Annotated in this window: 106 protein-coding genes (1 of these 106 only partly in view); 54 read left to right on the top strand and 52 right to left on the bottom strand. The window is 66.6% G+C overall.

Going from position 1 to position 112,653, the window contains the following annotated elements; genetic code table 11:
* The 5 genes in view from ACQR10_RS28005 to lpxK are tightly spaced (at most 58 nt apart) and all read left to right on the top strand, a layout consistent with a single transcriptional unit that may run on beyond the window.
* Positions 1–88 carry the final stretch of a 3'(2'),5'-bisphosphate nucleotidase CysQ gene (locus ACQR10_RS28005; protein ID WP_315802166.1) on the top strand. The gene continues 659 nt to the left of window position 1, outside the view, so 88 of the gene's 747 nt are visible here — the last part of the coding sequence; its start codon lies off the left edge, out of view; it ends in the stop codon at positions 86–88.
* Positions 89–146: 58 nt separating this feature from the next.
* Positions 147–386 (top strand): DUF4170 domain-containing protein, encoded by a 240-nt coding sequence (locus ACQR10_RS28000; protein WP_009031572.1) that lies wholly within the window; start codon positions 147–149, stop codon positions 384–386.
* A 17-nt stretch (positions 387–403) separates the two neighbouring features.
* Positions 404–1,144 (top strand): lysophospholipid acyltransferase family protein, encoded by a 741-nt coding sequence (locus ACQR10_RS27995; RefSeq protein ID WP_315801916.1) that lies wholly within the window; start codon positions 404–406, stop codon positions 1,142–1,144.
* Positions 1,137–2,444 (top strand): 3-deoxy-D-manno-octulosonic acid transferase, encoded by a 1,308-nt coding sequence (locus tag ACQR10_RS27990; RefSeq protein ID WP_315801917.1) that lies wholly within the window; start codon positions 1,137–1,139, stop codon positions 2,442–2,444. The genes ACQR10_RS27995 and ACQR10_RS27990 overlap by 8 nt, the downstream gene beginning before the upstream one ends.
* Positions 2,437–3,462 (top strand): tetraacyldisaccharide 4'-kinase, encoded by a 1,026-nt coding sequence (gene lpxK, locus ACQR10_RS27985; protein ID WP_315801918.1) that lies wholly within the window; start codon positions 2,437–2,439, stop codon positions 3,460–3,462. Before ACQR10_RS27990 ends, lpxK begins: the two co-directional genes overlap by 8 nt.
* Here the strand turns inward: lpxK and ACQR10_RS27980 are convergent.
* Complete coding sequence (locus tag ACQR10_RS27980) at positions 3,432–3,659, bottom strand: DUF2093 domain-containing protein (RefSeq protein ID WP_315801919.1); 228 nt, start codon at positions 3,657–3,659, stop codon at positions 3,432–3,434. The two genes, lpxK and ACQR10_RS27980, sit on opposite strands and share 31 nt — an antisense overlap.
* Before the next feature lie 199 nt (positions 3,660–3,858).
* Between ACQR10_RS27980 and ACQR10_RS27975 the strand changes: the two genes are divergently transcribed.
* Positions 3,859–4,689, top strand: a complete 831-nt coding sequence (locus ACQR10_RS27975) for a dienelactone hydrolase family protein (RefSeq protein ID WP_315801920.1) — start codon at positions 3,859–3,861, stop codon at positions 4,687–4,689.
* Positions 4,690–4,696: 7 nt separating this feature from the next.
* Here ACQR10_RS27975 and xseA read toward each other — a convergent pair whose 3' ends face one another.
* Positions 4,697–6,313, bottom strand: a complete 1,617-nt coding sequence (gene xseA / locus ACQR10_RS27970) for an exodeoxyribonuclease VII large subunit (protein ID WP_316217130.1) — start codon at positions 6,311–6,313, stop codon at positions 4,697–4,699.
* A 131-nt stretch (positions 6,314–6,444) separates the two neighbouring features.
* Between xseA and ACQR10_RS27965 the strand changes: the two genes are divergently transcribed.
* The 9 genes from ACQR10_RS27965 (at position 6,445) to ACQR10_RS27925 (ending at position 16,323) form a co-directional block, all read left to right on the top strand.
* Complete coding sequence (locus ACQR10_RS27965) at positions 6,445–7,431, top strand: alpha/beta hydrolase (RefSeq protein WP_434912136.1); 987 nt, start codon at positions 6,445–6,447, stop codon at positions 7,429–7,431.
* Between the two features lie 13 nt (positions 7,432–7,444).
* Entirely contained in the window at positions 7,445–7,993 is a 549-nt protein-coding gene (locus ACQR10_RS27960) for a hypothetical protein (RefSeq protein WP_434848808.1), read from the top strand.
* A 4-nt stretch (positions 7,994–7,997) separates the two neighbouring features.
* Positions 7,998–8,312 carry a transcriptional regulator gene (locus tag ACQR10_RS27955; protein ID WP_316217127.1) on the top strand — a complete coding sequence of 105 codons (315 nt, stop codon included), beginning with the start codon at positions 7,998–8,000 and terminating at the stop codon, positions 8,310–8,312.
* A 71-nt stretch (positions 8,313–8,383) separates the two neighbouring features.
* Positions 8,384–9,667, top strand: a complete 1,284-nt coding sequence (gene purD / locus ACQR10_RS27950; protein WP_316217126.1) for a phosphoribosylamine--glycine ligase — start codon at positions 8,384–8,386, stop codon at positions 9,665–9,667.
* 116 nt (positions 9,668–9,783) lie between these two features.
* On the top strand, positions 9,784–13,005 hold the full coding sequence (locus ACQR10_RS27945; protein WP_316217125.1) for an adenylate/guanylate cyclase domain-containing protein: 3,222 nt from the start codon (positions 9,784–9,786) through the stop codon (positions 13,003–13,005).
* A gap of 95 nt (positions 13,006–13,100) precedes the next feature.
* Positions 13,101–13,550, top strand: a complete 450-nt coding sequence (locus ACQR10_RS27940) for a hypothetical protein (RefSeq protein ID WP_315801927.1) — start codon at positions 13,101–13,103, stop codon at positions 13,548–13,550.
* Positions 13,551–13,841: 291 nt separating this feature from the next.
* Positions 13,842–14,297: a hypothetical protein gene (locus ACQR10_RS27935; RefSeq protein WP_316217124.1), complete on the top strand. Its 456-nt coding sequence runs from the start codon at positions 13,842–13,844 to the stop codon at positions 14,295–14,297.
* Positions 14,294–15,010: a class I SAM-dependent methyltransferase gene (locus ACQR10_RS27930; RefSeq protein ID WP_316217123.1), complete on the top strand. Its 717-nt coding sequence runs from the start codon at positions 14,294–14,296 to the stop codon at positions 15,008–15,010. Before ACQR10_RS27935 ends, ACQR10_RS27930 begins: the two co-directional genes overlap by 4 nt.
* On the top strand, positions 15,010–16,323 hold the full coding sequence (locus tag ACQR10_RS27925; RefSeq protein WP_316217122.1) for a cytochrome P450: 1,314 nt from the start codon (positions 15,010–15,012) through the stop codon (positions 16,321–16,323). The genes ACQR10_RS27930 and ACQR10_RS27925 overlap by 1 nt, the downstream gene beginning before the upstream one ends.
* Positions 16,324–16,326: 3 nt before the next feature.
* Here ACQR10_RS27925 and tadA read toward each other — a convergent pair whose 3' ends face one another.
* Positions 16,327–16,773 (bottom strand): tRNA adenosine(34) deaminase TadA, encoded by a 447-nt coding sequence (tadA, locus tag ACQR10_RS27920; RefSeq protein ID WP_434863868.1) that lies wholly within the window; start codon positions 16,771–16,773, stop codon positions 16,327–16,329.
* Positions 16,774–16,906: 133 nt separating this feature from the next.
* Between tadA and ACQR10_RS27915 the strand changes: the two genes are divergently transcribed.
* Positions 16,907–19,018 carry a pseudouridine synthase gene (locus ACQR10_RS27915; RefSeq protein WP_434863869.1) on the top strand — a complete coding sequence of 704 codons (2,112 nt, stop codon included), beginning with the start codon at positions 16,907–16,909 and terminating at the stop codon, positions 19,016–19,018.
* Positions 19,019–19,027: 9 nt separating this feature from the next.
* Positions 19,028–19,582 carry a 16S rRNA (guanine(966)-N(2))-methyltransferase RsmD gene (rsmD, locus tag ACQR10_RS27910; RefSeq protein ID WP_316179448.1) on the top strand — a complete coding sequence of 185 codons (555 nt, stop codon included), beginning with the start codon at positions 19,028–19,030 and terminating at the stop codon, positions 19,580–19,582.
* A gap of 212 nt (positions 19,583–19,794) precedes the next feature.
* Here the strand turns inward: rsmD and mutL are convergent, their stop codons facing one another.
* Complete coding sequence (gene mutL / locus ACQR10_RS27905; protein ID WP_316217120.1) at positions 19,795–21,648, bottom strand: DNA mismatch repair endonuclease MutL; 1,854 nt, start codon at positions 21,646–21,648, stop codon at positions 19,795–19,797.
* Between the two features lie 198 nt (positions 21,649–21,846).
* On the opposite strand from mutL, the gene ACQR10_RS27900 reads away from it, so the two are divergent.
* Complete coding sequence (locus ACQR10_RS27900; RefSeq protein WP_316217224.1) at positions 21,847–22,161, top strand: ribbon-helix-helix domain-containing protein; 315 nt, start codon at positions 21,847–21,849, stop codon at positions 22,159–22,161.
* A 220-nt stretch (positions 22,162–22,381) separates the two neighbouring features.
* Here the strand turns inward: ACQR10_RS27900 and ACQR10_RS27895 are convergent, their stop codons facing one another.
* The 11 genes from ACQR10_RS27895 to ACQR10_RS27845 all read right to left on the bottom strand — a co-directional run bounded on the left by ACQR10_RS27895 (position 22,382) and on the right by ACQR10_RS27845 (position 35,816).
* Complete coding sequence (locus ACQR10_RS27895; protein WP_316236853.1) at positions 22,382–23,950, bottom strand: GMC family oxidoreductase; 1,569 nt, start codon at positions 23,948–23,950, stop codon at positions 22,382–22,384.
* Between the two features lie 38 nt (positions 23,951–23,988).
* Positions 23,989–24,537, bottom strand: a complete 549-nt coding sequence (locus ACQR10_RS27890) for a gluconate 2-dehydrogenase subunit 3 family protein (RefSeq protein ID WP_434863870.1) — start codon at positions 24,535–24,537, stop codon at positions 23,989–23,991.
* A gap of 48 nt (positions 24,538–24,585) precedes the next feature.
* Positions 24,586–24,981, bottom strand: coding sequence for a VOC family protein (locus ACQR10_RS27885; protein ID WP_434863871.1), 396 nt, complete (start codon positions 24,979–24,981; stop codon positions 24,586–24,588).
* Position 24,982: 1 nt separating this feature from the next.
* Positions 24,983–25,300: a c-type cytochrome gene (locus ACQR10_RS27880; protein WP_316179823.1), complete on the bottom strand. Its 318-nt coding sequence runs from the start codon at positions 25,298–25,300 to the stop codon at positions 24,983–24,985.
* Positions 25,301–25,518: 218 nt separating this feature from the next.
* The gene (gene arfB / locus ACQR10_RS27875) at positions 25,519–25,938 is read right to left on the bottom strand and encodes an alternative ribosome rescue aminoacyl-tRNA hydrolase ArfB (protein WP_006610408.1); all 420 of its coding nucleotides are present in this window, start codon (positions 25,936–25,938) and stop codon (positions 25,519–25,521) included.
* Positions 25,939–27,116: 1,178 nt separating this feature from the next.
* The gene (locus ACQR10_RS27870; RefSeq protein ID WP_316183219.1) at positions 27,117–28,496 is read right to left on the bottom strand and encodes a M16 family metallopeptidase; all 1,380 of its coding nucleotides are present in this window, start codon (positions 28,494–28,496) and stop codon (positions 27,117–27,119) included.
* A complete protein-coding gene (locus tag ACQR10_RS27865; RefSeq protein WP_316217117.1) occupies positions 28,496–29,881 on the bottom strand; it encodes a M16 family metallopeptidase in 1,386 nt (461 codons plus the stop codon). The genes ACQR10_RS27870 and ACQR10_RS27865 overlap by 1 nt, the downstream gene beginning before the upstream one ends.
* A gap of 171 nt (positions 29,882–30,052) precedes the next feature.
* Positions 30,053–30,748 (bottom strand): hypothetical protein, encoded by a 696-nt coding sequence (locus ACQR10_RS27860; RefSeq protein ID WP_315801940.1) that lies wholly within the window; start codon positions 30,746–30,748, stop codon positions 30,053–30,055.
* Positions 30,749–30,919: 171 nt separating this feature from the next.
* Positions 30,920–31,417 carry a signal peptidase II gene (gene lspA, locus ACQR10_RS27855; protein ID WP_316217116.1) on the bottom strand — a complete coding sequence of 166 codons (498 nt, stop codon included), beginning with the start codon at positions 31,415–31,417 and terminating at the stop codon, positions 30,920–30,922.
* Positions 31,418–31,611: 194 nt separating this feature from the next.
* Complete coding sequence (gene ileS, locus ACQR10_RS27850) at positions 31,612–34,626, bottom strand: isoleucine--tRNA ligase (protein ID WP_316217115.1); 3,015 nt, start codon at positions 34,624–34,626, stop codon at positions 31,612–31,614.
* Between the two features lie 209 nt (positions 34,627–34,835).
* Positions 34,836–35,816, bottom strand: a complete 981-nt coding sequence (locus ACQR10_RS27845) for a bifunctional riboflavin kinase/FAD synthetase (protein ID WP_315801943.1) — start codon at positions 35,814–35,816, stop codon at positions 34,836–34,838.
* Positions 35,817–36,083: 267 nt separating this feature from the next.
* Between ACQR10_RS27845 and ACQR10_RS27840 the strand changes: the two genes are divergently transcribed.
* The gene (locus ACQR10_RS27840; protein WP_006613531.1) at positions 36,084–36,479 is read left to right on the top strand and encodes a response regulator; all 396 of its coding nucleotides are present in this window, start codon (positions 36,084–36,086) and stop codon (positions 36,477–36,479) included.
* Between the two features lie 71 nt (positions 36,480–36,550).
* On the opposite strand, the gene ACQR10_RS27835 is transcribed toward ACQR10_RS27840, so the two are convergent.
* From ACQR10_RS27835 to ACQR10_RS27820, 4 genes are all read right to left on the bottom strand, one after another.
* Positions 36,551–37,405: a TIGR01459 family HAD-type hydrolase gene (locus ACQR10_RS27835; RefSeq protein ID WP_315801944.1), complete on the bottom strand. Its 855-nt coding sequence runs from the start codon at positions 37,403–37,405 to the stop codon at positions 36,551–36,553.
* Between the two features lie 15 nt (positions 37,406–37,420).
* Positions 37,421–39,016: an EAL domain-containing protein gene (locus tag ACQR10_RS27830; protein ID WP_316217114.1), complete on the bottom strand. Its 1,596-nt coding sequence runs from the start codon at positions 39,014–39,016 to the stop codon at positions 37,421–37,423.
* 317 nt (positions 39,017–39,333) lie between these two features.
* Entirely contained in the window at positions 39,334–39,894 is a 561-nt protein-coding gene (locus ACQR10_RS27825) for a phage holin family protein (protein ID WP_315801946.1), read from the bottom strand.
* A 226-nt stretch (positions 39,895–40,120) separates the two neighbouring features.
* Positions 40,121–41,464, bottom strand: a complete 1,344-nt coding sequence (locus tag ACQR10_RS27820; protein WP_315801947.1) for an aspartate aminotransferase family protein — start codon at positions 41,462–41,464, stop codon at positions 40,121–40,123.
* A gap of 328 nt (positions 41,465–41,792) precedes the next feature.
* On the opposite strand from ACQR10_RS27820, the gene ACQR10_RS27815 reads away from it, so the two are divergent.
* Positions 41,793–43,553 carry a YadA family autotransporter adhesin gene (locus ACQR10_RS27815; RefSeq protein ID WP_316217113.1) on the top strand — a complete coding sequence of 587 codons (1,761 nt, stop codon included), beginning with the start codon at positions 41,793–41,795 and terminating at the stop codon, positions 43,551–43,553.
* 68 nt (positions 43,554–43,621) lie between these two features.
* Here the strand turns inward: ACQR10_RS27815 and ACQR10_RS27810 are convergent, their stop codons facing one another.
* Entirely contained in the window at positions 43,622–45,040 is a 1,419-nt protein-coding gene (locus ACQR10_RS27810; RefSeq protein WP_316217112.1) for a helix-turn-helix transcriptional regulator, read from the bottom strand.
* Between the two features lie 876 nt (positions 45,041–45,916).
* Here ACQR10_RS27810 and ACQR10_RS27805 point away from each other — a divergent pair.
* The gene (locus tag ACQR10_RS27805; protein WP_316217111.1) at positions 45,917–47,917 is read left to right on the top strand and encodes a YadA family autotransporter adhesin; all 2,001 of its coding nucleotides are present in this window, start codon (positions 45,917–45,919) and stop codon (positions 47,915–47,917) included.
* A complete protein-coding gene (locus tag ACQR10_RS27800) occupies positions 47,911–48,387 on the top strand; it encodes a hypothetical protein (RefSeq protein WP_316183211.1) in 477 nt (158 codons plus the stop codon). The genes ACQR10_RS27805 and ACQR10_RS27800 overlap by 7 nt, the downstream gene beginning before the upstream one ends.
* 96 nt (positions 48,388–48,483) lie before the next feature.
* Here ACQR10_RS27800 and prmB read toward each other — a convergent pair whose 3' ends face one another.
* The 5 genes from prmB to ACQR10_RS27775 form a co-directional block, all read right to left on the bottom strand.
* Complete coding sequence (prmB, locus tag ACQR10_RS27795; protein ID WP_316183210.1) at positions 48,484–49,449, bottom strand: 50S ribosomal protein L3 N(5)-glutamine methyltransferase; 966 nt, start codon at positions 49,447–49,449, stop codon at positions 48,484–48,486.
* Complete coding sequence (locus ACQR10_RS27790) at positions 49,449–49,913, bottom strand: molybdenum cofactor biosynthesis protein MoaE (protein WP_316183209.1); 465 nt, start codon at positions 49,911–49,913, stop codon at positions 49,449–49,451. The genes prmB and ACQR10_RS27790 overlap by 1 nt, the downstream gene beginning before the upstream one ends.
* A 19-nt stretch (positions 49,914–49,932) precedes the next feature.
* Positions 49,933–50,184 carry a molybdopterin converting factor subunit 1 gene (gene moaD, locus ACQR10_RS27785; protein ID WP_315801950.1) on the bottom strand — a complete coding sequence of 84 codons (252 nt, stop codon included), beginning with the start codon at positions 50,182–50,184 and terminating at the stop codon, positions 49,933–49,935.
* Complete coding sequence (pgsA, locus tag ACQR10_RS27780; RefSeq protein WP_315754456.1) at positions 50,181–50,822, bottom strand: CDP-diacylglycerol--glycerol-3-phosphate 3-phosphatidyltransferase; 642 nt, start codon at positions 50,820–50,822, stop codon at positions 50,181–50,183. The genes moaD and pgsA overlap by 4 nt, the downstream gene beginning before the upstream one ends.
* A 254-nt stretch (positions 50,823–51,076) precedes the next feature.
* Positions 51,077–51,412 carry a GIY-YIG nuclease family protein gene (locus tag ACQR10_RS27775; protein WP_315801951.1) on the bottom strand — a complete coding sequence of 112 codons (336 nt, stop codon included), beginning with the start codon at positions 51,410–51,412 and terminating at the stop codon, positions 51,077–51,079.
* 161 nt (positions 51,413–51,573) lie between these two features.
* Between ACQR10_RS27775 and ACQR10_RS27770 the strand changes: the two genes are divergently transcribed.
* From ACQR10_RS27770 to ACQR10_RS27755, 4 genes are read left to right on the top strand one after another with little or no spacing between them, the layout of a single operon-like run.
* Positions 51,574–51,918, top strand: a complete 345-nt coding sequence (locus ACQR10_RS27770) for an ArsR/SmtB family transcription factor (protein ID WP_315801952.1) — start codon at positions 51,574–51,576, stop codon at positions 51,916–51,918.
* The gene (locus tag ACQR10_RS27765; RefSeq protein WP_316183208.1) at positions 51,911–52,174 is read left to right on the top strand and encodes a hypothetical protein; all 264 of its coding nucleotides are present in this window, start codon (positions 51,911–51,913) and stop codon (positions 52,172–52,174) included. Before ACQR10_RS27770 ends, ACQR10_RS27765 begins: the two co-directional genes overlap by 8 nt.
* Positions 52,171–52,503 carry a DUF3817 domain-containing protein gene (locus tag ACQR10_RS27760; RefSeq protein WP_315801954.1) on the top strand — a complete coding sequence of 111 codons (333 nt, stop codon included), beginning with the start codon at positions 52,171–52,173 and terminating at the stop codon, positions 52,501–52,503. Before ACQR10_RS27765 ends, ACQR10_RS27760 begins: the two co-directional genes overlap by 4 nt.
* Positions 52,500–52,919 (top strand): CopD family protein, encoded by a 420-nt coding sequence (locus tag ACQR10_RS27755; RefSeq protein ID WP_316183206.1) that lies wholly within the window; start codon positions 52,500–52,502, stop codon positions 52,917–52,919. The genes ACQR10_RS27760 and ACQR10_RS27755 overlap by 4 nt, the downstream gene beginning before the upstream one ends.
* 46 nt (positions 52,920–52,965) lie before the next feature.
* On the opposite strand, the gene ACQR10_RS27750 is transcribed toward ACQR10_RS27755, so the two are convergent.
* Positions 52,966–53,193, bottom strand: a complete 228-nt coding sequence (locus ACQR10_RS27750) for a hypothetical protein (RefSeq protein ID WP_316183205.1) — start codon at positions 53,191–53,193, stop codon at positions 52,966–52,968.
* Positions 53,194–53,237: 44 nt separating this feature from the next.
* Positions 53,238–55,304, bottom strand: coding sequence for an excinuclease ABC subunit UvrC (uvrC, locus tag ACQR10_RS27745; protein WP_316217110.1), 2,067 nt, complete (start codon positions 55,302–55,304; stop codon positions 53,238–53,240).
* A 243-nt stretch (positions 55,305–55,547) separates the two neighbouring features.
* Between uvrC and ACQR10_RS27740 the strand changes: the two genes are divergently transcribed.
* Complete coding sequence (locus tag ACQR10_RS27740; RefSeq protein ID WP_315713602.1) at positions 55,548–56,183, top strand: outer membrane protein; 636 nt, start codon at positions 55,548–55,550, stop codon at positions 56,181–56,183.
* 248 nt (positions 56,184–56,431) lie between these two features.
* Here ACQR10_RS27740 and ACQR10_RS27735 read toward each other — a convergent pair whose 3' ends face one another.
* From ACQR10_RS27735 to ACQR10_RS27720, 4 genes are all read right to left on the bottom strand, one after another.
* Positions 56,432–56,647, bottom strand: coding sequence for a cold-shock protein (locus ACQR10_RS27735; RefSeq protein WP_006612991.1), 216 nt, complete (start codon positions 56,645–56,647; stop codon positions 56,432–56,434).
* 252 nt (positions 56,648–56,899) lie between these two features.
* Entirely contained in the window at positions 56,900–57,760 is an 861-nt protein-coding gene (locus ACQR10_RS27730; protein ID WP_434839401.1) for a 23S rRNA (adenine(2030)-N(6))-methyltransferase RlmJ, read from the bottom strand.
* Between the two features lie 136 nt (positions 57,761–57,896).
* Positions 57,897–58,601 (bottom strand): ribonuclease T2, encoded by a 705-nt coding sequence (locus tag ACQR10_RS27725; protein WP_315801958.1) that lies wholly within the window; start codon positions 58,599–58,601, stop codon positions 57,897–57,899.
* 132 nt (positions 58,602–58,733) lie between these two features.
* The gene (locus ACQR10_RS27720) at positions 58,734–59,192 is read right to left on the bottom strand and encodes a hypothetical protein (RefSeq protein WP_316217108.1); all 459 of its coding nucleotides are present in this window, start codon (positions 59,190–59,192) and stop codon (positions 58,734–58,736) included.
* A 168-nt stretch (positions 59,193–59,360) separates the two neighbouring features.
* On the opposite strand from ACQR10_RS27720, the gene ACQR10_RS27715 reads away from it, so the two are divergent.
* Together ACQR10_RS27715 and ACQR10_RS27710 are read left to right on the top strand one after the other, a co-directional pair.
* Positions 59,361–59,666 carry a hypothetical protein gene (locus ACQR10_RS27715; protein ID WP_315802169.1) on the top strand — a complete coding sequence of 102 codons (306 nt, stop codon included), beginning with the start codon at positions 59,361–59,363 and terminating at the stop codon, positions 59,664–59,666.
* A gap of 83 nt (positions 59,667–59,749) precedes the next feature.
* Positions 59,750–60,298, top strand: coding sequence for a DUF3617 domain-containing protein (locus ACQR10_RS27710; protein WP_315801960.1), 549 nt, complete (start codon positions 59,750–59,752; stop codon positions 60,296–60,298).
* Positions 60,299–60,344: 46 nt separating this feature from the next.
* Here the strand turns inward: ACQR10_RS27710 and ACQR10_RS27705 are convergent, their stop codons facing one another.
* The 5 genes from ACQR10_RS27705 to ACQR10_RS27685 form a co-directional block, all read right to left on the bottom strand.
* Positions 60,345–61,337, bottom strand: a complete 993-nt coding sequence (locus tag ACQR10_RS27705; protein WP_316217107.1) for an NAD(P)H-quinone oxidoreductase — start codon at positions 61,335–61,337, stop codon at positions 60,345–60,347.
* Between the two features lie 18 nt (positions 61,338–61,355).
* The gene (locus tag ACQR10_RS27700) at positions 61,356–62,561 is read right to left on the bottom strand and encodes an ABC transporter substrate-binding protein (protein WP_316217106.1); all 1,206 of its coding nucleotides are present in this window, start codon (positions 62,559–62,561) and stop codon (positions 61,356–61,358) included.
* An 82-nt stretch (positions 62,562–62,643) separates the two neighbouring features.
* A complete protein-coding gene (locus tag ACQR10_RS27695) occupies positions 62,644–63,495 on the bottom strand; it encodes a fumarylacetoacetate hydrolase family protein (RefSeq protein WP_316217105.1) in 852 nt (283 codons plus the stop codon).
* 31 nt (positions 63,496–63,526) lie between these two features.
* Positions 63,527–65,050 carry a bifunctional 3-(3-hydroxy-phenyl)propionate/3-hydroxycinnamic acid hydroxylase gene (locus ACQR10_RS27690; RefSeq protein ID WP_316217104.1) on the bottom strand — a complete coding sequence of 508 codons (1,524 nt, stop codon included), beginning with the start codon at positions 65,048–65,050 and terminating at the stop codon, positions 63,527–63,529.
* A 69-nt stretch (positions 65,051–65,119) separates the two neighbouring features.
* The gene (locus tag ACQR10_RS27685) at positions 65,120–65,911 is read right to left on the bottom strand and encodes a DNA-binding transcriptional regulator (RefSeq protein WP_316183197.1); all 792 of its coding nucleotides are present in this window, start codon (positions 65,909–65,911) and stop codon (positions 65,120–65,122) included.
* 140 nt (positions 65,912–66,051) lie between these two features.
* On the opposite strand from ACQR10_RS27685, the gene ACQR10_RS27680 reads away from it, so the two are divergent.
* On the top strand, positions 66,052–67,035 hold the full coding sequence (locus tag ACQR10_RS27680; protein ID WP_316217103.1) for a VOC family protein: 984 nt from the start codon (positions 66,052–66,054) through the stop codon (positions 67,033–67,035).
* A 14-nt stretch (positions 67,036–67,049) separates the two neighbouring features.
* Here the strand turns inward: ACQR10_RS27680 and ACQR10_RS27675 are convergent, their stop codons facing one another.
* From ACQR10_RS27675 to ACQR10_RS27665, 3 genes are all read right to left on the bottom strand, one after another.
* Entirely contained in the window at positions 67,050–68,438 is a 1,389-nt protein-coding gene (locus ACQR10_RS27675; protein ID WP_316183195.1) for an ATP-binding protein, read from the bottom strand.
* Positions 68,439–68,894: 456 nt separating this feature from the next.
* Positions 68,895–69,626 (bottom strand): response regulator transcription factor, encoded by a 732-nt coding sequence (locus tag ACQR10_RS27670; RefSeq protein WP_315801968.1) that lies wholly within the window; start codon positions 69,624–69,626, stop codon positions 68,895–68,897.
* Positions 69,623–70,171 carry a MarR family winged helix-turn-helix transcriptional regulator gene (locus ACQR10_RS27665; RefSeq protein WP_315801969.1) on the bottom strand — a complete coding sequence of 183 codons (549 nt, stop codon included), beginning with the start codon at positions 70,169–70,171 and terminating at the stop codon, positions 69,623–69,625. Before ACQR10_RS27665 ends, ACQR10_RS27670 begins: the two co-directional genes overlap by 4 nt.
* A 346-nt stretch (positions 70,172–70,517) precedes the next feature.
* Between ACQR10_RS27665 and ACQR10_RS27660 the strand changes: the two genes are divergently transcribed.
* From ACQR10_RS27660 to ACQR10_RS27645, 4 genes are all read left to right on the top strand, one after another.
* Entirely contained in the window at positions 70,518–71,597 is a 1,080-nt protein-coding gene (locus tag ACQR10_RS27660) for a branched-chain amino acid aminotransferase (protein WP_316217102.1), read from the top strand.
* A gap of 59 nt (positions 71,598–71,656) precedes the next feature.
* Positions 71,657–73,435: a histidine--tRNA ligase gene (gene hisS, locus ACQR10_RS27655; protein ID WP_410051431.1), complete on the top strand. Its 1,779-nt coding sequence runs from the start codon at positions 71,657–71,659 to the stop codon at positions 73,433–73,435.
* On the top strand, positions 73,336–73,773 hold the full coding sequence (locus tag ACQR10_RS27650) for a tautomerase family protein (protein ID WP_316183192.1): 438 nt from the start codon (positions 73,336–73,338) through the stop codon (positions 73,771–73,773). The genes hisS and ACQR10_RS27650 overlap by 100 nt, the downstream gene beginning before the upstream one ends.
* Positions 73,774–73,969: 196 nt before the next feature.
* Complete coding sequence (locus tag ACQR10_RS27645; protein WP_315801972.1) at positions 73,970–74,365, top strand: thioesterase family protein; 396 nt, start codon at positions 73,970–73,972, stop codon at positions 74,363–74,365.
* A gap of 11 nt (positions 74,366–74,376) precedes the next feature.
* On the opposite strand, the gene ACQR10_RS27640 is transcribed toward ACQR10_RS27645, so the two are convergent.
* Positions 74,377–74,781, bottom strand: a complete 405-nt coding sequence (locus ACQR10_RS27640) for a DUF4864 domain-containing protein (RefSeq protein ID WP_316217101.1) — start codon at positions 74,779–74,781, stop codon at positions 74,377–74,379.
* Between the two features lie 240 nt (positions 74,782–75,021).
* Here ACQR10_RS27640 and kynU point away from each other — a divergent pair, with 240 nt between their 5' ends.
* The 4 genes from kynU to ACQR10_RS27620 all read left to right on the top strand — a co-directional run bounded on the left by kynU (position 75,022) and on the right by ACQR10_RS27620 (position 79,598).
* Positions 75,022–76,215 carry a kynureninase gene (gene kynU, locus ACQR10_RS27635; protein ID WP_316217100.1) on the top strand — a complete coding sequence of 398 codons (1,194 nt, stop codon included), beginning with the start codon at positions 75,022–75,024 and terminating at the stop codon, positions 76,213–76,215.
* Entirely contained in the window at positions 76,212–77,051 is an 840-nt protein-coding gene (gene kynA, locus ACQR10_RS27630; RefSeq protein ID WP_315801975.1) for a tryptophan 2,3-dioxygenase, read from the top strand. The genes kynU and kynA overlap by 4 nt, the downstream gene beginning before the upstream one ends.
* Before the next feature lie 31 nt (positions 77,052–77,082).
* Positions 77,083–77,910 carry an alpha/beta hydrolase gene (locus ACQR10_RS27625; RefSeq protein ID WP_316217099.1) on the top strand — a complete coding sequence of 276 codons (828 nt, stop codon included), beginning with the start codon at positions 77,083–77,085 and terminating at the stop codon, positions 77,908–77,910.
* 182 nt (positions 77,911–78,092) lie between these two features.
* A complete protein-coding gene (locus ACQR10_RS27620) occupies positions 78,093–79,598 on the top strand; it encodes an amidase (RefSeq protein ID WP_316217098.1) in 1,506 nt (501 codons plus the stop codon).
* 59 nt (positions 79,599–79,657) lie between these two features.
* Here ACQR10_RS27620 and ACQR10_RS27615 read toward each other — a convergent pair whose 3' ends face one another.
* Complete coding sequence (locus tag ACQR10_RS27615) at positions 79,658–80,407, bottom strand: haloacid dehalogenase type II (RefSeq protein ID WP_316217097.1); 750 nt, start codon at positions 80,405–80,407, stop codon at positions 79,658–79,660.
* A 200-nt stretch (positions 80,408–80,607) separates the two neighbouring features.
* On the opposite strand from ACQR10_RS27615, the gene ACQR10_RS27610 reads away from it, so the two are divergent.
* On the top strand, positions 80,608–81,468 hold the full coding sequence (locus tag ACQR10_RS27610) for a LysR substrate-binding domain-containing protein (protein ID WP_315801979.1): 861 nt from the start codon (positions 80,608–80,610) through the stop codon (positions 81,466–81,468).
* A gap of 294 nt (positions 81,469–81,762) precedes the next feature.
* Here ACQR10_RS27610 and ACQR10_RS27605 read toward each other — a convergent pair whose 3' ends face one another.
* Positions 81,763–82,065, bottom strand: coding sequence for an ArsR/SmtB family transcription factor (locus ACQR10_RS27605; RefSeq protein WP_316217096.1), 303 nt, complete (start codon positions 82,063–82,065; stop codon positions 81,763–81,765).
* 61 nt (positions 82,066–82,126) lie between these two features.
* Here ACQR10_RS27605 and ACQR10_RS27600 point away from each other — a divergent pair, with 61 nt between their 5' ends.
* Positions 82,127–83,083 carry a threonine/serine dehydratase gene (locus ACQR10_RS27600; RefSeq protein WP_316217095.1) on the top strand — a complete coding sequence of 319 codons (957 nt, stop codon included), beginning with the start codon at positions 82,127–82,129 and terminating at the stop codon, positions 83,081–83,083.
* 132 nt (positions 83,084–83,215) lie between these two features.
* On the opposite strand, the gene ACQR10_RS27595 is transcribed toward ACQR10_RS27600, so the two are convergent.
* The 6 genes from ACQR10_RS27595 to ACQR10_RS27570 form a co-directional block, all read right to left on the bottom strand.
* Positions 83,216–84,811 (bottom strand): gamma-glutamyltransferase family protein, encoded by a 1,596-nt coding sequence (locus ACQR10_RS27595; RefSeq protein ID WP_315801982.1) that lies wholly within the window; start codon positions 84,809–84,811, stop codon positions 83,216–83,218.
* Between the two features lie 139 nt (positions 84,812–84,950).
* Positions 84,951–85,334 (bottom strand): RidA family protein, encoded by a 384-nt coding sequence (locus ACQR10_RS27590; protein WP_315801983.1) that lies wholly within the window; start codon positions 85,332–85,334, stop codon positions 84,951–84,953.
* A gap of 160 nt (positions 85,335–85,494) precedes the next feature.
* On the bottom strand, positions 85,495–87,828 hold the full coding sequence (locus ACQR10_RS27585; protein WP_316217094.1) for an acetamidase/formamidase family protein: 2,334 nt from the start codon (positions 87,826–87,828) through the stop codon (positions 85,495–85,497).
* A gap of 273 nt (positions 87,829–88,101) precedes the next feature.
* Entirely contained in the window at positions 88,102–89,343 is a 1,242-nt protein-coding gene (locus ACQR10_RS27580; protein WP_316183181.1) for an acetamidase/formamidase family protein, read from the bottom strand.
* 238 nt (positions 89,344–89,581) lie between these two features.
* Positions 89,582–91,222: an amino acid ABC transporter permease/ATP-binding protein gene (locus tag ACQR10_RS27575; protein ID WP_316217093.1), complete on the bottom strand. Its 1,641-nt coding sequence runs from the start codon at positions 91,220–91,222 to the stop codon at positions 89,582–89,584.
* Positions 91,223–91,638: 416 nt separating this feature from the next.
* Positions 91,639–92,529 (bottom strand): ABC transporter substrate-binding protein, encoded by an 891-nt coding sequence (locus ACQR10_RS27570; protein WP_316217092.1) that lies wholly within the window; start codon positions 92,527–92,529, stop codon positions 91,639–91,641.
* A 442-nt stretch (positions 92,530–92,971) separates the two neighbouring features.
* On the opposite strand from ACQR10_RS27570, the gene ACQR10_RS27565 reads away from it, so the two are divergent.
* The 6 genes from ACQR10_RS27565 (at position 92,972) to ACQR10_RS27540 (ending at position 99,683) form a co-directional block, all read left to right on the top strand.
* The gene (locus ACQR10_RS27565) at positions 92,972–93,796 is read left to right on the top strand and encodes an ABC transporter permease (RefSeq protein ID WP_316217091.1); all 825 of its coding nucleotides are present in this window, start codon (positions 92,972–92,974) and stop codon (positions 93,794–93,796) included.
* Entirely contained in the window at positions 93,796–94,860 is a 1,065-nt protein-coding gene (locus ACQR10_RS27560) for an ABC transporter ATP-binding protein (RefSeq protein WP_315801988.1), read from the top strand. Before ACQR10_RS27565 ends, ACQR10_RS27560 begins: the two co-directional genes overlap by 1 nt.
* Before the next feature lie 30 nt (positions 94,861–94,890).
* A complete protein-coding gene (locus tag ACQR10_RS27555; RefSeq protein ID WP_315801989.1) occupies positions 94,891–95,922 on the top strand; it encodes an ABC transporter substrate-binding protein in 1,032 nt (343 codons plus the stop codon).
* An 82-nt stretch (positions 95,923–96,004) separates the two neighbouring features.
* Positions 96,005–96,835 (top strand): ABC transporter permease, encoded by an 831-nt coding sequence (locus ACQR10_RS27550; protein WP_316217090.1) that lies wholly within the window; start codon positions 96,005–96,007, stop codon positions 96,833–96,835.
* Positions 96,836–97,065: 230 nt separating this feature from the next.
* The gene (locus ACQR10_RS27545) at positions 97,066–98,676 is read left to right on the top strand and encodes an amidohydrolase family protein (protein WP_316217089.1); all 1,611 of its coding nucleotides are present in this window, start codon (positions 97,066–97,068) and stop codon (positions 98,674–98,676) included.
* On the top strand, positions 98,673–99,683 hold the full coding sequence (locus tag ACQR10_RS27540; protein ID WP_315801992.1) for a CobW family GTP-binding protein: 1,011 nt from the start codon (positions 98,673–98,675) through the stop codon (positions 99,681–99,683). The genes ACQR10_RS27545 and ACQR10_RS27540 overlap by 4 nt, the downstream gene beginning before the upstream one ends.
* 188 nt (positions 99,684–99,871) lie before the next feature.
* Here ACQR10_RS27540 and ACQR10_RS27535 read toward each other — a convergent pair whose 3' ends face one another.
* Positions 99,872–100,693, bottom strand: a complete 822-nt coding sequence (locus tag ACQR10_RS27535) for an IclR family transcriptional regulator (protein WP_316217088.1) — start codon at positions 100,691–100,693, stop codon at positions 99,872–99,874.
* A 179-nt stretch (positions 100,694–100,872) separates the two neighbouring features.
* Between ACQR10_RS27535 and ACQR10_RS27530 the strand changes: the two genes are divergently transcribed.
* Genes ACQR10_RS27530 through ACQR10_RS27500 form a run of 7 tightly spaced genes read left to right on the top strand, consistent with a single transcriptional unit; the run spans position 100,873 to position 107,460 of the window.
* Positions 100,873–101,928: an ABC transporter ATP-binding protein gene (locus tag ACQR10_RS27530; RefSeq protein WP_434912135.1), complete on the top strand. Its 1,056-nt coding sequence runs from the start codon at positions 100,873–100,875 to the stop codon at positions 101,926–101,928.
* Complete coding sequence (locus tag ACQR10_RS27525) at positions 101,925–102,776, top strand: ABC transporter permease (RefSeq protein WP_316217086.1); 852 nt, start codon at positions 101,925–101,927, stop codon at positions 102,774–102,776. The genes ACQR10_RS27530 and ACQR10_RS27525 overlap by 4 nt, the downstream gene beginning before the upstream one ends.
* A 5-nt stretch (positions 102,777–102,781) precedes the next feature.
* Positions 102,782–103,576, top strand: a complete 795-nt coding sequence (locus ACQR10_RS27520) for an ABC transporter permease (RefSeq protein ID WP_316217085.1) — start codon at positions 102,782–102,784, stop codon at positions 103,574–103,576.
* A 4-nt stretch (positions 103,577–103,580) separates the two neighbouring features.
* Positions 103,581–103,874 carry a (2Fe-2S)-binding protein gene (locus ACQR10_RS27515; protein WP_316217084.1) on the top strand — a complete coding sequence of 98 codons (294 nt, stop codon included), beginning with the start codon at positions 103,581–103,583 and terminating at the stop codon, positions 103,872–103,874.
* Entirely contained in the window at positions 103,867–105,261 is a 1,395-nt protein-coding gene (locus ACQR10_RS27510; RefSeq protein ID WP_316217083.1) for an NAD(P)/FAD-dependent oxidoreductase, read from the top strand. The genes ACQR10_RS27515 and ACQR10_RS27510 overlap by 8 nt, the downstream gene beginning before the upstream one ends.
* The gene (locus ACQR10_RS27505; RefSeq protein ID WP_316217082.1) at positions 105,245–106,417 is read left to right on the top strand and encodes an NAD(P)/FAD-dependent oxidoreductase; all 1,173 of its coding nucleotides are present in this window, start codon (positions 105,245–105,247) and stop codon (positions 106,415–106,417) included. Before ACQR10_RS27510 ends, ACQR10_RS27505 begins: the two co-directional genes overlap by 17 nt.
* Positions 106,414–107,460, top strand: a complete 1,047-nt coding sequence (locus ACQR10_RS27500; protein ID WP_316217081.1) for an ABC transporter substrate-binding protein — start codon at positions 106,414–106,416, stop codon at positions 107,458–107,460. The genes ACQR10_RS27505 and ACQR10_RS27500 overlap by 4 nt, the downstream gene beginning before the upstream one ends.
* Positions 107,461–107,790: 330 nt before the next feature.
* Here ACQR10_RS27500 and ACQR10_RS27495 read toward each other — a convergent pair whose 3' ends face one another.
* A complete protein-coding gene (locus ACQR10_RS27495) occupies positions 107,791–108,516 on the bottom strand; it encodes a pyridoxamine 5'-phosphate oxidase family protein (protein ID WP_316183167.1) in 726 nt (241 codons plus the stop codon).
* A 64-nt stretch (positions 108,517–108,580) separates the two neighbouring features.
* Between ACQR10_RS27495 and ACQR10_RS27490 the strand changes: the two genes are divergently transcribed.
* Positions 108,581–110,029 (top strand): PLP-dependent aminotransferase family protein, encoded by a 1,449-nt coding sequence (locus ACQR10_RS27490; protein WP_316217080.1) that lies wholly within the window; start codon positions 108,581–108,583, stop codon positions 110,027–110,029.
* Positions 110,030–110,766: 737 nt separating this feature from the next.
* On the opposite strand, the gene ACQR10_RS27485 is transcribed toward ACQR10_RS27490, so the two are convergent.
* Together ACQR10_RS27485 and ACQR10_RS27480 are read right to left on the bottom strand one after the other, a co-directional pair.
* Positions 110,767–111,345: a hypothetical protein gene (locus tag ACQR10_RS27485; RefSeq protein ID WP_315802003.1), complete on the bottom strand. Its 579-nt coding sequence runs from the start codon at positions 111,343–111,345 to the stop codon at positions 110,767–110,769.
* A 323-nt stretch (positions 111,346–111,668) separates the two neighbouring features.
* Positions 111,669–112,463: a class II aldolase/adducin family protein gene (locus ACQR10_RS27480; protein ID WP_316183165.1), complete on the bottom strand. Its 795-nt coding sequence runs from the start codon at positions 112,461–112,463 to the stop codon at positions 111,669–111,671.
* Positions 112,464–112,653: the final 190 nt, after the last annotated feature.

Genomic DNA, 112,653 nt, shown 5'->3' with positions numbered 1-112,653 from the left:
GGAAGTGGTGCACGGGGTGCTGGTGGCAGCGGGCCGCGACCGACATGCTGACATCGTCGCTCAGTATCGCAGGTTACCGCCGGACTGACGCCCCTGGATCGCACCCTCCATTTCGCCTGCAAGGCGCTGATTAGGAAACGATACCGATGACAGATAGCGCCTCGCAGCAGCTCCTTCACCTCGTGATCGGCGGCGAGCTCATCAACCTCGACAAGAACGAATTCAAGGATCTCGACAAGGTCGACATCGTCGGTGTCTATCCGAACTACGCGGCGGCCCACGCCGCCTGGCGAGCCAAGGCGCAGATGACGGTCGACAACGCCCATATGCGCTATTTCATCGTTCACCTGCACCGGCTGCTCGATCCCGGTCAGGACGCGAAGTAAGACGCAAAGCTCGTCACTTGAAACATCTGGTTCGCAATACGCTGCGCAGCGGCTGGTTCCAGCGCGCCGTCGGGTTCCTCGCCGCCGAGTACCTGCGTCTGGTGTGGCTGACCAACCGCTTCACCTATGAGCCGCCCGAGGTCTACGATATCGTCGAGCCGCAGATGCCGGCGATCTTCGCGTTCTGGCACGGCCAGCATCTGCTGACCCCCTTCATCAAGAACAAGCCGAGCTATCGCGCCAAGGTGCTGATCTCCCGCCATCGCGACGGCGAGTTCAACGCGATCGCGGCGGAGCGGCTCGGCATCGGAACCATCCGCGGCTCCGGCGATCACGGCTCTTCCTTCCACCGGAAAGGCGGAGTAGGAGCTTTCAAGGAGATGGTGCGGGCGCTCGAAGACAACTATAATGTTGCATCGACCGCCGATGTGCCGAAGCGCGCGCGGATTGCGGGTCTCGGCATCATCATGCTCGCGCGTGAAACAGGACGTCCGATCATGCCGTTCGCAATGGTCACGAGCCGCTTCATCCGCCTGAAGAACTGGGACAGCACCACCATCAATTTGCCATTCGGCCGCGGCGCATTGGTGGGAATCAAGGAAATCAACGTGCCGCGCGATGCCGACGCCGCGATGATGGAAGAGGCGCGTCTCGACCTCGAGGCGACGCTGAACCAATGCATGCGCCGCGCCTATGAGATCGTCGGCCGTCCCGAGGCCTGTCCCCCGCCGGTCGCGTCGGGAGCATCGAGTGCCTAGCCCGCTGCCGATGGCCCTGCGTGTCTACCGCGGGTTGTCCTCGGCGGCATCGCCGCTTGCGCCGGCCCTGATCAGGCAGCGGCTCAAGCATGGCAAGGAGGATCCGGAGCGGACCGACGAGCGTCGCGGCCTGAGCCACGACACCCGCCCGCTGGGTCCGCTGGTCTGGATTCACGGCGCCAGCGTCGGCGAGGTGCTCGCGGCGGCGGCACTGATCGAGCGGCTGCGTGAGCTCAACATCCGCATCCTCATCACGTCCGGCACCGTGACCTCGGCCGCGATCGTGGCCAAGCGTTTCCCACCCGACGTGATCCACCAATACGTGCCCTATGACACGCCGCGCTTCGTCGAGCGGTTTCTCGATCATTGGCGTCCCTCGCTCGGGCTGTTCATCGAGTCCGATCTCTGGCCCAACCTGATCCTGGCCGGTGCCTCGCGGCGGGTGCCGATGGTGGTGATCAACGGCCGCATGTCGCCGCGCTCGTTCCCGCGCTGGCGCCGCATGTCCGGCACCATCTCCGCTTTGCTGGGACGCTTTGATCTCTTCCTGACGCAGTCGCAGGCGGATGCCGACCGGTTCTCCGCGCTCGGCGCGCGCAACGTCATCACCACCGGCAATCTCAAGCTCGACGTGCCGGCGCCGCCCGCCGATCCGGCGAAGCTCGATCGGCTCACGGCGATGACGCGCGGCCGTCCGGTCGTCGTCGCCGCCTCCACGCATCCCGGCGAGGACGAGATCCTGATCGCGGCCCATAAGGCCTTGTCTGCGGCCTATCCGTCGCTGCTCACCGTGATCGTGCCGCGCCATCCGCATCGCGGCCCGGCGGTCGCGGAGCTCGTCGCAAGCGCCGGCCTGCAGGGCGCCTTGCGGTCGCGCGAGGACCAGCCGCTCGCCGGCACCGACATCTACGTCGCCGATACCATGGGTGAGCTCGGCCTGTTCTACCGGCTGGCGCCGGTCGTGTTCATGGGCGGGTCGCTGGTCGAGCATGGCGGCCAGAACCCGATCGAGGCGGTCAAGCTCGGCGCGGCGATCGTGCATGGCCCGCACGTGTTCAATTTCACCGACGTCTACGAGGCGCTGGACAAGGCCGGGGGAGCCCGGCTCGCCCACGATCAGGAGGCGCTGATCCGGCAGCTCCGGCAGCTGCTCGCCGATCCCGCAGCCGGCAACAGCCTGGTTGCGGCAGGCACGCGCGTCGTCGATCAGCTCGGTGGCGCGCTGGAGCGGACGCTGTCGGCGCTCGAGCCGTATCTGTTGCAGGTCAGGCTCGAGATGGGGGCCGCCGGCGATGCGTGAGCCGGCCTTCTGGCATCGGCCGCCCTCCTGGCAATCGCGTCTGCTGTCCCCGCTCTCGACACTCTACGGTGCCATTGCCGCACGCCGCATGGCGCAAGTCGGAGTCGATGCAGGCCTGCCGGTGATCTGCGTCGGCAATTTCCATGTCGGCGGCGCCGGCAAGACGCCGACCGTGCTGGCGCTGACCGACATGCTGCGTGACCTCGGCGAGCGGCCGGTGGTGCTGAGCCGTGGCTATGGCGGCCGGCTGCACGGTCCCGTGGCCGTCGATCCCGCTATCCATCAGGCGGCCGATGTCGGTGACGAGCCGCTGATGATGGCCGCGCGGGTGCCGGTCGTCGTCTCGCGCGACCGCGCCGACGGCATCGGCCTCGTCAAGGCGCAGGGCGCCTCGGTCATCCTGATGGACGATGGCTTCCAGAATCCGTCGATCACCAAGGATCTCGCGCTGATCGTGATCGACGGCGCGCGCGGCCTCGGCAATGCCGAGGTGTTTCCCGCCGGACCGTTGCGCGCGCCGCTGCCGCCGCAACTGGCGCGCACCGACGCGTTGGTCGTGATCGGCGGCGGCCGAGCCAGCGATCTGGTCGCTGCGCGTGTCTCGGCGGCCGGCAAGCCGGTGTTCTCGGCCGCGTTGCAGCCCGATGCAAAGGTCGTTGCGGCGTTGCAGGGCAGGCCGCTGCTGGCGTTTGCCGGGATCGGCGATCCCGCCCGCTTCTTCCGCACCCTTCGCGGCGCGGGTCTCGACGTCAGGCGCGAGCGGGCCTTTCCGGATCACCACCCATTCACGACAGGCGACGTCGCAGCCCTCGCCAACGAAGCGAGGCGTGATGGATTTGCCCTGGTGACCACGGAAAAAGATCTCGTGCGGTTCCGCGGCCATGAGGCCGCGCCCGATGTCATGGCATTCCCGGTCACGCTGCAGTTCGACGATCTCGCCGCGTTGCGCGCGCTGGTTGTGCAACGACTGGCAGCGAAGCGTAAAGGTCAGCCGTTGGCCTTCAATGCGCCCGGATAATGCCGCTGCAGCACGGCGGTCGGCACGGCGTAGGCTTCCTGCAGATCGACACTCCAATACTTCAGCTCGTCCAGCGGAATCCGCACATCGGTGACCGCGCAGCGCACATAGCTTCCCGGTGAGATCACCCGGAAATCGCCATCCAGATACTGCACCTGCGCCTCGCCCTGGCCCGAGGGACCAAACTTGTTGAGCACGTCCGCGATCTCCAATTCCTTGCCGTGAAGTCCCTCCGCGAGCGCCGCACGCACACGACAGGCCGATTTTCGATGATGTCCTAGCATAGATGGGGGACGCTGTCCCCCCGCGCAAACCCACTGATTTGTGATGCTTCTGCACGAAACTCCGTGCTAGCTAGGTTTCAATATCCGCCGCTTGTCCCGCCCGGCTGGTTTGATGCGCTCCCTCGTCGCCATCGTTGTCTCAATGCTTTGCGCCACGGCGTTTTCAGCCTTGGCTGAGCCGTTGCCGGCGCCCGTCGCGGTCGAGATTCCCTCGGGAAGCTATGTGCTGCGCGCCCAGCTCTACCGGCCGAAGGGGGCCGGCCCATTTCCGGTCGTCGTTGCCCTGCACGGCTGCGGTGGGCTTTCCGGCCGCTCCGAGCCCGTGCTGCCGCGTTATCGCGACTGGGCGGAGGAACTGGTCGGGGACGGCAAGGCCGTCCTGCTGCCGGACAGCTACGGCTCGCGCGGGCTGGGCCCGCAATGCCGCGTCAAGGAGCGTCGTATCAGCGGCCGGCGCGAGCGTGTCGCGGACATCGTGATCGCGCAGAAATGGCTGGCCAAGCAAGCCTGGGCGATGCCCGACCGGGTCAGTCTGGTCGGCTGGGCCAGCGGTGCGAGCGCGCTGTTATGGGCGGTACGCCCGCAATTGCCCCAGCATGTCTCGCCCGATTTCCGCTCGGCGGTGGCGTTCTACCCGGATTGCCGTGCCTCGTCCGGCCTCGGCTGGAGCACGCGCGTCCCGACATTGGTGCTGATCGGCGGGCTGGACGACGTCTATTCGCCGCCCGCATGCCGACAGATGATCGATGGTGCGCGCGGCCGCAGCGCGCTGACCCGCATCGTGATCTATCCCGGCGCCTATCACGATTTCGATCGTGTGAACCTGCCGCTGCATCAGGTTGCCGGCTCGGATGCCGGGGCGCCCGAGCGCGGCCATGTCGGCTCCGATCCCGAGGCGCGCGCCGATGCGCAGAAGCTCGTGGCCGAGTGGCTGGCGCGCTGAGAACCGATCAGAACAGGCTGCCTTGATCGGCGGGATCGGGCATGCGCTTCGCTGCCGAAGGCTTGGCCTCGCGCGCAGGTTTCGGCGATGACGGCGCTGCCGGCGGAAGCGGGCGGTCCGCGCCCGCCGTGGCCGCGACCTTGCCGTCCGCAAATTCGATCGAGAGCGCGGCGCCGGGACCGATGCTCGCGGCATGGTGCAGCGGGTGGCCGGCCTCGTCACGCACCAGCGCAAAGCCACGCGCCAGCACGCTGCGATAGGACAGGGCGGTGAGGAGCTTTTCGTTCTGGCCGACGCGGGCCGACAGGCGCTGAAGCTGGGTCAGCAACGCGCGCCGGGCCCGCTCGGCCAGACGTTCGGTTCGGTCGCGCTCGCGACCGATGGCCTGGCGCTTGGCCTGCGCATAGGCCTGCCGAGAGGCCTTGAAGCGGGCATCGAGCGCCTCGAACCGCTCGCGCCGCCGGTGCAACTGGCCGCGCGACGACAGCGACAGCCGTTCGGACGACGCGATCAGGCGATGGCGCGATTGCGCGATCTGCGCGTGCAGCACGCGCAGAGTGAGCTTGGCGCTCGCCGCCGCGAACTGGCGGAAGTGCACATGCGTGTTGGTCTTCAGCGCGCGCGGCAGGCTGGCGGCCGCCGAATCCAGCCGCTGCCTGGGAATGGCGAGCAGATCTCCGGCGCCGGGCAGAGCGCGCGCGGCGGCGCGCAGCTCGTTGCGGCGGCTCTCCTGGCCACGCTGCCAGCAGACGCTGACACGGCGCGCGAGGCTTGCGACCTCCTGCATCAGCTCGCTGCGCACCGGCACCGCCATTTCCGCGGCTGCTGTCGGAGTCGGCGCACGTTTGTCCGCGGCGAAATCGATCAAGGTCACGTCGGTCTCGTGGCCGACCGCCGAGATCAGCGGGATCATGCTCTCGGCCGCGGCGCGGACCACGATCTCCTCGTTGAACGACCACAGGTCCTCCAGCGAGCCGCCACCGCGCGCGACGATCAGCACGTCGGGCCGCGGGATCGGACCGCCCTCGGGCAAGGCGTTGAAGCCGTGGATCGCGGCGGCGACCTGCTCGGCCGAGCCCTCGCCCTGTACCTTCACGGGCCAGACCAGCACGCGCCGGGGAAAGCGGTCCTCGAGCCGGTGCAGGATGTCGCGGATGACGGCGCCGGTCGGCGAGGTGACGACGCCGATCACCTCGGGAAGCCACGGCAGCAATTGCTTGCGCGCGGGATCGAACAGCCCCTCGGCCCCGAGCTTCCGCTTGCGCTCCTCCATCAGCGCCATCAGCGCGCCGATCCCGGCCGGCTCCAGCGCCTCGATGACGATCTGGTACTTCGATGAGTTGGGATAGGTGGTGAGCTTGCCGGTGGCGATCACCTCGAGCCCTTCCTGGGGCTTGAAGCGCATGCGGCCATGCACGCCCTTCCAGATCACCGCCTCGATCTTGGCGCTCTCGTCCTTGAGCGCGAAATAGCAATGCCCCGAGGAATGCGGCCCGCGAAAGCCGGTGATTTCGCCGCGCACCCGGACATGGCCGAACTGGTCCTCGACCGTGCGCTTCAGCGCCGAGGACAGCTCGGTGACGGTGAATTCGGGCGCGTTGGGCAAGGCTTCCGCAGGCGGCATCGCTGGCTGATTCGGTTCGGGGAGCAGCAGCCAAGGTAGGGGCTTTCCGCGTCCGCCGCCAATCAAGCCGTTGTCTTTTCGATAACTCTGTTATATAGAGTACTCTATAAATTGGGTGAGTGGAGGAGAGCATGCGACGCGGTGCGAAGGTCCTGTTTCGGGCCCTAGGAGGAGCGCTCTGCCTCGTCGGCGTGCTCGCTTTGGTTCTGGCCGCGATGATCGCGACGCCGCTTGCGCGCCCGCCCGAGCTCAAGTCGATCTCGGAGACGGCCGGACGGGTCGACCGCAGCACCATGCCAGGGCTGCAGCGCTTCAGTGCCCGCGATGGCACCGAGCTGGCCTATCGCCATTACCCGGCGAGCGGGGCGGCTGTCGGCAAGGTCGCGATCGTCGTCCACGGCTCCTCCGGCTCCAGCGTCGCCGTGCATGCCCTCGCCGATGCTTTGGCGGCGCGCGGCATCGAGACCTTCGCGCCCGACATTCGCGGCCATGGCGGCTCCGGCACCCGCGGCGACATCGGCTATCTCGGACAGCTCGAAGACGATCTGGCCGACCTCGTCGCCGAGCTCAGGAGGTCGATCCCGACCGAGCCGATCGTCCTGCTCGGCCATTCCGCAGGCGGCGGCTTTGCGCTGCGCGCGGCGAGCGCCCGGATCCAGGACCTGTTCACGCGCACCGTGCTGCTGTCGCCCTATCTCGGCTACGATGCGCCGACCAACCGTGAGAATTCGGGCGGCTGGGCCGGTCCCGACATTCCGCGCATCCTGGCGCTCGGCATGCTCAGGCGCATCGGTATGCCGTGTTGCGAGGCACTGCCCGTGCTGGCCTTTGCTGTCAGGCCGAACTCGGAGAAATTCCTGGCGCCGACCTACAGCTACCGGCTGTTCCGAAATTTCGCGACCCGGGGCTACAAGGTCGATCTCGCCGCGGCGAAGCACCCGGTGACCGTTATCGCCGGCGCCGATGACGAGCTGATGCTCGCCGACAAATATGCAGATGCGGTGCACGCCGTCGCGCGCGGCGTTGACGTGAAGCTGATCGCGGGCGTCAATCACATGGAGATCGTGTCGGCGCCGCAGGCGGTGAGCGCGATCGCCGAAGACGTGGCTAAGCGCTAGAGGTTCAAACCGCATGATCGACAGCCTGGAAGCCGCGCGGGCGCTCGGCGACATCGAGGATGTGATGAAGCGCGTGCGGCAGTCGCAGATCTATCGGCTGTCGAGCCTGCTGATGATGCTCTGGGGCGTTCTCGTCTTCGTCGGCAATCTCGTGACCTATCTCACGCCGGTCCACGCGGCCAAGGCTTGGCTGACGGTCTATGTCCTCGGCCTCGCCGGATCGGTGGTGTTGGGCGCGGCGGAGAAAGCGCGCTCCGGCGTGCGCAGCTTCGATGTCAGGGCGGTGCTCGCCTTCGTCATGTTCTTCGCCTTCGGTTTCTTCGTCGAGGCGATCGGCCATTTCGGACCGCGCGAGATGGGCGCGTTCTGGCCGGTCTATTTCATGCTGTTCTATGGCCTGGCCGGATTGTGGTTCGGCATCGTGTTCACGATCTTCGGTCTCTGTGTGACCGCGTTGACCCTGGTCGGCTATCTCTTCATCGGCGCGGCTTTCCCGTTGTGGATGGCGTTCGTCAATGGCGGCGGCCTGGTTCTCGGCGGCCTATGGATGCGGCGGAGCTGACGGCTTGGCGGAGCTCGACGAGATCATCCACCAGCCGCTGCGGCTGAGGATCATGGCGGCGCTGAATGCCCTGCCGGCCGGGGCCGGGCTGGAATTCGTCCGGCTGAAGAAGCTGACCGGCGCCACCGACGGTAATCTCGGCGCTCACATCGACACGCTGGCGCGCGCCGGCTACGTCGCCGTGGACAAGGCCTTCGTCGGCAAGAAGCCGCAGACCACGGTGACGGCGACCGCGGCCGGCCGTGCGGCCTTCGCCCGCTATGTCGCGAACCTGCAGGGCATCATTGCCGGGGCCGCCGCGAAGCCGCCTGAGCCATGATTTGACTCCGTTGCGAGGGCCGGGCAATTGGGGCGTCCAAATTGGCCCACCCCTCTGCGACGGCATCGACGATGAACATTCTGCTCCTTGGTTCCGGCGGCCGCGAGCACGCGCTCGCCTGGAAGATCGCCGGCTCGCCGCTGCTCACCAAGCTGTGGTGCGCGCCCGGCAATGCCGGGATCGCCAAGGAGGCCGAATGTGTCGCGCTCGACGTCGCCGATCATGCGGCGGTGATCGCCTTCTGCCGGGCGAACAAGGTGGACCTGGTGGTGGTCGGCCCCGAGACGCCGCTCGCCGCCGGAATCGTCGATGATCTCGAGGCGGCGGGCATCAAGGCGTTCGGCCCGTCGAGGCTCGCCGCCAAGCTCGAGGGCTCCAAGGGATACACCAAGGATCTCTGCGCCGAATACGATATCCCGACCGGCGCCTATTCCCGCTTCGACAACGCTCCGGAGGCGCTCGCCTACGTCCGCGAGCACGGCGCTCCGATCGTCGTCAAGGCGGACGGGTTGGCGGCCGGCAAGGGCGTCGTCGTCGCCAAGACGGTTGCCGAGGCCGAGGACGCCATCAAGATGATGTTCGAGGGCGGCTTTGGCGTTGCCGGCACCGAGGTCGTCATCGAGGAGTTTCTCGAAGGTCGGGAGGTGTCGTTCTTCGCGTTGTGCGACGGTGAGACCGCGATTCCGCTCGCCTCCGCCCAGGACCACAAGCGGGTGTTCGATCACGACCAGGGACCGAACACCGGCGGCATGGGCGCGTATTCGCCGACGCCGTTCGTGACGCAGGAGATTCATGACAAGATCATGAATCAGATCATTCAGCCGACCATTGCCGGGATGAATGCCCGGGGCACACCCTTCAAGGGCATTCTCTATGCCGGCCTGATGCTGACGGCCCAGGGGCCGAAGCTGTTCGAATACAATGTCCGCTTTGGCGATCCGGAATGTCAGGTGCTGATGCTGCGGATGATGTCGGATCTCGTGCCCGCCATGCTGGCCGCCTGCGACGGGCAGTTGAAGAATTTCGACCTGCGCTGGTTTCCCGAGGCTGCCGTCACCGTTGTCATGGCCGCGAAGGGCTATCCCGGCGACTACGCCAAGGGCGGTGTCATCGAGGGGCTCGACGACGCCGCGAGGATCGAGGGCGTCGAGATCTTCCACGCCGGTACGGTGACAAAGGACGGCGCCATTCTCGCCAATGGCGGGCGCGTCCTCAATGTCTGCGCGTCGGGCAAGACCGTCACCGAGGCTCAGGCGCGGGCCTATCAGGCCGTCGACCGCATCAAATGGGCCGACGGCTTCTGCCGGCGCGACATTGCCTGGCAGGCGGTGGCGCAGGAAAGCGGTCAGGGCTGAGCATCGTGATCGCCGCAGTCGGCCCCGCAAGGCTATTTTTCCCGTGCGAATTGTGGCAGTTCCATAGACTCATGCCTTGATGGGATGAATCAGTTCCGCCGTGGAACGGAGGGGCCATGGAATGCGCGCGGTGCGGCAGGCAGAATCAGCCAGGGAGAGCCTCGTGCGACCGGTGCGGCGAGCCGCTCAGCCTCAGATGTGAGGCGTGCAACCAGACCAACAGTCCGTCGAATCGCTTCTGCGGCCAATGCGGCGCGCCGTTGCCCGGCCGGCTGGCTCCGCCCGACCAGGCGGCGCAGCGCGTCCTGAGGACCCTGAGCAGCAAGGGTGGAGAACGCAAGCGTCTCACCATCCTGTTCGCCGACATCCGCGATTCCACCCAGCTGATCGACAGCCTCGGCGATCCCGAGCTCGCGATGCAGCGGCTCGATCCGGTGCTCAACCTCATGAAGGAGGCGGTCCACCGCTATGACGGCGTCGTCAACAAGACGCAGGGCGACGGCGTCATGGCCCTGTTCGGAGCGCCGGTGCCGCATGAGGATCATGCGGTTCGCGGCTGCCTCGGCGCGCTGGCGATGCAGGACTCCATCGCGCGCCTCGCCGACCCGCATTTGCAGGTCCGGGTCGGGCTGCACACCGGCGAGGTGATCGTCCAGGTCGTCGAGAACAGCATGTACCAGACCTACGACGCGGCCGGCGCCAACGTCCATCTCGCCAATCGTCTGGAGCACATGGCCGAGGCCGGCACCATCCTAATCAGCAAGGAGACCTACACCGGCGCCAGGCAGTTCGTCGAAGCCGAGCCGCTCGGCACCCACGCGCTGCGCGGCATTGCCTCGCCGGTGTCGATCTACAAGCTGATCGGCCGCCTCAGTGCGCCGGCGAGCGACGTCTTCCGCAGCGGCCAGCGCCTGTTGCCGCTGATCGGGCGCAATGCTCAGCTCGCGGTGCTCGAGCGCGAGCTCGACGACGTCCTGGCCGCCCGCGGCGCTGTCGTCGGCATTGTGGGTGAGGCCGGCATCGGCAAGAGCCGGCTGTGCTTCGAGTTCGCCGAGCACTGTCGCCGCCAGGGCATTCGCGTCTACGAGGCGCGCGTGCTGGCACATGGCCGCGCCACCCCGTTCCAGCCGGTGCTCGAATTGCTGCGCGACTTCTTCGGCATCCGGCCGAAGGAGCCGGTGGAGGTGTCGCGCCAGCGCGTGGTCGACCGGCTCGAAGCCATTGCCATGCCCGACACGGCGCTGGTCCTGCTCCTGGACTTCATGAATCTCGCCGATCCGGCACGGCCGGCGCTCCGGCTCGATCCCGGCGTGTTCAAGACCCGTCTGCTGAACGTGTTCAAGACGCTGTTCCGTGCGGCGCCCGCCGACGGCGCCATGGTGATCACGATCGAGGACCTGCATTGGGTCGACGAGGCCAGCGAGGAATTCGTCGAGGCGCTCGCGGAGGCCACGGTCGGGACCAAGACACTGCTGGTCGTGAACTACAGGCCGGGTTTCGCCGCCTCCTTCATGCAGCAGGCCCCATTTCACGAACTGCACATCGTCCCGCTTGCCTCCGAGGAGGCAAGCGAGCTGCTACGCGGGGTGTTCGGTGACGATCCTTCGCTCGAGGTGCTGGCGCGCGACATCGTCGAGCGCGCGCAGGGCAATCCGTTCTTCCTCGAGGAGCTTGCCAGCGCCGTTTCCGAAAGCGGCGGCTTCGAGGGTGAGCGCGGCGCCTACCGTCTCAAGGGTGGCATCGGACCGATTCCACTGCCGCCGACCGTGCATGCGGTCGTGGCCGCGCGCATCGATCGTCTCGGCGAATCTGCCAAGAACGTGCTGGAAGCAGCGGCCGTGATCGGCCGATCGGTCGCGCTGGCGGTGCTCAAGCCCGTAACCGGCATCGATGACGCAGAGCTGTTCGATGCGCTCGCTCAGCTCAGGCAGGCCGATCTTCTCTACGATCTGCCGCCGTTCGACATGGGCGTGCTCGCCTTTCGCCATCCGCTGATCCAGGAGGTCGCCTATGCGATGCAGCTGCGGTCCCGGCTGAGCACGATCCACGCTGCCGTGGCCAAGGCGATCGAGGCGCTCGATTGGGGGACGCAGGACGAATTCGCCGCCCTGATCGCCTCGCACTATGAGTTCGCCGGCCAGACCATGCAGGCGGTCGAGCATCTGCAGCGCGCGGCGCGCTGGATCGGCCGCACCAACACGGCGGAGGCGCTGCGGCTGTGGAAGAAGATCCGCTCCCTGCTGCAGGCGCTGCCGCAATCGGAGCGCGTCGACCGCCTGCGTGCGCTGGCCAGCGGCCAGATCCTGAACTTCGGCTGGCGCGAAGGCATCTCGGCCGAAGAGGTCAAGCCTTTTGCTGAAGAAGCGTTGAGATTTGCCCGCTCCTCCGACAAGGCGCATGAGCCGTTGTTGATCGGCGCTTATGGCCGCGTGCTCGCTTCGACGGGAGCGGCCGATGACTACGTCGACCTGGCGCAGAACGCCATCAAGCTGACCTCGGGCGAGGGGGATGTTGGCCGCTACGCGACCGTCAACGCCATGCTGGCGCAGGCATACACACATTCGGGACGGATGAACGAGGCGCTCTCGGCGGCCAATACAGCCATCGCTGCAATGGCAAGCCAGGCCGGCTTCGACAGTCACGTCACGCTTGGTTTGAACCCGAACCAGATTCTCGGCTTTGACGTCAGCTATTGGGTGAGATGCATCAGGGCGCGCGCAATGGCTCATCTCGGCCAGATCGAGGATGCTCGCAGCGAGCTTCTCGAGTTGGTGCAGCAGCCTTCATCCGAGGTCGCACCGGTGCTCCAGTTCGTCCCGCACTTCAACCTCGTGGAGCTGGCATGGATGGTCGAAGACCAGAGCCTTGCGCGCGAGCACGCAAGGCGAGTTTCCGATCTCGCTGAAACATCCGGCATTCCCTACATCCGCGTGCTCACCTTGCTCTGCGCAAGCCTCGAACAGGCTTTGACCGGTCGATTCGCCGACGCGACGAATGAGATGGTTGGCGCGATCGAAGCCGCTCGGGCCGCAAGGACGGGGCTCGAGCTCGAGGCGCGCATGGCCGCCATAAATGCCGATCTGCTTTACCGGAGTGACGACTTCGATGCCGCCATCGAGGCCAGCAAACAGGCGATCCTTGTAGCCAAGCGAAAGACGGATCGAGTGGCGGAGTGTTACGCGACGACCGTTCTGGGCCTTGCTCTTGCCGGAGCCGGCAGGAACGAGCAGGCTGCGGGACTTCTTGAGCAGATAGGACATCTCATGAATGTCTCCGGTGCGTTCTGTCTGCGTTCATTAGTTCAGAAACTGCAATTGCATCTTGAAGCAATGCAATGATGCATGCATTGTCGATTCGTTGAATTCCGGCTTTTTCAGATTTGGGGGTTACAATGGGGGTAATGATTAAAGACAGTACTACCCTTGATATTATCGTGCAGCTCAACAAACGGTTCGATGCAGATGCCTTGCCCGAAATGGTCGAGCTGCAACGGGAGTTCGGGGTCTTCTCGCTGAGGCATAGTCTACAGCAGTCCTTTGCTTTGCTCGGAATCGTGCCTGCCGACTGGTCCGAGCGGCGGCGCTGGTACAAGTTTCTCGAGTTTCTGAAGACGTATCCATCGGACATCGCCAGCGTGAACGGCCATGATCGTGTGATCCAGGCGTTCAAGGATGATCTGGAGTGCGAAAAGCCGCTGCCGGTCTCGATCGTCTGTCACTCTGCGGCAGAGGATCCCCGTGTCACCGTGTCGGAAGGACGTCCGATCGTTTTCTCCCTCGACAAGCACGTCATTATCTCTATCCCGACGACGCCCGGTCGTGAGGCACGCAAGCAGGCCGCTGAGACCGCACGGGCGAGGCGGGTCGAAAAACGCAAGAAGTGAGGCGACCACGAGGGTCGTCTTCGGAGACGAGGCTCTTTGCTCGATTCCCCTGTTCTGACGTCGATGTCTATCGCGCCGCGCCGTCTCGAGCGATCACCGACCCGGTTCGGTGCTGGTGTGCGTGCGAAGCTGAGCGCTGCCTTGCGCCGTTCAGCTTCGCTGTCCCCTTTGGCGGCAGATCGTCCTTGATGGTCCGGAGAAAAGAAGGCACCATGACACCGGTGCATTCTGCGCTATCGGGAGGAAGCCGTTATGGGAGCGATGATGAAGGACAGCACGACGCTCGACGTCGTGGTTCAGTTCAACAAGCGGTTCGAGGCTGACGCGGTGCCGGAGATGGCCGAGTTGCAGCGCGAGTTCGGGATCTTTTCTGCCGAGCATGGCCTGCAGCGCTCGTTCACCTTGCTTGGCATCGTGCCTGCCGACTGGAATGAGCGCCGTCGCTGGTACAAATTCCTGGATCATCTCAAGACCTATCCTTCGGACCGCGACGGCGTAAATGGTCACGATCGAGTCGTCGAGGCTTTCAAGGAGGATCTGGAATCGGGCGCGCCGTTGCCGATCTCGCTCGTCTGTCATTCGGCCGCCGATGATCCGCGCGTCACTGTCTCTCGTGGACGGCCTGTCGTCTTCGCGTCCGACGTGCACGTCATCGTGTCGATTCCGACGACGCCCGGCCGCGTCGTGCGACAGCAGATTGCAAAGACGGTGCGGGAGCGGCGCGCTCGAGAGCTCAGCATGCAGTGAGCGCCAGATCTGCCACACGCACGGCGAAGGACGTTCCGAGCCTCGGCTTGATCCAGGCGGACGTCGATGCCTATTACTCTGCCTGCGTTGCGCGTCACGGCGCAACGCCGCGCGGCGTTGACTGGTCGTGCGAGGCGACGCAGGGCCTGCGCTTCGTGCAACTGATGAAGCTGTGCGACGTGTCGGCGCCGTTCAGCCTCAATGACATCGGTTGCGGCTATGGCGCGCTGGTGCCGTTTCTTGAATCGCGTTTTGCGTCCTGTGAGATTGACTATCTCGGCATCGACCTGTCCCGCGCCATGATCAGCCGGGCGCGGCGCCGCTTTGCCGCCCCCTTGCGGCGCTTCGTCGTCGCGTCGGAGAGCCCGCGCATCGCCGACTATTCGGTCGCCTCGGGCATCATGAACGTCAACGTCGGCTATTCGCGCGACGCCTGGGAAGGCTACATCAAAGCCATGTTGCAGCGCATGTTCGCGACCAGCCGGCGCGGCTTTGCCGTCAATTTCATGCGAGCGGCCGCTGATGAGGAGCAGGACGGCGATCCCGCCAAGGCGCGCCTGTATCGCACTACGCCGGACGTTTGGGCCACCCACTGCGAGCAGGAGTTTGCGGCGGCCGTCGAGGTCATCGGCAACTACGGGATGAAGGAGTTCACGCTCCTGGTGCGCCGCCTGACTCATGCCGCCCCATCGCAAGCAGGGCTCTCGCACTGATGTCGGCTGTTCCGTCGCTATCCTCGCAGACAGATCGCCGCAGCGCCGCCGTCGAGCGTGCTGTGGACGTGCTGATCTCCTCGCGAGGTCACGCCGATCCAACGCGGCTGGAACGCGCCTGTGCGCTGCTGCGCCAGCGCGCGCCGCTGCATTGGGTTGAACGCTCGGGCGTTCGTCCGTTCCGGGCGGTCACGCGCTATACCGACATTGTCTCGATCGAGACACGGAGCAATGAGTTTGCCGCGGGCCCGCGCACCTATCTCGCCAGCGAGACCTCCGAGGCCGTGCTGCAGCGTGTCACCGGCAAGCCGCAACTCGTGCGCAGCCTGACCGAGATGGATCCGCCGGATCACGGCGTTTATCGCGGCATCATCCAAGGCGCCTTTGCGCCGCCGGTCTTGCGCGAGATGGAGACATGGCTGTCGCAATGGGCCGCCGAGATCATCGACCGGGTTTCCGCGCGCGGCGCCAGTTGCGACTTCGCAGGCGACGTGGCGCTGCCCTTCACCTTCCGGGTGATCGGCCGCATGCTGGGCACGCCGGAGGCCGACGATGCCCGGCTTGCGCGGCTCGCCCAGGCCTTCGTGGGCGCCGAGGATCCGCGGCGCCGTCTCGCCGAGGCGCCGGGCGATACGATGCGGATGGCCATGCTGGCGCTGCGCGATTATTTCGAAGCCGTCGTGGCCGACCGGCGCGCCCGACCGCGCGACGATCTCGCCAGCCTGATTGCGCATGCCGCGCCGCATGGCGCGGCAATGCCGCATTACGAGCTGATCTCCTACTTCATCCTGCTGGTCACGGCGGGCCACGATACGACGGCGCTCGCATTGGCGGGCGGCCTGGCGGCGCTGCTCGCGGCGCCCGAGCAGATGGTGCGGCTGCGGGCCGAACCCGAGCTGCTCGATCCGGCGATCGAGGAAATCCTGCGCTGGACCTCGCCGGTGCGGCACTTCATGCGCACCGCGGTCTGCGACACCGAGGTCGGGGGGCAACGCATTCGCGAAGGCGATGCGCTGGCCTTGTTCTTCCATTCGGCCAATCGCGACGAGACCGTGTTCGACGACGCCGGCGCGTTCCGGATCGATCGCAGTCCGAACCCGCACATCGCCTTCGGCCGTGGTCCGCACATCTGCATGGGACTGCAGCTGGCGCGGATGCAGATGCGGGCGCTATTTGCGGAGCTGCTGCGCCGGACCGAACGGATCGAACTCGCCGGGCGGGTGCGCCGGGTGCGGTCGCCCTTCATGAGCGGCGTCTCCAGCCTCCCGGTTCGCATGAGCTTTCGCGCGCTGCGCAAGGAGGCGGCTGCATAGGCCTCACCGCCGCGCCTTGAAGAACTCCTTCAGCATCTGCGCCGCCTGCTGCTCGCCCACCGCCGAATAGACCTCCGGGGCGTGATGGCAGGTCGGCGCCGTGAAAAAGCGCACACCCGACTCGACCGCACCGCCCTTCGGATCGGCGGCCCCGTAATACAGCCGTCGGATGCGCGCGAAGGAGATCGCGCCAGCGCACATCGTGCACGGCTCGAGCGTGACGTAGAGGTCGCACTCGACCAGCCGCTCGCTGCCGACGACCTGGGCCGCCTGCCGCAGTGCCAGGATCTCGGCATGCGCGGTCGGATCGTGGTCGGTCAAAGTGCGGTTGGCGGCGGTGGCGATGACCGCGTTGTCACGGACAACGACGCAGCCGATCGGCACCTCGCCGGAAATTGCGGCCGATTCGGCCGCTTTCAGCGCCAAATCCATGAAAGAAGGGCTGTTCATGGCTCGTCACGCCCGCCCAAGTCTGCTACTGGATCGCCCTTCAGCACAACCGGACCCCGATTTCCTGCGTGACATGCGCTGCTTCAGAAGCGCGCGGTTCACGCGTCGTCCTGCACCTCGAAGTGAGACCTTCATGCCCCGCACCACCGACAAAGACAACGATTCCCGCGGCCGCCGTGGCGGCGCCCCGCGGGGGCGGTCCGAGGGCGGCAAAGGACGCTCGGGCGCCGCACGTGGGCCGGAAAAGAAGTTCGCCAAGCGCGGCTTCGGCGACAAGGAAGCGGGTGGCCGGGGCAAGCGCTCCTTCGACGAGGGCCGCGCCCCGCGCCGCCGCGACGACGGCGATGCGCCGCGCAAATCCTTTGGCGACAAGCCGCGCTTCAACCGCGATGAGCGGCCGCGCGGCGATCGGCCCTATGCCGCTCGCCCGGCGCGGTCGGGCGATGGCGAGAAGCGCGCCTTCAAGCCGCGTGGCGACCGGCCGAAATTCGATCGCGACGAGCGGGGCGGCGAGAAGCGTCCCTATACGCCGCGCGCCGGTCGCGACGAGGCTCGTCCGGCGGGGCGATCGTCCGAGCGCAAGTTCGGCGAGCGCAAGCCCTACGCTCCGCGGGAGCGCGATGGTGAGAAACGCCCCTATACGCCACGCGGCGAGGGCGCGCGTGATCGCGGCGACCGGCCGCCCACCGAGCGCAGCTTCGGCGACCGTCCGCCGCGGACCGGCGATCGCCCTGAGCGCAAGTTTGGCGGAGAGCGCAAGTTCTCTCGCGGCGCTGAAGGCGATCGGGGCGAGCGCAAGTTCGGTGCCGGCGCGCGCGGGCCGCGCAAGGAGTTTGGCGACCGTCCCTCGCGCGGCGAGAGCAAGCCGTGGCAGAAGCGCGGCGCGGATGGCGATCGCCCGGAACGCAGCCCGCGTCCGCCGCGCGAAGGCGGCCGCAGCTTCGATCGCCCGCGCACCCAGCGCAGCAGCGAGGATCGTCCGAAATTCGACAGGCCCAAATTCGACAAGCCGAAGTTCGACCGCCCGCGGGATCGGGGCGAGGAGCGCAGCTTCGACCGGCCGCGCCGTCCCGAGGGGCGCACCGACTGGCAGGAGCATCCGCGCAGCGAACGCCGTGGCCGCGACGGCTTCTCCGAGCGGCCGCGCCGCGACAATGAAGACGACAGCAAGGTCTTCGCCAAGCGTCCGGCGTTCGGCGGCCGCGGCGCCTATCGCGAGCGCAAGCCCGAGACCGACAAGCGCAGCGCCCGCGTTGCCGCCGAGCCGGCCGCACCGAAGAAGGCCGGCGAGCGCATCGCCAAGGTGCTGGCCCGCGCCGGCCTCGCCTCGCGCCGCGACGCCGAGGAGATGGTCACGCAGGGCCGCGTGACGGTGAACGGCCGCGTCATCAACTCCCCCGCGCTCGATGTCACCGAGAATGACGTGATCCAGGTCGACGGCGCGCCGCTGCCGGAGCGCGAGCGCACGCGGCTGTTTCTGTATCACAAGCCGCGCGGGCTGATGACGACGCACAGCGACCCCGAGGGGCGGCCGACGGTGTTCGACAATCTGCCCGAGGGCCTGCCACGGCTGATCTCGATCGGCCGACTCGACTTCAACACCGAAGGGCTCTTGCTGCTCACCAATGACGGCGGCCTCGCGCGCGTGCTGGAATTGCCGGACACCGGCTGGACGCGGCGCTATCGCGTCCGCGCCCATGGCGAGATCACACAGGCGCAGCTCGATCAGCTCGCCGCGGGCGTCGAGGTTGACGGCGTCAAATACGGCCCGATCGAAGCGACCTTGGAGCGCGATCAGGGCGCCAATGTCTGGCTCGTCGTCGCGATCCGCGAGGGCAAGAACCGCGAGGTTCGCAACGTGCTCGCGCATCTCGGCCTCGAAGTGAATCGCCTGATCCGCGTCTCCTACGGTCCGTTCCAGCTGCTGGAGCTGCCCGAGGGCGAGGTGCAGGAAGTCAAGACGCGGGTGCTGCGCGAGCAGCTCGGCGAGAAGGTCATTGCGCAGTCGGGTGCTGATCTCGGTCCTGCGGGCAAGGGCAATCGCGAGCCGTTGCCGGACCCGAAGCCCAAGCCGAAGCGCGAGGTCGTCGCCGACCGCAAGGGCCGCCGCGTGCTCGTCCAGCGTACCGGCAGCGAGGAAGCGCGCGAGCGCCACGAAGCCGAGGCGCGTTCCCCCGGTCCGCCGCGGCGGCCGAAGCGCGGCTATCACGGCAAGCGCGATATCACGCCGCAGGATGACGAGTAGGGTGTTGCGATGCGTGTCGTCGGTGGACGGCTGAAGGGCCGCAACATCGCTTCGCCTGCGTCGCGTGACATCCGGCCGACGCAGGACCGGCTGCGCGAGGCGCTGTTCAACATCCTCGTCCACGCCTACGAGGATCCGATCGAGGGCGCACGCGTGCTCGATTTGTTTGCCGGCACCGGCGCGCTCGGCATCGAGGCGACCTCGCGCGGCGCGGCGTTCACGCTGTTCGTCGACAACGGCGCCGAGGCAAGGGCGCTGCTGCGCAACAATGTCGAATCGCTCGGGCTCGGCGGCGTCACCAAGGTCTACCGCCGCGACGCCACCGATCTCGGACCGGCGCATCCGGTCGAGCCGTTCTCGCTGGTGTTCCTCGATCCGCCCTATGGCAAGGGCTTGGCCGAGAAGGCGCTGGCCTCGCTGCGCGACGGCGGCTGGCTCGTGCCATCGGCGCTGCTCGTGGTCGAGGAGTCCAAGGCTGCCGCGTTCAAGGCGCCCGAGGGGTTCGAAGAGCTCGAGCGCCGCGCTTACGACGACACGGAGTTCGTGTTCCTGCGCCGGTCCTGATCCTCGCTCGCTGTCGCCCCTGCGAACGCAGAGGCCCATAGCCACAGGATTGCGTTGGGAGGCTGGCTGCTCGTAACGTCGTTCATGTCCCTGACTGCTGCTGCGGCGTATGGGTCCCGGATCGGCGCCGCCGGACGGCGCTACGCGCCGCCGGTGGCTTGTCCGGGACGACACCGGATTTGTAGCTATCGTCGTGGCCTCAATCGTAGCCGCTATCTCCTCCCAAACAGCTTCTCGACATCCGCGAGCTTCAGCTCGACATAGGTCGGGCGGCCGTGATTGCACTGGCCCGAGTTCGGCGTGTCCTCCATCTCGCGGAGCAGCGCATTCATCTCTTCTGGCTTGAGGCGGCGGCCGGCGCGGACCGAGCCGTGGCAGGCCATGGTGGCTGCGACGTGCATCAGGCGGCGCTCCAGCGGCAGCGCCTCGCCCCATTCCTCCATGTGCTCGGCGAGGTCGCGCAGCAAGCCTGCGGCATTGATCTTGCCGAGCAGCGATGGCGTCTCGCGCACGGCGACGGCGCCGGGGCCGAAGGACTCGATCGCGAGGCCGAACGAGGCCAGCTCATCGGTGCGCGCGAGCAGTGACTCGACGGTGGCTTCGTCGAGCTCGACGATGTCCGGGATCAGCAGGATCTGCCGCTGCACGCCATGCGCCGCCAGCGAGGCCTTGAGCCGCTCATAGACGATGCGCTCATGCGCGGCGTGCTGGTCGACGATGACGAGGCCGTCCCGGGTCTGTGCAACGATGTAGGTGTCATGGATCTGGGTGCGCGCGGCGCCGAGCGGACGGTCGAGCAGGTCAGGCGTCGCCGGCTGCTCGTGCAGCCGAACGTCGGCGCGCGGGCCGCCGACGTCGAACGCCGCTTGAGAGGATTCCGCAAGCCCGAACGACCCGAGATCTGGTGAGGGCGCCGCCGCAGGGAAGGAGCCGCCGAAATGCGGCATCACCGGCGCCGACGGCGAGCGCTGCCAGTCCCAGTTCATCGGACCGACGTTGGGTCGCGGCGGCGCGAACGCCGGGCGGAATGCGGCGATGGTCGCGCCGCCGTCATTGGCCGCGGTGCGGCGGCCTTCGCGGGCGAGACCTTCCTTCAGCGCGTGGATGATCAGCGCGCGCACCAGGCCGGCATTGCGGAAGCGCACCTCGGTCTTGGCCGGATGCACGTTGGCGTCGACCTCGCGCGGATCGAGCGTCACAAACAGCGCCACCAACGGATGCCGGTCACGCGGCAGATAGTCGGCATAGGCGGCGCGCACCGCGCCGAGGATCAGCTTGTCGCGCACCGGGCGGCCATTGACGAACAGATACTGGCCGAGCGCATTGGCGCGCGTCAGCGCCGGCGCCGCGGCGAAGCCTTCGACGACAACGTGATCGCGCTCGCTGCGCACCGCGATCGCATGGCTGCGGAAGTCGGCGCCGAGGATGTCGCCGAGCCGCGTCAATTGGCCCGGCGGGCCGGGCAGCGCGGCGGCCCAGGTCACCGGCGCGCGCTCCTCGCCGGCGAGGGTGAAGGCGATGTCGGGCCGCGCCATCGCCAGCCGCCGCACCACCTCGCGGATCGCCTCGGCCTCGGTGCGGTCGGTCTTGAGGAACTTCAGCCGCGCCGGCGTGGCGTGGAAGAGGTCGGTGACCTCGACGCGGGTGCCTTGGTTCAGCGCGGCCGGCACGATCGGGGACTTGTCGCCGCAATCGACTTGAAGCGCCCAGGCGTGCGGCTCGCTTTTGTGTCGCGTCGTGATCGACAGCCGCGCCACCGAGCCGATCGAGGGCAGCGCCTCGCCGCGAAAGCCGAGCGTGCGGATCTGCAGCAGATCCTCGTCGTCGAGCTTGGAGGTGGCGTGGCGCTCGACCGCGAGCGCGAGATCGGCCGCAGTCATGCCGCCACCATCGTCTGATATGGCGATCTTCCGCCGCCCGCCGCCGTCGGTGAAGATGTCGATGCGGCTGGCGCCGGCATCGATGGCGTTCTCGACCAGCTCCTTGACCACGCTCGCCGGCCGCTCGACCACCTCGCCGGCGGCGATGCGGTTGACGATCTGTTCGGGGAGCTGGCGGACGGGCATGGTGCGAACGAACTTGAAAGCTGGCTGGCTTGGATCTTGAAGGCGCGCGGCGCTGCGGCGGCCACGCTGCAAATGTGGGACGAGAATAGCTTTTTTCATGCGCTGCGGCAGAGAAAAGCAACCTTCTCCAACGGGATTGTGAGGCGGGCGGGGCCAGTATATCGTTTCGCAAAAATAACGATCAGCCGGAGGAAGACCATGTGCCATCTGTTCGCACACCAGCCTCAGCGCGATTATGAGTCGCAGACCCGTAGTTTGCGGATCGGCGGCCATAGCACGTCGATCCGGCTCGAAATGGCGTTCTGGGACACGCTCGAGGAGATCGCCGCCAAGGAAGGCATGAGCCTCGCGAAGTTCGTGACCACGCTGTACGCCGAGGTGCTCGACCACCACGGCGAGGTGAGGAATTTCGCCTCGCTGCTGCGCTGCTCCTGCCTGATCTATCGGGCGAAGGCGACCGCCGCGGTGCCGGATTTTCGCGCGCCGGCGGCGATCATGGACGCGGCGGAGTAGCCACGCGTCTGCTGTCTCGTCTCCCTCCCCCGCCTGCGGGGAGGGCGGGGGTGGGGGCGCCACACGGGCAGTCTTTCCTGCGCGCGCTTCATGGGCAGTCTTTGTGGAGCGTTCCCCCACCCGCATCGCATCTTCGATGCGATGCGACCTCCCCCGCAAGCGGGGGAGGCGCTGACTGCATTCGCGGCGGGTGAGGTGCGCACCCATCACGCGTTGCTAATCAGATCTCCTTCTTCTGCATCGCTCCGGCGATGTAGTCGGCCTGGCGGATCGCCAGCGCCACGATGGTCAGCGTCGGATTGCACGCCGCACCGGTCGTGAACTGACTGCCGTCCGACACGAACAGGTTCTTGATGTCGTGGGTCTGGCCGAACTTGTTGACGACGCCGTCCTTGGCCTTCTCGCTCATCCGGTTGGTGCCGAGATTGTGCGTCGAGGGATAGGGCGTGGTCGGGTAGGTCACGGTGGCGCCGACCGCTTCGTAGATCGCCGAGCCTTGCTTGTAGGCGTGGGCGCGCATCGCGACGTCGTTGGGGTGGTCGTCGAAATGCACCGACGCCACGGGCATGCCGAACTTGTCCTTGGCGACCGGATCGAGCGTGATGCGGTTGGTCTCCTGCGGCATGTCCTCGCCGACCAGCCACATGCCGGCCATGCGCGGATAGGTCTCCATCGCCGCGGTGAAGCTGCGGCCCCAGGCGCCGGGGTTGAGGAACGCCGCCATGAACGGCAGGCCGAGCGACAGCGTCTCCATCTCATAGCCGCCGACGAAGCCGCGCTTCGGATTGAACGCCGCCTCGTCGCGCACGATGCCAGCCATCGTGGTGCCGCGATACATGTGCACCGGGTTTTCGAACGTCGCATAGACGCTGCCGGTCATGTGCCGCATGTAGTTGCGCCCGACCTGGCCGGAGGAGTTGGCGAGGCCATCCGGGAACATGTTCGAGGCGCTGTTGAGCAGGAGGCGCGGGCTCTCGATCGAATTGCCGGCGACCGCGACGATGCGGGCCTTCTGCAGCTGCATCTTGCCCTGGCTGTCGGCATAGACCACGCCGGTCACCTTGCCGGAGGCGTCATGCTCGATCTTGATCGCCATGCTGCCGGATCGCACTTCGAGATTGCCGGTGGCCTCGCCCTTCGGAATCTCCGTGTAGAGCGTCGACCATTTCGCACCGGACTTGCAGCCCTGGAAGCAGAAGCCGATCTGCTGGCACGAGCCGCGGCCGTCGCGCGGCTGCGAGTTGATCGCCATGTTGCCGGTGTGCACGGTCTTGTAGCCGAGCTTGCGGGCGCCGGCTTCGAGCACCTTGAAATTGTTGTTGCCGGGCAGGCCGGGAATGTCGTTGGTGCGGGTCACGCCCATCTTGAACTCGGCCTTGGCGTACCACGGCTCCATCTCGGCGAGCGTCACCGGCCAGTCCATGAGGCTCGAGCCGGGGACGCCGCCATAGGTGGTGCGGGCCTTGAACTCGTGCTCGTCGAAGCGCAGCGAGGCGCCGGCCCAGTGCACGGTCGAGCCGCCGACCGCCTTGACAATCCAGGCCGGCAAATTGGCGAAGTCCTTGGCGACACGCCAAGTGCCCGAGGTCGTGCGCATGTCGGTCCAGGCGAGCTGGGTGAAGCTCTCCCATTCGTCATTGATGAAGTCCGGAATCTCGTAGCGATTGCCGGCCTCCAGTATGACGACCTTGATGCCCTTCTGGGCGAGCTCGTTCCCGAGCGTGCCGCCGCCGGCCCCCGAGCCGATGATGACGACGACGCTCGAATCGTTCTGGTCGAATTTTGCCATGGTGGTGTCCTCCGTGTTCTCTTCGTTGTTCGCCGGCGTCAGGCTTTCGGCAGCCAGTCGATGTCGGAGAAGCCACGGTTGATGTAGCCGCCATGCTCGGCGGAGGAGCCCTCGTAGCCGAACTTTGGCCAGAGCTCTTTCTGATTGTAGAGCGACACCACGAGGTCGCCGCGCAGGGTCTTGAAGAACATGGTCTGCTCGATGCCCTGGAGCAGCGCGACGCGGTCGGCCTCCCACGGCACCTGCGCATAGGGCACCTTGTGGCGATCCTTCGCGTCCTGATCGAGCCGGGCGACGCCGTCATTGATCATCGCCTTGACCGCGGCATCTTCCGCCGCCTTGCCGTCCCACGGCTTGACCGCGGTGATGTAGTAGCGGTCGGCGAGGAAGTCGTGCGGGTAGATGTCGCGCGCGACCTTCACCAGCGTCTTCAGCGTCGCCGGCGTCAGCGCCTTGGCATCCTCGGCCCAGGCATCGGTGATCCCCAGCCCGGTGGCGGAGGCGACAGCGGCGGCCGGCACGGTCGAGGCCGCGCCCTTGAGAAAAACGCGGCGGTCGTATTTGTTGCGGCGATCGACTTCTCTCATGGGTATCCTCCGTGGGTTTTTTGCTTATGTATTTGCGTCGTTCTGCGGCTAGCCGAAGCGGCCGCCGCGCTGGATGACCTCGATCTTGTAGCCGTCGGGGTCGCTGACGAAGAAGAACCGCGCCAGCGTCGCCCCATTGTGCTTGAAATCGCGCAACGGGCCCGGCGCCAGCTTCTCGCGCTCGAAGCGGGCGTGCTCGGCGTCGAGATCGTCGACGACGACGGCGAGATGGCCGTAGCCGTCGCCGAGCGTGTACGGCTCCTTGCGGTCGTAGTTGACGGTGAGCTCGACCTCGAACGGCGAGGAGGGATGGCGCAGATAGATCAGCGCGAAGCCGTCGAAGCGGAGGTTGTCGGCGATCTCCAGGCCGAAGGCGCGCTTGTAGAAGTCGAGCGCTTTCGCTTCGTCGAAGACGCGGATCATGGAGTGTACGGGCTTGGCCATCTCAATTGTCCTTCAAATAGTTGATGATCGTGGCGCGCACGTCGGGCTTGGCCTGGCGATAGGCCATCACGGCGCCGGGGATCAGCTCTTGCGGATTGGTCAGCCAGGCGTCGAGCTTGGCCTCGTCCCAGGTGAAATCGGCCTTGGCGAAGCCGGCCGAATAGCGGAAACCTTCGATCGAGCCGGCGCGGCGGCCGACGATCTTCGACAGCGGCGGCCCCTGCCGCATCGGCTCGGCGCTGCTCAGCGTATGGCAGACGCCGCATTGCTGCTTGAACAGGGTGGCGCCGTCGACGGGCTTCGGCGCGGGCAGCGTCATCTGCGCCGACGCGATCGTGGTGCTCAGCACCGCGCCAATGAATGCCCCGCACAGAAGAAGCGCATCTTGCGCCGCACGCCGTCCCGCCATCGTTCCTCGCTCGCAATTTTTCCGGAGCGTAGGTCGCAGGTGGCGCGCCGTGGTAGTAGCCGGCTGTTTCAGCGGGAACAAAGCGTGCGCAGCAGTCGTGCGCGCCGCAGGAATGTCAGCGTTACGGACTAATCGTCGAAACGGCGCGCCCCGCGCCCCGCCTTGACGTCGCTGCGGAGCTTCTTGCCCTCGAGCCGGCGCTGCTTGGAGCCGAAGGTCGGCTTGGTCGGGCGCCGCACCTTCGGCCGCACCATCGCTTCGCGCAGCAGCGTGACCAGCCGCTCGATCGCATCGGCCTTGTTGCGCTCCTGGGTACGGAAGCGCTCGGCCTGGATCACGATGACGCCGTTCTTGGTCATGCGCTGGCCGGCCAGCCGCGCCAAACGTGCCGCAGCATCCTCCGGCAACGTGATGCGGCTGGTGTCGAAGCGCAGTTGCGCCGACGTCGACAGCTTGTTGACGTTCTGGCCGCCAGGGCCGGAGGCGCGGACGAACGAGATCTCGATGTCGTTCTCGTCGATGGCAAGGTCGCGGGAAATCCGCAGCATGGAGCACCAGGGGGAATCGAGGCTTTCGCGTGCACCATAGCGGTTTTAGGGGCGGCGTGCGCGGGTTCGCGTCGACGGCACCGTTGACCCGGGACAGTCATCACAATCTCCGCTGTCATCCCGGCGAACGCCGGGATCCATACCCCAGGGAGCAGTTTGGGGCAGGCGGGTCATTGACATCTCGTCCCCATCATTTCGGCTGCGGCGTATGGGTCCCGGATCTGCGCGCGCCTTGCGCGCTTGTCCGGGACGACAGCGGTTGGTGTGGCGGACTTCACGGTTCAAACAGCGGGGACGATCAGCTAGGACACGGCTTCGCGCTCTCGCGGCATGCCTGCCCGAGGCTTGCATCGTCGTGGCCCTCGCTGAGAATGCAGAGGGCGCGGGGAATGCCGGGCGCTGGCCGCACCCATGGCCCGCCTGCGAAAAAAATGCAGGCGGCAGGTACCACAGGTTCAGCCGAGGCATCCCGGCATTCCCCGCGCGACGGTCTTCACGCTTATACGCGCTCTCCTCGGTGCACCGGGCTTGTTGGCCACCGTCGCCCGCCGGATCATCATCACCGGCGAGCTTGGCATCAGCGTCGGGATGCCAGGACCACGCGACTTCACGTCCGCGACAGATCGTTCGTCCGCGCCTTCGCTCAGAAGACGCTGCGATCTCTCGCGGCCATCGCATCCCCGCCTCGCGTGTCGTGACGATCGCGATGCGCCCCTCTGCGGTGAGGCGGGATAAGGAGAGTTGATCATGAATTCGGAAAAATAGCAAGATAATTATTCGTATGTGACGTCGGTGTGTTGGCCCCGCTGTCGTCCCGGGCAAGCCGTCGGCGCCGCGAAGCGGCGTCGATGGCGCCGACCCGGGACCCATACGCCGCAGCAGATGTGAGGCGCGAGATGCCCAACACCAGCCTGCCCCAAACACCTCCCTGGGGGTATGGGTCCCGGCTCAAGGCCGGGACGACACCATTTTTGTCGATGCCGCGGTGGGAAGCCACGAGCAGCCGTCATGGCCGGGCTTGTGCAGCCTGCGCGGCTGAAGTCGCTTTGGAGTGGCGAAGGCTCGGCCATCCACCTGCGTCAATTGCCCCAAAACGTGGATGCCCGGGACAAGCCCGGGCATGACGTCGCCATTGATAGTTATTCTGCGTCGTTGCAGGCGAGCGCGCCTTCGCAAGCTCAGTTCGTCTTCGTCACCGGAGCCGTGACTGGGGCTTGCGCCGGTTCGGCGGCCGCCTGCGGCGTGCGGCCGACGACCGCGGTCAGCAGGCCCTGGCTCCAGAGCTGCTTGGCCGCCTTCTTGGCGTCATCGAGCGTCACCGCATTCACGATCTCGCTGCGCTTCTCGATGTAGTCGATCGGCATCTTGTCGAGCTGGTATTGCAGCATCGCCTGCGCCAGCTTGGAGGAGGTGTCGAGCGCGAGCATCTGCGAGCCGTTGATGTAGGACTTGGCCTCGTCGAGCTCCTGCTGGGTCGGGCCTTCCTCCGCCATGCGGCGGATCTCCTGCTCGACGGCCGCGATGGTCTCGCCGGCGCGGTCAAAGCGGGTGGCGGTGTTGCCGATGAACAGCGCCGAATGATCCATCCACAGCAGCGCGTCGTAGACGGAGTAGGCGAGGCCGCGCTTCTCGCGCACCTCCTTGTAGAGCCGCGACGACAGGCCGCCGCCGCCGAGGATGTGGTTGACCACATAGGCCGCCATGAAGTTCGGGTCGTGGCGGCGGATGCCGGGACCGCCGAAGGTGATCACCGTCTGCGGCACGTCGAGCGGCACCAGCGCACGCTGCGGCGGCCTGGTGGCGACGACGTCGGGCACTGGCGTCAAAGTGGCCTTGGCGGGCAGGCTGCCAAACGTCTGGTCGAGCAGCTTGCCGAGCGTGGCCGGGTCGACGTCGCCGACAACCGCGACCTTGAGCGTGTCCTTGGCGAGCACGCGGCCGACATAGGCCTTGAGATCGTCGACGGTGATGGTCGGCACGCTGTCCAGCGTGCCGTTGGCCGGACGGCCGTAGGGGTGGTTGGGGAAGGCAAGCTCGAGGAACTTGCGGCCCGCCAGCGAGCTCGGATTGGTGGTCTCGCGGCGCAGGCCGGAGATCACCTGCGAGCGGATGCGCTCGACGTCGGCGCTGTCGAAATGCGGCGACGTCAGCGCCGTCCGCAGCAGCTCGAACGCCTCGTCCTTGTTGTCGCGCAGCATGCGCAGCGAGCCGCGGAATTGATCGCGCGAGATCTGGAAGGAGAGCTCGATGGCGCGGCGGTCGAGCCGCTCGTGGAAGGTCTTGGAGTCGAGATCGCCGGAGCCTTCGTCGAGCAGGTCGGCCACGAGATTGCCGACGCCGGGCTTGCCGACGGGGTCCTGCGAGGCGCCGCCCTGGAACGCATATTCCATCGCGATCAGCGGCACGGTGGCGTCCTGCACGAACCAGGCTTCGATGCCGCCGGGCGACACCAGGTGCTGGATCTTGGTCGCCGCATGGGCGGCAGGAGCGATCGTGAGCGCGGCGGCGCCGACGGCGAGCGCGCAGGCGAAGCGGCGGGCGAAGGTCATTGTGTTCATCACGACCGCTTCTCCTCGCGCTTGGCCGCATTGTCCTTGATCAGATAGCCGGTGACCGAGCGCTTCTTCTGCAGCCAGGTCTGCGCGGCGGCGCGGACCTGCTCGGCGGTCACGGCCCGGATGCGGTCGGGCCAGCTCCTGATGTCCTCGATGCTGAGACCTGTGGTGAGGCCGCCGCCATACCAGCGTGCCATGGTCGCCTGGTTGTCATTGGCGTAGATCGCCTCGGCGATGAGCTGCGTCTTGACGCGTTCGAGATCCTCGGCGCGGACCGGGTTTTGCGCGATCTCCGCGATGACGCTGTCGACGACAGCCTCGACCTGGGCGAAATCGACGCCCGGACGCGGCGCGACCGCGATCGAGAACTGGCTCGGATCGAGCGACGTGCCCTGATAGGACGCGCTGGCATTGACCGCGAGCGGCTTGTCGACGACCAGCGCACGGTAGAGATAGGAGTTGCTGCCGCTGCCCATCAGTTGCGCCAGCACGTCCAGCGCGGCCGACTGGCCGGGGGCCGCCGTGGTGGCCGAGGGCACCAGATAGAAGCGGCGCATCGACGGCTGCTCGACGTGCGGGTCGGCCAGCGTGACCGTGCGCGGCGCCACCGGCTCGGGCTCCTGCGGCCGCAACCGGCGCGCGGGGATGTCGGGTTGCGCGGGAATCTTGGCGAAGGTCTGCTCCACGAGCGGGCGCACTTCCTTGGCGTCGGTGTCGCCGGCGATCACCAGGATGGCATTGTTGGGCGCGTAGAAGCGGCGATAGAACGCCAGCGCATCCTCACGGCCGAGCTTCTCGATCTCCGGCCGCCAGCCGATCACCGGGCGGCCATAGGGGTGGTTGACGTAGAGCGCCGCCATGATCTGCTCGTTGAGACGGGCTTCCGGCGAGTTGGCGACGCGCATGTTGTACTCTTCGAGCACCACGTCGCGCTCGGGCAGCACGTTCTCGTCCTTCAGCACGAGACCGGTCATGCGGTCGGCCTCGAACTCCATCATCTTCGGCAATTGATCGCGCGGCACGCGCTGGAAGTAGCCGGTGTAGTCGACCGAGGTGAAGGCGTTCTCATTGCCGCCGATCTTCAGGACCGTCTTGGAGAACTCGCCGGCGGGATGCTTCTCGGTGCCCTTGAACATCAGATGTTCGAGAAAGTGCGCCAGGCCTGACTTGCCGGGCGTCTCGTCGGCGGAGCCGACCTTGTACCAGATCATCTGCGTCACGACCGGGGTGCGGTGATCCTGGATGACGACGACCTGCAGGCCGTTGGGGAGGGTGAAGCTGGTGGGGGGCTCGGAGGCGAACGTCGTTTGCGCCGAAGCGCCGGCCGTGAACGCGATGAGGGAGACGAGCGCGGCGGCGACGGATTTGAACCGGTGCGAGGACATCATGATCCTTCTGGAGGCCCGCAGGGAGGGGCGATCGGGTTTGAGCGCAGCATGCTACATCGCGCCGGACGGCGCCCGACGTCACAAAACGGCGACATCGTGCCGCCGCGAGACATTAAATTTCGCTAACGCCAGCGAAGCCGGCATCTCCGGGCGAACGGGGCGGTGCCGCCGTCACCGTTCCTTGCCGGTCATGATGTCCATCTGCTTGCCGCCGATCGGCTCCTGCTTGCCGGTGCCGTAGGCATAGCTCGGCGACGGCGTCTGATAGCCGGGCGGCGGCTGGGTCAGGCTCTCACGCTGCGGCTCGCTGGTGAACGGCTTGGTCTCGCTGTCGCTGCCCTTGAACATGCCGAACAGGCCGCCTTTGAAGCCCAACTGTGAGGGGCTCATCATCGGGTTGTTGGCGACGCCGGGCTGAATCGGCTCAGTCGACTTGGCGGCGGCCGTCCGCCCCATCTTCATCTCGGCCGGGGTCAGCGGGCGGGCCGCATTGACCGGATCCTTGTTTTCCTTCTTGCGCGCGGCGGCCGCGGCACGGCGTTGCTGCTCGTCGGGGTCCTTCGGCCAGTTCGGCGCGGTCGCCTGCGCCGCGGCGGCCGGCGGCGGCAGATCGAGCTTGGGCGGCACCACCAGCGGCGACCGCTCGCGGTATTCGATGGAGGGCGTCTCCATGTTGGTGCCGCCGAGGCCGCGCATCAGATTATCGATGATCTTCTCTTCGAAGGTCTTGTCGTCTTCCTCGTCGTCCTGGGCACGGGCGGCGCCGGCGGCCATGACGAGGCCGATGCCGAGCGCGACGGCGGACAGCCGCAGGGCGCGAATGGCCGCGTGGGTCACGATCCGGCCGCTGACTTCGGTCTTGCGCATGGCTTTTCCCGTCCTCGCTTGTGCAGTGCTCGGGCTCCGACGAACCGGCCGCGAATCCACCGATTTGGACGCTCGCCGCAGGCGGCTGGTCCGGTCACCGCGCCAGTCCCGAAAACGTGAAGAACCTCAGGCTCTTGGCTCCGGGACAGCACCGGCCGGTATCGACCCCGATCAGGGCGCTTTTGCGGCATGAGCCCCGAAGAAGGAGTCATACAGCAGGCCCGCCACCCCGGCAACGATGGCCACGTCCGCCATGTTGAAGATGTACCAGTTGTAGACCGTGCCGCCGATCTGGATGTGGAACAGCGCGAAATCGACCACCGCGCCATAGGCCAGCCGGTCGATGCCGTTGCCGATGGCGCCGCCGATGATCAGGCCGAGCGCCGCCGTCGCCAGCTTGCTTTCCGCACGCGCCATCCAGATGCCGAGGGCGACCACCGCGACGGCCTTCACCGCCATCAGCCCATATTGCGCCAGCGCGCTCTCGCTCTGCAGCCAGCCGAAGCTGATGCCGATGTTCCAGGCGAGGTAGAGGTCGAAGAACGGGGTGATCTTGACGGTGCCGCGGTTGGGCAGGTCGAACACGTACAGCAGCCACAGCTTGGAGGCCTGGTCGATGACCAGGGTGGCGAAGCCGGCGATGAGGCCGAGACGGAGGCGAGGGGTCATTGCAAGCCGGTGAGTTGACCACCAAGCCGGCCGCAAACACAGCTGTCGTCCCGGCGAACGCCGGGACCCATACCGCGGACAGCCGATTGGTGAAAAGGACTCGGAGTCATCAGTCTTTGCCTACCAAGACGGCCGGTGGTTATGGGTCCCCGCGTGCGCGGGGACGACGGCGGAGTGTGACGCGCGATCGCGCATCACACGCCCACCCCCAGCGCCTTCCATTCGCGCAGCGCCTGCGCGTCGCGCGGGGACACGTCGGGATAGTCCTTGTCGTCGCCGACGCTCTCCAGGATCTTCCAGGAGCGGGCGCACTTCTTGCCCACGGCCTTCTCGACGACCACCGCCACGCCCGGCACCGCATCGAGCCGGAACGCATCGGCCGGCGCGTCGCCCTCGCGGACCTCGTAGTTCGAGGTGATGCAGACCTCGGCCAGATCCGTATCGAACAAGGTGCCGAGCAGCGCGCGGTCGGCGACGTAGATGATCGGCGAGGCCTCGAGCGAGGAGCCGATGGTCTTGGCGGCGCGGGCGAGCTCCAGCGCGCCGGTGACGACGCGCCTGACGTTGCGGATGGTCTCCCACTTCGTCGCGAGCGCGTCGTCGCGATAGCCGTCCATCGCCTCCGGGAACAGCGTCAGATGCACCGACGGCTCGGCGTCCGGCCTGTACATGCGCCACGCCTCGTCGGTGGTGAAGGACAGCACCGGCGCCAGCCATTTCAGGACGGCATCGCAGATCAGGTCGATCGCGGTCAGCGCCGCCTTGCGCGCCACCGACGACGGCGGATCGCAATACAGCGTGTCCTTGCGGATGTCGAAATAGAACGCCGACAGCTCGGTGTTCATGAACGCTGCCAGGCTCGCGATCACGGTCTTGTAGTCGAACGCGGCGTAGGCGCGGGTGATGGTCTCGGCCTGCTGCGAGAGCTGATGCAGCATCAGCCGCTCCAGCTCCGGCATATCCGCGAACGCGACCGCATCGCCGCGCTTGTAGTGGTGCAGGGTGCCGAGCATCCAGCGGATGCTGTTGCGCAGCTTGCGGTAGGTCTCGATGGTGTTCTTGAGGATCTCCGGGCCGATGCGCTGGTCGTCGGCATAGTCTGTGGCGCAGACCCATAGGCGCAGGATGTCGGCGCCGGAGTCCTTGATCACCTTCTGCGGCTCGACGGTGTTGCCGAGCGACTTCGACATCTTGCGGCCGTTCTCGTCGAGCGTGAAGCCGTGCGTCAGCACCACGTCATACGGCGCGCGGCCGCGGGTGCCGCAGCTTTCCAGGAGCGACGAGTGGAACCAGCCGCGATGCTGGTCGGAGCCTTCCAGGTACATCACGGTGTCCCGGCCGCCGTCGACTTTGCGCTTGATGCCGGCGAGGCCGGGGAAGTGCACGGGGTCTTCGAGCACGAAGGCATGGGTCGAGCCGGAGTCGAACCAGACGTCGCAGATGTCGTCGACCTTCTTCCAGTCCTCGTTGGCGCGTGAGCCGAGGAAGCGCTCGCGCGCGCCGTCGGCGTACCAGGCGTCGGCGCCTTCCTTGGCGAAGGCGTCTGCGATGCGGGTGTTGACGGTCTCGTCCTGCAGGATCTCGGCGGAGCCGTCGCCGGTCTCGCGCACGAATACCGCGATCGGCACGCCCCAGGCGCGCTGGCGCGAGATCACCCAGTCCGGGCGGTTGGCGATCATGCCGTTGATGCGGTTCTGGCCGGCGGCCGGCACCCACTGCGTGACCGAGATCGCGCGCAGTGCGCGGGCGCGCAAGGTATCGCCGGAATTCGCCTTGCCGTCGTCCGCGATGTCCTTGTCCATCGCGATGAACCATTGCGGCGTGTTGCGGAAGATCACCGGCTTCTTGGAGCGCCAGGAATGCGGGTACTGATGCTTCAGCCGGCCGCGCGCGAGCAGCATGCCCGCCTCGGTCAGCGCCTTGATGACGGCCTCGTTGGCGTCGCCCTTCTCGCCCTTGTCGTTGATGACGCGTTTTCCCGTGAAGCCCGGCGCATGGTCGGTCAGCGCGCCGTTCTCGTCGACGGTGTAGGGGATGGTGGTCGCAATGCCCCTGCCGTCGAGCTCGCGCCCATGCGCCATCCAGACGTCAAAATCCTCGCGGCCGTGGCCGGGCGCGGTGTGCACGAAGCCGGTGCCGGTGTCGTCGGTGACGTGGTCGCCGGGCAGCAGCGGCACTGTGAAGCCGTAGCCGCCGGCGAGGCCCTTCAGCGGATGGGCGCATTCGACGGCGTCGAGCGCGTCGCCGGGGACGTCGCGCAGCCTGTTGTAGCTCGTGACGCGCGCCTGCTTGAACACGCCGTCGGCCAGCGCATCGGCCAGGATCAGCTTGTCGCCGGTCTTGGCCCAGTTGTCAGCCGGCGCGTCGGTGACCTCGTAGAGGCCATAGGCGATCTTCGGCGAGAACGAGATGGCGCGGTTGCCGGGCAGGGTCCAGGGTGTGGTGGTCCAGATCACCACCGCGGCGCCGGCGAGCGTGCCATGCGCCGGCGAGGTCACCGGAAACTTCACCCACACCGTATCGGACTGATAGTCCTCGTACTCGACCTCGGCCTCGGCGAGCGCGGTCTTCTCGACCACGCTCCACATCACGGGCTTGGAGCCGCGATACAGCGTGCCGTTGGCGGCGAACTTCATCAGCTCGCGGGCGATCTGCGCCTCCGCCGGATAGGTCATGGTGGCGTAGGGATGATCCCAGTCGCCGATCACGCCGAGACGCTTGAACTCCTCGCGCTGCACGTTGAGCCAGTGATCGGCGTAGGCGCGGCACTCCCGGCGGAATGCAACCATGGCGGCGGAGTCGCGGAAGTCGGGCTTGGTCTTGCCCTTCTTGCGGTAGTTCTCCTCCTCGATCTTCCACTCGATCGGCAGGCCGTGGCAGTCCCAGCCGGGCACGTAGTTGGAGTCGTGGCCGAGCATCTGCTGGCTCTTGGTCACGACGTCCTTGAGGATCTTGTTCAGCGCGTGCCCGATGTGGATGTTGCCGTTGGCATAGGGCGGGCCGTCGTGCAGGACGAATTTCGGCCGTCCCTTGGCGGTCTCGCGCAGCTTGCCGTAGAGGTCGATATCGTTCCAGTACTTCAGGATCTCCGGCTCGCGCTGCGGCAGGCCGGCGCGCATCGGGAATTCCGTCTGCGGCAGATACAGGGTCTTGGAATAGTCCTTGGCGTCGGATTTTTGGGCGTCGGGCTTTTGCGGCTTTTCGGACATCGTGATCTGGCTGGCTGAGCTTTAAGAGGGCGCTGAGACGCGATTTCGATCGCGGGCGGCGGAACGAGCAGAGACATCCCGGTCTTGCGCCGAGCTCGAAGCTCAGGCGGAAGCCGGGCCGCTAATGCCGATGATGCGCCGTATCAACATGGGGCTCCCTCATAGCAGCCGCGCCGCGAAATCGCAAAGCGCAGTTCGCGGGGAGGCGGTCAGCCGATCTCGCCGAGCCGGGGGAAGAGGCCGGGGGCGGCCGCCAGCAGGGCGCGCGCCCGCGCGCTGTCGTCGTCCATCTGCCGGATCAGGGCCTCGATCGAGGTGAATTTGGCCTCCTCGCGGATGAAGCCGATGAAGGCGACGTCCAGGACCTCGCCGTAGAGGCTGTCCTTGAAATCGAACAGGAAGGTCTCGAGCAGCGGCGCGCCGTTGTCGAAGGTCGGCCGGCGGCCGAAATTGGCGACGCCGTCGATCAGCACCCGGTTCGCGCCGCGGCCGCGGCCGACCCGGACGGCATAGATGCCGTGGCGCAGCCCGCAATCGCGATCGAGCCGCATGTTGGCGGTGGGGTAGCCGAGGTCGCGGCCGCGCTTCTCGCCGTGGATGACCTCGGAGCTCACGAACCAGGGGCCGCCGAGCATCGCGGTCGCCTCGCTGACCTGACCCTCCGCCAGCGCTTCGCGGATCGCGGTGGAGGACACCGGCCGCTCGTCGATGTCGACATGGGCCTGGATGTCGACCTCGATGCCGAGCTTGGGCGCCTCGTTGGCGAGCAGGCTGGGCGAGCCGACGCGGCCCTTGCCGAAATGAAAGTCGTAGCCGACCGCGATCCCGGCGACTCCGAGCCGCCCGATCAGGTCATGGTGAATGAAGTCCTGCGCCGAGGTCTGGGCGCGGCCCTTGTCGAAGGTCATGACCACGGCGCCGGCAAGCCCGGTTCCGGCCAGCAGCCGCAGCTTGGCGGCCTCGTCGGTCAGGCGGAACTGCGGGGTGTTGGGGCTGAAGAAGCGCCGCGGATGCGGCTCGAAGGTCAGTGCCAGCGCCGGGCGCCCCTTCGCCTTGCCCATCTCGATGGCCGCCTCGATCACGGCCCGGTGACCGAGATGGACGCCGTCGAAATTGCCCATCGCCACCACCGCGCCCTTGAGGATGTCCGACGGCGGGGTGGAATCGCGGATGACCTTGAAATCGGGCATGTGACGGAAATATCTCGCAGATTTCGGTGGGCCGCCGGCGGGCGGGGATTGCCCTGACGGTGGGCGGCCGGCCCCGCGAAGTCAAGCCGAAGGGGTTCCTCCGCTCATGCAGCGCAGCAATAGCGACATGCAGCCGCAGCGCAGTTAACGCGCTGTTTAACGGCTGATGCTACTGCTCAGAGCGGATGGCGGGGTCGGTTACGACCCGTGCCGCAAGAGCGTTTTTGTAACAGTCTGCGCGTTGTGTTCGCGTCTGGGGGAGTCAAGATGGCGGTTGATTTGACGATGCCGGTGCTCGTCGTCGACGATTACAGCACCATGATCCGTATCATCAGGAATCTTCTCAAGCAGATCGGGTTCGAGGACATCGACGATGCCAGCGACGGCTCGATGGCCCTCAACAAGATGCGCGCCAAGAAATACGGCCTCGTGATCTCCGACTGGAACATGGAGCCGATGACCGGCTACGACCTGCTCCGCGAGGTCCGCGCCGATCCGAACCTGGCGACCACGCCGTTCATCATGATCACGGCGGAATCCAAGACCGAGAACGTGATCGCGGCCAAGAAGGCCGGCGTGAACAACTACATCGTCAAGCCGTTCAACGCCGCGACCCTGAAGACCAAGATCGACGCGGTATTCCCGGACATGGCGACGGCCTGACGCCCGCCTGATCCGCTCTCAAATGAAAGACGCCCGGCACCCGGCCGGGCGTTTTTCGTTTCAAGATCCGCTCACCATTTCAGCTCGCGCATCAGGGCGCGCGGCGGGTGGCCGAACAGCTCCTTGACCGACGCCGGGTCGAGCTGCTCGACGCCGGCGAACTCCTCGGAATGGATGCCGCGGGTGACGAACAGGCAGTCGATGCCGAAGCCGTGCGCGCCGGCGAGATCGGTGCGGACGGAATCGCCGATCGCCAGCACCTCCTCGCGCGCGACCTTCCGGCCGGCGTGCTGCTCGGCGAGCATCATGGCGCGCTCGTAGATCGGCCGGTGCGGCTTGCCGTAGAAGATCACCTCGCCGCCGAGCTCGCGGTAGAGCTCGGCGATGGCGCCGGCGCAATAGATCAGCCGGTCGCCGCGCTCGACCACGATGTCCGGATTGGCGCAGATCAGCGGCAGCTTGCGCTCGCGCGCGCGCAGCAGCATCGGCCGGTAGTCCTCGGCGGTCTCGGTCTCGTCGTCGTAGAGGCCGGTGCAGATGATGTAGGACGCTTCTTCGAGCGGCGACAGCGCCAGGTCGAGACCGCGATGAATGGAATTGTCGCGCTCGGGGCCGAGCCAGAACACCTTGCCGCCGGGATGATCGGCCACGTAGTGGCGGGTCAGGTCGCCGGAGGAGACGATGGCGCTGTAGACCTCGTCGGCGACGCCGAGCTTGCGCAACTGGCGCTGGACCGAATCGGCCGGCCGGGGCGCGTTGGTAATCAGGATCACCGTACCGCCCTGGCGGCGAAAGTGGTGCAGCGCGTCGCAGGCGTCGGGGAAGGACTCCAGCCCGTTATGGACCACGCCCCAGATGTCGCTCAGCAGCACCTGCTTGCGGCCGACCAGATCGCGCAGCCGCTCTTCGAAGCGGAGAACGGTCATGGCAGCCGGCTGATTTCAGAGGGTCCCGGCGGCACGGCGGGCGAGGGCGGCATTGCCGCTGCGCGTCGAAGCATTGGTGTGTGACGCGTCCAGAGAGGTGGTGCCGGCGGCATTGGGGTCCTGAATCTTGATATCCTGCCCGCCCGATGGGCCGGCGGCGGCCTCGCCGGTAGCAGATGCGCCCTCGGGTCGCAATGGGCGGGGCGGCGCGAACAGGAAGCCCTGGCCGAAGCGGACGTCGTAGTCGAGCAGGTCGACGACGCTGTTCTCGCCTTCGATCCGCTCGGCGATCAGGTCGATGCCGAAACGGCCCAGCAGATCGGAGAGATCGGTCGGGTGAATGTCGGAGGCCGAGCTCTGCTTGGGGTCGAGCAGCAGCGCGGCCGGGACCTTGATGAAGCGGACACCGCGATCGGCGAGCTCGCGCGGCTCGAACCGGAGGTCGGTGACATGGTCGATCGAGAAGCGGTAGCCGCGCTGGGCCAGGGCCGCGAGATGCTCGGCCCCGGTCGGGCCGAGGCTGCGCAAGGTCGACTGCTTGAATTCGAGCACGAAGGACGGCGCCAGGGCGCGATTCGCTTCGAGGAAATCGAGGCATTGTGAAAAGTTGGCGGGGCTGCTGAGGGTCGCCGCGGAGATGTTGCAGAAGATGCCGACGTCCTTGTTGCGAACCATCAGGCGGCGCAGCACCTGGACGCAGCGAAGCAGAACCATGTGGTCGATGCGCCCGACCAGGCCGGCGGCTTCCGCGATGCCGATGAAGTCCTCGGCCGCGACCACCTGGTCGCGCTCGTCGCGAAGCCTCGTCACCGCCTCGTAGAAGCGCACCTTGCGCTGCGGCAGCGTCACCAGCGGCTGCAGGTAGATGTCGAGGCGGTTGTCCTCGATCGCGCCTTTGACCGCGGCGAGGATCTGCGGCTGGCTGCGCGGCACGGCGGGGGCAACCGGCGCCGACGGAGCCGGCGTCGTGATCTTGGAGGCTACTGGTACGGCAGTGACCGCCGGGGCCTGCGGTTTGGGCGGCAGGGGGGCGGCACCCGATGCCGCGCTGAACGTCCCGGGGGTCTCGGGCATCCTCTGCTCGATGTCGCTCGGCGGCAGCGCGGTCATCTCGCGCGCGCCGCTGGAGGAAGCGGCCGCCGGGAGCGGATGATCGGCCTCGCGAACCATGCCGGCAGCAGCTCCCGGCGGTGGTGCCGGCGGGATCGCCGCGATCAGGTCTTCATGCTGGGCCACGGTGACGGCGAGCTGCTTCATCAGTCCGCCGAGCTCGTTGATCTCGCCGATCACGCCCTGCAGGCGATCGGCGCTGACCGAACTCGACGACACGATGCGTCCCTCGACCGCCGACAGGCGTCGGCCGAACTCGGCGACCTGGCGCGCGAGGTCGGCGGTGCCGCGCGACAGATCGGCGATCTGGCTGCCGATATCGGTGCGGTCGCGCAGCCGCATCGACACGGCGTTGTAGAGAATCAGGAACGTCAGTGCGGCGAGCGCGACGATCGCGGATTCCGAGCCACTGATGCCGGCCACCGAATACAGGATCAGGCCGAGCGAGGCTGCGACCAGAACCATACAAATGGCAATGAAAATCGTGGAGATACGGATCATGCTGCGCGACGCTCCCAACCGAATGCAACCTTAGCACTTCTGTTGATTCGCGAGGATAGTCGGCGGGATTCAAATACCGGGAGAGGCCGATGATTTCCCGTCTGCGTGTCATTTACGCAAGTTCACCGGGGAAAGCGGAGTGTCATCGTAGTGTCGCCGACCCGTAGAACACCGGGGAAAGCGCCACGCGGACTCCAGACACATTGAGACATGCGCGCGATGCCCATGAGCTGATCAACGGGTGTTGCTGATCAACTCAACCGAGCCGGTGATTCTTCGATGTCCGTCGAACCGCGCCTGTCGCTGTCGGGGCAGGCTTACGCGCTGCGGTGACGCCGGCGCAAGGCCGCCACACCGAGCAGCAGTGCCGCAACGGCGACACCAACGGGCACGTTGACCCGGCCGAGTGCACCCGCAGCTCCGCTCCCGTGATTCGTGGAGGTCGATGACGGTGCCAGGGGGATGGTGTCGGGATCGATCTCGTCCGCGTCGGGTTCCCGGGCCACGGGCGCTGCGATCGCCACGCGCAGCCGGCTGGAGAGTGAAGGATAGTGCGGCGTCGGACTGCGCAACTTCACCGCCGCGATGATCGCGCAGATCACCGCCAGCGCGACCAGGATGCCGCCGACCACAGCGAATGCGGTGAACAGGCCGTAGGTCATTTCCACCCAGCGGAACAGCGCGGTCAATCCGACGATGCAGGCGGCGATCAGGAAGATGCCCGCGGTGGCGAACAGCCCGGCGGCGACGGCGTAGGACGTCACCGTTCCGGTGGCCTGCCGGGCGCGATCGCGCATGTAGGCCTGGGTGGCGCGCCTGACGCGGTTGAGTCTCTGCTCGAGCCCCAATCGCAGCAGCTCTCCTGGCGGTGCAAGCATGCGCGTCCTCCGATGATCCATCGCCGCGCGCGAACCGCCGGCTCGCGACATGAACGTGGAGGATTTGCGAAGGTTCCCTGCGCACGCGCGAGGCTATTGTCGGCCGGCATGCGACATGTGGAAAGCCGCAATGACCGTTCTTGGGGATCGTAGAAACAAAAATGGCGGCCACGCGGGCCGCCAATTCTGCTCCTGGCCGATCATGGCCGATTGGTCGCCGAATGGCTTACGCCACGGCCTTGATGACCTTGCCGACCTTCTCGATGATCTCGCCGACCTGATCCTCGCTGATGATCAGCGGCGGGGTCAGCGCCAGCGTGTCACCGGCGATGCGCAGCATCAGGTCGTTGTTGTGGAAGGCGGTCTCCATCGCGGAGTAGCCGCGCTTGCCAGCCGCGTCGGGTAGCGGCGCAAGGTCGATGCCGGCGGTGAGACCCACGGTGCGGATGTCGAGCACGTTGGGCAGGCCCTTCAGCGACATCACGGCGTCGGCGAATTTCGGCTCTATGGCGCGGGCGTGCTCGAACAGCTTGTCGTCGCGGTAGATGTCGAGCGTGGCGAGGCCGGCGGCGCAGGCGATCGGATGCGCCGAGTAAGTGTAGCCGTGGGTGAACTCCACCATGTGCTCGGGGCCGCTCATGAAGGCGTCGTGGATGGTGTCGCGCACCAGCACGCCGCCCATCGGGGCCGCGCCATTGGTGACGCCCTTGGCGAAGGTCAGAAGGTCAGGCGTCACGCCGTAGCGCTCGGCGGCGAAGGCGTAGCCGAGGCGGCCGAAGCCGGTGATGACCTCGTCGAAGATCAGCAGGATGCCGTGCTTCTGGGTGATCTCGCGCAGCCGCTTGAGGTAGCCCTTCGGCGCCGGGATCACGCCGGTCGAGCCGGCCATCGGCTCGACGATGACGGCGGCGATGGTGTTGGCGCCGTGCAGGTTGACGAGGTTTTCCAGCTCATCGGCGAAGTGCGCGCCGTATTCCGGCTCGCCCTTGGTAAAGGCCTGCTTCTCGCGGTCATAGGTCGCGGGGATGTGGTCGACGCCGGTCAGCAAGGTGCCGAACAGCTTGCGGTTGTTGACGATGCCGCCGACCGAAGTGCCGCCGAAGCCAACGCCGTGATAGCCGCGGACGCGGCCGATCAGGCGGGTGCGGCTGCCCTGGCCGTTGATCTGGTGATAGGCGAGCGCCATCTTCAGCGCGGTGTCGGCCGCCTCCGAGCCGGAGTTGCAGAAGAACACGTGGTCGAGGCCGGCGGGCGCGAGATCGGCGATGCGGTTGGCGAGCTCGAACGCCTGGGGAATGCCGAATTGGAACGGCGGTGCGTAGTCGAGCGCCGCGGCCTGCTGGCCGATCGCCTCGGCGATCTGGCTGCGGCCGTGGCCGGCGTTGCAGCACCACATGCCGGCGGCGGCGTCGATGATCTTGCGGCCATCGACGGTGATGTAGTGCATGTCCTTGGCACCGGCGAGCAGGCGCGGGTTCTTCTTGAAGGCGCGGTTCGCGGTGAACGGCATCCAATGCGCGGCAAGATCATTCGGAACGGTGACGGCGGGGCGGGGGCTCTTGTCCAGCATGGGGACCTCTCGGACGTTCAAGGCAAATAGGGCGACGGCCTGCCCTGGAAAGGTGACAAGCCGGTTTTACAGACGGTTCGTGCTTCAGGGACCTGAACGGAATGCTGTTCGCATCAGCCGCGACCAAGGCCGGTCGCAACGTATCAGCTTCGCGGCCGGACGGGAATGTCAAACGACCGGCGTTCCTGCTGCTCTGGTGAGCGGTTTCTGCACAGCGCAGCGCGAAAGTCCCGATATCTGGAAGTCCCTGTGTCTTTTTGCGACACGGTAAAGAGCCGCTGTTCCGGTGGCCACGTAAGGACTGGTGCGAGGAATCCGTTCCTCCGCGATGGAAGCCTGGGGCCGCCAGAAACCACCCAATGTTGCAGACATACAACTCCTCGACCGGATGAGCGCGGTGATGCGCTGCCGTTGTGCGGTTTGCAAAACAGTGGGCCCTTTGCCGAGACCCTCAGGATCCTCCTCTGCTAGCGGAGATCCTGATGTCGTTTTCGAGGGGGCAGGTGTTCACGTGAAATCGAGGGATGTGACGATTGGTCGTGATCCAGTCTTGAGCCCTGGCACCGGAACGCTGAGCCGAGGCGCCTGGCTCGCTTCGACGGTCCTTTTGATCTGCATGGCGGCAGGCGCAGGCGATGCCAACGCCCAACAATCCCTGAACGGCGGCACGGCGGTCGGCGGCATCGGCGCCTATGCGAGCGGCGCGGGGGCTGTTGCGGCTGGGATAGCCGCTACGGCGACCGGCGGGAACAGCACTGCGACCGGTGCCGGCGCGGCGGCATACGGTTATGGTAGCAGCGCCAATGGAGCCTTCACCACCGCGATAGGCATTGCCGCCATCGCCACCGGCCTGGCGGCGACCGCCTCGGGCAACGCCGCCTTTGCCGGCGGCGATCAGGCCACCGCGACAGGGTCGTCGGCCAACGCCAACGGCGCAAGCGCCACGGCGATGGGCCAGTCCAGCCAGGCAGTCGGTGCGACCGCGAGCGCGTTCGGCCAAAACAGCGTTGCCCAGGGCGACGGCACGACCGCCGTCGGTCAGGCCAGCCGGGCCATAGCGATGAACGCGACCGTGCTCGGTGCGACGGCGCAGGCCACTGCGATCGGTGCGATCGCGCTCGGCTTCAACAGCAAGGCGGCTGGCCTCAGCAGCGTGGCGACGGGCGTCAACAGCGTCGCGACCGGAACGTATGGTGTCGCGCTGGGCAATGCCAGCATGGCGACGGGCGATCTGAGCACCGCGACCGGCTCGTTCAGCAACGCGGCCGGCGACCACAGCACCTCAACCGGGACCTCCAGCCAGGCAAGTGGCAGATTCAGTACGGCGACCGGCGCTTTCAGCACGGCGAATGGCGCATTCGGTGCGGCCTATGGCAGCGGCAGCTTCGCGGGCGGGGATAACAGCGTGGCGGTCGGCTCCAGCAAGGCCAACGGCGCAAACAGCCTTGCGTTCGGCAACACTGCGCAGGCGAACGGCGACAACGCCATTGCCATCGGGACCAATGCCGTCTCGGCGCCGAACTCCGTCGTGATCGGTCCCAATGCCACGGACAACAACTTCGCCAATGCTGCGGTCTATGGGGCCGGCGCGCAGGTCGGCGCCGCCGGCAACGTCGCGCTCGGCAACGGCGCCAACGCGGTTGCCGCCAACTCCGTCGCCATCGGGCAGAATTCGGTGGCCACGGCGCCGAACACCGTGTCATTCGGCGCTGCCGGCAATGAAAGGCGGCTGACCAACGTTGCCGCCGGCATCTCGCAGACCGACGCCGTCAATGTCTCGCAGCTGAACGGCATCGCGGCCGGCTTTCAAACCCAACTCGGCGGACTGCAGAACCAGATCAACGTCAACCAGACCGAGGCGCGCCGCGGCATTGCCGCAGCGGTGTCCGCCCCGCCGGTCGTGATGCCGTCGGCACCCGGCAAGACTACGGTCGCCGTCAACACCGGCTTTTATCGCGGTCAGACCGGGGCCGGAATCGGCATCTCGCACCGGCTGAATCTCAGCGTCCCGACCGTGGTCTTTGGCCGCTACTCGAACGGCGGCGGCAGCGAGCATGTCGGCAGCGCCGGCTTCGCCGTCGAGTTCTGATCAACTAATCGCCGTAGATCTTCGCTGCGGATCGGGCGGAGCCAGACCGGCCTGATCGCATCGTGCTCTCATCGATCGGCGCGTGTGTGCGCCGCCGTTGCGCTCACGGGTGGCGCCGGCTCCGCTCCGGCGACGTCGTCCGTCGCCAGGCGCATCGCGGTCGGCGTCTCGCCGTAGAAGCGGCGAAACGTGCGGTTGAACGTGGACAGGTCGGCAAAGCCGGTATCCATCGCGATCTCGGCGACGCTCAGCGCCGAGTGCGCCGGAGATCTCAACCGCTCGACCGCCTTCTCGACGCGCATCTTCCGCAGCGTCTCGGAAAAGCTGGTGCCGGCCTCGTCGAATAGCTTCTGGATGTAGCTGCGCGACAGGCCCGATGCCTCGGCGGCCGACGACAGCGAGAAATCCGGATTGGCGAAATGCTCTCTGATCTGCCTCAGCACCTTTTCCCGGCGCAGATCCTTGAGCGCACCATTGCGAACGACCTCCATCGTATCGTTGCTGGGCGCCAGCAGATGAACGGTCAGCTCGATGAGCTGATCGGCCATCAGTTGCTTCAATGTCGGATTTGCTCGTGCGGCCTCCTTTTCGGCGAAGCCGAGATAGTCGGCCAGCAGACCAAATGCCGGATCACGCATGCTGATGCGCCGGAGAATCAGATCGTCGGCCGCGGGAAGCCGTTTCAACAACATCGCGGCGGGGATGGTGAAGCCCGTCAGCTCGAGGCCTTCCGGCGCGTGAAAGCGGAGTCGCTCGCTCAGCCTGAGGAAGCGCGTCTCCTCCCTGGCACAGTCGTCCTCCTGCCGACGCTGGGTCAGCAGCAGCCGTCCCGAGCGTGGGATCGGAATCGAAAACACGTCCTGGGCCTTGGCCAGATGCTTCTGTGTGCGATCGAGCAGCAGCGGGGACAATGACCACCTGTTGATGTTGAGTCCGCCGATCGTCACGGCGCCCATCTGGATCCGGGCCGGTCCCTCGCTCAACGGCTTGAGATCGGCGAAATTGATCCGGATGCCGCCGGTGATCTCCTCGATCTTCCTCTGCCACTCGCGATGGCTGTCGGGGCCGTGGTCGGGACTGCACTCGAGCGAGATCTGTCGTGTTGAGCTGGATTCCATGGCCGATCCGGCGTCGCAGTTGAAGGAAGCGATGAGCTGATGAGACACACTTCGTTGCAAATCGACAACTGTTACTTCGGAAGATTTCAAAGAATGCGGCCACAATGTGCGGATTGCATAACAGTGCGCTCCCTGCCGAGACCCGCCCGATCGCATTCTGCTAGCCGAGACGGAGGCGGCGCGCTTTCGGCGTGATGCGTTCTCGGGAAGTTGTTCGTGGTGCAATTGCTGGTTGCTCTTTTCGGAGCAACCTCTGGCGATGTTCTCGAAGGTTATGCAGGGGATCGATGTGATTTTGGCGAATGTGACAGTTGATCGGGGCTCGCCGCCGGCATCGGCTATGCGGTCAACAACTGGGTGCGGGTGCACGCCTCGTTCACGGCCTCGCCGTAGATCAACGAATATGGCGTGGCCGGCGGTGCGTCGATGACGCTGAATTGAGCGAGAAGGGCGGCCGAGCAGCGCGCTGCATGTCGAACGTAGATCCGATGATTGGTCTGTCAGAAAGATACCGCATCAAGGCCTTGGCGTGCGAAAGCGCCTCTGAACAAGCGACCGATCCGGCTCTGAAAGCCGCTTGGTCGGAGATTGCAATGGAGTGGCACGCGCTCGCCTATCGGGTCGGTCGAGGATCGACCGACCATGAAATCTGGATGCGGAGCCAGTAAGGCCGTCTCGAGGCCGCCGGGGCATTGCAACCATATGCGATGGCACTGCACCCAGGGGACGGGAGAGGCCATCGGAAGCTCGTGTTGTTAGCGCACAACGGTCAGCAGGAATAAACGGGATCGAGATCGCGCGAGTGTGCCGCTTGCCTAAGAGTGGGTCATCTGCCGAGACCTCTCCGATCCAACCCTGTTAGCTGAGCCAGCACGGGAGCGCTGCCTTCGCAACGAGGTGTTGGACATCGTTGTCGCGCGATCCGTGATTGCGGCACCAAAAGCAGCTTCTGGTGCCGTTCTCGAATGTTTTGCAGAGGGATCGGTGACATTGACGTGCGTAATCGTTGTGGGTGAGGAGGCGGCCGAGGCACGCGCTCCCAGCCATCGCGTCACTCCCTGCGTTTCGTCGGTCCGGATCGTTGTGGAGTCGTGCTGAATGCGTCCCGTAATTTCAAGGATTGCAGTCGCTGGGGCTGGTCCGTCGAGGCGTGCTGCAGCCTGTGCAGTTGCGGCAGCCAAGGGTGGCCTGATGTCGAGCGCCTTTCGTGCCGCGTCGCGGCCGCGGCGCATCGGGATCCGGTCGGTGCAGTCCAGCGGCGTTGCGATCGCCCTTTTGCTAGCATCGGCCCTGTTGGCGGCGCGGTCCGCGCAAGCGCAAAATTTTGCATGCGCGCCGAACGCCGGTATCGCCAACGGCGCTTTTTCCTTTGCCTGTGGCGAGGCAACCTTCGGTCCCGTTCCTAAACCGCAGGCTACGGCCGACGGCGCCTTCAGCACGGCAATCGGTCCGTCAGCCATCGCGGGCGGCTATGGCACCCTCGCCGTCGGCGCTATCAGCCAAGCGGCAGGCGACGGGGCGATGGCGATCGGCTACGCGACAATTTCGAACGGCTACGCCACCGCAGTGGGCTATTCCGCAAGAGCCGTAGGCAACTCCAGCACCGTCTTTGGCGCTCAGAGCTTTGCGTCCGGTACGTTCTCGGCCGCTATAGGGACCTATGCGGCGGCGACCTCCGCGAACTCCATCGCGATCGGCGGAGGTAACATCACCGGCACGAGGACCTTGGCGGCGTTCGTCGATGCCAACTCTGCCAACAGCATTGCAATCGGCAGCCAAGCCCTCATTGGCGCCGATAGCGGCAACGCCACCGCACTCGGCTTCAATGCGCAGGTGCTGGGCCAGAGTGGGCTTGCGATTGGCTATTCCAGTGCGGTCACCGGCGATGGCAGCATAGCGGTCGGCGCATCGAACACGGTGCTCGGAGCGAAGAGCGGCGCGATCGGCACCGGGCAGAATGTGGTCGGCACCGGCAGCTTTGCGATCGGCGATCCCAGCACGATCAACGGTAATGGCACCTTCGTGCTCGGCAACAACAACAATGTGAATACGGCGACCAATGCCGGCGCCGGTACAGCCGGCTGGGGCGATAACGTCAACGTGGTGGGCTCGAACAACGCCATCGCCGCCACGGCGAGCGCCGCCGGCTCCGCCGTGCTCGGCAATGGCGGGACGGTCAATGCGACCGATGCAGTGGCCATCGGCAATGGCACGACGGTGACGGGGGTTTCGGCGATCGCGATCGGCCGTAGCAGCACGGCAAGCGCAAGCAACGCCGTCGCGCTCGGCGTGTTTAGCAACGCGGCCGGAATGAATGGGACGGCACTCGGGGTTCTGAGCAACGCGAGTGGCGATTCCGGTACCGCGAGCGGGGCGTTCAGTACGGCGAGCGGCGACCACGGCACGGCGACCGGTGCCTCCAGCAAGGCCAGCGGTGCCTTCAGCACGGCGAGTGGCGCCTTCAGCACGGCATCCGGAGTACTCAGCACCGCGACCGGCGTCAACAGCCAGGCCATCGGCGACAACAGCGTGGCCGTCGGCGTCGCCAGCACCGCGAATGGGACGAGCGCTGTCGCACTCGGCAACGGTGCGCAGGCGAACGGCGTGAATGCGGTCGCGATCGGCACCAATGCGATCTCAGCGCCGAACTCCGTGGTGGTCGGCCCCAACGCCACCGACAACAACTACGCCAATGCTGCCGTGTACGGCGCGGGCGCCCAGGTCGGGGCCGCAGGCAACGTCGCGATCGGCAGCGGCGCCAATGCCGTTGCGGCGAACTCCGTCGCGATCGGCCAGAACTCGGTGGCGAGCGCGCCCAACACCGTGTCGTTCGGCTCCGCCGGCAACGAGCGGCGGCTGACCAATGTCGCCGCCGGCATCTCGCCGACCGATGCGGTCAACGTCTCGCAGCTGAGCAGCGTTGCGAGCGGCGTCCAGTCGCAGATCGGGGCGTTGCAGGCGCAGATCGGTGGATTGCAGTCGCAGGTCAGCGGGTTGCAGACCCAGATCACCCACGTCAATTCGGGGATCGCGATGGCCATGGCGATGGGCGGCGGCTTCCTGCCGGACAACAAACGGTTTGCGGTGGCCGCCAATTACGGCACCTTCGCCGGCCAGAGCGCGGTGGCGATGACCGCGCTGGCGCGGGTGAGCGACAACATCGTCGTCTCCGGCTCGGCCAGCTACGGCATGCGGACTGATACGAGCCAGTTCGGCGGACGGGTCGGGATGCAGATCGCATGGTAGATCGATCGCTGTTCCGTGCGCTGCTGATCGCAGGGTTCGCGCTGCTTGTCGGACTGGGGACGCGCGCCGCCGAGGCGCAGCAGGCCTCGCAGCCGCAACGGCCACCAGCGGCTCAGCCGCCGCAGCAAGTCCAACAGCAACAACAACCGCAGCAGCCGCAATTCCCGCCGCCGCCTCAGGCGCAGCCGCAGCAATCGTCACAATGGGCGACGATGCCGCGGATGCAGCTCGAGCGGCAGTTCGCAGGCCCGCTGCAGGACACCATCGTGCAGCGCTGGCGCGATCCGGCCGACGGCACCGTCTGCTACATCTACCTGCCGATCAGCGCGCCGCATTCGCCGCCGACCCCCGCGGGCTTTGTCCAGTATGGCGGCAACACCGTGGGCTCGATCAGCTGCATGCTTGCGCCGCAAGCGGCACGGTCCGCGGCAAATCCGCGTCACACGGGCACCGTGTCCACCGGCCAATAGCCTGAATTGACTGGTGGATGGGGTTCGATTCGCGCGGCAGCGGAGGTTCACATCTCCCCGACGGTTTTCGAAGGGGGGAGGTGAATGGGTCGCGCGTCACACGAGATCGCGCGCGGTGATCCAGAACACCTCGCCCTCGGAGTCCTCGGTGTCGAGCCAGAGCAGCGGCAGGTCGGGATAGGCCGCCTCGATCTGCGGACGGTCGCGCCCGACCTCGCACAACAATCCGCCCTCCGCAGTCAGATGGTCGCGGGCCTGGCTGAGAATGCGATGGATGATGTCGAGCCCGTCGGTGCCGCCGTCGAAGGCCAGCGCCGGCTCGGCGCGGCATTCCCGGGGCAGGCCGGCCATGCCCTCGGCGTCGACATAGGGCGGGTTGGTGATGATCAAATCGTAGCGGCGCTGGCTGAGCGGTGCGAACAGGTCACCGCGGTGCAGCGAGATGCGCTCGCCGAGGTCGTAGTCGGCGACGTTCTTCGCGGCGACCGCGAGCGCGTCCTTGGAGATGTCGACGGCGTCGATCACCGCATTGGGGAAGTGGCGGCTGGCCAGGATCGCCAGACAGCCAGAGCCGGTGCAGAGGTCCAGCACGCTGTCCACGGCCAGCGGATCATCGATCAGCGAGGTGCCATCGGCCTCGGCGCCGCCGAAATGCGTCTCCAGCAGCTCGCCGATGAACGAGCGCGGCACGATGACGCGCTCGTCGACGTAGAACGGCAGGCCGCGCATGTAGACCTTGTTGACCAGATAGGCCGCCGGCTTTCGCGTGGTGATTCGGGCCGTGATCAGGTCGAGGATCATCTTGCCTTCGGCCGCGGTGACCCGGGCCGTGACGAAGCTCTCGAACTGATCGGGGCGCAGATGCAGCGCCTCGCCGATCAGGAAGGCGGCCTCCGACACCGGATCGGTGGTGCCGTGCGCAAACACCAGATCGGCGTCCTGGAAGCAGCTCACCGCGTAGCGCAGATAGTCGAGCAGGCTGACCAGCTCGCCCGCATTGACCTTCGGCAGCTTCGGCGCCGCCGCCTTGCGCGGCGCTGCCGTCTTGACCTTCTTCGCCATCACGACTTCCAGCGCGCCGCGGCGGCATCGTCGTGGCTCTTGGCCTCGACCCAGCTGCCGCCATCATTGGTTTCCTCGCGCTTCCAGAACGGCGCGTTGGTCTTGAGATAATCCATCAGGAACTCAGCAGCCTCGAACGCCGCCTGACGGTGGCTGGAGGCGGTCACCACCAGCACGATGTTCTCGCCCGGCCGTATCCGGCCGAAGCGGTGGATCACGGTCAGGCCCTGCAGCGGCCAGCGCGCCATCGCCTGCTCGGCGTGCCGCATGATCTCGGCCTCCGCCATGCCCGGGTAATGCTCGAGCGTCAGCGCGGTGATCGGCGTGTCATGGTCGTTGCCGCGGCACAGGCCGGAGAAGCTGACGACGGCGCCGATGTCGGTGCGGCCATGGCTGAGGGCTGCGATCTCGGCCGCGGTGTCGAAATCCTCTTGCTGCACCCGGACGGTGACGATCGCGGTCATGGACGGATCTTCCGTTGCGTCAGCCGCCGGTCATCGGCGGGAAGAACGCGATCTCGCGGGCGCCGGCGATGGCCGTATCCGGCTGCACATGGGTCTGGTCGATCGCGGTGCGGATCACCTTCGGCTTCTCGAACGCATAGGCGTAGCCCTCGCCGCGCGTGGTGAGCCAGGCGATCAGCTCGCTGACCGTGCGCACGTCCGCCGGCGGCTCGATCGTCTCCTCGGCCTTGCCGACGCGCTCACGCACCCAGGCGAAATACTTCACCTTCATCGCGAGTCTGCCTCGATGAGGTGGTGGATGCCGGCGCGGAAATAGTCGTAGCCGGTGTAGATGGTGAAGACCGCCGACAAACCGAGCAGCCAGATTCCGATCCCGCTCACGATCGGACCCACGGCCGTCGAGATCTGGGCGACCGCCGCATCGCCGGCCTCGCCCGCGAGCAGGAAGCCGATCGCCACCAACTGCATCGTGGTCTTCCATTTGGCGACCTTGGTCACCGGCACCGAGACGCGCAGCGCGGCGAGATATTCGCGCAGGCCCGACACCAGGATCTCGCGGCACAGGATCACAATGGCCGCCCACAGCGACCAGTTCTGGATGGTGCTGTCGGCGGCCAGCATCAGCAGGCAGGAGGCGACCAGAAGCTTGTCCGCGATCGGGTCGAGCATACGGCCGAATGCCGATTGCTGGTTCCAGATCCGTGCGAAATGACCGTCGAGATAGTCGGTGATCCCAGCCGCAATAAACACCGCGACGGCGACCCAGCGGAGCCACAAAGGATACATCCAGACCGACTGCGCGTAGATGCAGCCGACCACGACCGGTATCGCGGCGATGCGCGTATAGGTCAGGATGTTCGGCAGGGACGTCGACGTCTTGCTGGGCACGCGTGTGGTCGCAATATTCATCCGGTGTACCAATACTGCCGCCGTTCGGACGTCAACCTCCGAGCCGAGCCGCTTCGGCAGGATGACGCAGATATGACGCTGTTCGCAACGAAGTCTTGCGGAGATAGGAACTCTCCCGCTCCGATACAAAGAGCGGTAACGCTTCCTTAAGCAACCGCACGCGGTCGCGCCAGTAGGGAGATCGGCGTGCCGCGGTGGGCGCGCCGATCGGTCTTATTGCGGTGCAATGACAGCGGCGCGAATGCCGCCCGTGATCAGATCGCCTCGGCCCCGTGAACCGCGCACCAATGCGCCTGCCGTTCCGCGAACACGCGATCGCGCACATAGGCCAGCGCTTCGTCGTCGAAGGTCTCGATCACCTCCAGGCTGAACGACCCTTCGCCATGGGCGGCCCAGGCCGCCTGCAGCCCGCCGCGGCGATGGCCGCCCTGGCGCAGGGTGAACCACAGACGGTTCTGGATCTTGTCGAGGTCCGGCGCGCAGCCGATCCAGCGCGCGCCGGTGGCGGCGCAGGTGACCGCAAAGATGCCGGCAGGGCTCTTGCGCTCCTTGTAGGCGGCGACCGCCGCCTTGCGCTGATCGGGGGTCATGAGGTGTCGCTCCAAAGTGAGGTGGCTCAGCTCATGTAGAGCTTATTTTTGTCCGGGTAAATATATGGAAATCGAAATTTTTTCCTGACAGGTGTATCGTAAAGTTGACGGGGGCGGACCTCACCTGTAATAATATCCTTACAGGTGGAGAGCCGCGACGTATGCCCACTGAAGGCGATCAACTGCTGGACAGGCTGGCAGCGTTGGCCAATCCGCATCGGTTGCGGGTGGTGGCTGCTTTGCAGGCCCGGGGGCGCACCTATGTCAGCCAGTTGGCCCGCGAGCTCGGCATCAGCCGGCCATTGCTGCACCTTCATTTGCGCAAGCTCGAAGAGGCGGGGCTGGTCACCAGCCGGTTGGAGCTCTCCGCCGACGGCAAGGCGCTGAACTACTTCGAGGTTGCTCCCTTCGAGATCGCCCTGACGCCGTCCTCGATCGCCAAAGCAGCGGAGACGCTGTCCGTCGTTCCATCCTCCATCAAACCGGAAGGAGACCAACATGGCTGACAAAGCCGCCATCTTCCTGCTCGTCACGATCCTCGTCCTTGTCACCATCATCCTGGTGTTTGCGATGAAGTATTTTGCGGCGGTCCGGCAGGCCGGACGGCAGGTCGCGACGGAGGAGGGCTTCCGCGCGCTGACCGAGCGAGCCGTTCGAGCGCAGGAGACGAGTGCAGATCTGCTCGCCGCCCTCAAGGGCAGTCTGGGGCAGATCGAGCTGCGGCTCACCCAGGTCGAAAAGGTGCTGAAGGAGGTCGAATGATGACCACTCAGCATCAGGCCGAGGAGCTGTCGCTGTTGAAGCGGATGCGCGCAGTCTCGCTCGTCGAAGGCAGCACATTGCTGCTGCTGGTGCTGGTGGCGGTGCCGCTGAAGCACTTTGCCGGCTTCGCCGTCGCCACCAGGATCATGGGTCCTGTCCACGGCCTCGCTTTCATGGGCTACATCTGGATGCTCATCCAGCTCGCAGCCGGCGGCGGCTGGTCGAGAACGGAGATCGTCCGGATGACAATGGCTGCGTTCGTGCCGTTCGGCGGCTTCGTCAATGCCCGCGTCCTGGCGCGACGCGAGATGCTGCTGGCGGCGCCATGATGGTCGAGTGGCTCAAGGCGCTGCACGTCGCCGCCGTACTGTGCTGGAGCGGCGGGTTGCTGGCCGCAGCGATCACCATCGCGGCGGCTGCGACCAAGGCAGAAGCGGCTGGTGCCGCCACCATGGTCGAGATCGTCAGCCGCTGGGACCGGCGTGTCACGACGCCGGCCATGCTCGTCGTGTGGGGCGCGGGCCTCGCACTCGCCATGCAGGGCCAATGGTTCGGCTCGCTTTGGCTGACGATCAAGCTCGGCATCGTGGTCGCGCTGTCCGCGCTGCACGGCGTGCTCGCGGGAACGCTGCGACGGCTTGCACGGTCCGAGTCGCCGGCGCCGCGCTGGTTCTCTCATGCGCCGCCGCTGATCGTCGGCAGCGCTGCTGCGATCGCCGTGCTCGTGGTCGTCAAGCCGTTCTGAGCTCCACAGGAACAGCGACGATGTCGTCGGCCCCTGTAGCACGAGGTTAAACCTTGATGGGCGGCTCGATCTGCGCGAGCTCGTCCTTCAGAGGCGGCCAGCTGTGGGCCATCACAACAGTGCTTAGGATGCCGCGCAGCGAGAAGCTGGCCTCGAAGATCTCGCCCGTTTCGGCCTCAAGTTCAAACGTGACCTTGGAGTCATCATCCATCGATGGGCCGCCCCACATGGAGCGGCCCATTACGATCGTAGGCAGCTTCGTTCGCTTCGCCATGAAGCCTCCCCATCTACACAAAGAACGTCTGACGGCGCGATTAACTAGCTCGCGTTGCTGTGAAAATACTCAAAGATCTTCCGTGCGCTTTCCGCCGAAACCCCCGGCACCTTGCCGAGGTCGGCGATCGAGGCGCGCTCGATCTCCTTCAGGGTGCCGAAATGGTGCAGCAGCGCGCGCTTGCGCGATGGGCCGATGCCGGGGATCTCCTGCAGGCCGGCCTCGCGGATGTCCTTCTTGCGCAGCTTGCGGTGCGAGCCGATGACGAAGCGATGGGCCTCGTCGCGCAGCCGCTGGATGAAATACAGCACGGGGTCGCGCGGCTCGAGCTTGATCGCCTCCCGCTCCGGGATGAATAAGGTCTCGCGGCCGGCGTCGCGATCGGGGCCCTTGGCGACCGACATCAGCGCGACATTGGTGACGCCGAGCTCGGTGAAGATCTCGCGGACGGCATTGAGCTGGCCGCGGCCGCCATCGATGATGACGAGATCCGGCCATTGCGGCACGTCGTCCTCCTTGGCCGCGCGGGCGACATCCTTCTCCGACGGTGACACCAGCCGCTTGAAGCGGCGCTGGAGCACCTCCTTCATCATCGCGTAGTCGTCGCCGGGCGTCAGCCCTTCCGACTTGATGTTGAACTTGCGGTACTGGTTCTTCATGAAGCCGTCGGGGCCGGCGACGATCATCGCGCCGACCGCGTTGGTGCCCTGGATGTGGCTGTTGTCGTAGACCTCGATGCGCTTCGGCACCTGCGGCAGGCCGAGCGTGGTCGTCATCGCCTCCAGCAGGCGGCTCTGGGTCGCGGTATCCGCGAGCTTGCGGCCGAGCGCCTCGCGCGCATTGGTCAGCGCGTGTGTGACCAGGTCCTTCTTCTCGCCGCGCTTCGGACAGGACACCTCGACCTTGTGGCCGGCCTTGACGCACAGCGCCTCGGCGAGCAGCTCGGCCTCCTCGATCTCACGCGACAGCAGGATCAGCTTCGGCGGCGGCTTGTCGTCGTAGAACTGCGACAGGAACGCGGACAGCACCTCCTCTTGTGTGAACGTCTTCTCGGCGCGCGGGAAATAGGCGCGGTTGCCCCAGTTCTGGCCCGTGCGGAAGAAGAACACCTCGACGCAGGAATAGCCGCCTTCCTGGTGGATGGCGAACACATCGGCTTCCTCGACCGTGCGCGGGTTGATGCCCTGCTGGGAGGAGATCGCCGACAGTGCGGCGAGACGGTCGCGATAGACGGCCGCGGTCTCGAATTCGAGCTCGCTCGACGCCTTCTCCATCTCGCTCGCCAGCAGCGCCTTCACCGCCTGGCTGCGTCCGGACAGGAAGTCGGTCGCCTCGCGCACCAATTCGGTATAGCCGGGGAAATCGATCTCCTGGGTGCATGGACCCGCGCAGCGGCGGATCTGGTGCAGCAGGCAGGGGCGGGTGCGGCTCTCGAAGAACGAATCGGTGCAGGAGCGGATCAGGAAGGCGCGCTGCAGCGCGGTGATGGTGCGGTTGACCGCGCCGGCCGAGGCGAACGGACCGAAATAGCGCCCCGGCCTGGACTGCGCGCCGCGGTGCTTGAGGATCTGCGGCGCCCAATGGTCGCCGGTGATGAGGATGTAAGGGAACGATTTGTCGTCGCGCAGCTGCACGTTGAAGCGCGGCTTGAGCTGCTTGATCAGATTGGCTTCGAGCAGCAGCGCCTCGGTCTCCGTGGTGGTGGAGACGATCTCGACGGTCACCGTGGCTGCGATCATGCGCAGGATGCGCGCCGGCAGCGGCGCGTTGGCACGCGCATAGGACGACAGGCGCTTTTTGACGTTCTTGGCCTTGCCGACATAGAGCACGTCATGCGCCGCGTTGAGCATGCGGTAGACGCCGGGCGAGGTCGGCGCCAGCCGCACCGCGTTCTCGATCGCCGCGTGGCCGATCGCGAGCGGGCCTTCCCCGACCGCCTCCAGGCTCTCCTCGGCCAGCTCCGGCAGCCGGCCGTCATCGTCCTCGTCCGCGGCCGGGGCGGCGGGGTCGAGATCGGGCGTGTCGATGGCCTCGGGCGGCAGGTCGGCCGCGGCGCCACGCCGGCTCGGGGGCGTCGGCGCCTTGGGTGGATCGGAGCTGTGGGTGGTCATGTCCGCAAATTAAGCGCTGCCGCGCCGTCTCGCCAGCTTGCGATCGCGCCATGCACAGGGCAGGGCGGTAACGCTCCGTTAAGCACGTTAATGGCCGGGTAACCCGGCTTAACAACGGCTTAACCTAAAACTCTCGATAAATGCTCACGAAAGAAGCGAGAGTTCCGTAACCACGCCGGCCCGCGCAGCACAGTCGCGCGGCGCATGCTCCGGCGGGTGACGGCGAGTGGCGTGGAGTGAGCGATGAACAGGTTCTTGGTCGGTGCTGCCGCCGCGGCGGGCTTGGGCGCGGCGGCTCTCGGATCGGTCTCGGCGCAGGCGGCGGACCTCGGCTACGGGCGCGGCGCGCCCTACACCGTCAACCAGCCCCTCAACGCCTACAGCTGGGCCGGCCCCTATCTCGGCGGCACGCTGGGCTATGAGTGGGGCACCGTCGGCAACAACCCGACCAAGCCGTCCGGTCTCACCGGCGGCCTGACCGCGGGCTACAATTGGCAGAACGGCCCGTGGGTGTTCGGCGCCGAGGGCGACATCAACCTGACCGGCGCCAACGACACCTTCGCGCCGTGGAAGTTCTCCAACCCGTGGTTCGGCACCTTGCGCGGCCGCGCCGGCTACGCCTTCAACAACATCCTGTTCTACGGCACCGGCGGCCTCGCCTTTGGCGGCCTGCGCGCCGAGACCTTCGGTCTTTCGGAATCGCACACCACGGTGGGCTGGACGCTCGGCGCCGGCACCGAGTTCGGCCTGGCGCAGAACTGGACCGCCAAGATCGAGTATCTCTACGTCGATCTCGACAGCAGCAATTTCGTGATCACGGGGGCGAAGAACGACTATCGGTTTGGAATTGTGCGCGCAGGCATCAACTTCCACTTCTGATGGCAACGAGGGAATAGGAAGAAGAAACGTCCAACGACAACCTCCCGGCCGCTCGCGCGGCCGGGATTTTTTTGTCGGAGCGCTCCGTGCAATCGTGCATCATCGCGCGCGGCCTGCACGTACGAGCCGGCAATGCTGTGCACGCACACAGGCGCTGCCGACAGCTTCCAAACCAACGAAGAGTTGGCGTCGAGGCGCGTCCGGTTGCACTCACGCCGGCGCGTGAACGACCGCCAGGCGGGCTCGTCCTAAGACGATAGCACCAGGTTCACCGCTTTCGGGCCCTTGCCCTTCTTGTCCGGCTCGACCTCGAAGCTGATCCGCTGTCCTTCGGTCAGGTCCTTCAGGCCCGCGCGCTCCACCGCCGTGATGTGCACGAACACGTCGCGTCCACCGTCGTCCGGCTTGATGAAGCCGTAGCCGCGTTCACCGTTGAAGAACTTGACCGTCCCAGTCATGGCCATCGGGAAACTCCTCCCCCGCAATGCTTCCTCCACTGCGCGCCCTGCGCAGCGTCCGACCGGACATCACTTTGATCGGAAAGCGTTGGCCACCTTAACGCCCAGCGCTCGCCGCGCCGGATCGCCGGATCTTGTTAGGCCTTGATCACCCCGCCGCAACCATTCGCGGAAGCGGAACGTAAAGCCAGTCTTACAATCGGACACAATAATACGGTTCCGCGCCGATTGACTACGGCTTTTCGACCAGTAGCCGTTTCAAGCTTTGGGGAATTCGATTCGGAAGCGCGCCGCGCCGCCCTGGCCGAGCGGCTTCTGCAGTTCCTGCAGGATGAGCTTCAGCTCGTCATGCAATGTCCAGGGCGGGTTGACGATCAGCAGTCCGGTCGAGGTCAGCGCCTCGCCTTCGATTTGCGGCGCAACACTGAACTCGATCCGCAGCACCTTGCCGGGTGGCTTGGCCGCGGCCGCGAGCGCCGCGATGCGATCGCTCAGCTCTTCGGTGGCGCGCCGGCTCTTGGCGGGGTACCACAGCACGTAGATACCAGTGGTCCATTTCGCGAAGGCCGCGGCAAAGCGGTCGGCGAGCCGCTCGAACTCATCCTTCGCCTCGAACGCCGGATCGATCAGCACTACGCCCCGGCGCTCGTTCGGCGGCACGAAGGCGGGCAGGGCGACCCAGCCGTCGAGATCGACGACGCGGGCCTGGGTGTCGCGGCGCAACTGATCGATCAGCTGCTTGCGGGGGATCGGCGCCAGCTCGCACAGGGTCATGCGGTCCTGCGGCCGCAGCAGCGCGCGCGCGATCAGCGGCGAGCCGGGATAGGCGACGAGCTCGGCCGTCGGATTGAACGATCGGACGATATCCAGATAGGGCTGGACCAGCGCATAGACCTGATCCGACAGCCGCGCCTGCAGCAGGCGGGCAATGCCGGTGAGGAACTCGCCGCTGCGGGTCGCCTCGTCGCCGGTGAGATCGTACAGGCCAGCGCCGGCATGGGTGTCGATCACCCGGAACGCAGCGGGCTTCTCCTGGAGGTAGACCAGGATGCGCGTCAGCACGATGTGCTTGATGACGTCGGCGAAGCCGCCGGCGTGAAAGGCGTGTCGGTAGTTCATGCCGTCCCGGTTACGCCGTTCCGCGTCAAAAGGGTACCCCGTCGATGCGCCGCATGCCCTTTCGGAGAGCCGCGGATCATCGCCGCCGCAACAGGCGCCGCAGGCCGACGCGCTGCGGTCGCCCGATTCGCCGTCGCTAGCCGCCGCGGACCGGCGGCATGTTGACCTCGTCGCGCCGGCAGGCCTGCCGGTCGATCTCGTCGCAATTGCGAAACTCGAGGTCCTTCGACAGGCAGATCCGGACCTCGCTCAGCCGGGTGCGATTGCAGGTGACGGCAATGCCCGATGTCGTGAGCTTGGGGTTGGCCTTGATGAAGGCTTCCTCAACCGCCGCCGGCGCCACTGTCTTGGCTTCCGCGAGATCGAGAAATTCCGGCGGGATCTTGATGGCGGCCCGCGCCTTGCGGATGGCTTCGAAATAGGCCTTCGCCGACATGCCGGCGCAGGTGCCGTGCTTGTCCCACTCGTTGTAGATCAGGCCCGGCGCCGGCATCAGGTCGAGCATCGAGGTCATGATGTTGCGCGGCAGGCGCGGCGCCGGCTGCTCGCAATATTCAGGGTAGCCGTTCTCGTATTGCGGCCACAGCCCGTGCACGACAAACGAGTAGGGTCGGCCGCTGCACTGTTGGGACCGGCTGCCGCGGCCGCCGCGCTCCTCGGCCTCGGCACAGTACGAGGGCGACCACGACAACGAGAGAACGTAGAAGTCGAACGCGCCCGGCGCGTTCTGGCGCCGGTCCTGCGCCGCGGCTGAGCCAGCCGCGAGCACCCCGAGCAAGAGGGCAAAGCAGGCGATCGTTCTGGACAACAGGACGGCAGGTCGGCGCAGGCAATCGAACATGGCATACTCCCCGGACAATGCCAGGAGCCTACCAGTGCGCGGGAACATTTCAAGAACAAAAATGGCTGCCCCGAGGCAGCCATTGGTCAGCCGGCCGCTCGCGCGAGCGGGCGATGCGCCGGGAAAGGCGAATCAGGGCTTGGCGGCGCGGCAGGCCGGATTGAAGGCCCAGTTGCGATCGAGGCCGACGACGCAGAACTCGACGCCCTGGTCATAGCCGGCGAAGCCGCCATCCTCGATGATCGAGAAGTTGACGGTGCGCGCCTTGCCGTCGCTGATCATCACGCTGCCGGTGCAGAAGCGGCGCGGGATGTTGTCGGACTGCCAGGGCCGGAAGGCGATCTCATGGACATTGGCGACGCCGGTAATCGTCAGCGAGGAATTCCAGAAGGTGCTCTCCTTGTCCTGGAATCGCGAGACGATGGTCGGAATGGCCGCCTCGCAAGGCGCGACCCGGCCGTCATATTTCGGACCGGACAGCCAGAAGTTCATCTCGAGCGGGTTGGCCGCCTGGACCGGCGCGGTCGCGACCGCGAGCAGCGCGCCGCATGCGGCACCGAACGTCTTGAAAGCTGAGCTGAAGTCGCGCATGGGCCGTCCGCAAGGCTGATCCGGGAGCGTGGACCGTGCCGCGGTGGCCACAGGAGGTCAAGTGCAACGCGGCAACACTCCACGATTAGTCCTGTTAACCCGGGGCCGGTGTTCTTTTCTTGACCGCACGGGACCTTTAGAATGGCAGGCCAGATCGAGGAGAATGCAATGCGGACGCTGATGGCCGGATTCGTGAAGACTGCAGGCCTCGTGGCCGCTGGGATGGTTCTGGTTGCCGCGTCCGCCCAGGCCGACGTGGTGCCGCCCTTCAAGGGCAACGACACCGGCGGCATCATCGCCTATCAGCTGGCCCAGACCACCGATGCGCGCCAGCTCGCGGTCGACCATTGCGCCTCCTACGGCAAGGTCGCGAAGTTCAGCGCCGTCGATGCGCGCTACGGCGGCTACGTCTCGTTCTCCTGCCGCTGGGTACCGTACGGCTCGGCGCAGCGGCCGCTGCGGACGCTCTACTGACCTTCCATCAACACCGTTCTCCTAATTGCCATCTTTTGGCGGCATTCGCTCTGGCATCGATCAACGAGCCGGAACGGGGGCACATGACCTGCACACGCATCGCAATCGGGCTGTTGGCCTGCTGCCTTCTGGGCGTGACCGCGAGCCATGAGGCTCGGGCCGTCGACCTGCCGGTGCGCAAGGCCGGCCTGTGGGAGCTGAAGATGATCAGATCCGGTGGTCAGCTGCCGGAGGCGACGATTCAGCACTGCACCGACGCGGCCACCGACAAGGAGATGAACAACTTCGCCTCTCCGATGGCGCAGCAGGTCTGCTCCAAGCAGGACATCCAGAAGACCGCGACCGGCTACGTCTCCGATTCGGTCTGCAATTTCGGCGGCATCAATACGACGTCGCATGCCGACATCACGGGCGATTTCAACTCGGCCTATACGGTGAAGACGATGTCGCGCGTCACGGGCGGCGCCGCCGGCACCGGGGTGAAGGACACCGCGATGACGATCGAGGCCAAGTGGCTCGGCGCCTGCAAGCCCGACCAGAAGCCCGGGGACATCGTGATGCCCGGCGGCATGAAGATGAACGTCAAGGACATGGCCAAGCTGAAGGCCCTGATCCCGGGCGTGAAGCAGTAGGCGGGCGCTCGTTGCGCGTGATGGGCGCAGCGACGTGGATCGTCGCTCATTCGCGGACGCAAAGCACGATCTTCCCGATGTGCCGGCCCGTCTCCATGCGGGCATGCGCAGCGGCCGCCTCGGACAGGCGATAGGTGCTGTCGATGTGCGGCCGAATGGCCGTTCCGAGAAGAGGCCAGATCCGCTGCCGCAGCTCGGTCGCGATGCGCCGCTTGAGATCGAGCGACGTCGACCGCAGGAACGCGCCGGTGATGCTGGCCCGGCGCACCATCAGGCTGCGCAGCGGCACCGCCAGCTCCTTGCCCTGTCCAGCCGAGAGCTGGGCGATCCGTCCGCCCATCGCGAGCGCCGCAAGGTCCTGGGCGATGTGAGCGCCGGCGGAGGTGTCGAGGATGCAGTCGACCCCGCGCGTCCCCGTCGCCGCGCGGATCTGCTCGGCGAGATCGGGATCGGCATAGTCGAACACGGCGCTGCAGCCGAGCCTGAGTGCCAGGGCGCGCTTCTCCGCGGTGCCGGCGGTGGCCATGACGGGATGTCCCAGCGCGCGCAGCAGCTGGATCGCGATCGTGCCGACGCCGCTGCTGCCGCCGTGAATCAGGGCGGTCTCGCCGGGCGCCATGCGCATCAGCTCGAAGAAGTTGAACCAGGTCGTGAACAGCGCCTCGGGCAGGGCGGCGCCCTGGATCCAGTCGAGGCTGCTCGGCAGGTCCAGCGCAAGATGCTGATCGGTGGCGACGTATTGCGCGTAGGAGCCGCCGTCGGTCAGCGCCATCACCGCTTGACCCAGCCGTTCCGGGGAAACGTCGGCGCCGCAGGCCACGATGCGCCCCGAGGCTTCCAATCCCGGTATGGGATTGGGCTCCCGCGACGGCCCGGCAGCGCGCTGGTTGCAGTCGTGACGGTTGATGCCGGCGGCGGCGACCTCGATCAGGACGTCGTCGGGGCCGAGCCGCGGGACCGGCCAGTCCTGTCGTTCCGACAGGACCTCCGGGCCGCCCGCGGCGGTGATGATGACGGCGCGCTGATCGTCCGGAATCATGTGTGGTCGCTCATGTGCTCACTTGCCGACCAGGCCGCACTTGCTGCGGTCGAGCGGACGAAACGCCTGATCGGGGGCGATCTTCGTCACCAGCTTGACGAAGTCCCAGGGGCCCTTCGATTCGGCGGGAGTCTTGACCTGGACGAGGTACAGGTCGTGCACCATGCGCTGGTCGTCGCGGATCTGACCGTGGTCCGCATAGGCGTCCGAGACCGGTGTGGATTTCATCTTCGCCATCACCGTTGCGCCGTCGTCGCTGTCCGCATCCTTCACCGCCTGCAGATAGTGCCGCACGGCCGAATAAACCCCGGCCTGGATCTGTGACGGCATCGCCTTGCGGCGCGCGTAGAACGCGTCGGAGAAGCGGCGCGCGGCGGGGGAGGCGTCCTCGAAGAAGCTGGTGACGATGAGATCGCCCTGCGTCGCCCTGAGGCCGATGGCTTCGATGTCGACGTTCTGGAACGACATCGGCACGATCTTCATCCCCTGGGCCGCAAGCCCGAATTCCTCGGCCTGCTTGATGGCGGTGGCATTGTCGCCGGCGACGTTGAGCGCCAGGATCTTGGCGCTGGAGGCCTGGGCCTGCAACAGGAACGAGCCGTAATCCGGCGTGCCGAGCTGCGCCTTGACGCTGCCGGCGACCGTGCCGCCGAGCTCGGCGATGCGGGCGCGCGCGGTCGCCTCGACCGAATGGCCGAACGCATAGTCGCCGGTGATGAAGAACCACGGCTCCTTGCTGGTCTGCATGATGCCCGAGACGACGGCGGTGGCGGTCGAATAGGCGTCGTGCGTCCATTGCACCGAGGTCGGCGCGCACGCCTCGTCGGTGAGCTGGTTGGCGCCGGCCCCCGAGACGAGGAAGATCCTGCCGTTGCTGCGCACCAGCTCCTGGACGCCGAGCGCCGCGCCGGAGCTGCCGCCGTCCGCGATCGCCTGCACGCCGTCCTGTTCGAACCAGCGCCGGGCGATCGCGACCGCGATATCCGGCTTGTTCTGGTGGTCCGCCTGAAGGATCTCGATCGGCCTGCCGTTGATGTTGCCGCCGAATTCCTCTGCGGCCATCCGTGCCGCTTCCACCGAGCCGGGCCCCATCGCGGTCGCAAAGATGCCGGTCATGTCGGTGAGCACGCCAATCCGGATGGCTTTCCCTTTGATGTCCGCCTGCGCGGATGAGCCTGCAAGCAGCAACAGCGCGGCGATGCCCGCTGTGAGACGTCGCGACATGATGATCCTCCCCGGATTCAACGACTTTGTTTGTTATGTCGTGTTTGGTTGGTGCGCCGCGCGGCTCCGCGAGGCGGAGACGTCAGGCCGCCGGTTCGGCGGCCACGGGATTGCGCAGGACGCCGATGCCCGAGATCTCGACATCGACCGTATCGCCGGGCTTCATGAACAGTGGCGGAGTGCGCTTGAAGCCGACGCCTCCCGGCGTGCCGGTGACGATCACGTCGCCCGGCAGCAAGGTCATGATCTCCGAGCAATAGACGATCAGATCAGGCACGTCGGTGATGAGCAGGTCCGTGGTGGTCCGCTGCACGGTCTCGCCATTGAGGCGGGTCTGCAGCGTCAGCCTGGACGGGTCGGGAATTTCGTCGGCGGTGACGAGCCAGGGGCCGAACGCGCCGGACTGATCGAAGGTCTTGCCCGACAGGAATTGCGACGTATGGCGCTGCCAGTCGCGGATGCTGCCTTCATTGTAGCAGGAATAGCCGGCGATGTGCGTGAGCGCGTCCTCGCGCCGGACATGCCGGCCGGCTTTCCCGATCACGAGCGCGAGCTCGCCCTCGTAGTCGAAATGATCGGAGACAGCAGGGCGAACGATCGGTTGCAGATGTCCCACCTGGCTGGTCGGAAAGCGCGCGAACAGCGCCGGCTTCTCGGTGACGGTTCGCCCGGTCTCGGCGACGTGGTCGCGATAGTTCAGGCCGACGCAGATGATCTTGCCGGGATCGGGAATGACGGGCGCGAAGGCGATCGCGTCGAGCGGATAGTCGGCCGGTTCGGAGGCGAGCAGCGCGGCGGCGTCGCCGAGCGCATGGGCCTCAAGCAGCGCGCGCAGGCTCTTCGACGACAGCCGCCGGCCGAGGTCGACGACACCATCGCCTTTCACTACGCCGTAGCCCGCACGACCGTCGATGACAAAGGAAACCAGCTTCATACGTGAACCCTCTCAAAAGGAACGGAAACGCTCAGGCCGCGTTCGGCAGCGGTGCGAGGAAGGCGAGGCCTGACAACAGCACCGCGGGATCTTCGCCCGTGCGGACAGCGCCCAGGATGTAGCGGTCGGGGCGCATCAGCACGGCGTCGAAGCCGTGCTGATCGAGCCAGCCGTCGAGGCCGCCAGCTTCCTCGCCGCAGATGACGGCGACGTCAGCGGCCGTCAGGCGGGCATGATGCTGCTCGATCACTGCGGCACCGAGTCCTGACCGGCACAACAGCGCGAAGCGATAACCGATGCGGTCGTCGCTGCGGCCGAGATCGCGGCTGCGGAATTGCGGCGCCAGCTTTCCGGTCATGCTGCGATCGCCACAGGCCAGGCCCGGGCCGAGCAGCGGCTTCTGCACGTCGAGCTTGAGCTGGCCGTCGCCCTGTGCCGTGCCGGTCGCGAGCGCCGACTCGACCGCCTTGGTGTTGATGAGTCCGCCCAGCCGGATCGCGAGCTCGATGAACTCGCGTACATGCGGCGCGCGCTCGCTTTGATAGGTGTCGAGAAGATCAGGCGTTGCCTTGCCGGCGATCACATGGGCCAGCTTCCACGCGAGGTTGGCTGCATCGCGAATGCCGGCACACATGCCTTGGCCAAGGAACGGCGGGGTCTGATGCGCGGAATCACCTGCGAGCAGCAACCGTCCGCTACGCCATTGCTGCGCCACCGCTGAGTGGAAGGTGTAGACAGCGGCGCGTTCGATCTCGGCCTCTGCGGGCCGGAGCCAGGGCGAGAGCAGCTCCCACACGCGCGCCGGCCGCGTGATCTCGGCGGCGTCTTCGTCAGGCTGAACCGTAATTTCCCAGCGTCGGCGGTTGCCGGTGCCGCGAATGTAGGTCGCGGGACGCTGCTTGTTGCAGTGCTGGACGCTGAAATCGCCGAGATCGGTCCGCTCTTGCCTGAGCAGCACGTCGCAGACCAGCCAGCGCTCGTGAAAGCCGAGATCGTCCAGCGCCGAGCCGATGAAGCGCCGCACGAGCGAGCGTGCTCCGTCGCAGCCGACCACATAAGCGCAGGAGATATCGACCAGCTGGCCCGTGGCGAGATCCTCATAGCGAACGCGGGCGCCGTCCTGGTTCTGCTCCAGCGCGAACACATCGCAGCGCGTGCGCAGCTCGACATGAGGCCAGCGCTCCAGGCCATTGTTGAGCACGGCTTCGAGATCGGGCTGGTGAAAGCGGTAGCTCAGATTCCAGCCCATCGCTGTCGGCGCGCTGGGGCGCGGCCAGTCCAGCAGCAACCGTCCCTCCGCATCGACGAAGCGCATCCCGGGACTTAAAGTGATGTGGGGCAGGATGGCGTCGGCGAGACCGATGGTCTGGAACACGCGCATGCATTCGTCATCGAAATGCACTGCGCGCGGCAAGTGATAAGCCTTGGCTTCGCGCTCCAGGACCAGGGTGCGGATGCCGCACAGGCCGAGCAGGTTGGCGAGCGTCGAGCCGACGGGCCCGCGACCGACGATGACGACGTCGAAGCTTCCGGAGTGTGCGGCCATGTTGCTCATGGTCGCATCTGTTCCGCAACCGCCTCGCACCTTCAAGGCGCGGTCACGAACTGTCCGCCCAGCGGACGCTCAGGCCTGGACGGGGATCGCGGCTGCGGCGTCGCGCAATGGCGCCGCGTACTGGGCGACAGCCTCCTCCAGGGTCATGGCGGAGCGGATCCAGATGATCGACATGCAGCCGAACACGACGTCGCCCCGCACGATCGGCACCGCGATCGATGACGTCTTCGGATTGAACTCGCCCTCGTTGCGGATTGCATAGCCGCGCTGAGACGTTTCATTCATCATGCGCTGCAGCCGCTCGGGCGCGAGGAAGGAAGCGTCCTCGGCATCCTCGATGCGTCGCAGGTGGTTGATGATGATGTCCCGCTCGGCGGGTGGGCAAGCGGCGAGATAGGCCCGGCCGGCCGAGGTCTGCAGCATCGGCAGGCGCTTGCCGATCATGCTGCGATCGATCGAGAGCGGGCTGCGCGCATGCGTGGTCTCCTGGATGACCATCGCGCCGTTCTCATAAGTCGACAGATCGACCGGCCAGATCAGGCTGCGGCTGAGCTCGGCGAGATAGGGCGCGGCGACCTGGCAGATGAAGATGCCGGGATCATAGCCGTCTCCGAGGCTCAGCGCGTGGCGCGTCACCCGGAAGCGGTCGTCGCTGGCGCTGCGCGCGACATAGCCGAGTTCCTCGAGTGTTTCGAGCAACCGATAGACCGTGGGCCGCGGCAGATCGAGCTGGCGGGCCACGTCGCCGGCGCGAATGCCGCCGGACCGATTGACCGCGCGCAGCACGTCGAGGCCCCGCTTGAAGGCGCGGACACCCTCCGCAGGACGGGCTTGCGGAGATCGCGTCCGTTGCTTGGACACTTGGAAAATCCTCCCTGTTCTTCGTTTCCGTCCGCCGATACCGTCTTGAGAACGCGAGCCGGATGCAGGGGCGGCAGTCTACTGCAGGACCGCGCGGAGCTGATACGAAATTCCGCCCGCGCCTTTCGGGAGACAACAAGATGGAAATAACGGCGCTCGGTTACATCGGCATCAAGTCGTCCCAGGCGGAGCAGTGGGGACGCATGGCGACCGAACTCCTCGGGATGCAGCGCGTGGATCGCGCGGCCAGCGTGCAGGCCTATCGGATGGATGATCGCAAGCAGCGGCTGATCGTCGATGGCAGCGGCGATGGCGGGCTCGCCGTCATGGGCTGGGAGGTCGGCGACGGCGCCGCGCTCGCGCGCCTGGCGGGCCGTCTCGACGACAACGGCGTGAAGGTGGCCCGTGGTTCGCAGGCGCTGGCCGATGAGCGTCATGTCACCGAGCTGATCTGCTTTCAGGATCCGGCCGGCAACACGATCGAGGTGTTCTGGGGGGCGGCCGTCGCCTCGGATCCCTTTAGGCCGGGACGTCCGATCTCCGGTTTTCGCACCGGGCCGCTCGGCATGGGACACGTCGTGCTCAATGTCGAGGACGTCGAGCCGCTGCTGCGGTTCTATCGCGACCTGCTCGGCTTCCAAGTGTCCGACTTCGGCCTGACGCCTTACAAGCTGTATTTCTTCCACGTCAACGGCCGCCACCATAGTTTTGCGATGGTCGGCTCGGGCCGCCGTACGCTGCATCATTTCATGGTGGAGCTCGGCAGCCTCGACGACGTCGGCCAGGGCTACGACCTGGCGCAGCTCGACGACGGGCGCGTGGCCTACACGCTGGGCCGTCATACCAACGACCACATGACCTCTTTCTACGTCAACACGCCCTCCGGCTTCTTCATCGAATATGGCTGGGGTGGCCGGCTGATCGATCCCGCGACCTGGCAGCCGCATGAGACCTTCGACGGTCCGTCATTGTGGGGACACGAGCGCTTGTATTTGCCGGATGAGCAGCGCAAGCGCCTGCGCGACATGCGGCTGTCCGCGGCTGCACGCGGCGTTCGCGTGCCGGATCCGCGCGTTCCGCCGCTGAACTGCGCGTGGCTCGACGCCGTGATCGCGCAGGAATGAGCTAAACCGGCGCGCTACACCGGGATCCGCACGCTCGCGCGCAGGCCGCCCATCGGGCTGTCACCCAGCGTGATATCGCCGCCGTGCGAGCGCGCGATGTCGCGGGCGATGGCGAGGCCGAGGCCGGTGCCGCCCTCGTCCTGGTTGCGCGCGTCGTCGAGGCGCAGGAACGGCTTGAACACCTCCTCGCGCATGTCGGCCGGGATGCCCGGGCCGTCATCGTCGACGGTGATGGTGAGGTAGCGGTGGTCGCGATGGCCGGTGATGGCGATCGCGTCGGCATGGCGGGCGGCGTTGGAGACGAGATTGCCGAGGCAGCGCTTCAGCGCCTGCGGTTTCACGGTCACCACCGGCAGCCCGTGGAACGATACCGTGGCGGAATGGCCGTTGCGCTCGGCGTCGCTGCGCAGCTCCTCGAGCGCGTTGGAGATGTCGGTCGGCTGCGCGATCTCGCCATTGTCGCCGCGCGCGAAGGCGAGATAGTCCTCCAGCATGTGCGACATCTCGTCGACGTCCTTGCGCATGGCGTCGATCTCCGGGCTGTCGCCGAGCAGCGCCAGCTCAAGCTTGAAGCGCGTCAGGATGGTGCGCAGATCGTGGCTGACGCCTGCCAACATCGCCGTGCGCTGCTCGAGGGTGCGCTCGATGCGCGCCTTCATCTCCAGGAAGGCGTGCGCCGCGCGCCGCACCTCGCGCGCGCCGCGCGGGCGGAAGTTCGGCACCTCGCGGCCCTTGCCGAAACTCTCGGCGGCATCCGCGAGCCGCAGGATCGGCTTGATCTGGTTGCGCAGGAACAGCACCGAGACGATCAGCAGGATCGACGACGTGCCGACCATCCAGAACAGGAAGATGTCGGTGTTCGACGCATAGGCCGCGCCACGCTGCGCGAACACGCGCATCACGGCGTCATCGAGCGCGATGCGGATCTCGACCAGGTTTGAGCGGCCGACGGTGTCGATCCAGAACGGGCGGCTGATCTGGCGGCCGATCTGGCTCGACAGCGACTGGTCGAGCAGGTTGAAGAACGGTTTTGGCCCCGGCGGCGGCATGTCGCCGGCCGGCAGGAAGTCGACCACGAGATTGAGCCGCTGCTGTGCGATCCGGCGCAGCATGGTGCGGTCCTTGTCCTGCGGATAGCCCTTGTAGATGTCGATCAGCGCGGCGACGTCCTGCACCACGGCGGCGGACAGGCGTCGCGTCACCGTGTTCCAGTGCCGCTCCATGAACACGCCCGCGACCACCGTCTGCAGGATCACCATCGGCACGATCATGATCAGCAGCGCCCGCGCATACAGGCCGGTCGGCATCCAGCCCTTGAAGGCGTTGCCGACGATGCTGTTGGCGCGCGACACGCGGCGGGAGGCGGTGCGGATCAGGGTGAGGCCGGTGTCGAGCGTGGTCATGCGGATCTGCTCTCACGGGTGACGCTGCCGTCATTGCGAGGAGCGAAGCGACGAAGCAATCCAGGGTCATCGCGGGACTCTGGATTGCTTCGCTTCGCTCGCAATGACGGGGAGAGATTGGGGCGCCTCAACTCTTGCGGCGAGGAAGTGAGAGCCGCAGCCCTGGCGGATGGGATCGAAGTTCTTGCACCGGCGATGGTCTGCTCCCTCTCCCCGTTCTTACGGGGAGAGGGCTGGGGTGAGGGGCAGCCGCACGGGGAGTGTTTGTGGTGAGACCTGTACCCCCTCACCCGGATTGCATCTGACGATGCAATCCGACCTCTCCCCGCAGGCGGGGAGAGGCTGAGACCGCGCTCGTGGCGAGAGCTCGAATCCAACCGGAGAGAATAAGCGTGCTCACTGGCGCAACGCGCAAGAAGAGCAACGTGGTCGGAGCCGCCGGTCATCAACCCGCTCTCAACCCGTCACCATCAGCCGGTAGCCGATGCCGCGCACGGCCTGCAGGAACAGCGGGTTGGCCGGATCGCTCTCCAGCTTGCGGCGCAGGCGGTTGATCTGGACGTCGACGGCGCGCTCGTTGACGGTGCCGTTGCCGGTCAGCGCGCCGCGCGGCACGGTCTCGCCGCGGGCATTGGCAAGGATGCGCAGCATCTCGCGCTCGCGGTCGGTGAGGTGGACGATCTCCTCGCCCTGCTTCAGCTCGCCGCGCGCCAGATGGTAGACGAACGGGCCGAAGCCGATCTGCTCGACGACCTCTTCCGCCGGAGGCGGCGCGGCCCGCTTGAGGATGTTGCCGATGCGCAGCGCGAGCTCTCTCGGCTCGAACGGTTTTGCGACGTAGTCGTCGGCGCCGAGCTGCAGGCCCTCGATGCGGCTCTCCGGCTCGGCCCGCGCGGTCAGCATCACGATCGGCACCGAGGATTGCGTGCGGATGAAGCGGGCGAGGTCGAAGCCGCTTTCGCCGGGCATCATCACGTCGAGGATCAGCAGATCGAAATGCAGCCCCGTCAGCTTGGCGCGGGCGTCGCTCGCGCTCGCCGCCGTGGTGACGCGATAGCCTTCGCCGCGCAGGAAGCGAGACAGCAGATCGCGGATGCGGCGGTCGTCGTCGACGAGCAGGAGATGCGGTGCGTCGTCGGCCGGCGTCTGCTGATGATGCGGTGCGATGGCGGCGATCGTCACGGTCACTCCTTGGCAGCGGCGACAGGCGTCTTGAAGATGGCTTCCAGCACCTTGTCCGGATCGTCGCGATCGATCATCGCGCGCAGGAACTGCCGGACCTTCTCGGCGCCAGCAGGCCCGATCTGCTCCAGCGCGCGGTCGATGCGCCGCGTCTGCAGCCCGGCCAGCTTGGCGACCAGCGCCTCGCCCTTCGGCGTGGCGAAAAGAAGGCGCTGCCGGCGGTCGTTGTTGCCGGTCTTCTGCACGATGTAGCCTTCGTCCAGCAGCTGCTTGAGCACGCGTCCGAGCGACTGCTTGGTGATGCGGAGAACGTCGAGCAGATCGGCGACCTTCAGGCCGGGATAGCGTGTGACGAAATGCATCACGCGGTGATGCGCGCGGCCGAAGCCGAACGCCTCCAGCTCGTGGTCGGCATCGCCGACGAAGTCGCGATAGGCGAAGAACAGGAGCTCGATGATGTCCCAGCGCAGCGGCTCGCCGGCGGCGGCGGAGGGCTCAGCCGCGCGCAGCTCGGGGCTCAACGTCGGGGACGAGAAATTTATGTCAGCCATATTGACGTTTCTGCGGTTCAATGTTACAAAACAATCGTCCGCTACGAAATTTTAGATCGTTTCATCGGCGGGCGATGGTCTCCAGGCGTGTCTGAACGGGCCGTAGGCAACCCCGACGGGCATCCTTGGGCGACGTATCGAACAACCGTGTGATGTCGAGCGGCATTTCGGCAAACCATACTGGACTTCCGCCGGGCGCAAAAGCATGTCCTGTGGTGGCATGCTTGCCCGGGGACCGGCCCAAAGCCGGTCGCGGCAGGTCCGAAATTCAAGAAGCCGACTGGCCCGATCGGACGGGTCGGCCCCAGAACTCGCGAATGGCGATCAGAGCGGGGGAAGCAAGGACATGACTTTGACATTCGACATCAAGCCGACGACGAACCCGACCTCCGACCAGGAGCGCGCTGCCAAGCTCGCCAACCCGGGCTTCGGCCGGGTGTTCACCGATCACATGGCCGTGGTCCAGTACAGCCAGGACAAAGGCTGGCACAGTGCGCGGGTCGAATCCCGCGCCAACTTCCCGCTCGATCCGGCCGCCGCCGTCCTGCACTACGCGCAGGAGATCTTCGAGGGGCTGAAGGCCTACAAGCGCGACGACGGCGGCGTGAACCTGTTCCGCCCCGACGCCAATGCCAAGCGGTTCTGGAATTCGGCCGAGCGCATGGCGATGGCGCAGTTGCCGCCGGAGGTCTTCATCGAGGCGGTCGAGCGGCTGGTTCAAATCGACCGCGCCTGGATCCCGGGCGGCGAGGGCAGCCTCTATCTGCGCCCGTTCATGATCGCCAGCGAGGTGTTCCTCGGCGTGAAGCCGTCGGCGGAGTACATCTTCGCGGTGATCGCCTCGCCGGTCGGCTCCTATTTCAAGGGCGGCCCGGCGCCGGTCTCGATCTGGGTCTCGGAGAACTACACCCGCGCCGCCGTCGGCGGCACCGGCGGCGTGAAGTGCGGCGGCAATTATGCCGCGAGCCTCAAGGCGCAGGCCGAGGCGATCACCCATGGCTGCGACCAGGTCGTGTTCCTGGATGCGATCGAGCGCCGCTATGTCGAGGAGCTCGGCGGCATGAACGTGTTCTTCGTGTTCGACGATGGCTCGCTGTCGACGCCGCCGCTCGGCACCATCCTGCCGGGTATCACCCGCGACTCCCTGATCGCGCTGGCGCGCGATGCCGGCCGCGAGGTGCGCGAGGAGGCATATTCGATCGACCAGTGGCGGGCGGATGCCAAGAGCGGCAAGCTGAAGGAGGCGTTCGCCTGCGGCACCGCCGCGGTGATCTCCCCGATCGGCAAGGTGTGCTCGGCGAGCGGCGATGTCCTGATCAACGGCGGCGAGGCCGGCCCGGTCGCCATGGGCCTGCGCAAGCAGCTGGTCGACATCCAGTACGGCCGCAGCGCGGATCCGCATCAGTGGATCAGGGATGTGAAGTAGGGCGGGGCTCCGCTGACGGTGCGCTCCCTCCCCCGCAAGCGGGAGAGGGGGCGCACCGCATGGATGGCGATAGCTTCGCTCTCACTGACATGGATGCGCGGGTGACCGACGCCTCCCGCGGGTTGCCGCACCCTGTCGCGGCTGCTACCACCTCAGGCAACGCATTCCATCCCGCAGGGTGGGCCAAGGACCGCGCAAGCGGGCCGTGCCCACCGCTGCGACGTCATCCAGCCCATGGTGGGCACGCTGCGCTTTGCCCACCCTACGTGTCGAGTCCGATGTCCGACAAACCCAAGAAACCCCAGAAGCTGAAGGCGCGGCTGCCGCGCGGGCTCGAGGATCGCGGCCCGGCGGCGATCGCCGCGACGCGCGAGATGGTCGAGAAGATCCGCGCCGTCTACGAGCGCTACGGCTTCGAGCCGGTGGAGACGCCGGCATTCGAATACACCGACGCGCTCGGCAAGTTCCTGCCCGACCAGGATCGTCCGAACGAGGGCGTGTTCTCGTTCCAGGACGATGACGAGCAGTGGATCTCGCTGCGCTACGACCTGACTGCGCCGCTGGCGCGCTATGTCGCCGAGAATTTCGACGCGCTGCCCAAGCCCTATCGCAGCTATCGCGCCGGCTACGTCTTCCGCAACGAGAAGCCGGGCCCCGGCCGCTTCCGCCAGTTCATGCAGTTCGACGCCGACACCGTCGGCTCCGGCTCGCCGGCGGCCGACGCCGAGATGTGCATGATGGCGGCCGATACGATGGAGGCGCTGGGGATTCCGCGCGGCTCGTATGTCGTGAAGGTCAACAACCGCAAGGTGCTCGACGGCGTGATGGAGGCGATCGGCATCGGCGGTGATGAGCACGCCGGCCGTCGGCTGACGGTGCTCAGGGCAATCGACAAGGCCGACAAGTTTCCGATTTCAGAGATCAAGAAGCTGCTCGGCGAGGGCCGCTGGGACGGCGGCGAAGTCGGCAAGGGTGATTTCACCAAGGGCGCGGGCCTGACTGAAAGTCAGATCGACTCCCTGCTGGCCTTCTTCGAGATGAAGATCGCGGAGCCGCAAATTCAAGGTGAGGAGCAGGATCTGCAGTTCAACGCCCAGGTCTTGGCGAGCGTTGCTCAGCAGAAATTGTTCATGTCCTCGCCGGCCTATGTGGAAGGCGTCAACGAGCTGACCGAGATCGCCAGGCTGTGCAGCGCGGCCGGTTATGGCTATACCCGCGTCCGCGTCGAACCCTCCGTCGTCCGCGGTCTCGAATACTACACCGGCCCGGTCTACGAAGTCGAACTCCTGCTCGAGACCAAGGACGAGAAGGGCCGTCCCGTGCGCTTCGGCTCGGTCGGCGGCGGTGGTCGTTATGACGGGCTGGTCTCGCGTTTCCGCGGCGAGCCGGTGCCGGCGACCGGGTTTTCGATCGGCGTGTCGCGGCTGCAGGCGGCGCTGACCCTGCTCGGCAAGCTCGACACGCGGCCGGCTTTCGGCCCCGTCGTCGTCACGGTCTTCGACCGCGACCGCGTCGCCGACTATCAGAAGATGGTGTCGACCTTGCGCAATCACGGCATCCGCGCCGAGCTCTATCTCGGCAATCCCAAGAACATGGGCAACCAGCTCAAATATGCCGACCGCCGCAACGCACCCTGCGTGATCATCCAGGGCTCGGACGAGAAGGCGCGCGGCGAGGTGCAGATCAAGGACCTGATCGAGGGCGCCAAGGCGGCGGCCGCGATCGCCTCCAACCAGGAATGGCGCGAGAGCCGCCCGGCGCAGTTCTCAGCCAAGGAGGACGAACTCGTCGCCGGCGTCCGCGAGGTGCTCGCGCGCCACGACGTGAGCTGGGGGTAACAGGACTCGTCATGCGCGGGCTTGACCCGCGCATCCATCGCTTCACGACGGCCTTTCATTTCAGAATGATGGATTGCCGGGGCAAGCCCGGCAATGACAGGCTTGGGACAGGACTAACTAACAGGGAGCAACGAATGCCCGAGATCACAGTGAGCATGGCCGCCGGCCGCACCGACGAGCAGAAGGCCAACATGATGCGTGACATCACCAAGGCCCTGGTGACGCATCTCGGCGTCGATCCGGAAGCGGTGGTGATCCAGATCAACGAGGCGCCGCTGACGCACAAGATGAAGGGCGGCAAGACCTTCGTCGAACGTCTGGCCGAGCAGAAGAAGTAGGCGCTGCTGTCGTCCCTGCTCGGCGCGCAATTGCGCGCGGCCCAGGGACCACAGCCCCAGGAAGCGGTTTGAGGCATGCTGGTCGTTGGCCATTTGCTCATCACGACCGCCGCGGCGTATGGGTCCCGGATCGGCACTACGCCGCACTGACGCGCGTCGCAGCTTGTCCGGGACGACATCTGAACTTGGAGCCATCATGGACGCACGTGAGATCATCAAACCGGGCATGCGCGCCGAGCGCCTGCTGGTGGTGCCGCCGGAGCGCACCGTGGGGCACTTTGTTCCTCATATGCCCATGGTCTATGCGACGCCGATGATGATCCTGGAGATGGAGATGACATCGGGCGACGCCATCAACCCGGTGCTGCCGCCGGGCTGGGTGACGGTCGGCACCGAGGTCAACGTCCGCCATCTCGCGGCGTCGCCGGTCGGCGCCACCATTCGCACGGTTGCCGAGGTGATCGAGGTCGAGCGCCGCGTCATCCGCTTCTCGGTCGAGGCGTATCATGGCGAGGTGAAGATCGGCGACGGCCGCCACGGTCGCGGCCTCATCAATGTCGCGCAGTTCAAGAAGCGGTTCGGCGTGACCTGAACCGCTTCGCGCTAGACCGACTGGCCCGTCTTCAACAGCGAGCAGCCGGTGATCTTGAGGCTGCCGTCGGGCTGGGTCTGCAGCGTGTAGAGCGCCTCCCATGCCTCGCCCTCGGCATCGATGATGTGGACGCGCTGCGCGACGCTGCCGTCCTCGACCTCGGCGGCGCCGAATTCGAAGCTGCGATGGCGATAGACCGGCGGGTAGCCGCTCTTGACCATGCTCATGAAGATCTCGGCGCTCGGAAACAAGGCCTGGATTTCCGGCGCGGCCTGGGCATAGGCGGTCGCGCCGTCGTCGCGCGCCAGGGCCTGCTCCTGGGCGCGGATGACGGTCTGCGCCGCGCCGGCGTCGGCCGCCGCGGCGGGGTGGGCCAACAGTGACAGCAGCAGGACGAGCGGCATCAGAATGCGCATGTCATGTCCTCCATCGGCAGGTCGGGTCGATCCATCATGCGCCATGGACAGCGCGTGACAAGCCTGCCGTCGCGCGTCAATGTCGCGGGCCGGCGGCGATCGGCCGGCTGGATTGTGTCGCCATCGTCACGTCTTCGCGAGCCATGCGGCCCGCGCGGTGCCGGTCGCGATGGGATCGGCTTGATCTGGCCTGATCCGGCGCGAATCATGCATTCAGGCCGTGAACGAAGCAGGAGCCGCATGACCGATTTTTCCACGACTCGATCGCTCTTCACGATCCCTGACGGGGTCATCTATCTCGACGGCAATTCGCTCGGCGCGCTGCCGTCCGCCGTGCCCGCCCGCGTTGCCCGGATGATCGAGGCTGAGTGGGGACGGGAGCTGATCCGCGGCTGGAATAGCGCGGGATGGATGGTGCAGCCGCGCCGCGTCGGCGACCGTATCGCGCAGCTGATCGGGGCCGCGCCCGGCACGGTCGTGATGGGCGATACGCTCTCGATCAAGGTGTATCAGGCGCTGGCCGCGGCGCTGTCGCTCAATCCGGGGCGACGCGTGATCCTGTCCGACAGCGGCAATTTTCCGTCCGATCTCTACATGGCGCAGGGCCTGGTCCGCATGCTCGGCGACCGCGCCACCTTGAAGGTGGTCGAGCCGGAGCAGGTCGAGGCTGCGATCGACGACAGCGTCGCGGTGCTGATGCTGACAGAGGTGGACTACCGCACCGGCCGCATGCACGACATGAAGGTGCTGACGGCAAAGGCGCACGCGGCCGGCGCGCTCGCGGTATGGGACCTCGCGCATTCCGCCGGCGCGGTGCCGGTCGATCTCGCCGGCGCGGAGGCCGACTTTGCGGTCGGCTGCACCTACAAATATCTCAATGGCGGTCCCGGCGCGCCGGCCTTCATCTATGTCGCGCCGCGTCATGCCGACATCGCGCCGCCGGCGCTGTCCGGCTGGATGGGCCACGAGGCGCCTTTCGCCTTCGATCTCGATTATCGCCCCGGCGGTGGCATCGAGCGGATGCGCATCGGCACGCCGCCGATCATCGCATTGGCCGCGCTGGATGCCGCGCTCGACGCCTGGGACGGCGTGTCGATGCAGGACGTGCGCAAAGCCTCCATCGCGCTGTCGGAATTGTTCATCGCCGAGGTCGAGAGGCGCTGTCCGTCGCTGACACTGGCCTCGCCGCGCGATGCGTCGCGCCGCGGCAGCCAGGTGTCGTTCCGCCATCCGGACGGCTATGCGATCATGCGGGCGCTGATCGCGCGCGGCGTGATCGGCGATTTCCGCGCGCCCGACGCGCTGCGCTTCGGCTTCACGCCGCTCTACATCGGCGAGAGCGAGGTGCGCGGCGCCGTCGACATTCTCGAAGAGGTGCTTGCCGACAAGCTGTGGGACAAGCCCGAGTATCGCCAGAAGGAGCTCGTGACGTGAGCAGCGCGCCCTACGATCCCGCCACCGAGGGGGCGCGGATGAACTTCAAGGGACGGATGTCCTATGGCGACTATCTGATGCTGGATCGCCTGCTCGATGCGCAGGCGCCGCTGTCGTCGGCGCATGATGAGCTCCTGTTCATCATCCAGCACCAGACCTCCGAATTGTGGATGAAGCTCGCGATCCACGAGATCAAGGCCGCCATGGCGGCGATCGCCCGGGACGACGTGCAGCCGGCGTTCAAGATGCTGACAAGAGTGTCGCGCATCTTCGAGCAGCTCAACGGCGCCTGGGACGTGCTGCGCACGATGACGCCGAGCGAGTACACGCTGTTCCGCGACAAGCTCGGCGAGTCCTCCGGCTTCCAGTCGTTCCAGTATCGCTCGATCGAATTCCTGCTCGGCAACCGCAATCTGGCGATGCTGCGCCCGCATGCGCATCATCCGGAGCTGACCGCCGAGCTGGAGGCGATCCTGGCGAAGCCCAGCCTGTATGACGAAGCACTGCGGCTCTTGGCACGGCGCGGCTTCTTCATCGGCATCGACGGGCAGCGCACCGACTGGCGCGGCACCCGCGCCGAGAGCCCGGAGGTCGCGGCCGCCTGGACCAGCGTCTATCGCGATCCGCAGCGGCATTGGGAGCTGTATGAGCTCGCCGAGAAGCTGGTCGACTTCGAGGACTATTTCCGCCGGTGGCGCTTCAATCACGTCACCACGGTAGAGCGCATCATCGGCTTCAAGACCGGCACCGGCGGCACGTCAGGCGTCAACTATCTGCGCAAGATGCTGGAGATCGTGCTGTTCCCCGAACTCTGGAAGCTGCGCACCGGGCTATAGGGCCGCGCGCTCATTCGATCAGGAGATATTCATGCTGTATGCCGTCAAGGACTGGGACAACGCCTATGCCAACGGCCCGAACATCGCCGGTGGCGAGCGCTGGCCCGGCCTGTGGGTCGCGCCGGCCGAGGCGTATCGAACGGCGTTGGCCGGGCAGGGCCGCGCCAGGCTCGACATCGCCTTTGGCGCACATGAGCGCCAGCGCCTCGACCTGTTCCTGCCTGAGGGCACGCCAAAGGGGCTCGTCGTGTTCGTGCATGGCGGCTACTGGATGCGGCTCGACAAGAGCTTCTGGTCGCATCTCGCGCAAGGTCCAATCGCGCGCGGCTTTGCCGTGGCGATGCCGTCCTACCGGCTGTGTCCCGAGGTCGGCATCGCCGACATTTCGGCCGATGTCGCGCAGGCGGTCGCGAAGGCGATGGACGAGGTCGCCGGTCCCGTGGCGCTGACCGGCCATTCCGCCGGCGGCCATCTCGTCACCCGCATGATCTGCCGCGGCGCCCCGCTGTCGCCGGAGCGACAGGCGCGCATCACCAGCGTGGTCTCGCTCTCCGGCCTGCACGATCTGCGCCCGCTGCAGCGGACCGTGATGAACGACACGCTACATATCGACGACGCCACGGCGCTGCGCGAGAGCCCGGCGCTGCTCGCGCCGATCGACGGCGTCAAGGTCACCGCCTGGGTCGGCGGCGCCGAGCGCAACGAATTCCGCCGTCAGGCGCAATTGCTCGCAAACATCTGGATCGGCTTGGGTGCTACGACCGCCTATGTCGAGGCGCCGGACCGGCACCATTTCGACGTGATCGACGATCTGGCTGATGCGGAGAGCGGGCTGGTGAAGGCGCTGGTGGAGATGTAGGCAGCTCCCGCGTGGGTTCGAGGTCGCGGCCACGCTTAATCGTCAAAGCAAATTACGGCTATCGACATAACTCATTTTGGAACACCTCGGCGGCTGGCTACTCTTTCGCGTGTTGAACGTCGACCTCGTCCACCTTGCTCCGTTGCGCGTGGACGTGGTCGCACCGCGATCGAGAGGCCTTGATGCCAGTCCGACGTCCGACTGCTACCGAGCTGCAACAGGCCGCGCGCGAGATCGGCCTCGATCTCGATGATGCCAATGCGCTGTCGTTCCTTGCGCTGATGCAGGGGCAGCTCGACGCGTACGATCTCGTCGACGAGATGGCGGCGCCGCTGCCCGAGGTCAAATATCCGAGGCCCTCAGGAACACGCCCGCTGCCGGAGGACAATCCGTTCGGCGCCTGGGCCGTCACCGCGCACATCCAGGGCGCCGCGGACGGCAAGCTCAAGGGCAAGCGCGTCGCCATCAAGGACAATGTCTGCGTCGCCGGCCTTCCCATGATGAATGGTGCGACCATCCTCGAGGGCTACGTCCCGGAGATCGATGCGACCATCGTCACGCGCCTCTTGGACGCCGGCGCGGATATTCTGGGCAAGGCCGTCTGCGAATACTACTGCGCCTCCGGCGGCAGTCACACCTCAGCCAATGGGGTCGTCGAGAATCCGGTCGTGCCCGGCTACAATGCCGGTGGATCGTCTTCAGGATCCACCGCCCTGGTCATGGCCAACATCGTCGACATGGCCACCGGCGGCGACCAGGGGGGCTCGATCCGCATCCCCGCGTCCTATTGTGGTGCCGTCGGCCTGAAGCCGACGCACGGCCTCGTGCCCTATACGGGCATCTTCGCGGTCGAATTGACGGTCGATCACGCCGGCCCGATCACCCGCACCGTGGCCGACAACGCATTGATGCTCGAGGTGATGGCAGGGCCGGACGGGCTCGATCCGCGGCAGCGCGGTGCCTCGTCACAGCCCTATACGCAGGCGCTGCGGCAAGGCGTGGCCGGCTTGCGCATCGGCGTGGTGCCCGAAGGGTTCGGCACGGCCGGCGCCGAGACCGAGGTGGACGACCGCGTGCGCGAGGCGGCCGGTCGTCTCGCCGCCAAGGGGGCCGACGTCCGTGAGGTCGCAGTGCCGCTGCATGCCGCCGGGGCTGCAATCTGGACGCCGATCTTTCTCGAAGGCGCCACCGATCTGATGATGCGCAGCAACGCCTATGGCACCAACATGAAGGGCGTGTTTCTGGAGAGCCTGCTCGATGCCCACGCGCGCTGGCGCGATCGGGCCGGAGAATTGTCCGAGACGCTGAAGCTCGGCATCCTGACCGGCCACTATATGTCGTCGCGCAATCGCGGCCGCTACTACGGCAAGGCACAGAACCTCAACCGCCTGCTCACGGGAGATTATGATCGCGCGCTCGAACAGGCCGATCTGCTTCTGATGCCGACCACGCCGATGGCAGCGACCCGGCTGCCGTCCGCCGGGGCGTCGCGGGAGGAGATCATCGGCCGCGCCTTCGAGATGGTCGGTAATACCGCGCCGACCTGCCTCACCGGGCATCCCGCGATCTCCGTTCCGGTTGGGAAGACGGCGGACGGCCGTCCGATCGGCGCGATGCTGGTCGCGCGCCACCTCGACGAGTCGACGTTGTACCGGGCGGCTTCCGCACTGGAGGCGTGCTACCAGTGAAGGATGACGTCGTCCTGACAGCAGGTGCTCGTCGGATGCGGCGCGGGATCTGAGGGGATCTACGGCCTGGCAGTGGGTGGCAGCAGCCCAGGCAGATCGAACAGTCCCCGGACCCGGTGATCGGGCGCGAGCCCGAGCTCGTCCATCTGCATCCGCATCGCCTTGAACATCGTCAGCGGCGCAACGAGCGCGCAGCTTTCACAGGCTGCGGCCATCGCTTCGGGCGTGACCCTCTCGATCCATGCCACGGTCAGCCCGGCAGCCTTGGCACCGATCGCGTCCCACGGATTCGAGGACACGAACAGGACTTCGGCGGGCGCGGCTCCGAGCTCGGACTCGATCAGGGAATAGGCCTCGGGACTCGGCTTGAACATCGCTCTGCTGTCGACGCTGATGGTCTTGTCGAGAAAACGATCGAGTCCGGTGTTGCGCACGAGCGCGTTCAGCATTGCTGGCGCACCATTCGAAAGAATCGCCAGCTTGCGGCCGTGGAGACGCTCCAGGGTGGACAGCGTGTCCGGGTAGGGATCGAGGTGGACGTATTTGTCCATGATCACCTCGAGCAGCGCTTCTTCGTAGCCAAGGCCGAGGACCCGGAGCGTATAGACCAGGGATTGGCGCGTCACCGCCTCGAAATCCTCGTAGCGCCGCATCAGCGAGCGCAGCCAGGTGTATTCGAGCTGCTTCATACGCCAGATCTGCGTGATCATGTCGCCACGACCCGGGAAAGCCTGCTCGGTGACCGACGCCACCGATTGAATGTCGTAGAGGGTGCCGTAGGCGTCGAAGACGACGGTGCTGATCGCCACGGGGATGGTCCTTGTGTCGGAGCGGTTTTGTACGCGAAGTGCGGCAAGGGACCGCAATGCAGTCCCGTTGCGTCGCGTCAGGGACTTGACGCGAGTTCCGGCATCCCATGCCGCAACTCTGGTCTTTACGAAGTGTGTTCCGACCGACAAAGTGAATTATGACGATGTTGGTATCGTCTTTTTCGATAGCGGGGACTGTCGTGAACTTCGATATCGACTGCCTCAGATCGTTTCTCGTGATCGCGGACACGATGAGCTTCTCGCGGGCCGCAGAGTCCGTCGGGCGATCGCAGTCGACGATCAGCCAACAGATGTCCAAGCTGGAATTGCAGGTGGGCAAGCCATTGTTGACGCGGCGCAAGGGCCGCGTTCTGGAGCTGACCCCCGAGGGTGACCGCTTCGTCCAATACGCGCGGCGTATTCTCCAGCTCAATGACGAGGCCTATGCCTCGATGTGCGAGGATGTCCTCCTCGGTTTCGTTCGTCTGGGGGTTCCGCTCGACTTTTTTGGCCGCGACTTCACCACGTGGCTCGCGCGGTTCAAGACCAAGAATCCGATGGTGGGCATCGAGGTCGAAGCCAATCAGTCGGAAAGCCTGATGAAGCGGAGCGCCCGCGGCGAATTCGACCTCGCCTTCTTCAAGCAGGAGGCCGGGGCTCGAACCGGCACCTCGGTGCTGACAGAGCAATTGGTCTGGGTCTGCGGGCCGAACTACACGCCCGACGATGCGTCGATCCCTCTCGTCCTCTTCCCGGACGGCTGCACGTATCGGCGTTTCGCCATGTCGTCGCTGAAGCAGAACGACCGGCGTTGGCATCTCAGCTTCGTCAGTCCGAGCTTCGAGTGCCTCAAGGCGGCGACGCTCGAGGGGCTGGGAATCACCGTCCTTGCGCGCGCCCTGGTGCAGCCGCCGTTGCGCATCATCCGGCAGGATCTCGGTCTGCCGCGCTTGCCGACCGTCGAGCTCGCCTATGCGCGCGGCCGCAGCAACTCCCGCACGGTGGGGGAGCTGACCACGTTTCTCGCCGAGAGGCTGACGGGAGCGGGCGTGCAGCCATAGCTCGGATCTGTGCCGAACGGGCTTCGCTTGCGACCCGACGGCTGCGCCGCATAGGGCCAGGGCGCGCGAAGCACTTCTAGGGCCAATCGACGCCTCGACCGGATTGGTGCTGAGTCGAGGTGCAGCGGGTCGATCGCAGCGACAGCGACAAGATCAAGGAGGACGCCGTCGCCGCCTCCCTTTCGCGCATGGCGAGCTTTCCTCGCAGAAATCGCTGCGCCGTCGTCGTGGACAGGATGATGCTTCGGCGCGCTTCGCCGCAATTCCCGTTGCCCGCCAAGGTTCGCATAATTCCTATAGCGCGTCGCTGAGCAGCCGTCGCGCCGCCTTCAATCCCTGCTCGTCGCGCTTGTAGAACGTCCAGCCCTTGGCGCGCTTGCCCTTGACGAGGCCGGCGGCCACCAGCACGCGCATGTGCTCGCTCAGTGTCGGCGCGGAGACGCCGAGCTTTTCGGCAATGAATAGCCCGCAGACCCCGTCCTTGACGAGGTCGCCATCGTTCTGTGGCGGAAAATGCCGCGTCGGATCGCGCAGCCACTCCAGGATTTGCAGCCGCTTGTCGCTGGCGAGTGCGCGGAACACGCGGTCGGGCATCATTTTGGTACTTTGCCAATTAGCTAATTCATGTCAAGACATATCGCGCGTAGCGAGGTGCGACATGTCAGAGACGTCGACAGCGGTAACCCGGCAGCGGATCGCGGCCACCTATGAGCTGATCCGGCCTTACGTCCGGCGCACGCCGCTGATAACGGTCGATGGTGGTGATTTCGGCCTGCCGTCCTCCCTGTTGCGACTGAAGCTCGAATTCATGCAGCATGGCGGCTCGTTCAAGGCGCGCGGGGCGTTCGCCAATCTCCTGACCCGCGATGTGCCGGGGGCCGGTGTGGTCGCGGCGTCCGGCGGCAACCATGGTGTTGCGGTGGCGCTGGCGGCGCAACGTCTTGGCCTGAGAGCAGCGATCTTCGTGCCGAGCATCGCCTCGCCGTCGAAGATCGACCTCATCAAGCGCTTCGGCGCGGAGATCCACGTCGGCGGGGATCGCTATGCCGATGCGCTGGCGGCGAGCGAACGACATGTCGCCGAGAGCGGCGCCTTGCCGATTCATGCGTTTGATCAGCCCGAGACCATGCTGGGGCAGGGCTCGGTGGGGCTGGAGGTGGAGCGCGACGCAGATGATATCGACACGCTGCTGGTGGCGGTCGGCGGCGGCGGGCTGATCGGCGGCATCGCCGCGTGGTACGAGGGACGCGTCAAGGTCGTGCCGGTGGAGTCGGACGGCGCGCCGACCCTGCGCGACGCGCTGGCGGCCGGACACCCCGTCGACGCGCCCGCCGGTGGCGTCGCTGCCGACAGTCTTGCGCCGCGCCAGATCGGCGCACGCGTGTTTCCGATCGTGCAGCGGTTCGCGGCGGCGGAGGTGATCATCGTCAGCGACGACGACATAAGGGCGGCGCAGCGCGCGTTGTGGATGACGTTGCGCGTCGTAACTGAGCCGGGCGGCGCCGCGGCCTTCGCCGCGCTGCTATCCGGTGCCTACCGTGCGGGTCCGTCCGAGCGCGTCGCGGTTCTGGTCTGCGGCGCCAACACCACAGCGGTCAATTTCAAGAGTTGCTAGATGGATGGGCCGTGAATTCTGTGCCCCGTCATGGGATGTCGGAGACCGCTCCTGTGTAGGGTCGCGGTATTCGTCGCGGCCTCGGCAGAACGGAGAGAGCGGACTGCCGTTCAGCCGGTGTCTCGCATTCGATCAGCTCTCCGCGACCGCATCGCCCCAGGCATGGAAGATTTCCGTCGCGCCGCTGTTCGCGTCGCCCTGGCGCAGCACGACGCTGGGGCAGGCGAACTTCATCGGCATGGTCTGCACCGGCGCCGGCACGGTCTCGAACTTCGCCGTCAGCGCGTCCATCACCTCCGCCGGCAGCCGGGTGTCGGCGCCGACCACGTCGCCTTCGCTGGCATCGATGCGCGGCTGGTGGATCGCGGCATCGAGGTCCATGCCGTAGTCCATCACGAAGGACAGCATCTGCGCCACCGCGGGCAGGATGCGGCGGCCGCCGGAGGCGCCCAATGCGAGGCGGCGGCCGTCGGCGGCCTGCGCCACCACCGGCGTGTAGTTGGTGAGGCAGCGCTTGCCGGGGGCCAGCGAATTCGTCGTGCCGGGCGTCGGGTCGAACCACATGATGCCGTTGTTCATCATGATGCCGCTCTGCGGCGCCTGGAATTTCGAGCCGAAGCCGGACAGCAGGGTCTGCGTCACCGCCGCCATGTTGCCGTCGCGATCGACCACCGAATAGTGCGTGGTGCAGGCCGGTGCCAGATATTCGGCGCCGATCGCGCGCTTGCCCGCCGCGTCGCCCATGTCGTTGAGCCGCTCGCGATAGGCGGCCTGCACCGCCTCGGCATAGGCGATGAAGGCGCCGGCATCCGGCGCCTTGCCCGAAGCCGTTACGCTCGCCTGCATCAGCCGCAGCGCGTGAGCCAGCGTCGGGCCGGCGGTGAGCTCCGGCGTCGCGAACACCGCGCCGCCGCGATAGGGAATGCGCAGCGGCTCTCGGACATGCGCCTCGAACGCGGCGAGGTCATCCACCGAAAGCGCGCCACCGGCGGCCTGGATGTCGCGGGTCAGCGAGCGGGCGATGTCGCCGCGGTAGAAGTCGCGCGCGCCGGCGCTGGCAAGATGGGCCAGCGTCGCCTTCAACTGCTCCTGCGGCAGCCGCGTCACCGCCTTGGCGCCCCATTGCGGATTCGGCGGCAGGCCATCCTTCAGATAGGCCGCGGCGCTGCCGGGATAGCGGCGCAGGTCGGCGGCGCAGCTCGAGATCATCACGGTGGTCCACCAGTCCACCAGCAGACCCTCGGCGGCGAGCTTCACGCTCGGCGTGACCAGATCCGCCCATGGCAGCCGCGCGTAACGGCGATGCGCCGCCTCCATGCCGGCCACGACGCCGGGCACCGCGATCGCGCCGGGGCCGTGCAGATTGCGGTCGTCCTTGACGCGGGGCCATGGGAAGATGTCGGCCGCGACGCTGCCGTCATTGGCCAGCGGATAGTCGGCGACATCGAGGCTGTCGGGCGCGCGCATGCCGTAGTCGATCACTTCGACATGGTTGTCCCTGGCGCGGTACAGCACCATCGCGCCGCCGCCGCCGAGGCCGCTCATCCACGGCTCGAGCACGCCGAGCGCAAAGCCGGTCGCGACCACGGCATCGACGCAGTCGCCACCCGCGGCCAGCACCTCGGCGCCGATCTCGGCGGCGCGCCGCGACTGTGCCGCGACGATGCCGCCCTTGCTGCTCACCGCCGGCTTGCGGATCTGCTGACGATTGGAAAACTGATACGGCATGGCACTCCCCACGATCCCGCCTGATGGTCCGGCGAATTGACACCGGCCGGCGTCGGCGCGCAATCGGCGACAGCGGGACGCTCCCCAGCCCGGATCGAATGACGGGGCCTCGCGTTGAGGAGATGTTTACCAATGGGTACTATGGTCTTCGGCAGACCAGATCGATCTCGATCAGCGCGTCATAGGCCAAGCCGGTGACGCCGACGCAGGTGCGGGCCGGCAGCCGGTCCGGCGGGAAGAATGAACGGTAGGTTTCATTCATCGCCGCGTAATCCCGCTTGAACTCGGTCAGGTAAATCCGAGACATCACAATATGTTCGAGGCCGAGGTTGAGACCTTGGAGGATGTACTTCAAGTTCTGCATCACCGCCTTCGTCTGATCCACGATCCCCTCCGGCAGCACGCCCGGCGCCTCCGGCGAGTCCGGCATCTGGCCGGTGACGAACACGAAGCCGTCGGTCTCGACGGCGTGGCTGAAGGGGGCCACCGGCCTGGTCGCGCCGGAGATCATGTGGAACTGCATAGGGATGCTCCTTTGTTGTTGGGCTTCGTGGTAGCGACAGCAATGGTCGTCATTGCGAGGAGCGAAGCGACGAAGCAATCCAGGCAGCGCGTGACGCCCTGGATTGCTTCGCTCGCTCGCAATGACGGAGATCTGGGATGGAGTTGGGGCGCAATGAACGTCAGCGTTCATCCTCGAACAGCCGCTTGCTCAGGATCGCGTGGACGCCCCAATTGCCGTCGACGACCTGGGTCACGCCGAAATCCACCGCGGCGGACATCAGCGCGACCGCCTCGTCCTCGCTCAGGCCTTTGACGTGCATCAGGAAGCGCCGCATCTTGCGGAACGCGTCCTTCATCGCGAGGTCGAGCGAGGAGGTCGCGTAGACCTCGCTCTGGCCCTGCGCACCGAACTCAGCGAGATAGTTCGGATGGCTGAAGCCGGTCAGCACCCAGTCGGTCGCGGTTTCGATCAGCGGGTAGGAGAGATCGGCGAACGGCTGCCCCGCGAGTAGCGCCTTCTTGTGCAGGATCACCTGGAACGTGCCGGTCATCGAGCATTCGATCGCGGTGCCGCCGAGCTCCCCGTCGCCCTGGGTGGCGTGGGGATCGCCGACGGACAGCAGCGCGCCGGGCACCGCGACCGGCAGATACACCGTCGATCCCCTGCCGAGCCGCCAATTGTCGAGATTGCCGCCGAAATAGGAGGGCGGAATCGAATCGACGAAATCGGCCTCGCGCGGCGCCACCGCGATGACGCCGAAATGCGGCCGCAAGGGAATGCGGATGTTGTCGAGCACGCCGTGGCGGCGCTTGATGCTGTCGGGGGCGACGGGAACGCCCGGATAATCGTAGGTGGCGTGCACGATCCCGGCCGGATCGGTCTGCGGTTCCCAGCGGTACGAATAGAGTGCGCGGGCATGCGGCTCGGGCGCATCGGCGAAGATCTCGTAGATCGTCACCGCCTCGCGCGGCGCCGGCGCGGCGATCAGCTCGTTGTAGTGATAGCCCCACCACGCCGCGACGCTGGAGCCGAACACGCGGCCTGCATGTTTCGGGTTGCGGCTTGGCCGCGGCACGATGTCGAGGATGCGCACCTCCAGCACGTCGCCGGGCTGCGCGTCCTTGATCGCCACCGGGCCGGTGCAGATGTGCACGCCAAAACCTTCGCCGGCGCCGCGGCCGAACACACTGGCGTCCATCGGGCCGGCGCCGCGGCGGTCGACGTTCTTCTTCGCCTTGGTCCAGCCGAACACGCTGAGCGCAGCCGCGTCGCCTGCGATCATCAGCTCGGGATCATCGGAGGCATGCTGGGTCAGCGTCTCCACCGTGATCGTGTCGCCGGATGCGATTTCGATCTGCGGCGGCAGCGAGCGGCTGAAATAGCCCCAATGCACACGCTCGGCCGAGACCGCCAGATGATGGTGATGCCGCTGCGCGTCCTGGTCGTTGGCCGGCGCGGGCAGGGCGACATCGCTCCTGGCCGACGCCGGCCTCTCGCAGGCGCGCTGCTGCGCCAGCGCGTCCTGCGGCCATCCGCGCTGGCCGCGCGGGGCCGCCGCCGTCACCGCCTGCTCGGCCTTCTGCTGCCGGAACTCGCGCGGCGACAGGCCGAAGCGGGCGCGGAAGCTGCGGCTGAAATGCGCCGAATCGGCGAAGCCGTAGCGATAGGCGATCTCCGAGATCGAATGGTTGGCTTCGGCCGGATTGGACAGGTCGGTCCAGGCCCGCTGCAGCCGGCGTTCTTTGACGTAGTGGCTGAAATTGTCGCCGGCACTCTCGAACAGCTTTTGCAGATAGCGCTCGGAAATGCCTTCGGCCTGGGCCACCCGCGCCGGCGTCAGCTCGGCATCGTCGAGCCGCCGCTCGATGGTCTGGCAGAGCCGGTGCAGGATCGCGGCCTGCGTCGCGCTGCTGCCGGCCTCCGCCGCCGGCGCGGCTTGTTGATGGGCGAGTGTGAGCAGCAGATCGACCATGCTCTGCGCGACCGTGCTCCATTCGGCATCGCTCAGGGTGTCGAGCGCGCGTGCGGTGGCCTCGATGGTGCGGCAGACCACGTCGGCCAGGCCGCTCGGCGCGATCACCTGGGCTTGGGCCAATTTCAGCCTGCCGCTGATGCGGCCATGCAGGGCGTCCGCCGTCACCGACAGCACGATGGCGCGCAGACCGCGCTGGAACGCGATGCTCCAGTCGCCGGCGCGCGGCAACAGCATCAGATGTCCCGCGGGGACGATGCGATGGCCGTCGCTGCAGCGGAGCAGGGCGCCGTCCTCGATCGCGAGCAGGGCGATCGGCAGATCCGCATGGGCCTGCGGAACCGCAGTGATCGCCTGCGCGCCCGCCGACAGCCGCGAAAGAGCGATGCCCGGCGCTTGGCGATGCGAGGCGGTGGCATGACCATCATAAAATGGTGTCTTCGCTGCGGGCTGTAGCCCGACCGCATTCAGCACGTCGCGCCACGCCTCCGGACGCTCGCCCTCGGCATAGGATTCGCTGGTGAACGGACGAAAACTCATGGCACGCCCCGGGTCGGGGAATTCTAAGCAACCCCCGTGCCAGATGAGCTTCATGACCTGCCGTGTATCGGTGTTGTTCAGTTCGCTATTCCTCCACTCATTTGGATCGGTGCTCGTGCCACAGGCGCGATCGGTTCCCCTCCCCCTTGTGGGGAGGGGTTAGGGGAGGGGGCCCACAACGGCGGTCTCGCCCCGGGGCACCCCTCTCCCCAACCCAAGGGGGGAGGGAGCGCACCATCCGCGGGGCGGGAGCTGGCTATACGTTTCGCAAAATCACTCACACCGGAACACGTTCTTCCGGATCGTGCCATGCACGCCCCAATTGGCGTCGACCACCTGGGTGACGCCGAAGTCGGCGCCGACCGACATCAGCGAGATCGCCTCGTCCTCGCTGAGGTGATGCACCGTCATCAGGAAGCGGCGGAGCTTGCGGAAGGCGTCGCGCATGGCGCGGTCGAGACTGGAGTGGTTGGCGATCTCGGTCTGCGCATTGGCGCCGAGCTCGGCGAGATAGTTCGGATAGGTGAAGCCGTAGACCGACCATGCCTGGTCGGTCTCCAGCAGCGGATGCGTCAGGCCCTCGAGCTGCGTGCCGCCGAGGTCGCTCTTCTTGTGCAGGATGAACTCGAAGTCGCCGGTCAGCGAGGTCTCGATCGCGGTGCCGCCGAGTTCGCTGTCGCCCTGCGCGGCATGGGGATCGCCGACCGAGAAATAGGCGCCGGGCACGGCGACCGGATAGTACATCCGCGCGCCCTTGCCGATACGCCAGTCGTCGATGTTGCCGCCGGTGTAGCTCGGGGGGATCGATGAGACATAGTCGGCCTCCGATGGCGCGAGCCCCATCGTGCCGAAATGCAGCCGTGCCGGCACCTTCACATTGGGCAGGATGTTCTCGCGCTTCTTGATCGTGGCGTGGTCGACCGGCACGCCGGGATAGTCGATGGTCGGGTGCACGATGCCGTCGGGATCGGTCTGCGGCGTCCAGACGTAGTTGTAGACCGCCTTGGCGAACGGCTCGCCCGCGGTGTCCAGCTCGAAGATGGTGATGACCTCGCGCGGTTTCGGCTCCTCGATCAGGTCGTGATAGTGGAAGCCCCAATTGGCGGCGGCGTTGGAGCCGAAGCACTTGCCGGCATGGCAGCCGCATCGGCTCGGCCGCGGCCTTATGTCGAGGATGCGCACCTCGAGCACGTCGCCGGGCTCGGCGCCTTCGATCGCCACCGGTCCGGTCAGCAGATGCACGCCGATGCCTTCACCGGAGCCGCGGATGAACGGGCCCTCGGTCGGACCGGAGCCGCGCCGCGCCACGGCCTTGTGCTCTTTCGTCCACTTGAACACGCTTTCCGCGCCGGGATCGTCCTTGATCATGCGCTCATAGTCGTCATTGGCGTGATGCGTCAGCGTCTCGATCGTGGCGCGCTCGCCGGAGCGCAGGGTGAGCGCGGGTGTCACCACCTTGGAGAAATAGCCCCAATGGACGGTCTTGTTGGACACCGGCAGCAGATGGTGTTTCATGCGAGGGCCTCTTTGCTCAGAGATCGAGATTGTCGTGCGGTGAATTCGAGGGCGGGCCTCATGGTTCTCAAGGCGATGCCGGAGGCATCGTCCGGAGACGGCGCTGCGCGCCTCCTCACCATGAGGGTCGGAAGCGAGGCCACCTCACCCACGGACCTCATCCTGAGGAGCCCGCTGCAGGCGGGCGTCTCGAAGGATGGCCGCACGCAAGCGCTCGCTCCTAACGTGAAGGATGAACTCATGCCACCGCGTCCTTCGGCCGCTCGGCCTCCATCACCGAGAGGAAGCGCGCGGTCAGCGGATGGCGCGGGTTGGTCAGCACCTCGTGTGCGGGGCCTTCCTCGAGGATGACGCCGCCATTGAGGAAGGCGACGCGGTCGGCGACCTCGTCGGCGAAGCGGATCTGGTGCGTCGAGATGATCATCGTGAGGCCGTCGTCGATGGCGAGACGGCGGATCACCTCCAGCACCTCGTTGACCAGCTCCGGATCGAGCGCGGAGGTCGGCTCGTCCAGCAGCAGCACGCTCGGATTCGGCGCCAGCGCGCGGGCGATCGCGACGCGCTGCTGCTGGCCGCCGGAGAGATGCCGCGGCAGCGCATCGGCGCGATGCGACAGGCCGACACGGTCGAGCAGCTCAAGGGCGCGACGCTCCGCTTCGAAGCGGCCGAGCCCATGCACCCAGCGCAAGGGACCGGCGATATTCTCCTTGGCCGTGAGATGCGCGAACAGATTGAACTGCTGGAACACCATGCCGACGCCGACATTGGCGCGCTCGTTGGCGATGGCGCGCGGCGACAGCTTGCGTCCCCGGTCGTCGAAACCGAGCTTGCGGCCGCCGACGCGGATGTCGCCGGCGTCCCAGTTCTCCAGATGATTGATGCAGCGGAGCAGGGTGCTCTTGCCGGAGCCGGACGGCCCGAGCAGCGCGATCACCTCGCCGATGCGTACGGTGAGATCGAGGCCGTCCAGCACCTTGTTGCCGTCATAGGCCTTGCGCAGATCCGTGACCTCGACGGCGACGTTGTTGCGGGCGATCGTTGCGGCACGCCGGGCCCGGTCTTCGATCGACAAGGCGAGCGGCGGCGTCTCCTTCAGCTCGGCGGGCTCGGGCGGCGCGGCCTCGATGGCAGGGGCTGTCTTCTCCGCGAGCTCCAGCTTCGTCGCGAAATCGGCGCGGCGCCAAGGTAACAATAGCGCAAGGTAGTCCGCCAGCTTGCGCTGCTTCGCCGTGCGGTCGAGATCGAGCAGCCATTCGAGCGCAAGCTGGATGACGCTGATCGCGCCGGTCAGCACGAGATAGATGAGACCCGAGGCGAAGAAGATCGAGAAGAAGTCGAAGGTGGAGGACGCGAGCTGCGTCGAGCGCAGGGTAAGCTCCTGCACGGCGATGACGGAGGCGAGCGAGGAGTTCTTCAGCGCGCTCACCGCCTCGTTGCCGAACGCGGGAATCATGGTGCGGATCGCCTGCGGCGCGATGATCCGGCGCATCAGGACGCCGGGTGTCATGCCCAGCGCCTGGCCGGCCAGGAGCTGGCCGCGATCGACGCCGAGCACGCCGGAGCGCAGCATCTCGGCGATGAACGGCGCCTCGTTGCAGGCGAGCGCGAGGCCCGCCGCCAGCACCGCCGGCAACTTGATGCCGATATGCGGCAGCGCGTCGTAGGCGAACACCATCTGCAGGATCAGCGGCGTGCCGCGGAAGATCACGGTGTAGCCGCGCGCGATCGCCGCCAGCGGCCAGAACCGGCTGAGCTGCATCGCCGCGAGCACGAGGCCGAGAATGAGACCGCCGACCAGGCCGAGCGCGGTGACCTGCAGGGTCAGCTCGATGCCCTGCAGCAGATACGGCATGCTGAGATAATGCAGGAAGAGGGACATGAGGGGGGCGGCCTGGCTACGTAGGGTGGGCAAAGGCGCAAAGCACCGTGCCCACCGCGGTGGTTCGAGAGAAGGAAGAAAGGAAGAAAGAAGGTGGGCACGCTGCGCTTTGCCCACCCTACGAAGTCTGCGTGCGTTGTTGCGCGGTATCGGAACTCAGATGGTCAGCAGTCGCGAAGCTCAGCGTTTGATCGAAATTCAGCAGCCGCTTGCTGCTTGAAGCTGTCGCTGTGAGGCAAGGTGTCACAGCTGCGGTGCTGCGCTCCCTCCCCCCTTGTGGGGGAGGGTTGGGGAGGGGGGTACCCAGGAAAGACTGTCCCGTGCCCGTGTCGACCCCCACCCCCGACCCCTCCCCGCAAGGGGGAGGGGAGCGCACCGTCTCCGCGGCAGCAGCTTCGCTTTCGAAGCCGCGCCTGTTAGTCCGCCGTCAGGATGTCCGGCTCCTTGAAATTGGCCGGGTCGAGCTGCCACTTCTTCAGGAGCTCCTGGTGGATGCCTTCCTTCTGCACCTCGATCAGGGCGGCGAGCACGGCATCGCGGAATTTCGGCTTGTCCTTGGGCACGGCGATGCCGACCGAATAGGGGATGGTGACGGCGATCGCCTTCTCGAGCTTGTCCGGATAGGCCTTCACCGCCTGGTCGACCGTGTTGACGTCGTTGACATAGGTATCGGCGCGGCCGGCGAGGATGGCCTGGATGCAGTTGGCGTTGTTGTCGTAGAGCTGGATCGTCGGCTCGGGTTTGCCGGCTTCCTTGCATTTTGGCGCGAGATCCTGGATCAGTGGCACCTCGACATAGCCGGTGTTCTCGGCCGCGGCCGCGCCGCACATCGACATGTTGATGCCGTTGATGCCCTTCGGATTGCCCTTGGCGACCAGCACGCCGTCGAACACCTTGGAGTAGGTGATGAAGTCGGCGGCCTTGGCGCGCTCCTTGGTGGCGTAGATGTCGGAGATCACGATGTCGGCCTGGCCGCTCGCCAGCGTCGTCAGAAGCGCTGCGAAGGTCACCGGCTTGTAGGTCAGCTTGAAGCCGAGGCAGTCGCCGATGGCCTCGCCCAGATCGATGTCGAAGCCGACATATTTGCTCGGATCCTTCGGGTCGATCGACTCGTAGCCCGGCGTGTGCGGGTTGATGGCATTGACCAGCGTCTTGCCCTTCCAGTCCGGATATTTCTCCTTCAGCGCCGCGCAGCCCGTGGGCGTCGCCGCTTGAGCGTCGATCGGCGCGAGAAGTCCCGCCGCGATGATGGCGCCGAGCGCGGCAAGCCACGCGCGCCGCGCCCCAGTGAATAGCCTCGTCTGCATGTTGCCAGCTCCTTCGAACGATGATGTCGCGCTGGTCCGGCGGTGCATTGGTGCCGTCGCCCCGGTCCAAGCTCGGGGCGAAGCTTAGGTGCGCGCCCGCGCGGATGACTTGTCCGTGGACGCACAAAATATTGGATCGTGCCGGTGCAAGAATTGAGCACGCATTGCCCAAAACCGCGCCGCTGCGACGGACCGTCGCGCAGGCCGTGCCCGCGATCGGAAATCCAGAAATCAGCAAGGCCCCCGCGCCGGCGACGGGACATGCGCGCAGGGCGCTAGCGCCAAGATGGAAGCGGCACCGCGTCACGCGTCAGGATCGCAGCATCGTGTCGCCCATGCGTATGTGCATTGCGATAACCCGTGGCACAGGCTTGGCGGCGGCGGAGCCGCCGACTACGATGCCGCCGCATAAGCTGCTGATCTGTTTGTTGAGGTGTCCGCAATGCTGTTCCGTTTTACGGGACAACCATCACTTGGCCAATTCGCAGTGCGGACACTGATCGTCGTCGCCTATGCCATCATCTTCGCGCCTGTGATCATGATCGTGATGACGAGCTTCTTCGCGCAGGAGATCGTGAGCTTTCCGCCGCCGGCGCTGTCGCTCAAATGGTACGCCAACGCGCTGAGCAAGCCCGAATTCCTGCGCGGCCTGGTGACGAGCTTCCAGGTCGCGCTGCTCGCCACCGCGATCGGCGTGCCCTTGGGCACGGCGGCGGCGCTCGCCATCGTGCGCGGCGAGTTCCGCGGCCGCCAGGCGCTGAGCTCGTTCCTGCTGGCGCCGCTCGCGGTGCCCGGCGTGGTCGCCGGCTCCGGCCTCTACATGCTCTACGTGCTCGCCGAGGACCTGCTCGACCGCGACATCAAGGCGACCACCGAAGGCCTCGTCGCCGCGCATACGCTGCTGGCGATCCCGTGGACGGTCCGGCTCGTTGTCGCTAGCCTGCAGGGACTCGACCGTGCCGCCGAGGAGGCCGCCGCCAATCTCGGCGCCAGCCCGTTCAAGGTGTTCCGCCGCATCACCCTGCCGATGATGCGCTCCGGCATCGTCGCGGCTGCGATGTTCTCCTTCATCCAGAGTTTCGAGAATCTCGATCTGTCGATGCTGCTGGTCGGGCCCGGACGGATCACACTTCCCGTTGCCATGCTGAACTATCTCGAATTCCGCATCGATCCGACGCTCGCTGCCGTCGCCACCGTGCAGATCGCGCTGGTCGGGCTGCTGATGGTGATCACCGACCGCTTCGTCAAACTGTCGCGGGTGGTGTGATGGCGCAGCTCACATTGGAGAAGCTGACCAAGCGCTTCGGCACGTCGATCGGCGTGGAAGGGCTCGATCTCGCCGTCAATGAGGGCGAACTGGTCGCGCTGCTCGGCCCGTCCGGCTGCGGCAAGACCACGACCTTGCGCATGGTCGCCGGCTTCCTGCCGCCGACCAGTGGCCGCGTGCTGTTCGACCGCGAGGACGTCACGCATCTGCCGGCCTACAAGCGCGCCACCGGCATGGTGTTCCAGTCCTATGCGCTGTTTCCGCACATGAGCGCGGCCGACAATGTCGGCTTCGGCCTGGAGATGCGCGGCCTCGGTACGGCCGAACGCAAGACGAAAATTGCGGAGGCGCTGAAGCTGGTGCGGCTGTCGCATCTCGCCGACCGGCTGCCGCGGCAATTGTCCGGCGGACAGCAGCAGCGCGTGGCGCTGGCGCGCGCGCTGGTGATCAATCCGCGCATCTTCCTGCTCGACGAGCCCCTGTCGAATCTCGACGCCAAGCTGCGCGCCGAGGTGCGGCTCGAGATCCGCGCGCTGCAGCAGCGGCTCGGCCTGACGACGCTGATGGTGACGCATGACCGCGAGGAGGCGCTGACCATGGCCGACCGCCTCGTGGTGATGGAGGGCGGCCGCGTGCGCCAGATCGGCACGCCGCAGGAGCTCTACGACTCGCCGAAGGATGCGTTCGTGGCGGACTTCGTCGGCCGCTGCAACATCGTGGCGGGCCGGCGTGCGAATGAGCGCCAGTTCCGCACCAGCGGCGGCCTGCTGCTGCCGGTCGATGTCAGCAGCGGCGAGCGCGACAATGCCGACGCCTTCGCGCTGCGTCCGGAACGGATTGTCATCGCGCCCGGCGAGTCCGGCGAGGTGCGCGGCCGCCTGCAGGCGATCACCTATATGGGCGCGCAGACCGAATATGTGGTGGCACTCGGTGATGAGACGCTGGTCGCGATCAGCCCGACGCCCGACGCCGGCGAGCCGCTGGCGGCGCTCAGGCCCGATGATCCGGTGTCGCTGCAATGGGACCGCAAGGTCCCGCGTCTCGTGCCTCAGACATCTTCGTAACGCATCCCATCCACAGCGAGAGGTTCTGCCATGATTTCGCGACGTCATTTTCTCTCTGCCAGCGCCGGCATGGCCGCGCTGGCCTCCGGCATGCCAACCGCCCGCGCCGAAGGCGGACAGGTCGTGGTCGGCACCTGGGGCGGCGACTACGGCCAGTTGCTCTCTGACATCATCGACAAGCCGATCATGACGCCGAAGGGCTTCGAGATCGTGCAGGACGTCGCCAACGCCGATCCGCGCAAGACCAAGCTGCTGGCCGAGCGGCAGAGCCGGCGCGGCTCGATGGACGTCGCCTGCCTGTCCGACAACGACGCCTACATCGTGTCGCAGTCCGACGTGTTCGAGAAGGTCGATGCCGCCCAGGTGAAGCGGCTCGACAAGGTGTTCCCGGAGCTTCGAAGCGAGATCGCGATTCCGCATATCTATTCGGCGCAGGTGATCCTCTACAACACCAACCAGGTGAAGACGCCGCCGCAATCCTTCGCCGATCTGTGGGATCCGAAATGGCGCGGCAAGATCGGTCTCGCCGACATCCTCTATCCCAACAACACGCTGGCGGCGGCGCTGGCCGGCGGCGGCGGAGTCAGCAATCTCGATCCGGCCGAGAAGAAGCTGATGGAATGGCGCTCGCTCGACGTAAAGATCTATCCGTCGAACGAGGCGCTGGCGGCGGCGCTGAAGTCGGAGGAGGTATGGCTGACCACGATGTGGCTCGCCCGTGGCTTCATGTGGAAGAAGTCCGGCATTCCGCTCGCCCATGTCGTGCCGAAGGAGGGCACGCCGGCGATCGTGTTCCAGGCCTCGGTGCCGAAGAACGCCAAGAACAAGGCCGGCGGCTTCGCCTATCTCGACGCGATGCTGGATGCCAAGGCGCAGGGCGGCTTCGCGGACAAGATGGGCTACGTCCCGACCGTCACCGACGCGCCGCTGCCGGAGGATCTCGCCAAGCAGGTCAGCCTCACCGAGGCCGAGCGCGCGCGGCTGCTGAAGCCGGACTACGCCTATGCCGCCGGGCGCTCGCAGCGCACGCTCGACTTCTGGAACAAGGAGTTCAAGGCGTAGGCCTTGGATGATGCGCTCCCTGCGGCCTCGCCGCAGGGGCCGCGGCTGAACAGCCGACACCTTCGCAATCGGAGCTCGCGCGATGGCGCTGCTGGTCGTCCCTGCCTGTCTCCTGGTCCTGGCGCTGCTGGTCGGGCCGATGATCCTGATGTTCCGGATATCGCTCAACCAGTTCAGCCCGACCCAGTTGATGATGCAAGCGCTGTCGCTGGACAACTACATCAAGGCCGCGACCGATCCATATTATCAGCAGATCATCCTCGCGACGCTCGGCATCGCACTGCTGTGCACTCTGCTCACGCTGATTCTCGCCTTCCCGGCGGCCTATTGGCTCGGCCGCATGGAGAGCCGCTGGAAGAGCCTGGTCGTGATCGCGACCCTGTTCCCGCTGCTGGTCGGCAATGTCGTGCGCTCGGCCGGCTGGATGGCGCTGTTCGCACGCGACGGCCTCGTCAACACCAGCCTGCTGAAGCTCGGCCTGATCTCGACGCCGCTGGAGATCATGTACACGACCAAGGCGGTGATCATCGGCATCATCGCGGTGGTGCTGCCCTACATGATCCTGACGCTGTCGGCGGTGATCGAGAGCATTCCGCGCGATCTCGAATATGCCGCCGCCAATCTCGGCGCCTCCGGCGCGCGGGTGTTCTGGCGGGTCATCCTGCCGCTGTCCGGCCCCGGCGTCGCCGCCGGCTCGATTCTGGTGTTCGTTTTGTGCATGAACACCTATGCAACGGCGGTGCTTCTCGGCGGCCCGCGATTCAAGATGATGGCGCCTGCGGTGTACGACCAGTTCGTGCGCGGCAACAACTGGCCGATGGGCGCCGCACTCGCCTTCATGCTGCTGGCGGTGACCATGGCGTTCACGGTGTTCGGCAGCGTGGCATTCGCGCGGCGGTACAGGACGGGATAGGCGTGGAACGTGTGGCGCGAGAACTTCATCGCGCGCGCGGTGTAACCTCGCCCCGCTTGCGGGGAGAGGTCGGATGGCATCGTCAGATGCCATCCGGGTGAGGGGGTACAGGTCTCACCACAAACACCACCCGTGCGTCTGCCCCTCACCCCAACCCTCTCCCCGTAAGAACGGGGAGAGGGAACGCACTGTGCGCTTGGTTTACTAATTGGATCAAAGGAATTGTCGCTATGACCGACCAAGCCACGACACTGCCCGGCGATGAGCTCGCCTTCATCAGGAACAAGGGCGCCGCGCCGATCGTGCCGAAGGCAACGAGCCGCGATCGCGGCATCGGGCCGTTCAAGCGGCTGGCGCTGCGCAGCGCCACCGTGATCGACGGCACCGGCGCGCCGCCGATCGGGCCGGTCGACATCATCGTCGAGAACGGCCGGATCGTCAGCATCAAGAAGGTCGTGGGCTACGGCTATGCCGGCAACGCCGGCGAGCCGGCCGATCACGAGATCGACTGCCGCGGCAAATGGGTGACGCCGGGCTTCGTCGACTGCCACGCCCATGCCGGCGTCGCCTATCATTCCGCCAATGGCTGGGTGCCGCCGGTCGACTACGTCTACAAGCTCTGGCTCGCGCATGGCGTCACCACGGTGCGCGAGATGGGCTCGATGAACGGCCTGTCCTGGATGCTCGACCAGAAGCAGCGCGCCGAGAACAACAGCATCGCCTCGCCGCGGCTGCTGGCCTATGCGTACTTTCCGGCCGTCAACGACATGGTCAAGACGATCTATACGCCGGAGCAGGGGCGGAGCTGGCTGCGTGCCGTCAAGGAGCGCGGCGCCGACGGCATCAAGTTCTTCGGCGCGCCGCCCGCGATCATGGAAGCCGCGCTCGACGAGTGCAAAAAGATCGGCCTTCGCACCGGCTGCCACCACGCCCAGATGGCGGTGTCGCGCATGAACGCGCTGACCACGGCCAAATGGGGCCTCACCAGCGCCGAGCATTATTACGGCCTGCCGGAGGCGCTGTTCGAGGATCGCGTCATCCAGAACTTCCCGCTCGACTACAACTACACCGACGAATATTTCCGCTTCTCGGTGTCCGGACAGATGTTCCGGCAGGGCGCCGAGCCCGGCTCGGCCAAGTGGAACGAGGTGCTGGAGCAGTTCCTGGAGATCGGCTTCACCTTCGTGCCGACGTTCACGATCTACGACGCCAACCGCGACCTGATGCGGGCGCGCCAGGCGTATTGGCACAAGGAGTATACCTGGAAGTCGATGTGGGACTACTTCACCCCGCAGCGCGGTGGCCACGGCTCCTATTGGTATCGCTGGTCGACCCAGAACGAGATCGAGTGGAAGGAGAACTACCGGCTCTGGATGGCGTTCATCAACGAGTACAAGAACCGCGGCGGCCGCGTCTGCACCGGCTCGGATTCCGGCTTCATCTACCAGATCTTCGGCTTCGGCTATGTCCGCGAGCTGGAGCTGCTGCAGGAGGCGGGCTTCCATCCGCTGGAGGTGATCCGCTCGGCGACCTCGCAGGGCGCCGCGCTGTGCGGCCTCGAGGACGAGATCGGCACCATCGACATCGGCATGCGCGCCGACATGCTGGTGCACGACCACAATCCGCTGACCGACTTCAAGCTGCTCTACGGCACCGGTGCGATGCGCTTCAACGATGCGACCAACGCGGTCGAGTGGCATCGCGGCCTCAAATTCACGATCAAGGACGGCATTATCTACGACACCGAAGAGTTGCTCGCCGACGTCCGCGATCTGGTGAAGGCGAGCTGGGAAAGCGACGTGCCGGAGAAGTACGCCACCAAGGACGCCGCGGCGCCATGAGCGCCTCTAGCATCGACTTCTTCGTCCTGACCGGCTTCCTCGGCTCCGGCAAGACGTCGCTGCTGCGCGACGTGCTCACCGCGGAGACGGCGTCGGATACGGCCGTGATCGTCAACGAGGCCGGCGAGGTCGGGCTCGACGGCGTGCTGCTGCGCGAGAGCGGCGACGACGTGCCGATGGCGATGCTGTCGAACGGCTGCGTGTGCTGTCAGGTCGGCAGCGATCTCGCCTTCACCATCGATCGCCTGATCATGGCGCCGCGGCCGGATGGGCTGCCGCCGTTGCGGCGGATCATCCTGGAGACCTCGGGCCTGTCAATGCCCGGCCCGGTGCTGCGCCAGCTCGCGACGCTCGCCGAGCACCGTATGCGCGTCGCCGTCGTCGCGACCTACGATCTCACACGCGGGCTCGGCGTCGCGACATTCGAGGAAGCTGCCGCGCAATGGGCGGCGGCGCATCGCATCGTCGCGACCAAGGCCGATCTCGCGCTTGACGCGCTTGTCGGAGCGCAGGTTGCGATCGCGCAGCTCAATCCCGTGGCCGAGGCGATTGCCAGCGCAAATCGCGTGGCCATCGTGACGGCCGCATTCGCGCCGCTGGCAACATCGCTGCCGCTGCGCGAGGTCGCGCCCGATCTGTCCGCCGCGCATCCGCGTCTCGCGCTCTGCCTCGTCCGCCCGCCGGCTGAGATTGCCTATGCCGACCTCGCCGGCTGGCTCGACAATGTCGCGGGCCGGCTCGGCGAGCGGCTGCTGCGCATCAAGGGCCTCGTGAAGGTTCACGAGGCGCCGCGGCCGCTGCTGGTGGAAAGCGTCGGGACGGTGTTCTCGCCGCCGCGGCAATTGACGGCCGAGAAACCGCCGGCGCCGTTCATCGTCGTGATCGCGCGCGACATCGTCCGAGTTGAGCTCGAACAGGTCGAGCCAATAGGCATGTTCAGCTTCTCTTGGCGCGAGCCGGAGAGCAATGCCGCGCCGCGCGGCATCCGCGCGGAGTGGGTGACTTAGGCAGCTGCATCAGTGGCGTGGCGCCAGACACTTGGCTGTCATTCCGGGGCAATCGTCCACACGCAGGCGCGTGTGGACGATCGAACCCGGAATCCCGAGATTACCGAACGACGCAAGACAGCATCGGGATTCCGGGTTCAAGGCCTGCGGCCTTGCCCCGGAATGACGGTGGTTGTGATTGAGGAAGATCAGTTCCCCGCAATCGTACTCAGACTCCGCGACGGATAGCGCAAGGCGACATCGAACGGGTTGAGCTTGCCGGCCAGCGCCTTCGCCTCGCCTTGCAGGATCTTCACGACATGCGGCAGCCGGTCGGCGTTCAGCCGCTCCGCCAGCGTGCCGACACTGAGCGCCGCGACGGCGCGGCCCTGCGCGTCGAGCACGGGCACGCCGACGCCGGCCATGCCGGGAATGAGACCGGTGCTGGTGTTGACCCATCCTTGGGCGCGGGCCTGTGCCAGCGCGCTGCGCAGCGAGGCCTCGTCCAGGAAACCGCGATCGAGCAGGCGCGGGATGTTGAAGCGGATCACCGCCTCCTGCTCGTCCTCGGGCAGGTTGGCGAGAATCGCGAGGCTGCCCTGGCCCAGCCCGAGCGGCACCTTGCCGCCGATGTCGCCGGTGAAGGAGCGGATCGGAAACGGTCCTTCGACGCGGTCGAGGCAGACCGCGTCAAAGCCGTTGCGCACCAGCAGGAAGATCGTGTCGCTCAAGGTTGCCGACAGCCGCAGCAGCGCCGGCCGCGCCGCCTCGCGTAGGCCGCTGGCCTGGCCCGCGCGTGCGGCGAGCACGTAGAAGTCGAGCGCCAGGCGATAGCGCTTGCCGGCCGCCTGTTCGGCGAAACCTTCGGCGGCGAGATCCTGCAGCATGCGATGCGCGGTCGGCTGGCTGCAGCCCGCGGCCTCCGCGATGTCCTTCAGCCGCAACCCGTCGGGGTCGCCCTCGGCGAGGATGCGCAGCAGCTTCAGGGCCCGGCGAAGGCTGGAGGACGAATCGCTGTCGGCTGTCGTCATCTGCAGTGATGAATGTTGGAGGCAAATCTGTCGTATAGATTTCATATATTAGAATTCCAGATAGATAAATTCAGGATATCGGAATTCATGATTGACCGTCTGCATGGCCCGCCGGCATGAAAGAGCCCCAGGGCGGCAATCCCTGCTGATGGCGAAGGGAGCTTCCCGCGCGAGGACGCATGGGTTTCCTGAGGCTGGACGGTCTCACCAGGCGCTACGGCGATGTCGCTGCGGTCAGCGATGTCAGCCTCAGCGTCGCCAAGGGCGAGTTCATCGCGCTGCTCGGCCCCTCCGGCTGCGGCAAGACGACGACGCTCCAGATGATCGCCGGCCTGGTCGAGCCGACCTCGGGCCGCATCACGCTCGACGGTCGCGACATCACCCATGAGAAGCCCGACCGCCGCGGCCTCGGCATCGTGTTCCAGAGCTACGCGCTGTTTCCGCACATGACGGTGGCGCAGAACGTCTCTTTCGGATTGGAGATGCGCAAGGTCGCCAGGGCCGAGCGCGACGTGCGCGTGAGCCAGGTGCTGGCGCTGGTGCAGCTCGCATCGCTCGCCGACCGCTATCCGCGCCAGCTCTCCGGCGGCCAGCGTCAGCGCGTCGCGGTGGCGCGCGCGCTCGTCATCGATCCGCCGGTGCTGCTGCTCGACGAGCCCTTGTCGAACCTCGACGCCAAGCTGCGCGAGGAGATGCAGTTCGAGCTGCGCGGCATCCAGCAGCGCGTCGGCACCACCACGATCATGGTGACCCATGACCAGGGCGAGGCGCTGTCGATGAGCGATCGCGTCGTGGTGATGGAGCAGGGCCGCATCATGCAGGTCGATGCGCCCTATCGATTGTACGAACATCCGGCGACACCCTTCATCTCCTCGTTCGTCGGCAAGATGAACCGGCTGTCCGGCATCTGGCGCAACGGCGGCGTCGAGATCGGCGGGCGCGTGCTGCCGTGCGAGGCCGCAGGCCTCGCGGACGGCGCAGCCGCCGTGCTGGCGATCCGGCCGGAGAAGATCAATCTCACCGCACCTGGCGCCGGCGTGCTCGATGGCCGCATCCAGGCGCGCTTCTTCCTCGGCAGCACCTGGTTCTTCACCGTGGAGACGCCGGCCGGATTGATCGGCGTCTCCCTGCCCAATGCCGGCGAGGAGCCGGCGCGTGAGGGCGATCAGGTCGGCCTCGCCTGGAGCAGCGCCGCTGCGCGCGCGTCGAAGCCTGACGGAGCGCCACCGGCATGAGCACGCGCGCGACGACACCATGGCTGCTGGCGGCGCCGGGCGCGCTGCTGTTCACCGCGTTGGTGGTCGTGCCGCTCGCGCTCACACTGGCGCTGTCGTTCCACGTCTATGACGCCGCGACCGGCGTCAAGGACGAGACCACGCTGGCGCACTACGCGGCGATCCTCTCCGACAGCTACTTCCTCAATATCTTCTGGCGCACGCTGCGGCTCGCCGCGCTCACGACCTTGATCTGCGCAATGATCGGCGCGCCCGAGGCCTACATCCTGGCGCGCATGCGCGAGCCCTGGCGCTCGGTGTTCCTGCTCGCGATCATCGGCCCGCTGCTGGTCTCGGTCGTGGTGCGCGCCTTCGGCTGGAGCATGCTGCTCGGTCCCACCGGGCTGGTGAACGAGGCGTTCCGTGCGCTCGGTCTCGGCACCGTGAGGATCCTCTACACCGAGACCGCGATCGTCATCGCGCTGGTGCATGTGATGCTGCCGTTCATGGTCATCCCGGTCTGGACCTCGCTGCAGAAGCTCGATCCGATGGTCGAGGCCGCGGCCTGGACGCTCGGTGCCTCGCGCTTCACGGCGCTGCGCCGCGTGGTGCTGCCGCAGGTGACGATGGGGCTGCTGTCGGGCAGCCTGGTCGTGTTCGGCCTGTCCGCGTCGGCTTTCGCGATTCCCGCGCTGCTCGGCGGACGCCGGCTGAAGATGGCGGCCACGCTGGTGTACGACGAATACATGCACGAGCTGAACTGGCCGCTCGGCGCGGCCATCGCGATCCTGGTGCTGGTCATCAACCTCGTCATCATGCTGGCCTATCAGCGCGCCGTCGAAGCGCGCGCGAAACGGATGTTGGGGTGAGCGGCATGCGCCACAACGGTCCGATCGCCCTGGTCTTTCATGCGCTCGTCGTCGGCTTCGTGCTGGCGCCGCTGATCGTGATCGGCCTCGTCGCGTTCACGCCGGCCAACACCCTGACCTTGCCGACGACGCAGGTCTCGCTGCGCTGGTTCGCGGCAGTGTTCGCGCATCCGGATTTCGTCGCCTCCTTTTTGAACAGCCTTTGGGTGGCGGCGACAGCCGCGACGATCGCGGTCGTGCTCGCGGTCGCCGCCGGCCTCGCGCTCGATCGCTACGACTTCCGCGGCCGCGCGGCGCTCAACGCGCTGTTCCTGTCGCCCTTGATGATTCCGCATCTCGTGCTCGGCGTCGCGCTGCTCCGGCTGTTCGCGCTGCTCGGCGCCACCGGCAGCCTGGTCTGGCTGACGGCCGGCCACATCGTCGTGGTCACGCCCTACGTCCTTCGGCTGGTGCTGGCGGCGCTGTCGGGGCTCGACCGCAGCGCCGAGCAGGCGGCGGTCACGCTCGGCGCCACCGGCTGGATCGTGTTCCGCCGGATCACCGTGCCGATGATCCTGCCCGGCATCACCGGCGGCTGGCTGCTTGCCTTCATCAACTCCTTCGACGAGCTCACGATGTCGATCTTCATCACCTCGCCCGCCACCGTCACCCTGCCGGTGCGCATGTACATGTATGCGACCGAATCGATCGATCCGATGATGGCTGCGGTATCGGCGCTGATGATCGCGGTGACGGCGGCGGCGATGCTGCTGCTCGACCGCATCTTCGGCCTCGACAAGATCCTCGTCGGGCAGGGTTGACACCATGCCGCTGCTGCATCGCCTCGTCCGCAACGACAGCGCCGTCATCTCCTTCACGATCGATGGCGCCCCCTGCGACGGCCGCGCCGGCGACACCGTGCTGACGGCCGTGCTCTGTCACGTCGACCGGCTTCGCGACAGCGAGTTTTCCGCCGCGCCGCGGGCCGGCTTCTGCCAGATGGGCGCCTGCCAGGATTGCTGGGTGCAGCTCGCGAGCGGCGAGCGGTTGCGCGCCTGCACGACGGAACTCGCCGCGGGCATGCACATCGTCACGCAGCGGGGACGCAGCCATGGCTGAGCGCGCACCGCCTTTGATCGTCGGCGCCGGCCCGGCCGGCATCCGCGCCGCGACGACATTGGTCGCCGCCGGCCTGCGGCCGATCGTGGTCGATGAGGGCCACGCCTGCGGCGGCCAGATCTATCGCCAGCCGCTCCGTCCTGATGGTCGTGATGGCACCGCGCGCTACGGCTCGGAGGCGGCGAAGGCCGTGCGGCTGCATCGCGATTTCGCAGCGCTCGGCCCTGCGATCGACTATCAGCCGAATGCGCTGCTGTGGAATCTGCGCGACGGCGCGGCCGACATTCTCCGCGACGGCATCAGCCATCGTATCCGCCATGATGGACTCATCCTCGCGACCGGCGCCACCGATCGCGTGCTGCCGATCCCCGGCTGGACCTTGCCCGGCGTCTTCACGCTCGGCGGCGCGCAGATCGCGCTGAAGGCGCAGGGCTGCGCGATCGGCCGGCGCGTGGTGTTCGCGGGCTCCGGCCCGCTGCTCTATCTGGTTGCCTGGCAATACATGAAGGCCGGCGTCGACGTCGCCGCCGTGCTCGACGCGGCGCCGTTGTCGGCGAAGCTCAATCTGCTGCGCGTGCTGCCGCTGGCGCCCGGCATCGTGCTGCGTGGGGTGCGCATGGCCGCGGAATTGACGCTGCGCGGCACGCGCGTGCGGTTCGGCGTGTCCCGGGTGCGGATCGAGGGCGAGGGCAGGGTGGCCCGCATCGCCTATCACGCCGGCGGGCGGGAGCACGCGATCGCCTGCGACGGCGTCGGCTACGGCCTCAATCTGCGCTCGGAAACCCAGGCGGCCGATCTCGCCGGCTGCGCCTTCCGCTTTGATGCGCGCGACCGGGCGCATCAGCCGGTGCGCGACGCCAGTGGCCGCAGCAGCGTCGCGGGCGTGTACCTTGCCGGCGACGGCGCCCGCATCGCCGGCGCTGATGCCGCCGAGGCCGCCGGCGAGCGCGCTGCGCTCGCATTGCTGGAGGATCGCGGCCTGCCGCACGATGCCGCGCGGGCTGCCGCGCTCGAGCGCAGGCTTGCGAACATCGATCGCCTGCGCGATGGGCTCGAAGCCGCGTTTCCCTACCCGTCGCATTGGGCGGGCGAGATCGCGGATGACACGCTGCTGTGCCGCTGCGAGGAGATCGATGCCGGCGAGGCACGGCGCGCGGTCAGCGATTTCTCGCTCACCGAGATCAATCGCCTGAAAGCGGTGACGCGCATCGGCATGGGCCGCTGCCAGGGCCGCATGTGCGGCGCGGCCGCGGCCGAGCTGTTGGCGGCGCAGACGCGCCGCGACATCGACGCTGTCGGCCGGCTGCGCGCGCAGGCGCCGATCAAGCCGATCCCGCTGGCGGCCGGCCTGTCCGTCGACGAGAGGCAGCATGACCCGGCGCATTGACAGCGATGTCGCGATCATCGGCGGCGGGCTGGTCGGCAGCTCCGCCGCGCTCGCCTTGCGCGGCATGGGCCTCTCCGTCACGCTGCTCGACAAGGGTTTTTGTGGCGCGCAGGCGAGCGGTGTGAACTACGGCGGCGTGCGCCGGCAGGGACGCCCGTCCGAGCAACTGCCGCTGTCGCAGCGATCCCACGCGATCTGGCCGCGGCTCGAGGCGCTGATCGGCATCGACGGCGAGTTCGTGCGCTCCGGCCATCTCAAGCTCGCGCGGAGCGCTGAGGACTTGGCGAGCCTGGAACGCTACGCCGCCGATGTCGCCCCGTTCGGACTCGGTCTCGAACTGGTTGGTCACAACCAGTTGCGCGAGCGCTTCGGCATCAGCGGCGACGTCGTCGGCGGCTCGTTCTGTCCCGGCGACGGCCACGCCAATCCGCGGCTGGTCGCCACCGCCTTCGCCGCAGCGGCGCGTCGCGCCGGTGCCGAGGTGCTGGAGACCACGGAGGTCACGGGCGCCACCCGGACGTTCGAGGGGTTTGCGCTGGAAGCCGGCGACGTCGCCATCAAGGCGCGCACCGTCGTCAACAGCGCCGGCGCATGGGCCGACGGCTTTGCCGCCGCATTCGGCGAGCCAGTGCCGCTGGAGCGCACCTATCCCTCGATGATCGTGACCGAGCCGCTCGATCCGTTTCTCGGCGTCAACATCGGCATCGAGGGCGGCGGCATCTACGCGCGGCAGGTTGCCCGCGGCAACGTCGTCGTCGGCGGCGAGCGCGCTGCGCCGCTCGCCGACCCCGATTTTTCGCGTCCCCGCAGCGACGGCGTGCTCGCCATCATGCAGCGGGCGAGCGGGCTGTTCGGTCCACTGCGCCACGCCCAGGCGATCCGGTTCTGGAGCGGCACCGAGGCGACGATGCCCGACCGCAATCCGGTGATCGGGCCGAGCGCGACGACGCCGGGCCTGATCCACGCCTTCGGCTTCTCCGGCGCCGGTTTCCAGATCGCGCCGGGTGTCGGCGAGGTCGTGGCCGAGCTGGTGCGCGACGGCGAGACCTCGACGCCGATCGGCGCCTTCGCGATCACACGTTTCCCACCCGCATCGCAGCCGGGCGATGCATCTCAAGCAGCAATGACGACAGGATCGAAGGAGACCTCGCCATGATCGATGCTCGCGCCGCGCTCGGCCCAGCCCTCGCGCTGATGCTCGCCACATCAGCCGCGCATGCTGAAACCAGGACGCTCTATGTCGGCATGAACGGCGGCAATTTCGAGCGCACCTATACGCAGGCCGTGTTTCCGGACTTCGAGAAGGCGAATGACGTCAAGATCGTCGTGGTGCCCGGCACCTCCTCGGAGATTCTCGCCAAGGCGATTGCGGCCAAGGACAAGCCGCAGATGCACGTGATGTTTCTCGACGACGGCGTGATGATCCGCGCCGCCGGTCTCGGCCTGTGCGAGAAGCTGAGGCCGAGCGAAGGTCTGGCGCAGCTCGAGCCGTTCGCACGGCTCAAGGACGACATCGCCGCCGGCATCGACATCGGCATGACGGGCTTAGCCTACAACAAGAAGCTGTTCGACGAGAAGGGCTGGGCGGCGCCGGTCTCGTGGCTCGATCTCGCCGATCCGAAATTCAAGGACAAGGTCGTGTTCCAGTCGGCCTCGGTCTCGACCTTCGGCCTGCACGCCTTCCTGATGTTCAACCGCATCAACGGCGGCACCGAGGCCAATGTCGAGCCGGGCTTCAAGGCGTTCGCGGATTCGATCGGCAAGAACGTGCTCGAATACATCCCGAACTCGGCCAAGATCTCCGAGATGGTGCAGACCGGCGAAGCGGCGATCTTCCCGCTGACGCCGACCGCGGTATCGACCTTGAAGGAGAAGGGCATCGCGGTCGAGTATGCGCAGCCGAAGGAGGGCTCGGTCGTGCTGATGGTCGCCGAATGCGTCATCGCCAACAACTCCGAAGCCGAGCTGGCACAGAAGCTGGCGGCTTATTTGTTGTCACCGGAGGCACAATCCAAGGCGCTGGCGGCCGGCAACATCGTGCCGTCCAACACGACCGCGAAGGCGACCACCCCGGCAGCCGAGCAGAAGCTCGCGACGTTTCATACCTACATGAAGAGCGCGATCACGCTCGACTGGGACGTCATCAACGCCAAGCGCCCCGAATGGAACACGCGCTGGAACAGGATGATCGAGCGGTAAGCCGCGTTGAAGCGTAGTAGTAACGCTTGGCACGCGGTGCGCGTGAATGTGCCCTCTCCCCTTGTGGGAGAGGGCATCTTGGACGGTGCTCCAATCACGGTTGGGTGAGGGGTATTTGTCCACGAGCATCGTTCGTTGAGAGAACCCCTCACCCAAACGCGCATGCGGATAGGCCGCCGATGCCCTCTCCCACAAGGGGACAGGGCACTTCATTGGGCAGCGTAGCCCTGACTGATCTGATCGGGCCGTAGGGTGGCCACGGCGCGATCGCTAGCCAGCAACAAACGCGGCGCCGGGACGCGCCTTTGCCCACCCTACACTTCCGTTATCTTAACTACCCGCCGGATAGCTCGCTGCATAGGCCTCCGTCAGCGCCTCATCCAGCCGCCGCCCAGAGCTGAAACCTGACAGCGTTGCGGGACGGGTGACGCCCTCCAACAATCGGCCATCGGGCTCCGGCGAGCCGATCAGGGTGTGGACCGGAATGCGCTCGGCATAGATCGGCAGCGCATAGTCTTCCTCGTCATCGATGACACCGGCGGCGCGGATCTTCGCCGATGCCTTCTCGATTTCCATGGTGATAACCGATGTCGCCTTGAGCTCCTGCTCGGTGGTCTGGCGCAGGCTCGCCGTGCGGCCGGGAAACAGGCGATCGACCATCATCACCAGCGCGCGCTCCTTCTCCGCCTGATCCTCGATCAGCCGGGCATGGCCGAACGCCATCACCGAGCGGTAGTCGGCGGAATGGTGGAAGGCGCTGCGCGCCAGCACCAGCGCGTCGAGATGGGTGACGGTGAGACAGGCCGGCTGTCCTTCCGACTGGTTGCGCAGCATGCGGCTCGCGCTCGAGCCGTGCCAATACAGCGTCGTTCCCTCGCGCCAGAACAGCGTCGGCGTGCAATAGGGCTGGCCGTCGATGACATAGGAAACGTGGCACAGCGTTGCGGAGTCGAGCACGGCATGGACGGTCGCATGATCGTAGTGGGCGCGCTGATGCCGCCGCTTGACCCGGTTGGTGTCGTCGACGGCATAGCTCGGCATCTGTTGCTCGGACATCGTCAGTCTCCTGTTTCCGCCGACGTCATGCCATGGCAAAGTGGTTGCCGGGAGTTCCACTTCGATGCGAAAGCAATCAACCACTTCGCGGCGCCGCGACGACGTGCTGGCGCTGCCGATCCGGCTCGACCGCAGCATCCGCAGCCAGTCGCAGCAGGTGCATGGCGCGCTGCGGACCGGCATCGTCGACGGGCTGCTCGCACCCGGCCTGCGTCTGCCGTCGACGCGCGGGCTCGCCGAGCAGCTCGGCGTCCGCCGCAACGCGATCGTCGCGGCCTATGAGGCGCTGCTGTCAGATGGCCTGGTCGAGGCGCGCCACGGCGCCGGCACCTATGTCGCGGCACGGCTGCCCGCGCCGCAGGTCGCCGCACCGGCCGCCGAGCTGGACATCCGCATTCCGCCGCGCCGGCCGTTCGCGCTCGGCTGCACGCTGGTCGATCCCGTCCTGTTGCGGCGGCTCGCCGCGGCCAGCCGGCGCCGCATCGCCCACGCCGCGCCGGATGAGCTCGGCTATGGCGATCCACGCGGCAGCCTGCATCTGCGCACCGAGGTCGCGCACTATCTTGCCGCCAATCGCGGCGTCCGCTGCGACCCGAGCTGCATCCTGATCGTGAGCGGCACCCAGCACGGCCTGCGGCTGTGCATCGACGCGCTGCTGGCACCGGGCGATCCCGTCTGGTTCGAGGACCCCGGCTATGTCGCCTCACGCTACACGTTGAGCACGGCCGGTGCGAAGCTGGTCCCGGTGCCCGTCGATGACGAAGGCCTCATGGTGAGCGCGGGGGAGACGGCGTACGGCGCGGCCAAGGCCGCCTACGTGACGCCATCACATCAGTTTCCGACCGGCGTTGCGATGAGCATGGCGCGGCGCATCGCGCTGCTCGACTGGGCGCGCAGGGCGGACGCCTACATCTTCGAGGACGACTACGACAGCGAGTACCGCTTTGCCGGCCCGCCGCTGACGGCGTTGGCCGGCATCGGCGGCGAGCGCGTGATCTATCTCGGCACCTTCGGCAAGACGCTGTTCGCGGGACTGCGGCTCGGCTATCTCGTGGTGCCGCCGGCGCTGGTCGCGCGGGTGGTCGCGGCGCGCGCGGCGCAGGACCGGTTTCCCCCGGCCTTCATGCAGGACGCGCTGGCCGACCTGATGGCCGACGGCGTGCTCGCGGCCCACATGCGGCGGATGCGCCCGCGCTACCGCCAGGCGCGCGATGTCGTCGCCGAAGCGCTGGCCAGGCACGGCAAAGGCAGCCTGCAACTGGCCGCGCCCTCGCAAGGATTGCATCTGCTGGCGACCTTGCCGCCTGCAGCACCGAAGGGCACGGCGAAACTGATCCGCGACCGTGCCGGCATCGAGTGCCGGCTGTTGTCGGATGCGCGGATCGTGCAGCGCGGGCCTGACGGTTTCATCCTGGGCTATTCGGGCTTTGCGGCGAAGGATCTCGCCGATGCCGCCAGGCGGCTCGGGCGCGCTGCACAGGATCTCCTGGGCGCGGCTGCGCGCCCGCGCTGAGCGTCGCTTGTCGATGTTACGGGTGTGGCCGTGCCGGCACGTCGGGCAAATCAGCCCCGCTCTGAACGTCTGCGCGCCTGTGCAGAGGCCGCCGCCAGCGGTTGCGCGCAACAAGCCGTCGTAATTTTGTTCAATCCGTTCAACGGTCTCTCGATGCCTGATCGCGCGTTCGCATTTTCCGCTTTCGTTTTTTCGAAAATCATGCTTTGGTTGCGCATCCCGCCTCACCGCAGAGGGGCGTTGCGCGCGATCGTCACGACACGCGAGGCGGGGATGCGATGGCCGCGATCAAGCCGCAACGTGTCTTTGGATGCGTGGACGAACGGCTTGGCTGCGGACGTGAAGTCGCAGGGTCCTGACACCCCGACGCTGGTGTCCAGCGCAATGCGCGCAAGCGCATTGCGCCATGGTGGCCAACAAGCCCGGCGCACCAGGGAGACTGCGTATAAGCGTGAAGACCGTCGCGCAGGGAATGCCGGAGTGTTCGGCTTTGCCTGTGGTACCTGCCGCCTGCATTTTTTTCGCAGGCGGGCCATGGGTGGGGCCTTCACCCGGCATTCCCTGCGCCCTTTGCACTTCGAAAGGGCGAGATGGATCGTAAGCCTCGGGCATCATCTGCCGCGAGAACGCGCCCTCATGTTAACGCGCCCTCATGTTCATGGCTGTTCGAGATGCGGATTGGAGCAGATGCGCGTCAGGCGACGCGGATGCGCGCGGTCGCCGCAATCGCGTCGCGCTCATTCATAAGGATTGTGCTCGGCGTTCGTCATCGTCTGGCGCACCCGGCGCAAGGTGATGGGCGTGCCGTCGGAGACGAACACCAGCTCATAGGCGCGGCCGCTGTCGTCCTTGGCGGAGCAGGTCACGCTGGTGACCTTGAGCATCGCGAAATTGCCGACCTGACGGCACACGCCGGCCGAGCTCTTCGTAGCCGGCACCGGAATTCCATCGACCTTCGGACGATGCTTGGAGTTCAGCAGCATGCGGTCGATCGGCAATTCGTAGACGTTCTGAATCGACCTGCGGCCATTGACGCCGGAGAACGCGATGATGTGATTCTCGTCAGCGGGATCGTCGAGCGCGACGGTGAAATGAGCGCGTCCCTTCTCGCTGTGAAAGAACGCCACCGTCTTGCACGAATATTCGCGGCCATCGACCTTCGCGGTGCGGCAGGTGCCGGACATCAGCGCATAGAGATCGATGTCGGGCCGGTCCTCCGGCGCGCCCGCCACCGGCATCGGCTGCTGAGCCAGACATGGCGTCCCCAGGGAGAGCGCGAGCGCAAGGACGGCGAGGCGAGGAAAATGCAGGGGCATCCGCGGGGAGAGCCTGGAGGAATCGGGACGGCGCGAGAGGTCAAGCGATGTGTCAGCTTTGCGGCAAAAAGAGGTCGGAAGCAGCGCTGTGCACCTCCGATCGCACCCGTGCAGAGCCCGACGCTGAACCGCGCCGGTGGTCGTTCGATACCGCAAAAGCAATGGAAAGTTCCGGGACGCAAGCCCCATGGGATCGATACGGCCGGAACAACGGCCCAACACGACAACGACAGGGAGAAACCGATGACATTGTCACGTCGTGGCCCAACGCGTCACAGGATTCCGGGGCACCGCTGCGGTGAAATGATCTTCAACCTCCAGGACTACTTCGCCGACTGCACCTTCTGCTTCCAAAGCGCCCAGGCACGATCCATGATCACCATGTTGACGCCATCGGCCTTGGCAGCCTCCTCGGCGCTGAGATACGTCACCTCGGAGCCGAGCCCGAGTGCCTGCGCCTGCAGCTTCGCATTCACGTCGGTGTAATAGGCGCGGAACACGGCGGCCTTGACCGCAGGACCGACGGTGACGTCACCATGGCCGCGCATCAGCACCACGGACTTGTCGCCGAGCGCGGATGCGAGCGATTTGCCGATCGCATTATTGCGCACCAGCATGTCGGTGGCGCCGAACTCCTTGCCGATGTCCCACACCGGCGCGCCGTCGCCGAGGAAGGCGGCGTTGTGATACAGCGGCTTCAAGGGTGTATGGCTGACGCTGAACGGCACGACGCCCGGCGAATGGGTGTGCACGACGGCGTTGACGTCCGGACGGGCCTTGTAGATCTCGGCATGGATGAAGCGTTCGAGGAACACCGCACGGTTCTTCGCATCGACCGGCTCGCCATTCTCGTCGAACTCCATGATGTCGTTGGCCGTCACCTGCGCCGGCGCGATCGAGCGTGCCATCAGGAAGTGGTGCGGATTGGCGGGACTGCGCGCGCTGACATGGCCGAAGGCATCGACGACGCCGAGATCGGCGAGGATGCGGCTGCCGGTCGCGATGTCCTCGAGCAGCTCGCGCGGCACGCCGGGGATGGAGTCGTCGGCGCGGGAGGGGGTGGCGGAGAGAAGGAGGGCGGTGACCGCAAGGACGGCAAAGCGGCTGAAGCTCGACATCTGATTTTCCCTCCCGGCCTGCGTGATCCAGGCTCGTCGCTTCAACATACGCGTCATTGCGAGCGAAGCGAAGCAATCCAGAATAGTAGGCGGGACTCTGGATTGCTTCGCTCTTGTTCAGCCCGGGGACATGGCTGACAGGTGTTCGGAGACATGGTTGACACCTCAAAATTGGCTCGATTCGTCAAGC

The sequence above is a fragment of the Bradyrhizobium sp. HKCCYLRH2060 genome (genome assembly GCF_051168135.1).
Lineage (GTDB): Bacteria > Pseudomonadota > Alphaproteobacteria > Rhizobiales > Xanthobacteraceae > Bradyrhizobium.
Note: the sequence above shows the minus strand (reverse complement) of the source record. Positions and strands in the feature narration are given on the sequence as shown.

Coding starts and splice junctions, on each gene's coding strand:
- ACQR10_RS27705 (WP_316217107.1), bottom strand. CDS start 61,337: ATGATTCCGGACGATCAGCGCGCCGTCATCATCACCGCCGCGGGCGGC.
- ACQR10_RS27725 (WP_315801958.1), bottom strand. CDS start 58,601: ATGTTCGATTGCCTGCGCCGACCTGCCGTCCTGTTGTCCAGAACGATC.
- ACQR10_RS27560 (WP_315801988.1), top strand. CDS start 93,796: ATGGCGCAGCTCACATTGGAGAAGCTGACCAAGCGCTTCGGCACGTCG.
- ACQR10_RS27965 (WP_434912136.1), top strand. CDS start 6,445: ATGCGACGCGGTGCGAAGGTCCTGTTTCGGGCCCTAGGAGGAGCGCTC.
- ACQR10_RS27565 (WP_316217091.1), top strand. CDS start 92,972: ATGCTGTTCCGTTTTACGGGACAACCATCACTTGGCCAATTCGCAGTG.
- ACQR10_RS27915 (WP_434863869.1), top strand. CDS start 16,907: ATGCCCCGCACCACCGACAAAGACAACGATTCCCGCGGCCGCCGTGGC.
- lpxK (WP_315801918.1), top strand. CDS start 2,437: ATGCGTGAGCCGGCCTTCTGGCATCGGCCGCCCTCCTGGCAATCGCGT.
- ACQR10_RS27575 (WP_316217093.1), bottom strand. CDS start 91,222: ATGTCCCTCTTCCTGCATTATCTCAGCATGCCGTATCTGCTGCAGGGC.
- ACQR10_RS28000 (WP_009031572.1), top strand. CDS start 147: ATGACAGATAGCGCCTCGCAGCAGCTCCTTCACCTCGTGATCGGCGGC.
- ACQR10_RS27580 (WP_316183181.1), bottom strand. CDS start 89,343: ATGAAACACCATCTGCTGCCGGTGTCCAACAAGACCGTCCATTGGGGC.
- ACQR10_RS27845 (WP_315801943.1), bottom strand. CDS start 35,816: ATGCCCGATTTCAAGGTCATCCGCGATTCCACCCCGCCGTCGGACATC.
- ACQR10_RS27735 (WP_006612991.1), bottom strand. CDS start 56,647: ATGGCCATGACTGGGACGGTCAAGTTCTTCAACGGTGAACGCGGCTAC.
- ACQR10_RS27740 (WP_315713602.1), top strand. CDS start 55,548: ATGAACAGGTTCTTGGTCGGTGCTGCCGCCGCGGCGGGCTTGGGCGCG.
- ACQR10_RS27715 (WP_315802169.1), top strand. CDS start 59,361: ATGCGGACGCTGATGGCCGGATTCGTGAAGACTGCAGGCCTCGTGGCC.
- ACQR10_RS27515 (WP_316217084.1), top strand. CDS start 103,581: ATGCCGCTGCTGCATCGCCTCGTCCGCAACGACAGCGCCGTCATCTCC.
- ACQR10_RS27590 (WP_315801983.1), bottom strand. CDS start 85,334: ATGCAGTTCCACATGATCTCCGGCGCGACCAGGCCGGTGGCCCCCTTC.
- uvrC (WP_316217110.1), bottom strand. CDS start 55,304: ATGACCACCCACAGCTCCGATCCACCCAAGGCGCCGACGCCCCCGAGC.
- ACQR10_RS27830 (WP_316217114.1), bottom strand. CDS start 39,016: ATGATCCGTATCTCCACGATTTTCATTGCCATTTGTATGGTTCTGGTC.
- ACQR10_RS27490 (WP_316217080.1), top strand. CDS start 108,581: ATGCGAAAGCAATCAACCACTTCGCGGCGCCGCGACGACGTGCTGGCG.
- ACQR10_RS27505 (WP_316217082.1), top strand. CDS start 105,245: ATGACCCGGCGCATTGACAGCGATGTCGCGATCATCGGCGGCGGGCTG.
- ACQR10_RS27530 (WP_434912135.1), top strand. CDS start 100,873: ATGGGTTTCCTGAGGCTGGACGGTCTCACCAGGCGCTACGGCGATGTC.
- ACQR10_RS27660 (WP_316217102.1), top strand. CDS start 70,518: ATGACTTTGACATTCGACATCAAGCCGACGACGAACCCGACCTCCGAC.
- ACQR10_RS27650 (WP_316183192.1), top strand. CDS start 73,336: ATGGCGCGAGAGCCGCCCGGCGCAGTTCTCAGCCAAGGAGGACGAACT.
- ACQR10_RS27665 (WP_315801969.1), bottom strand. CDS start 70,171: ATGGCTGACATAAATTTCTCGTCCCCGACGTTGAGCCCCGAGCTGCGC.
- ACQR10_RS27825 (WP_315801946.1), bottom strand. CDS start 39,894: ATGCTTGCACCGCCAGGAGAGCTGCTGCGATTGGGGCTCGAGCAGAGA.
- ACQR10_RS27820 (WP_315801947.1), bottom strand. CDS start 41,464: ATGCTGGACAAGAGCCCCCGCCCCGCCGTCACCGTTCCGAATGATCTT.
- ACQR10_RS27645 (WP_315801972.1), top strand. CDS start 73,970: ATGGACGCACGTGAGATCATCAAACCGGGCATGCGCGCCGAGCGCCTG.
- purD (WP_316217126.1), top strand. CDS start 8,384: ATGAACATTCTGCTCCTTGGTTCCGGCGGCCGCGAGCACGCGCTCGCC.
- ACQR10_RS27870 (WP_316183219.1), bottom strand. CDS start 28,496: ATGAACACAATGACCTTCGCCCGCCGCTTCGCCTGCGCGCTCGCCGTC.
- ACQR10_RS27860 (WP_315801940.1), bottom strand. CDS start 30,748: ATGCGCAAGACCGAAGTCAGCGGCCGGATCGTGACCCACGCGGCCATT.
- ACQR10_RS27535 (WP_316217088.1), bottom strand. CDS start 100,693: ATGACGACAGCCGACAGCGATTCGTCCTCCAGCCTTCGCCGGGCCCTG.
- ACQR10_RS27945 (WP_316217125.1), top strand. CDS start 9,784: ATGGAATGCGCGCGGTGCGGCAGGCAGAATCAGCCAGGGAGAGCCTCG.
- ACQR10_RS27720 (WP_316217108.1), bottom strand. CDS start 59,192: ATGCGCGACTTCAGCTCAGCTTTCAAGACGTTCGGTGCCGCATGCGGC.
- kynU (WP_316217100.1), top strand. CDS start 75,022: ATGACCGATTTTTCCACGACTCGATCGCTCTTCACGATCCCTGACGGG.
- rsmD (WP_316179448.1), top strand. CDS start 19,028: ATGCGTGTCGTCGGTGGACGGCTGAAGGGCCGCAACATCGCTTCGCCT.
- hisS (WP_410051431.1), top strand. CDS start 71,657: ATGGATGGCGATAGCTTCGCTCTCACTGACATGGATGCGCGGGTGACC.
- arfB (WP_006610408.1), bottom strand. CDS start 25,938: ATGCTGCGGATTTCCCGCGACCTTGCCATCGACGAGAACGACATCGAG.
- ACQR10_RS27555 (WP_315801989.1), top strand. CDS start 94,891: ATGATTTCGCGACGTCATTTTCTCTCTGCCAGCGCCGGCATGGCCGCG.
- ACQR10_RS27625 (WP_316217099.1), top strand. CDS start 77,083: ATGCTGTATGCCGTCAAGGACTGGGACAACGCCTATGCCAACGGCCCG.
- ACQR10_RS27480 (WP_316183165.1), bottom strand. CDS start 112,463: ATGTCGAGCTTCAGCCGCTTTGCCGTCCTTGCGGTCACCGCCCTCCTT.
- ACQR10_RS27770 (WP_315801952.1), top strand. CDS start 51,574: ATGCCCACTGAAGGCGATCAACTGCTGGACAGGCTGGCAGCGTTGGCC.
- ACQR10_RS27520 (WP_316217085.1), top strand. CDS start 102,782: ATGCGCCACAACGGTCCGATCGCCCTGGTCTTTCATGCGCTCGTCGTC.
- ACQR10_RS27500 (WP_316217081.1), top strand. CDS start 106,414: ATGATCGATGCTCGCGCCGCGCTCGGCCCAGCCCTCGCGCTGATGCTC.
- ACQR10_RS27730 (WP_434839401.1), bottom strand. CDS start 57,760: ATGAACTACCGACACGCCTTTCACGCCGGCGGCTTCGCCGACGTCATC.
- tadA (WP_434863868.1), bottom strand. CDS start 16,773: ATGAACAGCCCTTCTTTCATGGATTTGGCGCTGAAAGCGGCCGAATCG.
- ACQR10_RS27895 (WP_316236853.1), bottom strand. CDS start 23,950: ATGGCAAAATTCGACCAGAACGATTCGAGCGTCGTCGTCATCATCGGC.
- prmB (WP_316183210.1), bottom strand. CDS start 49,449: ATGGCGAAGAAGGTCAAGACGGCAGCGCCGCGCAAGGCGGCGGCGCCG.
- ACQR10_RS27570 (WP_316217092.1), bottom strand. CDS start 92,529: ATGCAGACGAGGCTATTCACTGGGGCGCGGCGCGCGTGGCTTGCCGCG.
- ileS (WP_316217115.1), bottom strand. CDS start 34,626: ATGTCCGAAAAGCCGCAAAAGCCCGACGCCCAAAAATCCGACGCCAAG.
- ACQR10_RS27695 (WP_316217105.1), bottom strand. CDS start 63,495: ATGAAGCTGGTTTCCTTTGTCATCGACGGTCGTGCGGGCTACGGCGTA.
- ACQR10_RS27890 (WP_434863870.1), bottom strand. CDS start 24,537: ATGAGAGAAGTCGATCGCCGCAACAAATACGACCGCCGCGTTTTTCTC.
- ACQR10_RS27600 (WP_316217095.1), top strand. CDS start 82,127: ATGTCAGAGACGTCGACAGCGGTAACCCGGCAGCGGATCGCGGCCACC.
- mutL (WP_316217120.1), bottom strand. CDS start 21,648: ATGCCCGTCCGCCAGCTCCCCGAACAGATCGTCAACCGCATCGCCGCC.
- ACQR10_RS27545 (WP_316217089.1), top strand. CDS start 97,066: ATGACCGACCAAGCCACGACACTGCCCGGCGATGAGCTCGCCTTCATC.
- ACQR10_RS27865 (WP_316217117.1), bottom strand. CDS start 29,881: ATGATGTCCTCGCACCGGTTCAAATCCGTCGCCGCCGCGCTCGTCTCC.
- moaD (WP_315801950.1), bottom strand. CDS start 50,184: ATGAAGGTGAAGTATTTCGCCTGGGTGCGTGAGCGCGTCGGCAAGGCC.
- ACQR10_RS27900 (WP_316217224.1), top strand. CDS start 21,847: ATGTGCCATCTGTTCGCACACCAGCCTCAGCGCGATTATGAGTCGCAG.
- ACQR10_RS27880 (WP_316179823.1), bottom strand. CDS start 25,300: ATGACGCTGCCCGCGCCGAAGCCCGTCGACGGCGCCACCCTGTTCAAG.
- ACQR10_RS27495 (WP_316183167.1), bottom strand. CDS start 108,516: ATGTCCGAGCAACAGATGCCGAGCTATGCCGTCGACGACACCAACCGG.
- ACQR10_RS27585 (WP_316217094.1), bottom strand. CDS start 87,828: ATGAGTTTTCGTCCGTTCACCAGCGAATCCTATGCCGAGGGCGAGCGT.
- ACQR10_RS27510 (WP_316217083.1), top strand. CDS start 103,867: ATGGCTGAGCGCGCACCGCCTTTGATCGTCGGCGCCGGCCCGGCCGGC.
- ACQR10_RS27760 (WP_315801954.1), top strand. CDS start 52,171: ATGATGACCACTCAGCATCAGGCCGAGGAGCTGTCGCTGTTGAAGCGG.
- ACQR10_RS27485 (WP_315802003.1), bottom strand. CDS start 111,345: ATGCCCCTGCATTTTCCTCGCCTCGCCGTCCTTGCGCTCGCGCTCTCC.
- pgsA (WP_315754456.1), bottom strand. CDS start 50,822: ATGAATATTGCGACCACACGCGTGCCCAGCAAGACGTCGACGTCCCTG.
- ACQR10_RS27840 (WP_006613531.1), top strand. CDS start 36,084: ATGGCGGTTGATTTGACGATGCCGGTGCTCGTCGTCGACGATTACAGC.
- ACQR10_RS27815 (WP_316217113.1), top strand. CDS start 41,793: ATGGAAGCCTGGGGCCGCCAGAAACCACCCAATGTTGCAGACATACAA.
- ACQR10_RS27710 (WP_315801960.1), top strand. CDS start 59,750: ATGACCTGCACACGCATCGCAATCGGGCTGTTGGCCTGCTGCCTTCTG.
- ACQR10_RS27960 (WP_434848808.1), top strand. CDS start 7,445: ATGATCGACAGCCTGGAAGCCGCGCGGGCGCTCGGCGACATCGAGGAT.
- ACQR10_RS27775 (WP_315801951.1), bottom strand. CDS start 51,412: ATGACCCCCGATCAGCGCAAGGCGGCGGTCGCCGCCTACAAGGAGCGC.
- ACQR10_RS27595 (WP_315801982.1), bottom strand. CDS start 84,811: ATGCCGTATCAGTTTTCCAATCGTCAGCAGATCCGCAAGCCGGCGGTG.
- ACQR10_RS27620 (WP_316217098.1), top strand. CDS start 78,093: ATGCCAGTCCGACGTCCGACTGCTACCGAGCTGCAACAGGCCGCGCGC.
- ACQR10_RS27750 (WP_316183205.1), bottom strand. CDS start 53,193: ATGGCGAAGCGAACGAAGCTGCCTACGATCGTAATGGGCCGCTCCATG.
- ACQR10_RS27790 (WP_316183209.1), bottom strand. CDS start 49,913: ATGACCGCGATCGTCACCGTCCGGGTGCAGCAAGAGGATTTCGACACC.
- ACQR10_RS27755 (WP_316183206.1), top strand. CDS start 52,500: ATGATGGTCGAGTGGCTCAAGGCGCTGCACGTCGCCGCCGTACTGTGC.
- ACQR10_RS27690 (WP_316217104.1), bottom strand. CDS start 65,050: ATGAGCAACATGGCCGCACACTCCGGAAGCTTCGACGTCGTCATCGTC.
- ACQR10_RS27680 (WP_316217103.1), top strand. CDS start 66,052: ATGGAAATAACGGCGCTCGGTTACATCGGCATCAAGTCGTCCCAGGCG.
- ACQR10_RS27550 (WP_316217090.1), top strand. CDS start 96,005: ATGGCGCTGCTGGTCGTCCCTGCCTGTCTCCTGGTCCTGGCGCTGCTG.
- ACQR10_RS27675 (WP_316183195.1), bottom strand. CDS start 68,438: ATGACCACGCTCGACACCGGCCTCACCCTGATCCGCACCGCCTCCCGC.
- ACQR10_RS27975 (WP_315801920.1), top strand. CDS start 3,859: ATGCGCTCCCTCGTCGCCATCGTTGTCTCAATGCTTTGCGCCACGGCG.
- ACQR10_RS27525 (WP_316217086.1), top strand. CDS start 101,925: ATGAGCACGCGCGCGACGACACCATGGCTGCTGGCGGCGCCGGGCGCG.
- ACQR10_RS27765 (WP_316183208.1), top strand. CDS start 51,911: ATGGCTGACAAAGCCGCCATCTTCCTGCTCGTCACGATCCTCGTCCTT.
- ACQR10_RS27540 (WP_315801992.1), top strand. CDS start 98,673: ATGAGCGCCTCTAGCATCGACTTCTTCGTCCTGACCGGCTTCCTCGGC.
- ACQR10_RS27800 (WP_316183211.1), top strand. CDS start 47,911: ATGGTAGATCGATCGCTGTTCCGTGCGCTGCTGATCGCAGGGTTCGCG.
- lspA (WP_316217116.1), bottom strand. CDS start 31,417: ATGACCCCTCGCCTCCGTCTCGGCCTCATCGCCGGCTTCGCCACCCTG.
- xseA (WP_316217130.1), bottom strand. CDS start 6,313: ATGCCGCCTGCGGAAGCCTTGCCCAACGCGCCCGAATTCACCGTCACC.
- ACQR10_RS27700 (WP_316217106.1), bottom strand. CDS start 62,561: ATGTCGCGACGTCTCACAGCGGGCATCGCCGCGCTGTTGCTGCTTGCA.
- ACQR10_RS27605 (WP_316217096.1), bottom strand. CDS start 82,065: ATGATGCCCGACCGCGTGTTCCGCGCACTCGCCAGCGACAAGCGGCTG.
- ACQR10_RS27640 (WP_316217101.1), bottom strand. CDS start 74,781: ATGCGCATTCTGATGCCGCTCGTCCTGCTGCTGTCACTGTTGGCCCAC.
- ACQR10_RS27885 (WP_434863871.1), bottom strand. CDS start 24,981: ATGGCCAAGCCCGTACACTCCATGATCCGCGTCTTCGACGAAGCGAAA.
- ACQR10_RS27835 (WP_315801944.1), bottom strand. CDS start 37,405: ATGACCGTTCTCCGCTTCGAAGAGCGGCTGCGCGATCTGGTCGGCCGC.
- ACQR10_RS27925 (WP_316217122.1), top strand. CDS start 15,010: ATGTCGGCTGTTCCGTCGCTATCCTCGCAGACAGATCGCCGCAGCGCC.